Below are 112311 nucleotides of genomic sequence, written 5' to 3'. Positions count from 1 at the left end.
TCGTCGGCCGCCTCGCCTCGACCGTCGCGAACATCCTTCGCGGCAAGCACAAGACCAGCTTCACGCCCCACGTCGATTGCGGTGACAATGTCATCATCATCAACGCTGGCAAGGTGAAGTTCACCGGCCGCAAGCTGACCGACAAGGTCTACTACAAGCACACCGGCTATGCTGGTGGCATCAAGGAAACCACGCCTGCCAAGATCCTGGAAGGCCGTTTCCCCGAGCGCGTCCTGGAAAAGGCTGTTGAGCGCATGATCCCCCGTGGTCCGCTCGGCCGTCAGCAGATGCGGAACCTGCGCATCTTCGCCGGTGCTGAACATCCGCACGAAGCGCAGAACCCCGAAGTGCTCGATTTCGCATCGCGCAACCGCAAGAACAAGGTGGGTGCATAATGTCCGATAACCGCCAGTCCCTGTCCGACCTCGCGTCGCTGACCGCCAACGCTCCCGCGCCCGCCGCTGGTGAGGCCGTCGCTGCCGACGCGCCGATCGCTCCTGTTCAGCCCTCGGCTCCGCTGCGCGCCCAGGAAATCGACAGCCTCGGCCGCGCTTATGCGACCGGCCGCCGTAAGGATGCCGTCGCCCGCGTCTGGGTGAAGCCCGGCACCGGCAAGATCACGGTCAACGGCCGCGATCAGGAAGTATATTTCGCTCGCCCGACCCTGCGTCTGGTGATCAACCAGCCCTTCGGCATCACTGAGCGCGAAGGCCAGTATGACGTGATTGCCACCGTCAAGGGCGGCGGTCTCTCGGGCCAGGCTGGTGCGGTCAAGCACGGCATTGCCCAGGCTCTGTCGAAGTATGAACCGGCGCTTCGTAGCGCGGTCAAGGCCGAAGGCTTCCTGACCCGCGACAGCCGTACCGTCGAGCGTAAGAAGTACGGTCGCGCCAAGGCTCGCCGCAGCTTCCAGTTCTCGAAGCGCTAAGCGTCAGCTACCAATATTTTGGAAGGGGCCGGTTTTCCGGCCCCTTTTTTTTCTGCAACCGTTGCGCAATCGTACCGGCGGCAACTTTCGGTCACTCCAGGTTGTTGACCCATCGTAGCTTTCGACAGGAGGACGTTATGGGTGAAATGACTGACAAGGTTAAAGCGGCAGGCAATAAGATTGCCGGAGCGGCCAAGGAGGCCGTGGGCCGAAACCAGAACGATGCAGATCTGATTGCAGAAGGAAAGGCGCAGAAGGCTAAGGGCACTGCTCAGGACGTCAAAGGATCCGTTAAGGGAGCGTTGGGGGACAAGATCTGAGCCAACCCAACCCGATATAATTTAAGAGAGGCCTCGCCAACTGGTGGGGCCTTTCGCTTATCGGTTAGTCCTTAAGTCCGCTTGTTGAGGCATGTTCTTCCGTTTTGCTCAGATAGGCCCGCACATCTCGCCGCAACTCTCCCGCGCAGAGATAAAGCGCAATAACGTTGGGAATCGCCATCAGGAAGAAGCTGCTATCGACGATGTCCACAACCCGGCCTAGGTCGATCGCGGCCGCAGGGGGCAGCGCGACGATATAGAGGATCTTGTAGCTCCACTGCGCCTTTGGCCCATGACCGAACAGATATCCCCAAGCCTGAAGGCCGTAAAAGCCCCACGCGACAAGCGTGGAATAGGCGAACAGCACAACGACGATCGCTAGCAGCCATGGAAACCACGGTGATACCTGCGAGAAGGCGGCGGACGTGATGGCGATGCCTTCCAGTCCTGATGTCCAAGTGCCCGCGACCACCAGCGCCAGACCACCCACCGAACAGACGATCATTGTGCCGAGCAGCGGTTCGAGCAGGGCCACCAGGCCTTCGGAAACCGGATGGCGCACTCGTGCCAGGCTGTGCGCCATGACCGCGGAGCCTACACCGGCCTCGCTCGCAAAGACCGCTCGCCTCATTCCCGAGACAAAGGCCCCGACGGCGCCTCCCATGGCCGCGCTGCCATTCCAGGCGCCGTGCCATATCTGGGCCAATGCGCCGGGTATCGCTGGCGCATGGATGATGAGAACGGCAGCGACACCAATGAGATAGACGGCCACCTTGAGTGGGGTGAGCCGTTTCGCGACCTCGCCAAGCCATGCCGCGCCGCCCAGTGTCACCAACGCCACGGCGGCGGCCAGAAGCACGCCATAGGCCCAGCCGTTAGAGAGACCGGTCACGACCTTCACCTGCGCGAAGCTCTGATTAACCTGCACCATCGGGATCGCGCCAAATAGGGCGAAGAAGGCGTAAAGGCCGCCAAGCGTAAGTCCCAGACGGGGCCAGCCTCGGGCCGCACCTATGGCTTTGAGCACATACATGGGGCCACCATGCACATGGCCGCGCTGATCAAATGTCCGGTATTTGAGGCCGAGCGTCACTTCGGCCATCTTCACGGTCATTGCGAACCAGCCGATCACGAACATCCACAAGATCGCTCCCGGCCCGCCCATGGTCAACGCAACCGCGACCCCGGCGATGTTGCCAAGGCCGATCGTTCCGGCGAGCGCTGTGGTCAAAGCGCCCCACTGACTGACGTCGCCCTTGGCCTCGCCCGCGCTTGGCTGGGTCCGCAATATCCGTAGTGCCCGTCCCACGGCGCGGACATTGGGAAAGCCTAGCCAGATGGTGAAAAACAACATCGGGATCGCAAGATAGAGGACGATCAGTTCGATCCGGGCACCCATGACGGGCACCTTGAAGAAGACCGCACTTGAAAGCGCGTCCACCGCTGCATTGAAACCGTCCATCTGCTATGGGATGACTGCTGGCCAGTGGAAAGTCGAACAAAGATTGCTATGGACGACGGCAACTTAGGTCGCGTTGCAGGACAGAATCATGAGCAGGCGTTATTTCGGCACCGACGGGATCAGGGGCCGTACGAACCAATGGCCGATGACCGCAGAACTCGCGATGAAGGTCGGCATGGCCGCCGGAAAGCATTTTCAGCGGGGGAGCCATAGGCATCGGGTTGTGATCGGCAAGGACACGCGCCTGTCCGGCTACATGGTCGAAAACGCGCTGGTCGCGGGCTTCACTGCGGTGGGGATGGACGTTGTTCAGTTCGGACCGATTCCAACGCCTGCCGTGGCGCTGCTTGCTCATTCCATGCGGGCAGATTTGGGCGTCATGATTTCGGCCAGTCACAATCCCTATGCCGACAACGGGATCAAGCTGTTCGGACCCGATGGTTACAAGCTTTCCGACGAAGACGAGCTGAAGATTGAAGCGATGCTGGAGCAGGATATTCCGCTTGCAGCATCATCGGAAATCGGACGTGCGCGCCGGGTCGAGGATGCTCGGGGCCGCTACATCCATGCGGTCAAATCCAGCTTTCCCGCCGACCTTCGCCTCGACGGGCTGAAGATCGTCGTCGATTGCGCGAACGGCGCCGCTTATCAGGTCGCGCCCTCGGCTCTTTGGGAATTGGGCGCTGAGGTGATCGCGATTGGCGTGACGCCAAATGGCATCAATATCAACGATGGTTGCGGATCTACTTCTCCGCTTCTGTGCCAGGAAACAGTCGTGTCGTCCGGTGCGGATATTGGGATCGCTCTTGACGGCGATGCCGACCGGCTGATCGTCGTGGATGAGAAGGGCCAGATAGTTGATGGCGATCAGATCATGGCGCTGATCGCCAGCAATTTCGCCCGCGATGGATTGCTGCGGGGGGGCGGACTGGTTGCGACGGTTATGTCCAACCTCGGCTTGGAGCGCTTTTTGGCTACGCAGGGCATCAATCTCGAGCGCACAAAGGTTGGTGACCGCTATGTGCTGGAGCGGATGCGTGAGGGTGGCTTCAATGTCGGCGGTGAACAGTCGGGTCACATGATCCTGTCCGACTATGCGACGACCGGCGATGGGACCGTGGCGGCGCTTCAGGTGCTTGCTGCGCTTGTCCGCGCGCGCAAGCCCGCCAGCGAAGTGCTGCATCAGTTCGATCCCGTGCCGCAACTGCTCAAGAACGTCCGTTTTTCCGGTGGCAGGCCGCTGGAGCATGAGGAGGTTAAGCGGGTGATTGCGCAGGCGCAAAGTGAACTCAATGGCTGCGGCCGATTGGTAATTCGTCCGTCCGGCACGGAGCCTGTAATCCGTGTCATGGCCGAGGGCGATCGGGAAGATCAGGTGAAGGATGTCGTCGAGCGAATCTGTGACGCAGTGGCGCGGGTGGCAGCCTGATGCTCGACATGCGTCCTGATTGCGAGCGCTGCGGCGTGGATCTGCCAGCTGCGGAGCCGGGAGCGTTCATCTGCTCATTCGAATGCACCTTTTGCGCTGCCTGTGCCGAGGCGCTTGATGATCGTTGCCCTAATTGCGGCGGGGAACTCATGGACCGGCCGACGCGCACGGGCGAAGCGCTCGCGCGCCATCCCGCCTCTACCGAGCGTCACTACAAGGCATGAAACCCGCGCGCATTTTGATCATCGCCGGGTCGGACAGTGGCGGGGGGGCTGGCGTGCAGGCGGACATCCGTACAGTTACGCTGCTGGGCGGGCACGCGATGACGGCGATCACGGCGATCACTGCTCAGAATACGCTGGGGGTGCAGGGCGTGCATGCGGTGCCCACCGATATGGTGTTGCGGCAGATGGACAGCGTCATCAGCGATATCGGCGTGGATGCGGTGAAGATCGGGATGATCGGTTCGGCTGAAACTGCGCAGGCCGTTGCTGATCGACTGGCCGAATTGGTCGATGTTCCGATCATATTCGATCCGGTGATGGTCGCTACCAGTGGATCGGTGCTGGCGGATGAGGCGACGATTGCGGCGTTTGAGCGGCTGATGGCGCTGGCGACTTTGGTGACGCCGAATATTCCGGAGCTGGAGGCGCTGGGGGGCGAGGAGATTGCGATCCGTTTCGGTACGCATGTGCTGGCGAAGGGTGGGCATGGCGAGGGGGCAATGCTGACCGATCGGCTGATTGGACCGCAAGGGTTGGTGAAGTCATGGAGCAATGCGCGAATTGAAACGATTCATACGCATGGGACCGGGTGTACCTTGGCCAGTGCTATTGCTGCTCGGTTGGGGCAGGGCTCTAATCTGATAGAAGCTATTGAATTTGCTCGTAAATATGTCCGGGAAGCGTTGATGTTGGCGCCGGGGCTGGGGCAGGGTCATGGGCCTATGGGGGCGCCGTTGGGGTTTCACCAGCATGCCTGATTTTGCGCATGAGCGGTTGCATCATCCGGGCCTGGTCGCGGGCGTGGACGAAGCGGGCAGGGGGCCGCTTGCGGGGCCGGTGGTGGCCGCTGCCGTCATCCTGCGCCAGGAGGATTGCCCGGATGGCCTTAACGACAGCAAGCAGCTGACCGCCGCGCGGCGCGCTGTGCTGGAGGTCGAGATCAAGGCGCGGGCGTTGTGCTGGGGGATTGGGGTCGCGTCGGTCGAGGAGATTGACGAGATCAACATCCTGTGGGCGACGATGTTGGCGATGACGCGGGCGGTGGAGGCGCTGGCGCATGATTGTGCGCATGTGCTGGTGGACGGCAATCGTTGCCCGAAATGGCGGTGGGCATCAACGGCCGTGGTGGAGGGCGACGCCAAATGCCTGTCGATCGCCGCTGCGTCGATATTGGCCAAGGAAGCGCGCGACCGCATGATGGTGGAGGCGGCCGTGGTGCACCCCCATTATGGCTGGGAAAGCAATAAGGGCTATGGCAGCCCGATGCATCTGGCGGCGTTGCGGGAACATGGTCCGACGCCGCTGCACCGCCGCAGCTTTGCCCCGGTGGCTCAGTTGGTGCTGTTGTAGGACTTCGGCCGAATGGCCGCCGGATAGGCCGACTTTGGCCATTCGAGGGTAAACCCGGCGGCGGCTGGTTTCTGCCGTGACAAGATCAATCCTTGGGAGCGGGCTTTCGGGCTTGACCCGGGGTCTCGCTGCCTCGGCAGTATCGGATAAGAAGCGGGACCCCGGAGCAAGTCCGGGTGACGATCACTCAAACTGATCATGCTCTAACCTGTGCCACCGGGGGATTAAGAAACGCGAGTGGGAGGCCGCTTGTTGGCTGGCGTTTCCGTGCATTATGACTAAGAAAGACTTAATGCGCGTGATGCCGTTCCTGCTGGCGCTGGTCGCCCTAGCTTCTCTTTCGCCGATGCGTGAAGCTGCTGCTGAGGCCGCGATTCCCGATGGTGAGGTGGTGCGGCCGGGCGGCTATCGTTGGTTGGAGGAAGGGCCGTTCGATGGGCCGGTTTACCTGATCATCAGCCTTCAGCGGCAGATGATGCATGTCTATAGCGGCGACCGGCTGGTGGGCGTGGCGAGCGTATCGACGGGCACGGCGGGGCATCGGACGCCGACCGGCGAGTTTACGATCCTGCAAAAGCGGGAATGGCATCGCTCGAACCTCTACAGCAATGCGCCCATGCCGTTCATGCAAAGGCTGACATGGGATGGGGTGGCGCTGCATGCGGGGCATAACCCGGGCTATCCGGCGAGCCATGGCTGCATAAGGCTGCCTACCGCCTTTGCCCGGACATTGTTTGGGATGACGCAGCTTGGGACGCTGGTTCGGGTGAATGCGGATGAGTTGGGGCCTGCGTTGATGCTGGACCGGCTGGTGCTGGATGATCCGGGGACGGCGGTGGTGACTTTCACGCCCGGTGCCAGGCCGCCGGTGGTGGAGCAGGCGAAGGTTGAATTGGCGGCCAGGGATGTACCGGTGCTGGCGATTGATCCGAGTGTGTTTCGGCCAAGGTTGCGGCGGTGGTAGGTTGGTGTGGTGGTTACGGGACGGCTTCGCGCTGATAGCAGCCCATTGCAGCTTTCCGGGTTGATTGCTGAAGAGAAGGAAGGGGCTTCGACAAGCTCAGCCCGAACGGGGGTGGGTTGTTGGCCCGAGGCTCAGGGCGACCGGGTTAAGAGTGCTTGCGATCCTTAGAGGCTGATCTTTTTACACGGAAGCATCGCATTAAGGCTGATTTTCCGTCACCCCGGGCTTGACCCGGGGTCCCGCTGCATCGGCAGGGTCAAGAAGCGGGACCCCTCTGAGTTCACAAACGAAGTGCAACACCTCAGACAGGTGTTGCCATGTCGAACTACCGCCAGTTATCGATCGAGGAGCGATGTTCGATTGCCCGGCTTCGCGAAGCCGGGCAATCGATCCGGCAAATCGCTGCAACTCTGGATCGCCAGCCGTCGACCGTCGCGCGCGAGTTGAAGCGCAATGCCGGTGCGAAGGTCGGCTATCAGCCAGCCTACGCGCAAGCCCAAGCAGAGGCGCGACGCTGGGCCGGCACCAGGCTCGAGCGCGAGGATGCCTTGCGCGAGGCCATACTCGACCGCCTCGCACAGGGGTGGTCGCCCGAGCAGGTTGCCGGACGCCTTACCCTTGAGGCTGGGCGCAAGATCATCAGCCACGAGACGATCTATCGCTTCGTCTATGCGCAGCTCAAACGCACCAACGACCGGCGCTGGCGCTTTTACCTGCCCCGCGCCAAGTACAAGCGCGGCTGGCGCACCAAGGGCGGATGGCCGCGCTATGCCGACCGTCCTTCGATTCACGGCCGCCACCAAAGCATCGCAACCCGCGAGCAGGCAGGCCACTGGGAAGCCGACGCCATGCTCTTCTCAACTGCTGGTCAGGCTGTCCTCGTCGCTCACGAAAGGCACTCGCGGCTCACCTTCGCCGTCCCGCAAGGCAGTCTGAAGGCCGATCCCGTCGCAGCCGCCCTCGTCCGGATGCTCGCACCCATGCCCGCAGAACTGCGAAAATCGATCACCTTCGACAATGGCACAGAGTTCAATCGCCATCAGCACATCGCCAGCCAACTCGGCCTCGACGCCTACTTCTGCGATCCTCGCGCACCATGGCAGAAAGGCGGCGTCGAAAACGCCATCGGCCGCCTCCGCCGCAACCTCCCCCGCAAAACCAATCTCGCAGCCTTGCCCCACACAGCCATCGACGCCATCATCGCAAACTACAACAACACACCCCGAAAATGCCTCGGCTTCAAAACTCCAGCCGAAACCTTCATCCCGTTGCACTTCCAATGTGAATCCACACCCGGATCAAGTCCGGGGTGACATCACTCAAACATGATCATGCTTCAGACCGCACTAAGTCCTGCGTCGGCTAGGCCGCGCCATAGGTGCAGGGCTTGCACGCTTTCCTTCACATCATGGACGCGGACCATCTGCGCGCCGGATTGCGCGGCGCGGAAGGCGAGGGCGATGGAGCCGCCGAGGCGGTCGGGGCGGGGGCTTCGTTGGAGAGGGCGCCGATCAATCGCTTGCGGCTTCCGGCGAAGAGCAGGGGTACGCCGAGGCCCTGAAAGGTGGCGAGGCCGTTGACCAGCGCGAGATTGTCGGCGAGCGATTTGCCGAAGCCGAGGCCCGGATCGATCATGATCCGGTCGCGAGCGATGCCTGCCGCCACGCAGGCTTCGATGCGGGATTCGAGCATGTCGAACACGTCGGCGACGACATCGCCATAGCCGCCGGGATTGTCGTGCGGGTCATCGCCGGATGATGGTGCATGCATCAGGATGACGGGGCAGGTAGCGCGCGCGGCGACCTCCATCGCGCGGGGATCGTGGGCGAGGGCGCTGACGTCGTTGATGACCTTTGCGCCTGCTGCGAGAGCCGCTTCCATTACCGCCGCCTTGCGGGTGTCGATGGACACCGGGACGCCTGCGGCGGCCAGCTTTTCGATGACGGGGACGACGCGGGCGATTTCGTCGCCTTCCCAGACCTTGGGCGCTTTGGGGCGCGTGGATTCTCCACCTATGTCAATGAGGGCGGCGCCTGCGGCCGCCATGGCAAAGCCTGCGTCGGCTGCGGCTTGCGGGTCGTCCATATGCTTGCCGCCATCGGAGAAGCTGTCGGGCGTGACGTTGAGGATCGCCATGACTTGCGGCGCGTCGAAGCGGATGGTGCGGTCACCTAGGGCGAGTGGCTGCCGTTGGGCGGAGATGTTTGTGGCGAGGCGTTGTGCTCGTTCGGCGAGCGCGTCGGGGAGGGTGGCGATGGTTTGCGCGAACTGGGCGACCGGGATGGTGGTCCGGGTCAGGCGTTGGGAGCCTTGGAGGGCGGTTAGCTCATAGGCCTGGAACCAGAGGAGGCCGTTGGCCATGCGTGCGGCGGACCCATCGGGCAGGCCGATGGGGGAGGGGACGAACCATGTGGGCTTTAGGTAAAGCCGGGCGTCCTGGGGGAGAGTGGAAAGGGTCATATTTTCCCGGTCATTCTGAACCTGTCGAAGGGTCTTTTCTATTAAAGAAAGGAAAGGGCTTCGACAGGCTCAGCCCGAACGGAGATTAATTTGAATTTTGAGGTCTGATTATCTCATGGCTCGTTTGCCAGCAGGTACGTCTGGCGCAGCGTGTCGATGGGCTTGAGGGCGCCGTCGACTTCATGGTGCCAGAAGGTCCAGCCATTGCAGCTGGGCGCATTTTGCAGGGTTGCGCCCATTTTGTGGATCGAACCCGTGTCTGTGCCGACGCTGAGCGAGCCGTCCGCGCGCACGGTGGCCTGCCAGCGGCGCTTGGCGTCGGTCAGGATAGCGCCGGGCTGAAGGTAGCCGGTTTCGACCAGCGTGCCGAAGGCGACCTTGGGCTGGCTCTTGGCGCTTTGCATGATGGTGAGGGCGGATTCGTCCAGCGGCAGGGCGGCTTCGATGCGCTCCATCGCGACTTCGATATAGCTGTCTTCGCGTTCGATGCCGATCCATTTGCGGCCGAGACGCTTGGCGACCGCGCCGGTGGTGCCGGTGCCGAAGAAGGGATCGAGCACGACGTCGCCGGGCTTGGTGCAGGCCAGAAGCACGCGATAGAGCAGGGCTTCGGGCTTTTGCGTCGGGTGCGCCTTTGTCCCGTTGCGCTTCAGCCGTTCTTGCCCGCCGCAGATTGGCAGCACCCAGTCGGAGCGCATTTGCAGCTCGTCATTGAGTGTCTTCATCGCCTTGTAGTTGAACGTATATTTGGCGTCCTCACCCTGGCTGGCCCAGATCAGCGTTTCATGCGCGTTGGTGAAGCGGGTGCCCTTGAAATTGGGCATGGGGTTGGACTTGCGCCAGATGATGTCGTTGAGAATCCAGAAGCCTTCGTCCTGAAGGGCGGTGCCGACGCGGAAGATGTTGTGGTAGCTGCCGATGACCCAGATACTGCCATTGGGCTTCAGGATACGGCGGGCCTGCGCCAGCCATGCCTTGGTAAAGCGGTCATAGCTGCTGAGCGTGTCGAATTTATCCCAGTCATTGTCGACGGCATCCACCCGGCCGCCTTCGGGACGGAACAGGTCGCCGCCTAGCTGAAGATTATAGGGCGGATCAGCGAAGATCATGTCGATGCAAGCGTCGGGCAGCTTTGCCATTTCGACGATGCAGTCGCCGCGCAGCAGGCAGTTTGCCGGGACGTTGACCGCCTCTTTTTCAATCGGCGCAACCGCCCTTTTACGCCGCGGTGCGACGCGTTCCATGACACCCATTATGTGACCCCCATATGTTTCGAGGACCAGCGTTGAGTCGTCGAGAGTCCGGCGTCAAGATCAACGGCTTAGCCGTAGAGCCTCAGACAAAAGTTAACAGCGTGAGAACGAAGGAGGTAGACACGACATGTTGAGTCCGGATTTAACCAAGGGACTCAATATCAGGTGGTGTGACTCAAAAGACTCAGCTGCTGGACCCCGCCAACTTTTTTTGGTTAACGTCGCTTCGACCCCTCAAAAACGGTCTTCGCTTGATCTATTCATAATCATTTGGTTATGACTTCGCAATGAACGATACACTTTCAGGCGGCGACCGCTCGGCGGCATGTGATGAACTTTTCAAGGCGCTTTCTGACGGGACGCGGCGGGCTCTGCTGGAATATCTGGTGAAGGAGGGGGAGCAGAGCGTCCATGCTCTGACGGCCGTATCTGAGGTGTCGCAACCGATGGTGTCGCGGCATCTGGGGAAGCTGAGGCGTGCGCGTCTGGTGACGGCTCGCCGGGCGGGGCGCGAGACCTATTATGCGGCGCGGGTGAAGGGCCTGGCTCCGGTCGTGCAATGGATGGCGATTTACGGGGCGCTGTGGTCGCAACGCTTTACCGCTTTGGAAGAATTGAGCGAGCCTGCCTGACGGGGCTGCGCGCCATAATTCCCCTTGCATTGCTGGCCTAAATGGTGATCGAAGGCGGTGTCCATGTGGCGGGATGGACCGCTCCGATGGGGTGCGGCATGGTGACGGGAAAAGAGACGTGGAGAAGATTGCAGGCCGCCTTGGCAGAATAGAGGGGCGCGCACGCTTTGTCAGAGAGTCGCCCGATGTCAGGCGTCAGGCGCTGATCGAAGCGACGGCGCAGTGTCTTGCGGAGAAGGGCGTAGCCGCGACTTCCGTCCGGGCCATCTGCGCGCGGGCGGGCGTGTCGGCAGGGTTGCTGACGCATTATTTCGATGGTGTCGATGCCCTGATCCTCGCCACCTACCGCGATGTTGGCAAGAAGGTGGCGGCGGCGCTGGAACAGGCCGTGGCAGAGGCGGGGCCAGATCCGCTTGACCGGCTGTGGGCTTATATAAGGGCGAATTTGCAGCCGCCGGTGCTGGATCCCAATTTGCTGGCGACGTGGATTTCCTTTTGGAGCCTGGTGAAGACCAGTCCCGAGATCGCCGCGACGCATGCGGAAACCTATGGCGGATCGCGCGAGCGGTTGGAGGTGTTGCTGCGCGAGGCGGCGCCGCAGATACCGCGTCCGGCTGCGCGGATCGCGGCTATCGGGTTGACCGCCATGCTGGATGGGCTGTGGCTGGAGCTTTGTCTGGATTCCTCGACTTTCACTATCGATGAGGCGCTGGAGATGGCCAGGGAAGCCATGACTTATGTCATCCAGAAGCCAAGGGACGAGACCGTCGATCAATGATGTGGCTGGTGATCGCTTTTCTCAATAACAGGTGTGAATAAAAGCAATTTCCCCTTGGGTAGCGACCTCCCTACATAGGCCGGGCAACAGCAACCCTAAGAAGGAACTGGAAAGCCCATGGCTCTCATCAACACCAGCATCAAGCCGTTCAAAGCCACCGCGTTCAAGGAAGGCAAGTTTGTCGACGTCACTGACGCGGACGTGAAGGGCAAGTGGGCGATTTTCTTCTTCTACCCCGCTGACTTCACTTTCGTGTGTCCGACCGAGCTGGAAGACCTGGCCGGCATCTACCCGACGCTGCAGTCGCTGAACGTCGAAGTCTATTCGGTTTCGACCGACACGCATTTCAGCCACAAGGCATGGCACGACACATCTCCGGCGATCAGCAAGATCAACTATTATATGCTGGGCGATCAGTCGGGCCAGATCACCAACAATTTCGACGTGATGCGTCCGGGCGTGGGTCTTGCTGACCGCGCGACCTTCCTGGTAGATCCCGAAGGCGTGATCCAGTTCATGGAAATCACTTCGGAAGGCGTCGGCCGCAACGCGACCGAACTGCTCCGCAAGGTCAAGGCTGCGCAATATGTCGCCGCTCACCCCGGTGAAGTGTGCCCGGCTAAGTGGGAAGAGGGTGAAGAAACCCTGGCCCCGTCGCTTGACCTCGTCGGCAAGATCTAAGCAAAACCTGACCTTTCGCCGGGCCGGGTCGAGCAACTCCCCGGCCCGGCGGGGGTTTCACCTGACAATTTGACCGCTGACATGCCGGGCCTTCGGGTCGTATCGTCCGGCAAGCGGACCCGCGTGCCCACGGGCGGCGCGCCAATTCAATGGAGCTACGAAGATGTTGGACGCAAATCTGAAGGGTCAACTGAAGACCTATATGGCGAACATCACGCAGCCGATCGAGCTGGTGGCGTCGCTGGATGAAGGCGCGAAGTCGCGCGAGCTGGAAGGCTTGCTGAACGAGATTGCCGAGCTGTCGGACAAGGTGACGGTCACGTCCGGCAATGACAAGCGCAAGCCCAGCTTCATGATCCGGCGGGCGGGGACCGATATCGGCGTGACCTTTGCGGGCATTCCGATGGGGCACGAGTTCACCTCGCTGGTGCTGGCGCTGTTGCAGGTGGGCGGGCATCCGTCCAAGGCGGCGCAGGAGTTGATCGAGCAGATCAAGGAGCTGGACGGCGATTTCAGTTTCGAAACCTACTTCTCGTTGTCGTGCCAGAACTGCCCCGACGTGGTGCAGGCGCTGAACCTGATGAGCGTGCTCAATCCCCGGATCCGCCACGTCGCCATCGACGGCGCGCTGTTCAAGGAAGAGGTGGATGCGCGTCAGGTGATGGCGGTGCCGACCGTGTTCCTGAATGGCGAGCCTTTCGCTTCGGGCCGGATGGAGCTGGAGCAGATCGTCGCGAAGATCGACAGCGGCGCGGCGGATCGGGCGGCAGAGAGGATCAAGGCGCAGGAGCCTTTCGAGGTGCTGGTGGTCGGCGGCGGTCCCGCTGGTGCGGCGGCGGCGATCTATGCGGCACGCAAGGGGATCCGCACGGGTGTCGCGGCGGAACGCTTTGGCGGGCAGGTGCTCGACACGATGGCGATCGAGAATTTCATCTCGGTAAGCCACACGGAGGGACCGAAGCTCGCCGCGCAGCTGGAAGCCCATGTGAAGGATTATGATGTCGAGATCATGAACCTGCAAAAGGCGGCCAAGTTGATCCCGGCCAAGAGCGAGGGCGGCTATCATGAGGTCGTGCTGGAAAATGGCGCGTCGCTGAAGGGGCGCACCGTCATCCTGTCGACCGGCGCCCGCTGGCGGCAGATGGGCGTGCCGGGCGAAGAGGAATATCGCAACAAGGGCGTGGCCTATTGCCCCCATTGCGATGGTCCCTTGTTCAAAGGCAAGCGCGTGGCAGTGATCGGCGGCGGCAACAGCGGCGTCGAAGCGGCCATCGATCTTGCCGGCATCGTTGCCCATGTGACGCTGATCGAGTTCGACAGCCAGCTGCGCGCCGATGCAGTGTTGCAGCGCAAGCTCGCCAGCCTGCCCAATGTGCGGATCATCACTTCGGCGCTTACCACCAAGGTGGACGGCGATGGAGCCAAGGTTACGGGCCTCTCTTACAAGGACCGCAACAGTGGCGAGGAGCATGATGTCGAGTTGGAGGGTATTTTCGTGCAGATCGGGCTGGTCCCGAACACGGAATGGCTGAAGGACGCGATCGCATTGTCGCCGCGCGGAGAGATCGAGATTGACGCCAGGGGCGAAACGAGTCAGCCCGGGATATTCGCTGCGGGTGACTGCACGACCGTGCCCTACAAGCAGATCGTGATCGCCATGGGCGCGGGATCGACAGCGGCGCTTTCCGCATTCGACTACCTGATCCGCCTGCCCGCTTCGGAAGAGGCGGCGCAAGCAGCCTGACGAGACAGCCCCGAGCGGGGGGCTGGGAAGCGGTCGCCCCCAGGCCCGGTGGCGGCCGCTTCTTAGTGTGTTGGGTTGAGGTGGCCGTACCTCTTGATTGAATGCCTCACCCCGTTCGGGCTGTCCGAACGAGTCACTTGCCTCATTCGGATGTCGAAGCCCTCTTTCTTGACAAAGGAAGTAAAGCCGTTGGCGTCGCCGACCTTCGGCTCGACAGGCTCAGGGCGAACGGTGTTCCTTAGAGGTGGTGTCGATTTACACCTCGATGCTTGGAATGAGGCTAGCCAGCGTGGCGCGCCGTCAGCAGATAGTTGATCGCCTTGTTCGACGAAAGCGTGAAGCCTTTGCGCGGGTCGAAGGAGAGGCCGGTTACATCGGTCACCTCCAGTCCGGCCTTGACCAGCATCTCGGTCAGTTCATCGGGCGTCAGGAACTTGTCCCAGTCGTGCGTTCCCTTTGGAATGCCGCCGATACCTTCGCCGATGCTGATCATGGCGAGGCGTGAAAGGGGCGTGCGGTTTGGCGTGGACATGATGAGCAGGCCGTTGGGACTGAGCTTGCCCGCCAGCGCACGGACGAAGGCGGCGGGGTCGGTGACATGCTCCACGACCTCCATGGAGGTGACGAGATCGAAGCTTCCGGCGTTGAGCTGTTCGACCGGCGTCGCTCGATAGTCGATCAGGAGACCCTGACCGTCCGCATGGGCGCGGGCGATGGCGATATTTTCTTCCGCCGCGTCGAGCGCGGTGACGGCAGCGCCCAACCGCGCCAGAGGTTCGGACAGCAGGCCCGCGCCGCATCCGACATCCAGCGCAGATTTGCCTTCAAGCGGGTGGAAGCTGCTTTCCTCGCCAAGCCAGTGCCGGTCGATCGCGCTACGAATATAGCGCAGCCTTACCGGATTGAGCTTGTGCAGCATTGCGCTGCTGCCCTTGGGATCCCACCAGTCGGCTGCCATCGCGCCGAAGTGGGCGGCTTCGCGGGGATCGATCGTGCTTGTCGCTGAATTGGCCATGCGCCCTGACTATCAAGCTGCGCGCCGACGCGCCACGGGCATTTAAAGCATCATGCTTTAAACCAGCACCGCCTCCTGCTTCCGTTCGCCGTGAGCCTGTCGAAGCCTGTCCTGAGCGCTGTAAGCAGGTAGTTGAAGGGGACTCTGTTTCTTTTCATGAAAAAGAGGGCTTCGACAAGCTCAGCCCGAACAGGGTAGCGTGATTCAGATAGAGGTATGAAGCTCTAAGTCTTGCGGGGCGGCGATATGCATGAGCGACGGCACCATGGTGTTCCGCCGGGCCGATGGCTTGCTTGCCATATCCGCCGCTGCTGCTATAGCGGCGCCGTTTTTCCCCGGAGGGGGAGGGACGCTTTCCAGATCAGCAGACAGGTTTGACAGGCAAATGGCGCGCATCGTGATGAAATTCGGCGGCACCTCCATGGCGGGGATGGAGCGAATTCGCAACGTGGCCGCGCGCGTGAAACATGTCGTCGAACAAGGCCATGAAGTCGCCGTCGTCGTGTCGGCCATGGCGGGGGAGACCGACCGGCTGGTGGGCTTCTGCAAGGAAGCATCCGCGCTTTACGACCCGGCCGAATATGACGTCGTGGTCGCGAGCGGCGAACAGGTTACGAGCGGTCTGCTGGCGATGACTTTGAAGGCCATGGGTGTGGACGCGCGCAGCTGGCTCGGCTGGCAGCTTCCCATTCGCACCAATGAAGCCCATGCCAAGGCGCGCATTGGTGAGATCGACACGATCGACCTGCTTTCGTCCATGCGCGGCGGCACCGTGGCGGTCATCCCCGGTTTTCAGGGCATGATGGAGGATGGCCGCATCTCGACTTTGGGTCGCGGCGGGTCGGATACGTCTGCTGTGGCCGTGGCGGCGGCGCTGAAGGCCGATCGTTGCGACATCTATACCGACGTGGACGGCGTCTACACCACCGACCCCCGCATCGTGGCGCGGGCGCGCAAGCTGGACCTCGTCACCTATGAGGAAATGCTGGAACTGGCCTCGGTCGGCGCCAAGGTGCTCCAGACCCGTTCGGTCGGCCTCGCCATGAAGGAAGGCGTGGTCGTGCAGGTGCTTTCCTCCTTCGATGATCCCACCCAGACCGACCTCCCCGGTACGCTGATCGTCAGCGAAGAGGAACTGGAAGCCAAGCTCAAGGAAGACAAGATGGAACGTCAGCTCATCACCGGCATCGCCCATGACAAGAATGAGGCGAAGATCACCCTGACCCGCGTGCCGGATCGTCCGGGCGCCGTGGCGCACATCTTCGGCCCGCTGGCCGATGCGGCGATCAACGTCGACATGATCATCCAGAATGTCGGCCGCGATAAGGGTGAGACGGACGTGACTTTCACTGTGCCGGGCGCAGACCTTGCCCGGGCGCTGGACGTGTTGGAGAGCCAGAAGGAAGAGATCGGCTTCAATCGCGTGATCCCCGATACGAAGGTCGCGAAGATCAGCGTCGTGGGCGTCGGCATGAAGAGCCATGCGGGTGTTGCTTCGACCATGTTCAAGTCGCTTGCGGAGCGTGGGATCAATATCCTCGCCATCTCGACCAGCGAGATCAAGGTTTCGGTGCTGATCGACGAGGATGAGACGGAACTGGCGGTGCGTGTGTTGCACACGGCTTACGGGCTGGACGCGCCGGTCGCTTGACAAAAGCTATTCCCCTCCCGCAAGCGGGAGGGGTTGAACAGAGTCACGTGACTCTGTTCAAGGGTGGGGGCGAGCGTTAGCGAGCTTCTGCTCTGTCGGGATCGCTCGGAGCGGGCGCTGACGCGCCTGCCCACCCCAACCCCTCCCGCCTGCGGGAGGGGCTATTTGATTCAAAGGCTCTGCATATGACCAACGCCAAACTCACTTCCCTGATGGCTCGCGGCACCGAATTTCTTGGGTCTCAGGTCGCGATCATGTGTGGGGCGATGAGTTGGGTGTCGGAGCGGAATTTGGTGGCGGCCATCTCCAATGCAGGCGGGTTCGGCGTGATTGCCTGTGGTGCGATGACGCCTGAATTGCTGGACAAGGAAATCGCGGCGACGAAGGCGCTGACGTCCAAGCCCTTTGGCGTGAACCTGATCACCATGCATCCGCAGCTGTTCGACCTGATCGAAGTGTGCGCTCGTCATGAAGTTGGCCATGTGGTGCTGGCAGGTGGCCTGCCGCCCAAGGGCAGCATCGAGGCGATCAAGGCGAAGGGCGCCAAGCTCATCTGCTTCGCCCCGGCGCTCAGCCTGGCGAAGAAGCTGGTGCGTTCGGGCGTGGACGCGCTGGTGGTCGAGGGCATGGAGGCGGGCGGTCATATCGGCCCGGTGGCGACCAGCGTGCTGGCGCAGGAAATCCTGCCCGAAATGGCTTCGCAGGTGCCGGTGTTCGTTGCGGGCGGCATCGGGCGCGGCGAGGCGATCGCCGCCTATCTGGAAATGGGTGCGGCGGGCGTGCAGCTGGGCACCCGTTTTGCTTGCGCTGTCGAGAGCATCGCGCATCCGAATTTCAAAAAGTCCTTCTTCCGCGCGTCCGCTCGCGACGCGATCGCGAGTGTGCAGATCGACCCGCGCCTGCCCGTCATCCCCGTGCGTGCGCTCAAGAACAATGGCACGGAAGCATTCACCGCCAAGCAGCGTGAAGTCGCCAACCTGCTCGACAGTGGCTCTGTGGACATGGGCGAGGCGCAGTTGCAGATCGAACATTATTGGGCAGGTGCGCTGCGCCGTGCGGTGATCGATGGTGATGTCGAGGGCGGGTCGCTGATGGCGGGACAGTCGGTCGGCATGGTCACCAAAGAAGAGCCGGTCGCGGAGATCATCGCGCAATTGATGGCCGAAGCAGCGGTTGCGCTGGAGCGGCGTAGCGCCTGAGGCTCGTCCGGTCCCGATATCGGGACGAGCCGAATCTCTTGAGGGATGAAGTGATCCGGGCGGTCATCGCCAGGAACGCGCGGCTTTGCCATGAGTTTTTGCGCAGACAGTTCATCATAAGGGATATCGGGTTGCCGTTGCGTGCTGCTTCATGTCGCGTCTGGACAATCGCTTCCGTAGCCACCTTGGCGCTGGTTGCAGGCTGTTCGACTCCCAAGGCGCCGCCGACGCCTCCGCCGCCGGTCGTTCGGACGATCAAGCCATTGCCGCCGATGGGGGCCGTGGCGGATATGAGCATTCCCGAGGTTGATCCGCAGGGCAAATATCTGACGCCCAATCGTGGGGTGACGGCTAATACGGCGCTATGGCATGTCCGGATGGCTTTGAATGTCGCTGCTTTGTCCTGCCATGGCGTGAACGAACCGGCGCGGGTGCAATATAATCAGATATTGCGGGTGCATAAGGACGTTCTTCGGGAAGCCAATGCCGCAGTCGATCGCAACTATACGGCCGCTTATGGGAGCGGGGGCCTTCAGTCGCGCGAGTTGCTGAATACGGTCGTCTATAATTTCTTCTCGCTGCCGCCGGTTCAGCCGACCTTCTGCAAGGCCGCGATCGAGGTCGGGGCGAAGGTGCTTGCGATGCCGTCGAGCCAGCTGCTGGGCTATGCTCCGGAGGCATTGACCGCGCTTGAGCAGCCGTTCCAGGAATTTTACGAGGCTTATGCCGACTATCTGCGGCGGCTGGCGGAATGGCAGTCGCGCTTTGGGGGAACGGTGACGGTGATTGTATCGCCAACGCCTTTGCCGCCGCCGCCCAAGCCGCCTGCGGAAATCGGGGCGGGCTTTGTGCCGCCGCCTGCGCTGCCAAGGTTGCGTGAGGAAAGCGGGCAGGCGCTGGTGCCGGGCGCAACGTCTGCGCCGCGTGTGGTTGTGCCGACTTTCCCGATTACTCGCTAAGTCGGCGGGTAGGTCGCGGGGGCCTTGGCGGGCAGGGGGAACAGGCGCACGAAGCGTTCCGCTAGTGCCTGCTCGCCTTCGACTTGCAGCGCGTCGGCGACGTCTTTGAAGCTAACTCCGCCATAGACGACGGCAGCCAAGGCGTTCTGGTCACCGCTGAGGACGACGTCTGCACCCTCGACCGGGCCGCGATCGATGGTGAAGTCGCCGTCCTTTAGCAGAGCGCGAAATTCTTCCTCGCCGAAGCGGAAGCCGATCACGGCGTCCAGATCGCCAATGCGGCTGCGGTCGATCATCGTGCGCATGGATAGGACGACCGAGACGTTGCTCATCGGCTGGCCGGGCTGCATCGTGGGTGAACGGCAGGCCCAGCGGCCGAGGACCTGGAATAGGATTTCCGACTCGCGGCCCCATTGCGTCAGTTCGTAAATCTGGCTGGCGGCGGGTGGGGGCAGGCGGCGGCGGATGACGACGCTGGCGGCTTCCAGCTCCTCCAGTCGCTGGGTCAGCACGTTGGCGCTGATTCCGGGCAGGCTGGCGCGCAGATCGGTGAAGCGCTTTGGCCCCAGCATCAATTCCCGCATGATGGGCATGGCCCAGCGGTCGCCGATAAGGTCCAGAGCATGGGCGACTGCACAGCCATCCTGATAGGCGCGCTTTTTCAATTGCGAGTCCTTAGTTATTTTTTCTAACTTATATGTTGCATAAGATAATCTATGGGTCCACAAAGTTCAAGGCGGTGAGTCGAGGGCGATAGCTCCTTGCCGCGATGTTCAAGGAGATGCGTGATGCCCGATGCCCCCGCGCCCAAGATGATTTTCGTCAACCTGCCGGTGAAGGACTTGTCCGCTTCCATCGCCTTTTACGAGGCGGTTGGCGCTGTGCGGAACAATGACTTTGCCGATGACAGCGCGCAGATGGTCAGTTTTTCCGACACGATCCACGTCATGCTGCTGACGCATGAACGCTTTTCCAGCTTCACGGCGCGCCGCATTCCCAATGCGCATGATACGGCGCAGGTGCTGCTCGCGCTCAGCGAGGAAAGCCGGGCGGCGGTTGATGCGACGATGGGCAGGGCGCTGGCGGCGGGTGGAACGGAACCCAATCCGTTGCAGGATCATGGTTTCATGTACGGCCGCGATTTCGCCGATCTGGATGGTCATATCTGGGAACTCGCGTGGATGGACATGGAGGCGGCTTTGGCTGGCAAGCAGCCGGTAACGGCCGCCTGACTTCGTCCTGACAGATATAAGGAGAGCGATGATGAGCTATATCGACGGTTTCGTGGTTCCCGTGCCCAAGGGCAACAAGGAGCGCTATCAGGAACTTGCGGCCCGCGCGGCGCCGATCTTCCTGGAGCATGGCGCGCTGCGCATGGTGGAATGCTGGGGCAATGATGTGCCTGTGGGGAAGGTCAATGACTTCCGCACGTCCGTGATCGCCGAAGAGGGCGAGGATGTCGTCTTTTCCTGGATCGAATGGCCTGACAAGGCGACGCGGGATGCAGGGCAGGAGAAGGTGATGAACGATCCCCGCATGCAGGAAGATGGGGAACCGCCCTTTTCCGGCGCGCGGATGATCTATGGCGGGTTCGACGTGATGCTCGACCAAAAGGCCTGAAATTTTCTTTTAGAGGAGACGGATGATGACCGATCTCACCGGCAAATTCTTCTGGTATGAACTGATGACCAGCGATCCCGACGCGGCGATCGCCTTCTACGGCGACGTGGTAGGCTGGACGGCGCAGCCCTTTGGGGGCGAGCGGACGGACGATCCCTATAATGTCGTGTCCGGCAGCGCGGGTCCTGTGGGTGGTATCATGCGCATTCCGGCGCAGGCAAAGGATTGCGGCATGTCGCCCTGGTGGGGCGGCTATATCGGATCGGCCGATGTCGATGCGGATGCCGGGCGGTTGAGCGGCGCGGGGGCAAGCGTGAAGCGGCCGCCGGAAGATATTCCCGGCGTCGGCCGCTTTGCCGTGATGAGCGATCCGGGCGGGGCGATCTTCATGCTGCTCAAGGGTTCCAGCCCCGATGGCATGGACGCCGCGCCGCCGATGGCGAACGGCCATGTCGGCTGGCACGAGCTTTACAGCGGCAATTTCGACGCGGACCTGGCTTTTTACACGTCCCAGTTCGGCTGGGGGAAGGGCGAGGCGATGGATATGGGGCCGATGGGAAGCTATCAGCTTTTCTCCATGTCCGGCGCCACCGAGTTCAACGCGATGGAGGGCGGCATGATGCGCAAGCCCGAGCAAATGCCGGTGCCGCAATGGCTGTTCTACTTCGTGGTGCCCGACATCGATGTGGGCGTGGAGAAGGTGAAGGCGGGCGGCGGCACTGTGCTCAATGGTCCTGCCGAAGTGCCGGGCGGCGCGTGGATCATCCAGGCTACCGACCCGCAAGGCGCGATGTTCGCGCTGGTCGGCATGCGCACCGGCGCAGCGTAAGGAGAGGAACGATGTCAAAGATTTCACCCTGTCTGTGGTTCAACGGACAGGCAGAGGAAGCTGCGCGCTTCTACGTTTCCGTCTTTGGCGGCTCGGTGGATTCGATCAGCCGCTATCCGCATGATGTTCCTGGCCCTGCTCCTTTTAAGGAAGGCGATGTGCTGCTGGTGGAGTTCACCTTGTTCGAGCAAAGCTATCAGGGCCTAAACGGCGGGCCGAAATTTCCGTTTACCGAAGCGGTGTCCTTGTCGGTGTCCTGCGAGGATCAGGCGGAACTGGACCGCTATTTCGACGCGCTGACGGCGGATGGCGGCTCGCCCGGTCCCTGTGGTTGGGTGAAGGACAAATATGGCCTTTCCTGGCAGCTGGTGCCCGAAGAAGTGATGGAAATGCACCGGAAGGGCGGTCCCGGCATTCAGCCGATGATGGCGGTGATGATGACCATGCAGAAGCTGGACCTTGCCCGGATGAAGGCGGCTTATGAGGGAGCTACGGTATGAGCGGCGCGCAACATGAGCTGTCGGTCAGCTGTCACATCGCCGCCCCCCGCGAGATCGTGTGGAAGGTGTGGACGGACCTGAAGGACCAATGGTTTTGCCCCAAGCCGTGGCGGGCTGAAGTGATCGAGGAAGATTTGCGCGCCGGTGGGCGGAGCGCCGTGCGGATGTTCGGCCCCGATGGCGAGGATACCGGGCCGATGGAGGGCATCTTCCTTGAGGTCGTGCCAGGCGAGCGGGTTGTGTCGACCGATGCTTATGCTTCCGGCTGGATACCGCAGGAGCCGTTTCTCACGTCGATCTGGAGCTTTGTCGCAGAGGGTGAGGGGACGCGGTTTACCGCTACGGCGCGTCACTGGAGCGAGGAAGCGCTGAAGCGGCATGAGGAAATGGGGTTTCATCCGGGATGGGATCAGATGGCGCAGCAGTTCAAGGAATTGTGTGAGACTTCGGCGGCGACGGCTTGATGGGGTAATTCCTTCCTATCGGGAGTGGGAGGTGGCAGCGCATAGTGCAGACGGAGGGATGTGGGCTGATGTTGCGCATTTTCCCCTCCACCGCCTTTGGCGGTCCCCCTTCCCATCTGGCGATGGGGAGGATTTTGGGAGAAGGCGTTCGTCTTTTGAAGATTTGATGGGGTTCTCTCCAGATTAACCCTGACTTCCTCTTGGAAAGGGGGGCTGCGATCTGTTAGCGCTTGATCATGCCCACGACGCCCGCCGCAGCCGCCCGCCACATCCTCACCAGTTTGCAGGAGGTGATGGCTGCGCGAACGAGCGCGCAGGCGAAGCTGAACAAGGTCGTGGACATTATCGGCCAGGCGCTGTCGAGCGAGGTTTGCTCCATCTATCTGGTGCGCGAGGGGCTGCTGGAACTGTTCGCGACGCGCGGTTTGAAGCAGGAGGCCGTCCACGTCACCCGCATGGCGATGGGCGAGGGGCTTGTCGGCCTGATCGCCACCAATGTCGAGACGTTGAACCTGGACGAGGCCGCGGCGCATCCCGACTATAGCTATCGGCCGGAAACGGGCGAAGAATTGTTCCACAGCTTTGCAGGCGTGCCGATTGTACGGCGCGAGCGCGCGATCGGCGTCTTGTGCGTGCAGCATGTGGAACCGCGCCGTTATGAAGAAGTTGAGATTGAGGCGCTTCAGACCGTGGCCATGGTGTTGTCAGAACTGATCGCCAATGCCGAACTGGCCGATGACGGCCCGGCGGATTCGCGGGTGCAGGACACGGGCACGATCATGTTGCAGGGTTTGCAGCTGGTCATGGGGATGGCGCGTGGCCACGCGGTGTTCCACCAGCCGCGCGTCCATGTCGAACATACGGTCGCGGAGGATACCGAAGCGGAGCGCCAGCGCGTCATTTCCGCCTTCACCAAGATGCGCGAGCAGATCGACCGCATGACGGGCGCGGTCGAGTTCGGGATGGAGGGTGAGCATCAGGAGGTGCTCGAAACCTACAAGATGTTCGCTTATGATGAAGGCTGGATACGGCGCATCAATGAGGCGATCGACAGTGGCCTGACCGCCGAGGCGGCGATCGAGCGCGTGCAGCAGCGCACCCGCATGCGCATGCGGCAGATCGATGACGCTCTGTTGCAGGATCGCATGCACGATCTGGAGGACATGGCCAATCGCCTGTTGCGGATCGTGTCGGGGCAGCTGGGGACGGCCGCGACCATGGGCCTGAGGCAGGACGCCATCCTGATCGCGCGCAATCTGGGTCCTGCGGAGCTGCTGGAATATGACCGGCGGCGGTTGAAGGGCGTGATCCTGGAAGAAGGATCGCTGACCGCGCATGTCACCATCGTCGCGCGCGCCATGGGCGTGCCGGTGCTGGGGCGAGTCCGCGAAATCCGGCACAAGGTGAATGAGGGTGACCTCATCCTGATGGACGTCGTGTCGAACAACCTGTTGATCCGCCCGACGGTGGACATGGATGAGGCGTTCGAGAACAAGCTGCATGTCACGCAGAAGCGCCGGGCGGAGTTCGCCGCGATGCGCGACCTGCCGTCGGTGACGGCGGACGGGCAGCGTATCGAGTTGATGGTGAATGCCGGCCTGCGTGAGGATGCGCAGGCGCTGGACCTGGTCGGCGCGGATGGCATCGGGCTGTTCCGCACCGAGTTTCAGTTCCTCGTGTCCGCCACTTTGCCGCAGCGGGAAAAGCAGCAGCGGCTTTACAAGGATGTGCTGGACGCGGCGGGCGACCGGCCGGTTATCTTCCGCACCGTCGATATCGGGGGTGACAAGGCGCTGCCCTATATGCAGCGCGACGAAGATGAAGAGCTGGAGGACAATCCGGCGATGGGCTGGCGCGCGCTGCGGCTGGCGCTGGACCGCGATGGGTTGATGAAGGCGCAGGCGCGGGCCCTGTTGGAAGCGTCGGCGGGCAAGGTGCTCAACATCATGTTCCCGATGGTGTCGGAACCGTGGGAATATGAGAAGGCGCGTGCTCTGGTCGAGCATCAGCGTGAATGGTTGCTGTCCCAGCGCAAGAAGGTGCCGACGGCGGTCCGCTATGGCGCGATGCTGGAGGTGCCTGCGCTGGCGGAGGTGCTGGACCTGCTGTTGCCCAAGCTCGATTTCCTGTCGATCGGCACCAATGATTTGACGCAATTTCTCTTCGCGGCCGACCGGGCGCATCCCAAGCTGGCGGAGCGTTATGACTGGCTGAGCATCGCCATCTTGCGCTTCCTTAGCCGGGTGGTGCGGACTTGCGAGGAATATCAGGTGCCGGTTGGCGTCTGCGGGGAAATGGGCGGGCGGACGCTGGAAGCGATGGCGCTGGTTGGCCTGGGCGTTCGGCGCCTGTCGATTACGCCCGCGTCGGTTGGCCCGGTCAAGGCCATGATCCGGGCTATCGATGCCACCGAATTGCAGGCGTTGATGCGCAAGCTGCTGGACGACGGGGTTGTGGATATTCGTGGAGCGCTGACGCAATGGGCGGATGAGCGGGGCATCGAACTGAATTGAACCGGAAAATGGGTCAGGCACGACCCCGGCGGCGTTGACAATCCCTGTGCCGGAATGAGACAAGACCGGCTTATACGATTGCGGAGCAGCATGGCAGAACAACCCGAAGTGGAAAGCGGAGCTACGGTGCCGGACGTGCAATTGGGCACTCCGGGCGCAAAGCTGCGAGAGGCGCGTGAGGCGCATGGCCTGTCCATCCAGGACGTGGCGACGCGCACGCGCATCGCGCAGCGCCAGTTGGAAGCGATAGAGCGGGACGACTATTCCGCGCTGCCGGGAATTCCCTATGCGGTCGGCTTTGCCCGCGCGTACGCCCGCGCGGTCGACCTGGACGAGGTGGCCATCGCCGCCGATGTGCGCCATGCCGTCCATAATTCCGAACTGGGCGCCAATCGCTACGAAGCGTTCGAACCGGCTGATCCGGCCCGCGTGCCGTCGCGCGTGCTTGCCTGGACGGCTGCGGCTATCGTGATTGTGCTGGTGGCTGGCTTCACCATCTGGCGTACGCAGATGCTGACCCCGCCGACGGGGCAGGAGATCGCCGCCGAACAGGCCAAGCCCGCCGTTGCCGCGAAACCGGCGCCGGGCGCGCGTCCCGCCGCACCGGTGGTGCAGACGGTTGTGTTCACCGCCAATGACGATGTGTGGCTGCGCATTTATGACGAGGCTGGCGACCGGCTGAAAGATGGCCTCATGAAGAAGGGTGAGAGCTTCACCCTGCCTGCCACTGCCCGCAACCCCATGATCCTGACCGGGCGTCCGCAGGCGTTGACGGTTACGGTAGGCGGCAAGCCTGTTGCACCGCTTGGCGCACCCGATCGCACGATTTCCGATGTGCCCGTTTCGGCGGCGGCGTTGCTGGCGCGGGCTGCTCCGGCGCCTGCCGGTCTGGCCGCGTCGCCTGCCCCTGCGGTTGCGCCCCCGGCTGCCCCCTCGGCTACGCAAACGCCTGCCGCGCGGCCCGTGACCGGGACCGTGGCGCCCGCCATCCCTGCGGAGTCCGCACCAGCGGCCCCACCCACGGCGGATTAACGCGTCTCCAATCCCTGTTTGAGCCGCACGTCCTGCTTTACGGCTGCGAATATGGCCTTATGGTTAAGAGCGGGGAGCGCGGCCTTTGCGGGCCGTATCGTCGGTGAATTTAAGTTTTAGTCGGGGATCATCATGCGTTACGCCTTGTTTGCGACAACCGCCCTGCTGCTGGGGGCGCCCGCTATGGTTGCGCTGGCGCCAGGGACGGCCGCCCAGAATGTGGCGCTGGATGTGCGCGTCGATCGGCTGGAAAAGGAAATGCGCGCGGTACAGCGCAAGGTCTTTCCCGCAGGCGCTCCGTTGCAGGCGGAGATTAATCGCCCGGTGACGCCCACAGTTCCGCCCGGGACGCCATCATCATCGCCTGTCGCCGATCTGACGGCGCGCGTGGGTGCACTGGAATCGCAGCTTGCCTCGATGACCGGGCAGGTTGAGGAAAACAGTTTCAAGATCCGTCAGCTGGAAGAGGCGTTCAACAAATATAAGGCTGAGGCGCAGAGCCGTGCCGAAGTGGTGGCTCCGCCGCCCGTGCGGCCCGTGGTTCCCACAGATAATGCAGCTCCGGCAACGCCGAAGTCGGGCACCAATGGTGGCGCGACCGAAGCGCGTAAAGCCGCCGTGGCAGCGATCGAGCGGCCATCGACGGGTGATGCGGCGGCCGACGCCTACAGCTATGGCTTTCGCCTATGGGACGCCAAATTCTATCCTGAGGCGCAGGCGCAACTGAAAGCGACGGTGGATAAATATAGCACAGCTTCAATTGCAAGCCGTGCTTCGAACCTGCTGGGCCGTGCCTATCTGGATGATGGCAAACCTGCACTGGCGTCGGTGACTTTTTACGACAATTATCAAAAACGCCCCAAGGGGGATCGCGCCGCCGACAGCCTGGCCTATCTGGGTGAGGCGCTGATCCAGCTCAAGAAGCCCGCCGACGCGTGTAAGGTCTATGCGGAGTTGGAACAGGTCTATGGTGCCACCATGTCGGCCAGCCAGCGCGGAATGATGGACAAGGGCCGCGCCAAGGCGAAGTGCAGCTAAGGCACTCGCATGGCCGCGCCGCATTCGGCTCAGCCCGATCTGGAAGCGCTGCTGACGCGGTCGGTTGGTGCGCTGGTGGGGGACGATGCCTCGCTGCGTTTTGGCGTGGCGGTGTCGGGCGGTCCCGACAGCATGGCGTTGCTTGCGTTGGCTGCGCATGCCTTCGCGGGCAGGGTGGAAGCGGCCACCGTCGATCATGAACTGAGGGCAGAGTCTGCGGAAGAGGCCGCAATGGTGGGGCAGTGGTGCCGCAGTAGCGGAGTTCCGCATGCCGTTCTGCATCCGCCCAAGCCTCTCACCGGCAATGTCCAGCAATGGGCGAGGACCCAACGCTATGCGGCGCTGGAACAATGGAGGGCCGATCGCGGGATCGATTGGATCTTCACCGCGCATCATGCCGATGATCAGCTGGAAACCGTGCTGATGCGGCTTAACCGGGGTGCCGGGGTCAATGGCCTGGCCGGAATCCGCGCGCGGCAAGGGCGTATATTGCGACCCGTGCTTGGCGTGCGACGTGCGCAACTGTTCGACTATGCGCGTGAGCGCGGACTTCCTTTCGTCAACGACCCTTCCAATGTCGATCCGCGATTTGATCGGGCGGTGATTCGACGGCATCTGAAGGAAGCCGAATGGCTCGACCCGCAAAATGCCGTCCGCAGTGCGGCGGCGCTGGCGGAGTGCGAGGAAGCGCTGGACTGGGTGGTCGACGATATCGCGGCGGCGCATGTTTGCAGGGAAGGGGAGGCGTGGCTGCTGACCCGCACGGATCTGCCCCGTGAGTTGTTGCGGCGCCTGTTGCTGCGCATCATCGCCGAGGCCGAACCCGGCGCGGAACCGCGAGGCGACACGCTCGACCGGGCCATTGCGGTGGCAATGCGGGGCGGGCAGGCGAGCCTAGGCAGATTACTGCTGAAAGGGGGCGCCGCCTGGAAAATCAGCGTGGCGCCGCCGCGACGCTAAGTCAGAATCGATCTTGGGCGCGAAGGGCCGCCGATGACCGCGATGATGAGTCTTGTCCGAAACGATCTCCGGCGTTGAATCGATCGTTACGGAAAGGTTCCACCGATTAACGCGCCGACGCCTCGCTCCGTCGAATTGTTGCAGCGCAATGACCTTTCCTTAATAGCCTGCTGGCGTATTGGGGTCGGCACTCAGGCAGGAAAGTCATTTATGTTCGAATTTGCGGCGTTGACCTATGGCGTGTTGGCCAGCGTAATCCTTTCGGCAGCGCAACGTAACCGGAAGTTGGCTCGTCCGCATCCGCCGTTGCTGCTGTATGTCGGATATCTGCTGTGCGGCGTGTCGGCGGGCCTGGCGATGATCCTGGCCTATATCGCCCTGTCGCAGTTCGTGGGCGGATAACGTCAGCAGACCGTTGCACCCAACTTGCGATTTTGCCGGAGCATCCTATCTTGCCCGGTGAAAGAGAGTGATGATGAACGACGAGAAGGACCCGCAGGGTAACCCCTGGATCAAAAGCGCGATGATTTGGGCGGGGGTGATTGTCGCTCTGCTGCTATTCGTCTCGATGTTCGACAGCCGTTCCGCTTCGCAGGCGGGGAGCGGACTTGCCTATTCGGAATTCCGTTCGAAGGTTCAGGAGGGGCAGGTCAAGGACGTCGCGATCGCGACCGACAAGATCACCGGCACACTGACCAGCGGGCAGCGGTTCAACACCGTTCCTGTGAATGATCCGGGGCTGACCGGGCTGCTTGACGATTATAATGTCAAATATTCCGGACAGACTGAGGAGCAGCCGAGCTTCTGGCAGATCATGCTGTATCAGTCGCTGCCGTTCCTGCTGATCCTGGGCATCGCCTTCTTTGTGCTGCGGCAGATGCAAAAGGGCGGCGGCGCTGGTGGCGCAATGGGCTTTGGCAAGTCCAAGGCGAAGCTGCTGACCGAAAAGCATGGCAAGGTCACCTTTGATGACGTTGCGGGCATCGATGAAGCGCGCGAGGAATTGCAGGAAATCGTCGAGTTTCTGAAGGACCCGACCAAGTTTGCGCGGCTGGGCGGCAAGATTCCCAAGGGTGCGCTGCTGGTCGGTTCGCCAGGTACGGGCAAGACGCTGCTGGCGCGCGCGATTGCGGGTGAGGCGGGGGTTCCCTTCTTTACCATTTCGGGTTCTGACTTCGTTGAAATGTTCGTCGGCGTCGGTGCGAGCCGTGTCCGCGACATGTTCGAGCAGGCGAAGAAGAATGCGCCGTGCATCGTATTCATCGACGAAATCGACGCGGTCGGCCGCCATCGCGGCGCGGGCCTTGGCAACGGCAATGACGAGCGCGAGCAGACGCTCAACCAGCTTCTGGTCGAGATGGACGGTTTCGAGGCGAATGAGGGCATCATCATCGTCGCGGCGACCAACCGCCCCGACGTGCTGGACCCTGCGCTGCTGCGTCCGGGCCGTTTCGACCGTCAGGTCGTGGTGCCGCGTCCCGACATTGAGGGCCGCGAGAAGATTTTGGCCGTGCACATGAAGAAGGTGCCGCTGGCGCCCGACGTCAATCCGCGTACCATTGCGCGCGGTACGCCGGGCTTTTCCGGTGCTGACCTTGCGAACCTTGTCAACGAAGCGGCGCTGATGGCTGCTCGTCGGGGCAAGCGTCTGGTCGCGATGGACGAGTTCGAGGCGGCTAAGGACAAGGTCATGATGGGCAGCGAACGCCGCTCCATGGTCATGACCGAGGACGAGAAGAAAATGACCGCCTATCATGAGGCGGGCCATGCCATCGTCGCGGTCCATGAACCGGCGTCCGACCCGATCCACAAGGCGACGATCATCCCGCGCGGTCGTGCGCTGGGCATGGTGATGCGCCTGCCGGAACGGGACAGCTACAGCTATCATCGTGACAAGATGCACGCGAACATGGCCGTAGCCATGGGTGGCCGCGTCGCCGAGGAGATCATCTTCGGTTATGACAAGGTGTCTTCGGGTGCATCGGGTGACATTCAATATGCCACCAAGCTGGCGCGCGACATGGTCACTCAGTGGGGCATGTCCGACAAGCTCGGCCCGCTGCAATATGAAGAGCAGCAGGGCGAAACTTTCCTCGGTTATTCGCAGAGCCAGCGCGTCCATATGTCGGACGAGACGGCGAAGCTGATCGACAAGGAAATTCGTGGACTGGTGGAGCAGGGCTATACCCGCGCGCAGGAAGTGCTGAAGGGTCATGAGGACCAGCTGCATCTGCTCGCCAACGCGATGCTGGAATATGAGACGCTGTCCGGGGAGGAGATCAAGACGCTGCTCGACAAGGGTGAGATCACCCGCGACGACGGCACCACGATCAAGCCATCGGTCGTGCCTGCGGCGGGTTCGTCGATCCCCAAGACGCGTAAGCGCAAGGGGCCGTTTGGCGATCCATCGCCTGCGGGTATCTGATCTGCGGCATACGGTTTGAAGGGGGCGCTGCCGTTGGGCGGCGCCCTTTTTATTTGCGGCTATCTCATCGTGGTGAGATAGGGATTGTCATGGCAAAAGCTGACCGATTGGAACGCCTCGACACCCGCCGTTTGGAACTGGAGGCGGAATATACCGAGAAGCTCATCGACGCATTGCTCGTGACTGCTTCGGGGAAATGGGGCCTGTTCGGGCATAAGGAGGACCGGGTAAGCCGCGCCGCGATCGCTCCGGTCATCGAACAGTTGGCGGAAATCGGGGAAGCCATCGACAAGGCGCGGGAGCAACTGCTGATGCCGCCGTTTGAACTGCAACAGGAGTTTCTTGCGTCGCGCGGGCCAGTCAGTTCGCAAGCGGTTGGGGAGCCGAAGCAGGCGCAGGCATGGTTGGATCGGCTTGTGGGTGCCGCCGCTAAATCCTGAAAAGCGCCCGTCCTCCTGTGCCGTGAGGCGCCCAGCAACAAAATGCGCCTAAGGTCTGGCCGTTTCGCTGGTTAATGGTTACATGGGCCGCCACGAATCCCCAGCGATCCCCCGCCAGGTCGCGCAAATAGAAAGTGGCTTTCACATGGACATCCGCCTCGGCCTCACTTTTGACGACGTGCTGTTGCAGCCCGGCGAGTCCGATGTGCTGCCCAGCCAGGCGGACACCAGCACTTATGTGACCAAGCAGATCAAGCTGAACATTCCGGTCCTGTCCTCTGCGATGGACACTGTGACGGAAGCGGACATGGCGATCGTGATGGCGCAACTGGGCGGTATCGGCGTCCTGCACCGCAATTTGTCGATCGAGGAGCAGGCGGATGCGGTGCGGGCGGTCAAGCGCTTTGAGAGTGGCATGGTTGTGAACCCCATCACCATTACGCCGCGCGCGACCCTGGCAGACGCGCAGATGTTGATGGAGCGGCACCGGATCAGCGGTATTCCGGTGGTCGAAGACAGCGGGAAGCTGGTCGGCATTCTCACCCATCGCGACGTACGTTTTGCCGAGAACCCGACGCAGCCGGTCAGCGAACTCATGACCAAGGATAATCTTGCCACGGTCAAGGCGGGCGTGGGCCAGGATGAAGCGCAGCGTCTGCTGCATCAGCGGCGGATCGAGAAATTGCTGGTGGTCGATGATGACTATCATTGCGTTGGCCTCATCACCGTAAAGGACATCGAGAAGGCGGTTACCTATCCGCAGGCGACCAAGGACGGTTCGGGCCGCCTGCGTGTGGCGGCGGCGACGACGGTGGGCGACAAGGGGCTGGAGCGCAGCGAGGCGCTGATCGACGCTGAATGCGACCTGATCGTTATCGATACCGCGCACGGCCACAGCAGGCAGGTCGCGGTTGCTGTCGAGGCGGTGAAGCGTCTGTCCAACCATGTTCAGGTCGTGGCGGGCAATGTCGCAACCGCCGAGGCGACCAAGGCTTTGATCGACGCCGGGGCGGATTGCGTGAAGGTCGGGATCGGGCCTGGCTCCATCTGCACCACGCGCGTGGTGGCGGGCGTGGGCGTGCCGCAGCTGACCGCCGTCATGGATTCGGCCAATGAAGCGGCAAAGCAGGGCGTTCCGGTGATCGCTGACGGCGGGCTTCGTACCTCGGGCGATGTGGCGAAGGCGCTGGCGGCGGGCGCGGGTTGCGTCATGGTCGGATCGCTGCTGGCGGGCACGGCCGAAGCGCCGGGCGAAACCTTCCTCTATCAGGGCCGCGCCTATAAGAGCTATCGTGGCATGGGCAGCGTCGGAGCGATGGCGCGTGGATCGGCCGACCGTTATTTCCAGGCGGATATCAAGGACCAGATGAAGCTGGTGCCCGAAGGGATTGAAGGACAGGTGCCGTTCAAGGGGCCTGCGAAGGACGTCATCCATCAGCTGGTCGGCGGCGTGAAGGCGGCGATGGGCTATACCGGCAGCCGCACGATCAAGGACCTTCAGGAGCGCGCCCGCTTCGTCCAGATCACCAATGCGGGCCTGTCCGAAAGCCATGTCCATGACGTGACCATCACGCGGGAAGCGCCCAACTATCCCACCCGCTGAGAGTAGGAAGGGGTGACCCCCTCCGCGCGTGTTCAGGCCGCGATCGAGCTGCTCGACGCCATCATAGCTTCGGCGCGCGATGGTGGACCGGCTGCTGATACGTTGATCGCACGTTATTTCAAGGAACGGCGCTATGCCGGTTCCCGCGACCGGCGGGCGGTGCGCGATCATGTCTATGATGCGGTGCGCCGGGCTGCGGAACGGCCGGACAATGGCCGCGCGGCGATGATCGGAGTGGCGCGGGAGCGGCCGGATATCGCGGACCTGTTCGACGGATCGCTGCATGGGCCTGCGCCTATCCTCGCCGAGGAGGTGGGGGCGATAGCCGGGGGGGTGCCCGCTTGGCTCAAGCCGTTGTTTGCAGCGCCGGTCGAGCAGGAGGAATTGCTAGGCCGGGCGCCCGTGGATTTGCGGGTGAACCGGTTGAAAGCGACGGTGGAGAAGGTCGCGCCGCTCTTTCCCGAAGCGGTGCCTATCGACGGCTTGCCTGACGCGCTGCGCCTGCCGGAGGGTTGGCCGGTTGAGCAGAGCGATGCGTGGAAGCAGGGGCTGGTAGAGGTGCAGGATGCGGGCAGCCAGCTCATTTCCGCGGCGTGCGGCGCTGCGTCCGGCATGACTGTCATCGACCTTTGCGCGGGAGCGGGCGGCAAGACGCTGGCGCTCGCGGCGGCGATGGCCGGACAAGGGACGCTAATCGCGGCGGACACGATCCGCTCGCGCCTCTCGCGCCTCGACCCGCGGGCCGAGCGGGCGGGGGCGACCTTCATTCAGACATTGCTGCTGGATCAGGGGCATGAGACGCGCGGGCTGGAGAGCCTACAGGGGCAGGCGGACGTCGTACTTGTCGATGCGCCCTGCTCCGGAACCGGGACTTGGCGGCGCAATCCCGAGGCTCGCTGGCGCCTGACGCCCGCGCGGCTGGAACGGTTGGTGCGCGAGCAGGCGCGCATATTGGACTTCGCGGCGCCGCTGGTGGCGCCCGGTGGGGCGCTTGTTTACGCGACCTGTGCCCTGACCGATCAGGAAGGGGCGGGGCAGGCGCAGGCGTTTCTCGATCGCCACGCGGGATGGATGGCTGAAGCGATCCCGATCATGGCCGGGCGAGTGCATGGGCATGGCCGATTGCTGACGCCGGGCCATGACGCGACGGACGGTTTCTATTTCGCTCGGCTGCGGCGCGGTGCATGAAAGAGGCGATGGACAAGCCCCGGCAAAATGACGACACTCGGGCAGAATCAATGCCTGAAACATGGCTGGAGTTGTGCATGCGTTTTACCCCTGCTTCGATCGCCCTTGCCGTCCTTCTTACCACCGTGTCGAGCGCCGGTCTGACGCAGCGGCCGGATGCCCAGATTTCGCCTTTGTCGATCGAATGGCAGCAGGCGGGCGTCACTGCGCGCCGGGCGGGAAATTTCAGTGCGGCGAACGATGCGCTGGAAACGGCGCTGGCGGTCGATCCGCGCAATCGCTCGGCCTATATTGAGCTCGCTGAAGTAGCCCGTGCTCAGGGCCTTCAGGGCAAGGCCATCCGCCTCTATCGTGAGGCGCTGCTGCTCGACCCGAACGATGTGCATGCACTGGTGGGGCAGGGCGAGGCGATGGTCGAGAAGGGCGCGATCGCCAAGGCAAAGGAAAATCTCGCCCAGGCGCAGAGCGCGTGCAAGTCTGACTGCGCGGCTGTCGGTAAGCTCGCCGCCGCGATCCAGAAGGGGCCGCCTGCGACGGTGTTGAGTGCGAAGGATGCTGTTGTGGTGCCGAAGGCGGTGGAGACGGAGACGCCTTGAGACTTCTTGAAGGGGTCACCTAAGACATTCCCTCCCGTCTGCGGTAAGCGGCCAGTTGCGGTTACACATACTATCTGAGAATAGGGGTCGATGTGGGAGGATGAACTCTATTGGGGTCTCTCCAATCCCGGACCCGACATGTTGCACGTTTGGCTTGAGCCTTGGGCCGAGGAAATAGCCGTCCCTGCTCGATCGGCTGTAATACTTAAGTCTTCTGCTGGATCTGACGATCGGACAATAGGCGAGTTTGAATGGACCTCTGATTGTTTGGTCGTTTGGGCAAATGTGCGGACGCTCGAGGCCTTTATAGACGGTGTTCGTCAGGAAACATGTTCGGCAACAATTGCTGTCCCTGACGAATTGACCAAAGGAATGCTCAACATTCTCTTCGCCGAACAGCCTATCGCACGCCTCGGCGGTGCGCGTGCCGATACGATAGAACGAACATCATGGTGGATACGGCTCCGGCTCCTTTTAGGCCTCTAACGACCATTTGCGAACAGATTGGGGCGTCGTATGATCGGATCGCTAAAACTCAACGATGTAGTGTGAGATGAGGGATGCTTGATTCACCCCGTGCCGGGATCAGCAAAGTCCCCGCTGCGACCCTAATTTTTTGGGTCATCAAGGTGTTCGCCACAACCCTTGGCGAAACGGGTGGAGATGCGGTCAGCATGAGTTGGCTCGGCGAAACGACGCCGAACGCGGGCGGCGGCGGCGTGAATGGCTATCTTGTCGGCACCGCCATTTTCGGCCTTCTACTTGTAGCGCTGGTGTCGCTGCAAATTAGGGCTCGGCGTTTCAACCCTTGGCTCTATTGGACTACAATTATTGCCTCAACCACCGCAGGGACTACGCTTGCCGACTATGTGACACGTTCCATGGGGCTCGGATATCCGGGTGGATCACTTCTTCTGTTTTCGTTAGTGATTGCGTCGCTGTTCAGTTGGCATCGCACCTTGGGGTCAGTGGACGTCAATTGCGTTGGAACGGCCAGGGCCGAAACTTTCTATTGGATCACCATCACTGTTTCACAGACCCTGGGAACTGCGCTCGGCGACTGGGTTGCTGACGGCTCTCTTGGGTATAGCGGCGCGGCGATGATCTTCGGTGGGCTGCTCATTTTCGTTGCCGCTCTATATGTCTGGACTTCGGTTTCGCGCGTGCTTCTCTTTTGGGCGGCATTCATCTTAACTCGTCCCTTAGGCGCGACTGTGGGCGACTTTTTGGACAAACCTATCGCAAAGGGTGGTCTGGAGTTCAGCCGTCCTTTGGCTACCGCAGCCATAGCAGCCGCCATCCTTTTGCTCATTTTAGTGTTTCCGCAACGTGCCGGGGGACGTGCCCGCAACGTCCGCTGACCACCCACAGCAGACCTTAGGGCTTTCGCCCTCCCATCACCCGGGCCACTTCGACAAACTCCTCGACGCTCACCGTTTCGGCCCGCCTCTGGGCATCTATGCCGACTTGCTCCAGCGCCTCCAACGCTCCCGGTAGACCTTTGAGGCTTTGGCGTAGCATCTTGCGGCGTTGGCCGAAGGCGGCGGCGGTGAGGCGTTCTAGATGTTTTAGTTGCACGCCATCAGGTGCCGGTTTGGGCGTGATGTGCACCACGGCGGACATGACTTTGGGCGGCGGGGTGAAGGCGCTGCGGTGCACTTTCATGGCGATGCGGGCGTCGCTGCGCCATTGGGACAGGACGGCGAGGCGGCCATAATGGTCGCCACCGGGCTTCGCGACGATGCGTTCGGCGACTTCCATCTGGAACATGAGCGTCAGGGAGGACCACCAGGGCAGCGGGTTCCATTCCACAGACAGCCAGCCGATCAGCAGGGCGGTGCCGACATTATAAGGCAGGTTGGCTATGATGTGGGTATGTTCGCCAGCTTCGGCGTGCGCGTCCACCTGCATGGCGTCGCCGGATATGACGCGCAACTGGCCGGGGAAGGCGTCTGACAATTCAGCAAGGGCGGGCAGGCAGCGGCGATCCCGCTCGACAGCGACCAGCCGCGCTCCGGCTCGCAGGATCGCGCGAGTCAGGCCGCCGGGGCCGGGTCCAACCTCAAACGCGGGCTGATCCTTCAGTGATCCGGGGATGGCGGCAATGCGATCGAGCAACTGTTCATCGAGCAGGAAGTTCTGGCCGAGCGCCTTGCTCGCTTGCAGGCCGTGCGCAGCGATGACTTCACGCAATGGCGGCAGGACCGGCCGCGTATCAGCCCCCATGGCTTAACCGCGATCGCGCGGATTCCGCCGCCATCTTGAGCGCGGCCATCATCGCGCCGGGGTTTGCGCTGTCCGTTCCGGCAATGCCGAAGGCAGTGCCATGGTCCGGTGAGGTGCGCACGATCGGCAGGCCGAGGGTGATGTTGACGCCCTCATCGAAATGCAGCGTCTTGAGGGGGATCAGTGCCTGGTCATGATACATGCACAGCACCGCGTCGTAGGTTTCGCGGGCGCGGGCGTGGAACAGGCCATCGGCGGAGAGGGGGCCGACAATGTCCATGCCTTCCGCCCGTAGCGATTCGATCGCGGGGCTGATGATGTCGATTTCTTCCCGGCCCAGCGCGCCGCCCTCACCCGCATGAGGGTTGAGTCCGGCGACGACGATGCGCGGGCGGGGGATGCCGAAATTGCGCTGCAATCCCTTGACCGTGGTCATGGCGCGGGCGCGGATCAGGTCGATGGTCAGGGCCGAGGCGACCTCCGCCAGCGGGATATGGATGGTGATGGGCACGACCTTCAATGAAGGACCGGCCAGCATCATCACCGCATTGTGGGGGGCTACGCCGCAACGTTCGGCGATGAACTCGGTCTGGCCGGGATGGGTGAAGCCGACGCCGTAAAGCTGTTCCTTGCCGACAGGGGCGGTGACGATCCCGGCGGCCGATTCGGTGCGGGCGAGGCCGACCGCCACTTCCAGTGCCTGAAACGCAGTGCGCGCACCGTCGATGCTGGGGGAGCCCGGTACGATGTCACCGGCGTCGGCAACCTGGAGGCAGGGAAGCGCGGTGTCGAACAGCGCCGCTGCCTCTTGCGGTGTGGCTATTGGGGCGACAGGGCCGGACCAGACCCGGCGTAACGATGCAGCATCACCCACGGCGAAAAAGGTGGGCAATCCGCGTGCTTCGCGCATCACCCAGCTTTTCGCTACGATTTCCGGCCCGATCCCCGCCGGGTCGCCCAGCGGGACGGCAAAAGGTGCCAGCTCCGGTCGAGCCGAGGCTGGATCAATTATAGTCGATGATGGCATCGCGGCGAAGGTCACGCAGATAGATGCGGGCGCGCTTGTTGACCCGTTCTTCCTCCAGCTGAGCCATGATCTGTTCGGGGTTCGGCGCGGCGGCGTTGTTGGCTTCATCGCGGCCGCAAACGACGAGAACGCGCACGCCGTCATTGACCGAGCCAAAGGGAGGCGTCGCTTCACCAACCTGCAGGCCCAGCAGGATTTCCTGCAGCTGCGGCGGCAGGTCGCGCACCTTCACATTGTCATTGTCCACGACATCGGCGCCGATCTTGCCACCCAGTTCATTCGCCTGGCCGCATCCCTTGATCGTCTTGATCTGCGCGGCGAAGCTGGCTGCCTTGGCACTCGCCTGCTCCTTGGTCGTGCCGGGCGGGAAGCTGATCGACAATTGCTTGAGGCTGAGCAGAGAGTCGCGCGGGTCAGCGGTCAGCACCTTGCGCTTGTCCATGACATAGATGACGGAGATGCCGCCCGGAACGGGGATGGGACCAGCGAGCTGCCCAACCTGCATCTCATTGGCGGCCTTGGCCAGTTCATCGGGCAACTGCGCCGGGCGAACCCAGCCGAGGTCGCCGCCGACCGCAGCCGTTGATGCTTCGGAAAACTGTCGGGCGTAAGCAGCGAAGCTGCCGCCCTGCTTGATCTGTTCGATGATGTTGCGGGCATTCGAGACGATCTGCGCCTCATTTTCGGGCGTTGCCGACAGGTAGATCTCACCAATGCGATATTCGTCGCTACCCTTGGCCGCGTTCATACGATCGACGACCGACTTCACTTCATCGGCGGAGACGTTGACGAAGGGCTGGATGTTGCGGCGGAGCAGGCGGCTCCACGCCAGTTCGCCTTCGATCTGGCGCTTGATGCTCGCGGGCGCGCTGCCCTGAGCGCGCAGATATTGGTCGAACTGGGCGGGCGACTGTTTGAAGTTCGCCGCGACACGTTCATAGCTCTGGTCGATTTCCGACTTGTCGATCTTGATGTCGTGGGCGGCGGCTTCCTGAATCTGAAGCGTCTCGTCGATGAGGTTGCGCAGCACCTGCACGCGCAGCCGCTCCCGTTCCTCTGGCGACACCTTGCCGCCATTCGCGGCGAGGATGAGCGCCAGGCGCTGATCCACGTCGGTGCCGGTGATGATGCGGCCGTTGACGATGGCCGTAGCCTTGCGGACATTGGGATCGCTTTTGCCAAAGACGGTCACGTCCTTGGGCAGGTTCAACTGCTGCGCGGCGACCCCTTCATCGTCATTGACGGTCTGGGCCGCGACAGGGCTGCCGATCGATCCCAGCAGGATAGAGGACAGGAGCAAGGCGCGCGCGCTGGTCCGAAGCGATTGTCCAAGGCGGGAAGGCGGGGAAACGACAGGCTGCATCGTCGACAAAACTCTCCATTACGGTCCAGCGCGTGATGCGCCGGTCCGCCTTAACCGGTCCTGAGCGGCCAGAACCGGTCCTGAACGGGAAGGCTGATCCTTATATGCCGATATTCCGAAAAGCCAGCCGTAGTTGGAAGCTATTGCCCTTTCGCGCGTCACCGGCGGCCAGATAATCGCGACGCCACGTCAGGCCCAGCGTCAGACAGTCATCCTGATAGGCGATGCCGAGCCGGTGACGGACGGGTTCGTAGCCATCGGAGACGCTGAGCGGATCTTCTTTCCTGTCGGTCAGATCGACGACGGTGGACCCGAAAACGGACCAGAAGCGGGCGAACTGCACACGGCCGCCGAAACGTAGTTCCTCGCGGTCCTGCAAATCCTCAAGCCCCGTCGCGGCGTTCCGGTTTAACCGGAGATAGCCGACCATGGCATAGGTTTTGCGGCTGCCGATCGTCGCGTCGATTTCGTTACGGCGTACGTCCAGCCCGTCCTTGTCCAGGCGGAAACGGTGGATGAGGCTGACAAAATCCCGGAAACGGACGGTCGTGCGGCCGACGATGTCGGACATGCGATCGGAAAGGCCGGTGCCGTCGGGCAGGATGCTTTCGCGACTGTTAAGGCGGTAGCTCTGGCCGACCACGCTTTCCAGCGAAAAGCCGGGCAGGGAGAGGCTATATTCCAGACCGTAGGTGATGCGGGTCGAATCTTCGAACCGGTCATAGCCTGCGAAGCGATTGAGCGCGAAGAGGTTGCTGTCCTCCAGATCGATGGCGCGCGCGTCTTCATTGGGGACGGAAAGATTTGCCAGCTTGGGTGCGGCAACGATCTGTACGCGGGGCGCGATCCTCTGCACGCCGCCGAAGGCCTCACCCATGAAGGGCCAGCGGACGTCGATCGCGGCCGCGGCGATGCCGCGCGCCTGCCAGCCGGGATCGCCGGCATAACGGGCGATGTTGTTCTGTAGATTGTCACTGCTGTGATAGACGTCGCCGCGCAGATAGGTGGTGAAATTCACCTCCTGCCCCATGCCCGTCAGCTTGCGCAGGTTCCATTCAAAGGCTGCGAAGGCGCGCTGCGTATCCTGGCCGTGGGTGCGGGTGATCGCGAGGCTGTTCGCCTGAAACTGTATCCGGCCACCGAGTAGCGGGTCGATCATGCGCAGGCGATAGTCGATCACGGGCAGCGCGATCGGCGTTTGCCCCTGCGGATCGCCAAGGCGCAGCGTCTGTACGGCCCAGCCAGCGATGGAGAAATAGCTGTTCTCGCCGATGCGCTGAGCGCCCAGGGTCGAACGCAGCCGATCGTCGCGGCTGATGTCATAGCGACGCAGGAAGGTGCGGTCGCTCGCTACGCGAAGCGATCCGTTGACGCTCCATTCCGGCGTCAGTTGCATGGCGCCGCTGGCATCGACATAGCCGCGGAAGCCCTTTTCCGATCCCGCTGGGCCGGTGGAGCTGGGCAGGGAACTGCTGGCACCGATGCGCCGTGCATTGGTCACATATCCGGTGATCTGATAAGCGCCACGGTCCCAGCGATGGCGGAAATTCGCCTCCAGCATCGGCAGCGTCTTGGAATAGACATGCGGCGTGATCGTCAGATCGCGGTTTGGCGCCAGCTTGATGTAATAGGGCAGGGCGACTTCGACGCCGTTATTCCGGTCGTAGCGCAGGTTTGGCACAAGCAGCCCGGTGCCGCCCGTGTCACCGACCGGGTGCGAAAAGCCGGGCAGCGGAATGAGCGGCAGGCCGAATATTTCCACGCTGGCATTGCGGTAGCGCACGCGAGCGGCGACGGGGTCGTAGACGACCTTTACCGCCTTGATCTGCCAAGTGGGTTCCTTGGGGCAGCCGTCGCTGTCCACTACGCTGCAGCCGGTATAAGCGGCCTTGTGCAACGTATAGACGCCGTTCACCCGAACGCCCTGCACCGCCGCCAATCGGCCGCCCGACTGAAGCACCAGCAGCATGTTTTCGACCGTGCCGTCCTTCAGCGTGTCGGTTATCTGGAAGCGGTCGCCATAAGCGATATTGCCTTCAGGATCGGTTGCCGAGACATTGCCGCGCGCTTCCACCTGACCGGTCGTCCGGTTCCACACCACCTTGTCCGCGCGCAGCCGGTTGCCTTGCCTGAGCAGCTGGACGTTGCCGGTGGCCGTAACGATTTCCGTATTATTGTCATATTCCAGGGCGTCCGCCGCAAAACCGATTTCTTCATCGGTCGCGGGTACAGGCGCGTCCGGCGCGCTGACGGGCACCTGCGGCGATTGCAGCTCCTGCGCGAAGGCATGCGGCATCTCGCCCATGCAGGCGAGCGCCGCGCTTGCGGCCAGCATATGTTTCAGACGCGAAGAACGGGAAAAATTCTGCAAGGGGATCGTGCCTCTTCAGGGGCGCTTCGTTGCCCGCCTATCGCATTGCTTTGCGCGCGCCGCAATCGTTCGTCACGCTTCTTTTGCCGGAAATCGGTCGAACGGCTTTGCCAGATGGGGCAAGCGACATTATCTGGCATGGAGCGTTGCTAGCGCCACATGATCAGAAAAGCAGAAGAAGGACCCTTGATGGAAATCGCATTCACCCCGGTGCGTCCAGACGCCGACACGCTGGCTTTTGCCGTTCCCAAGGGCGGTTTCGATGCCTTGCCGATCGCGGCGGCGCCTACTCTGGCGGCAGGAGCAGCGGCGGCGCGCTTCACGGGTGAGGCGGGGGCAAGCTTTGAAAGCTTTGCCGAAGAGGGTGGCAAGGTGCTGCGCATCGTTCTCGTCGGGACCGGCAGCGGAACCGAGGCGGATTATGAACGGGCGGGCGCGGCGCTGACCGCCCGCCTGCTAACGAGCGGGGCGAGCCATGCCGCCGTGGAGTTTTTCGGCGGCGCGGCTGGCGATAAGGCGGCCCATTTTGCCTTTGGGGCATCCCTGCGCGCCTGGCGGATCGATACCTATCGCACCCGGCAGCCGGAAAAGACAAAGCCGACATTGGTGAAGCTGTCGGTCGTGGCGAATGATGCGGACACGCACTGGCAGCGGCTGTCGGCGGTGGCCGATGGCGTCACCTTTACGCGTGAGCTGGTCTCTGAACCCGCAAACATCCTGTATCCCGAAAGCTTCGTCGAACGCTGCCGTCATCTGGAGCAGCTGGGCGTCAAGGTCACCGTCCTCGACAAGGCGGCGATGGCGGACCTTGGCATGGGCGCGTTGCTTGGCGTGGCGCAGGGGTCGGTACGCGAACCCCGTTTGCTCGCGATGGAGTGGGATGGCACGGGCGGCGCGGGCGACAAGCCCATCGTCTTTGTCGGCAAGGGCGTGACCTTTGATACCGGCGGTATTTCGTTGAAGCCCGGCGCAGGCATGGAAGACATGAAATGGGACATGGGCGGCGCAGGCGCGGTCGCGGGCGCGATGAAGGCGCTCGCGGGGCGCAAGGCGAAGGCACGAGTCATCGGCATCTGCGGCCTTGTGGAAAACATGCCCGACGGCAACGCGCAGCGTCCCGGCGACATCGTGACGTCGATGTCGGGCCAGACGATCGAGGTCATCAACACCGATGCCGAAGGGCGCCTGGTGCTGTGCGACGTCATTACCTGGGCGCAGAAAACCTATTCTCCCGAGGTTGTCATTGATCTTGCCACCCTGACCGGAGCGATGATCGTGGCGTTGGGCGATCAATATGCAGGGCTGTTCGCCAATGACGATGGGCTTGCCGAGGACTTGCTCGCTGCTGGCAAGGCGGCGGGGGACCAGCTTTGGCGCTTTCCGCTGGGCGACGCCTATAACAAGCTGATCGACAGCCCGATCGCGGACATGAAGAATATGGGCGCGCGCTATGCCGGATCGATCACCGCCGCGCAGTTTATCAAGCGATTCGTCGATGATGGGGTCAAATGGGCACATCTCGACATTGCGGGTATGGTCTGGGCGGACAAGCCCGGCGCGACCTGGGACAAGGGCGCGACCGGCTATGGCGTGCGCCTGATCGATCGTCTGGTGGCGGACAAGTTCGAGCGCTGATGCAGGTCGATTTCTACCAGCTTAACCGTGATCCTGTGGACCGGGTGTTGCCCGCCATTGCGGCGCGCATACTCGGCCTGGGCGAACGGTTGCTGGTGGTGGCGCAGGACGAGGCACAGCTGGAACGCATTTCGGCCGGGCTGTGGAACGGGTCGCCGGAAAGTTTCCTTGCCCACGGTCGGGTGGGGGAGGGCAGCGAGGCGATGCAGCCGGTACTTCTGGCGCAGGATTGCAGTCCTGCGAACGGCGCCCGGCATATCGCGATTGCCGATGGTATCTGGCGTGAAGAAGCGCTCGATTTCGAGCGGGCTTTCTACTTTTTCGATACGCTGACCGTTGATGGCGCGCGCGAAAGTTGGCGTGCCCTGTCAAAGCGGGAGGGGGTTACGCCCCGCTTCTGGCGGCAGGAGCAGGGGAAATGGGTGCAGGGTCCGTGAGAGCGAGGGCCTGTCAACGCCCCCTTGCGGTGCGAAGCGGCGCGGTCTAAAGGGCGCGCCAATTCCAACAATCCGGAGCTTTTGAGCCTTATGGCCGTGACCCGCACCTTTTCGATCATCAAGCCTGACGCCACGCGCCGCAACCTGACCGGCGCCGTGACCAAGAAGCTGGAAGAAGCAGGCCTGCGCGTCGTCGCGTCCAAGCGCATCCGCATGAGCCGCGAACAGGCCGAAGGCTTCTATGCCGTTCACAAGGAACGCCCTTTCTTCGCTGATCTGGTGGCCTTCATGATTTCCGGCCCGGTCGTCGTCCAGGTTCTGGAAGGCGAAGATGCCGTGAAGCGCAACCGCGACATCATGGGCGCCACCAACCCGGCCAACGCCGAGGAAGGCACCATCCGCAGGGATTATGCCGAGTCGATCGAAGCCAACTCGGTCCATGGTTCGGACAGCGAAGAAAATGCCGCGATCGAGATCGCCTATTTCTTCAAGCCCGAAGAAATCGTCGGTTGATCTAATCGATCAGGATGAAAGAGGGGTCGGGGACGCAAGTCCGCCGGCCCTTTTTTGTTAGCAGTCCCTTGCGGCCTGGAGATTTTCGCCCTCTCCCCTTCAGGGGGCGGCCAGAGGCACGTGACTCTGGCCGAGGTGCGGAGCGAAGGCGGGGGAGGGGGACATGCCGATCTTCGGTTGCTCCCCTCTCCCCTGAAGGAGAGAGGGAGATTTTAGCGAAATGCGTTTCGCCTCCGCCAATCAGCGCTCACAACCTCAATTCGAAACGGGCGGTGCTTCGAATCGATCGATCACCCATTCCTCAGCCTGCGCGCCGCCGATCCATTCCTGCATCCAGGGATGATTGACGACCGCCTGCATATAGGCTTCGGCAAAACGTGCGACGGGCAGCTGATAGGTTATGAAGCGCGTCACGACCGGGGCGAACATCACGTCCACCGCGCCAAATTCGCCGAACAGGAAATCGCCCACGCCGCCATAACGAGCCCGGGCCTGTGCCCAGAGCTGCATGATGCGGGCGATGTCCTGCGCGACTGCCTCGGAGGGCGGCACGGCGTCGTAGATCTGGCGGATGTTCATGCTGTGCTCGCGGCGCAGCGCCGCGAAGCTGGAATGCATCTCCGCCGCCATTGACCGGGCCATCGCCCGCGCCGCCGTGTCGGTGGGCCAGAATTTGTCGCCGCCAGCCTTTTCGTTCAGATATTCGATGATTGCCAGACTGTCCCAGACAACGGTGTCGTCGCCGTCCCACAATATGGGCACCTTGCCCGACGAAGGGGCGAATTCGTCGCCTTCGCGCCGTCTTTCCCAGGCTTCATCATAAAGCGGGACCACGACTTCCTCGAACGGCAACCCGCTGAGCTTGCAGGCGAGCCAGCCCCGCAGAGACCAGCTGGAATATGCCTTGTTGCCTATGAATAGCTTCATCATCGCCCTTCTTTAGACGGGCGAAGGAAGGGGTGTCGAGAGCAACCGGCCGGCGCATTCGAGTCACTTTCTATATTATTTTGGTAGAAAATCCTTGGTGCGGGGCTTGGCGGCATCATGGGCGTCGTCGTATGGCGCAGCGGCGAACTGAATGCGGAAGTGGGGGGATTATGGACTGGCTGCATGGAATAGCGGGCCTGTTCGTCGGAATCATGGTCGGAATGACGGGCGTTGGCGGCGGGTCGCTGATGGCGCCAATCCTCATCCTGCTGTTTGGCGTAGCACCGGCGACGGCGGTCGGCACCGACCTCTGGTTCGCGGCCATAACCAAGTCAGTGGGCGGTGCGATCCATCACCGTCACGGCGGGCCAGATGGCGGCCCGGACTATCAGGTGGTGAAGCGCCTGTGCCTGGGGAGCCTTCCCGCCGCGCTGATCACGCTGTTGATCCTTTCCCAGACGCATATGCAGCAGATCAAGAGCGGCATCGTCACGAGCGCGCTGGGTGGCGTCCTGATCATGACGGCGGTTGCAACCCTGTTACGCGGGCGATTCCACCGTTGGGCCTTGGCTCGCCGCGTTGGCACCGCCGATCGCTTTACGCGTTGGCAGCCTCCGCTGACGGTTGCCGCCGGTGCGCTGCTGGGGGGGATGGTAACACTGACCTCCGTGGGTGCGGGGGCGATCGGCGCGACCTTGCTCCTTGCGCTCTATCCCCTCCGCATGCGGCTGCAACGGTTGGTGGCTACGGATATTGTCCATGCCGTGCCGCTTACCCTGATCGCCGGGCTCGGCCATCTGTGGATCGGCAATGTGAACGGCATACTGCTCGCCAACCTGCTGATCGGGTCGATCCCGGGCATCATTATCGGATCGCTGCTGGCGACGCGCGCATCAGACCGCGTGCTTCAGCCGTTGCTGGCGATCATCCTGGTTCTGGTGGGCTGGCGCCTTATCGCAGGATGAGGCAGTTTTGGAGGCCCGAGCCGGAATCGAACCGGCGTGCAAGGATTTGCAGTCCTCTGCGTAACCACTCCGCCATCGGGCCTCGGCGTGGGTGGCCGCAAATGTGCGGCTTTTGATGCAAAGTCAAGCGCGGCCATGTTCGCTGATCCCAAGATTATCGCTCACGGGCGTGGAAAGCCGCTTGGCGTTGCTTGTTGCGTGATCTAGAGGTCCCGATAATGTCAGCGCTGTATTGCCATGCCAATACAGTTATGCCAATCGAGGTAGTATCGTGACCGAGCAGAATTTTTCATCGATGCGGGCCGCCATGGTCGAAAGCCAGCTTCGCACCAGCGATGTCGATGACCCACGGGTGATCGCGGTGATGGCGCGCGTACCACGGGAAGATTTCGTGCCTGCTGAACGGCGCGCCATGGCCTATGTCGATCGTTCGATTCCGCTTTCCTCCGGCCGCGCGCTCAATCCGCCGCTGGCCACCGGACGACTGCTCAAGGAAGCGCAGGTCGAGGAGGGCGATCGCGTTCTGCTCATCGGCGCGGCCACGGGGTATAGCGCGGCACTTCTTGCCGCTCTTGGCGCCCAGGTGACAGCGGTCGAGACTGAGGATGGTCCGCAATTGTCGGGCAATGGCGCCACGGTCGTACGCGGCCCGTTACAGGCGGGAGCGCCCGAGGGTGCGCCCTACGACGTCCTCTTCATTGATGGCGCAGTGCAGGAAGTGCCCGCGACGCTTGTCGGGCAGCTTGCCGATGGCGCGCGCGTGGTGACGGGTCTTGTCGAGCGCGGCGTTACACGCCTTTGCAGTGGGCGGGTGGTTTCCGGCATTCTGGGTCTTGTCAGCCTGACCGATCTTGAGATGGTCGTCCTGCCCGGTTTTGCTGCGCCGGAGCGTTTCGTCTTTTAACCGGCTGGGGGAGTCATGACGGCAAAGCAGGTGTTTTTTCGGCACTCGGCCGCCACGGCTCTGCTGCTCCTCAACGCTGGGATCGCGCAGGCCGAAACCCTGCAAGGCGCGCTGGCAAAGGCTTACCGTTCCAACCCCACGCTCACCGGCACCCGGGCGCAGCAACGGGCGACGGATGAGAATGTGCCGATCCGCAAGGCGGATGGACGACCCAATATCGGTACCACCACCGAATATCAGGAGTTGCTGGTAAAGCCCGCGCGGTCCTTCCTCGCGCCTGATCGCTCGCTCGTCGGCACCGCTACGGTGAATGTTCCTATTTATCAAGGCGGGGCCGTGCGTAACGGGGTGAAGGCGGCCCAGGTGCGCGTGCAGGCGGGTCAGGCCAATCTGCGCGGGACCGAAGCATCAATCTTCTCACAGGTTGTCGCCGCCTATATGGACGTGATCCGCGACAGCGCGGTCGTGTCGCTCAATCTGGCGAATGTCAGCGCGCTGGGCGTCAATTTGCAGGCAACGAACGACCGATTCGAAGTGGGCGACCTGACGCGTACAGACGTCGCCCAGTCCGAATCGCGGCTCGCGCTGGCCCGATCCAACCTTCAGACGGCGCAGGCGAACTTGATAACCAGCCGCGAAAATTACATCGCCCTGGTTGGCGCCGCGCCCGATGACTTGCAGCCGCCGCCGCCGCTCCCCGGCCTTCCTGCTACACCGGAAACGGCGGTGCAGGTGGCGCTTACCGACAATCCTGATCTCGTCGCCGCGAAAAAAGCGCGTGAAGCTGCTCGCTATGACGTGCGGGTGGCAAAGGCGGGCGTTCTGCCAACGCTGTCCGGTTTCGCGCAGGGCAGCTATACCCATTATCTGGGATCACTCGATGACCCGACCAATCCGTCGCAGCTGAACAAGCAGGTGGTCGCGGGAGCGACGTTGCGCCTTCCGCTTTATCAGGGCGGCCGACCCGGCGCGCAGGTGCGCCAGAACCAGGCGCTCGAATCGCGGGCGATGGAGCAGGAGATTGAGGTTGAGCGGGGCGTCATCGCTCAAACGCGGTCAGCCTATGCGAGCTGGCAGGCATCGCTGCAAAGCATCGAATCCAACCAGAAGGCGGTGGAGGCGGCCAATTTGTCGCTCGAAGGCGTGCGCGCGGAAAATTCTGTCGGCAGCCGCACCATCCTGGACATATTGAATGCGGAACAGGAAGCGCTGAACGCCAAGGTGCAATTGGTGTCGGCCCGGCGCAATGCCTATGTCGCGGGCTTCAGCCTGCTGGCCGCGATGGGGCATGCGGAAGCGGACGACCTCAGCCTGGAAACAGGCACGCTCTATGATCCCATGGTTAATTATGATCGGGTCAAGGGCAAGTGGTTCGATTGGGATTTCGGTCCCGCGCCCAAGCCGGAAGCGACCAGAACCGTTGACACGCCTGCACAAAATGCCAATGTGCCTGCTGGTTTGGCGCAACAACCTTAAGGTTAACAGGGGTTATTCATGGGCGACATGAGCAAGGAACCCTCGATGGAGGACATTCTTTCGTCCATCAAGCGCATCATTGCCGAGGAAGGCGAGGAGGCTGCGCAGGCGGTGTCGCGCCGTGGCAAAGCCGATGCTGGACCCAAGCAGGCTGCCGAACCCGCCGAACCTGCGGTCGAGGAAGTGCTGGAACTGACAGACGAGGTTGGAGTGGAGGAGCTGATGCCTGCCCACAAGACTGGCCGTGCAACGCAGGTCGAAGCGCCGGTTGAGGAAAGCTCAATCCTCTCGGTGGAAAGCGAAGTGGCCGCGCGACATTCGCTTTCGGCGCTGTCCTCCATGCTGGTAACGCCCAAGGACGGCGAGGATAACACGCTGGACGGTCTGGTGCGGTCCATGTTGAAGCCGATGCTGAAGGAATGGCTGGATGCCCGCCTTCCCGCGCTGGTGGAAGACATGGTGGCAAAGGAAATTGCCCGCATCACTGGCCGCTGATCGGGCGGGTCTCCGCGTTCCGACTTATGGCGCATTGGCTCGGTTGACCCCTGCAAGGCGGTAAAAGCGCTGGAATGGTCAGGGAAGGGGCTTTAAGGCGCCTTTCCATGACCGAACTGCCCAAGACCTTCGACCCCGCCGAAATCGAATCCCGCTGGTACGCCCATTGGGAAGAAAAGGGCTTGTTCCGCCCGGAACGCCCCGACGCCGAACCCTTCACCATCGTCAATCCGCCGCCGAATGTGACCGGCAGCCTGCATATCGGCCATGCGCTTGATAACACGTTGCAGGACATCGTCATCCGCTACGAACGACTACGCGGCAAGGACGCGCTGTGGGTCGTGGGCACCGACCATGCGGGCATCGCGACGCAGATGGTGGTCGAGCGGCAGATGGAGGCGCGGCAGGACAAGCGCACCAACTATACGCGCGAGCAGTTCATCGAAAAGGTTTGGGAATGGAAGGCCGAAAGCGGCGGCGCGATTACGCGCCAGTTGCGGCGGCTTGGTTGCTCGATGGACTGGGCCAATGAACGCTTCACCATGGATGAGGGCTTTTCGAAGGCTGTCATCAAGGTGTTCGTGGAGTTGCACAAGCGGGGTCTGCTCTATCGCGACAAGCGGCTGGTGAACTGGGACCCGCGCTTCCGCTCGGCGATTTCGGACCTTGAGGTCGAGACGCAGGAAGTGAAGGGCGGCTTCTGGCATTTCCGCTATCCGCTGGCGGATGGCGTGAAGCTGGCCAATGGCGCGGATCATATCGTCGTCGCGACCACGCGGCCCGAAACGATGCTGGCCGATATGGCGGTGGCGGTGCATCCTGACGATCCACGCTATAAGGATGTCATCGGCAAGGATATCCTCCAGCCGATCACCGGGCGGCGGTTCAAGATCGTTGGCGATGATTATGCCGATCCCGAATTGGGGTCGGGCGCGGTCAAGATCACGCCGGGTCACGACTTCAACGACTTTGAGGTGGGCAAGCGGGCCGGCTTCCGCGCGGCCGAGATGCTCAACATGTTCGATGCCGATGCCAATGTGGTGCAGACGGCGGACGGGCTGATCCCGGAGCGTTTTCTGGGGCTGCACCGCTTCCGCCGCGATGGCATTGATGGCGCGCGCGAGTTGGTCGTCGCCGAGATGAAGGCGCTGGGTATGCTGGTGCCGCATGTCACGAAGACCAAGGAGGGCGAGGAGGTCGAAGCCGATTTCGAGCCCCGCACCATCCAGACGCCTTTTGGCGATCGTTCGGGCGTGGTGATCGAACCCTGGCTGACCGACCAATGGTATGTCGATGCCGGGAAGCTGGCGGTCGCGCCGATGCAGGCCGTGCGTGACGGGCGGATCGAGATCGTGCCCAAGACTTGGGAAAAGACCTTCTTCAACTGGATGGAGAATATCCAGCCCTGGTGCGTCTCGCGTCAGCTTTGGTGGGGGCATCGTATTCCGGCTTGGTTTGGCCCAGCAAAGACAACTTCGGGTCAGATTGTTTATGGCCATATCGGCCATACGGGCGCAGAACCCAATCGCTTGGAACATACTTTTGTTGCGCAAGATGAAGACGAAGTTCGGCGGCAGGCTGTCGACTATTATCGCATCGAGGGGCTAACGCCTGAACATGTTCAAATCGTAGACTCATTTGAGGATCAGCGGCGACTTCGAGAAGCCTTCCGCGAGAATGATCTAGGACCTGTGCCGATACTGGTGCGCGAATCTGATGTGCTCGACACATGGTTTTCCTCGGCGCTGTGGCCTTTCGGCACGCTGGGCTGGCCGGAGCAGAGCGAGACGCTCTCCCGCCACTATCCTAATGATCTGCTGATTTCCGGCTTCGACATCCTGTTCTTTTGGGATGCGCGCATGGCGATGCAGGGGATGGAGTTCATGGGCGATGTGCCGTGGCGCAAGCTCTACCTCCACGGGTTGGTACGTGCGGCCGACGGGCAGAAAATGTCCAAGTCCAAGGGCAATGTCGTCGATCCGCTGGGCCTGATCGACAAGTTCGGCGCGGACGCGCTGCGTTTCTTCATGTCTGCCATGGAAAGTCAGGGCCGCGACGTGAAGATGGATGAGAAGCGGGTCGAGGGCTATCGCAACTTCGCGACCAAGCTTTGGAATGCGGCGCGCTTCCTGCAATCCAACGGCGTCACCGCATCGACCAGCCATGAGGCGCCTGCCGCCGCTGCGCCGGTCAACCGCTGGATCATTGCCGAGACAGTGGCGACCGTGCAGGCGATCGATACGGCCATGGCCGAGCTGCGCTTCGATGCGGCGGCGAACGCCATCTATCATTTCGTCTGGGACCAGTTTTGCGACTGGTATATCGAACTCACCAAGGGTTCGATGGACGATGAGACGAAGGCTGTCGCGGGCTGGGCGTTCGACCAGATCCTCGTCATGCTCCACCCCTTCATGCCCTTCATCACCGAAGAGCTGTGGAACTTGACCGGCACGCGTGAGACGGAATTGATCGTCGCCCGATGGCCACAGGCGCTCTATGCCGTCGATAGCGAGGCGCAGGCAGAGATTGACTGGCTGATCCGCTTGATCAGCGCGATGCGCACGGCGCGGACGGAACTGAACGTGCCGCCGGGCGCCAAGCTGAAGGTCGTGGTCAGCGAAGCATCGGAAGAAACCCGGCGCCGAATCGATCGGCAGGGCGCGGCCCTGGCGCGCTTGGGACGGGTGGAGAGCCTGTCCTTTGGCGATAGCGTAGCTGGTGGCGCGGCGCAGATCGTTGTCGATGAGGCGACCTTCATCCTCCCCTTGGAGGGCGTGATCGACATCGCGGCGGAAAAGGCAAGGCTGGCAAAGGCGCTAGCTGGTGCGGAAAAGGAACGGGCTTCGCTTTCCGGGCGTCTTTCCAATCCGAGTTTCGTGGAAAAGGCCAAGCCCGAGGCGGTGGCCAAGGCGCGTGAAGATCATGCCGAGAAAACCGCGGAGGCGGAAAGGTTGGCGGCAGCGCTGGATCGTCTGGCCTGATCGGTTAATGATGAAGCGCTTAGGGGAGGGCAAGAATGGCGGCAGGGAAGCGTGAAACAAGGGACCTGGTAAACGGGCCTATCGCGTCGTCCTTGCTGGTCTTTGCCGTGCCCACGCTGGCGTCCAACGTGCTTCAGTCGTTGAATGGATCGATCAACGCGATATGGGTCGGCCGCTTTTTGGGGGCGCAGGCTCTTGCCGCCACGGCCAACGCGAACATCACCATGTTCCTGATGTTTTCCATCGTGTTCGGATTTGGCATGGCATCGACCGTGGTGATTGCCCAGGCGGCGGGACGGGGCGATATGGATGCCGCCCGCCGGTCCTTCGGGTCAGCGACAGGCTTTTGCACCATATTGGGCACCGTTGTCGCTGCGGCAGGATGGGCTGCATCGCCCGCAATGTTGCACCTTCTGGGAACGCCTGCCGAAGCATTTGACATGGCGCTGATCTATCTGCGCGTGATTTTCATTGCGATGCCCGCAACGTTGATCAGCGTCATGATGATGATGGGATTGCGGGGAGCAGGGGACGCGCGCACTCCGTTGATTTTCATGTTCGTCAGCGTCGGGATCGATCTGGTGCTGAACCCGGTATTCATCCTTGGGCTGGGGCCGATTCCGGCGATGGGCATCGGCGGATCAGCGGCGGCCACGGCGGCGGCCGGCATCGCCAGCCTGCTCGGCCTGATCTTCTACGTCTACGCCAAGGACTTGCCGCTGCGTTTGCGGAGGAAGGAGCTGCGCTACCTGATCCCCGCTCCCAATCAACTGCGTATCCTGCTGGGAAAAGGGTTGCCGATGGGCCTTCAGATGATCGTCATGTCGGCGGTTGGCCTGATGATCATCGGTCTGGTTAACCGCGAAGGGCTGATCGTGACGGCGGCTTATGGCGCGGCGCAGCAGATCTGGACCTATTTGCAGATGCCTGCGATGGCCATGGGCGCGGCGGTCAGCGCCATGGCGGCGCAAAATATCGGTGCGGGCCGGTGGGACCGGATTGGCCGGATTACTGCCTATGGGTTGGGCTATCTGCTGCTCATTTCGGGCGCGATGATCGGCGTGATCTTGTTGTTTCACGCGCCGCTGCTCTCGCTCTTCCTTGGCGACAACAGGGCCGCGATCGATGCCGCCTGGAAAATGCAGTTGCTTGCGACGTGGAGCTATATGCTGTTCGGGGCAACGATGATCCTGTTCGGGGTGATGCGGGCGAATGGCGTCGTGGTCAGGCCGCTTTTGATCCTGACCGTTACGTTGTTCGGCGTTCGCCTCGCCTTTTATCACTTCAGCTATCCGTATCTGGGTGCCAATGCTTTGTGGCTGAGTTTCCCTGTGAGTTCGGGATCGGCCCTTCTGATTGCGGGTCTGGCCTATCTGCAGGGCGGCTGGCGCAAGGCGACGCTGCTCGTCCCCGTGCATGAGGAAGAGTGCCGGGAAAGCATCAGCGCGGAGAGCGAACCCGCAGGCCGGTTCGCGCCTGCGGGCTGACGGTTATCGTCCCTGGCTGCGCCAGCGGGTGATGGTGCGGTCGAGAATGTCCGCCTCTCCGCCGAACTGACGCCAAAGGTCCGTGAAGCTCGGATCGCCCGACGCGGGCCGCCGGTGCTCCTCCAGATTGTCCAGCGCGACGCGGATGGGCACCGCGACACCTTCACCGCAAATGATAGCTTCGCGATTGCGAAGCGCCGGAATGGAGTCGAGGAAACCGCGCGCGCCTTCGGGCATGGCGGCCTTCACGAATGCCTGGTCGCGATCATTGTTGAGGCGCATGGAAATGATGGTGCCGCATTGCGACAGCACGCCTTCGGCAAGGTCTGACGGCCGCTGCGTGATGAGGCCGAGCGATACTCCATATTTGCGGCCTTCCTTGGCGATGCGCTCCAGGATGCGGCGGACGGCCTGGCCGGTGCCGATGGTCGTGCTGGGAATATAGCGGTGCGCCTCTTCACAGACGAGCAGGATCGGGCGCTGAGCCTCGTCCCGCGCCCAGATGGCATAGTCGAACACCAGGCGGGACAGCACCGATACCACCACTGAGGTGATGTCCGACGGCATGGCCGACACGTCGATGATCGAAATTGGCTTTCCGCCCGATGGCAGGCGGAAGATCTTTGCCAGAAATTCCTGCATCGTGTCCGCGACGAGCATGCCTGAGAACATGAAGCTGTAACGCGGGTCCGCCTTGATCTCATCGATCTTGGTCTTGAGCCGCATATAGGGGAGGGCGCCCGTGCCCTTGTCGAGTTTCCCCATCTCATTTTGCAGGATGTTGGTGAGATCCGATAGCAGGTAGGGGATCGGCGAATCGACGGTCAGCCTGCCGATGCTTTCCGCCAGCCGGTTCTTCTGCCGTGCGGCGAGCAGGCATTTCGCCAGAATGTCGCAATCGACCGTGCGATCTGAGCCATCGGAGGTGACGAATACCTCGCAATGCTCTTCGAAATTCATCAGCCAATAGGGCAGCGCGAGGTTGCCTACGTCGAAGACCGCGCCATTCTGGGCAAAGGCGGCACCATATTCGCCATGCGGATCGACCATCACGATATGGCCTTCGGGCGACAGGTCGCAAATGCGGTGAAGAATGAGAGCGGCGCTGGTCGATTTGCCCGTACCGGTCGAACCCAGCAGGGCGAAATGTTTGCCCAGCATCGAATCGACATAGAGCGCGGCGCGTGTGTCTGTCGTGGGGTAGACCGTGCCGATCTGGACATGGGGCCGGTCATCGGCGGCGTAGATTTGCTGCATGTCGGCGCTGGATACGGGGAAAATTTCCGTGCCCGGTGCAGGATAGCGGGTGACGCCGCGACGGAAGTGATGAATGCTGCCGGTAAGTGGTTCTTCGTCGCCTTCGCCCAGAAAATCTACGTCAGCGATGATTAAGCCGCTGTCCTGCCGATCCATCATCATGGAGCGGACGCTGGCGATGAGCCATGCACTGCCTACACGCATTTTTACCTGGCTGCCCACTTGCCCCGCCATGGCCGTGCAGGGGTCGCTATCGTGAGCCAGCGTCGCGATGGAGGCTGCGTCGATCAGCACCTTGGAACTGGAACCGGCTATCTGAAAAACCGCGCCCATAGCGTTGGCTGCGGCAGGCTTCGTTTGGCCGTGCGTGAATTCGGCAGCTCCCGGCATGTGGCTCATACACCCCCCTTAAATCTGATTTCCGGCGCGCGCTGCCGGAATTCGGCCTGCCTGTGTAGCCGTACATAGGTAAAGAAATGGCTTATCGCCGACGTTTTGCGCCTGCGATCGCGCGACCCTGTTAACCCGCTATCGCCACATCCCGCCGCGTGTTCGAGCGTCTACTCTGGCGCGAATCGTTCGCCATGCGTATCGGCCGCTGACTGCCGTAAGATCAGGATATGCATTTGACCCAGTTGATGACGGCCGATGCGGCGCGCCGATCCGATGCGATTTCTATAGCTCGGGTGATCTGCATATTGGGTGTGGTCTATGTGCACGCCTGGACCGGGTTGAACGGTCATGACCTGGAAATCGCGCGCGGCACACCGCAGGAAAATCTGCGCTGGCTGCTCATGGAAATATTCGGGCGCAGCGCAGTGCCTCTGCTGGGCGTCATTTCGGGGTGGCTGGTGGCGGGATCGTCCCGCGCACAGAACTGGTTCCGTCATGTGCTGCAAAAGGCGCAGACGATCCTGTTGCCGATGATCCTGTGGAATGGGCTTGGCATCCTGCTGGTATCCGGCGCGGCCTGGTCGCTGGGATTGTCGGCGCCCGTGCCGGTCTCGTTTGACTGGTTGTTTCAGGAACTGTTCGTCGTCAGCCGGAACCCGGACATCAACGTACAGATGCCGTTCCTGCGCGACTTGTTCCTGTGCATGGTCGTTGCTCCGCTACTGCTTCGCCTGCCCAACCGCGCGCTGATTGGCATTGCCGCTGTCGCAGCGGTCGCGCAACTTGCGGGTTGGGGGCCGCCGGTGCTGATGCGCCCGGCGATCCTGTTCTTCTTTGTCGTGGGCATGATGGCCCGGCGAACCGGGCTGGCTGAGCGGGTTGCCGCACTGGGTTGGGCCGCAGCGGCCATGCCTTTCCTGCTGCTGATGGCCGTGCAGCTTCATTTTTCCCTGCAAGCGGCGCAGGGATCGGCCATAGGGGTCGGCCTGCTTGACCTTGCAGTGCGTATCGCGGCGGCCACCTGCTTCTGGCGGCTGTCCTGGGGGCTGGCGGGAAGCCCCGTGCGGGGCATGCTGTTGAGGATCGAACCTTTCGCCTTTCTGCTATTCTGTTCGCATCTGATCCTGATCTGGCTGGGCGGGCCTTTGCTGGGCGTGTTGTTCGGGAAGCTCGGTTCGCCTTTCTATCCTGCTTATCTGCTGATTCAGCCGTTGCTGGTCCTGATCGCGGTCCTGCTGCTGGGATCGCTTCTTAGCCGTGCTTGGCCGGGACTGGCCAAGGTGCTGAGTGGCGGGCGGTTGCAGGGAGCTTCGGCGCTCAGCTAATCGCCTTGGCTGCGGCCATGGCGATTTCCAGGCTGCGCTTGCGGGCACTGAAATCATGGATTTGCCCGCCGATGATCAATTCATCGACGCCGGTTCGTTCGATGAAAGCGGCAAGATCCTCCTCGACCTTATCCTGTGTACCGATCGACGTGGCACTCAGGACGTCCGAAAGCATCGCCTGCGCGCCGGGCGGCAGGCTTTCGAAATAGCCGGGAATGGGTGGCTGCAACTTGCCCGGCTGCCCCGTGCGCAGACGAACGAAGGCCTGTTGCATGGAGGTGGCGAGCAGTCTCGCTTCTTCCATGCTGTCGGCCGCAAATATATTATAGCCTGCCATCACATAGGGGCGATCAAGCTGGGCCGATGGTTTGAAGTCGCGACGGTACACCGCAATCGCGTCCTCCAGCGCGCCAGGGGCGAAATGCGAAGCGAAGGCGTAGGGCAGGCCCAACGCGGCGGCGAGTTGAGCGCCGTAGAGGCTGGACCCGAGGATCCAGAGCGGGACATCTTCACCCGCACCGGGCGTCGCCTGAAAGCCGAGCCTTGTGTCACCTGCAAAATAGGCTTGCAGTTCCAGCACGTCGCGCGGGAACTCATCAGGCCCGCCTGAAAGCGTACGGCGCATGGCCTGAGCCACTCGCTGGTCCGATCCAGGCGCGCGGCCAAGCCCAAGGTCTACTCGTCCGGGGAAAAGTGCTGCGAGCGTACCGAACTGTTCGGCTATCAGCAGAGGGGCATGATTGGGGAGCATGATGCCGCCGGACCCTATGCGAATGGTTGATGTCGCATGTCCGATATGCGCCAGCACTACCGAAGTTGCGGCCGATGCGATGCCCGGCATGCCGTGATGTTCGGCAACCCAATAGCGATGGAAGCCGAGTTGTTCGGCATGAACGGCGAAGGCGGCGGCGTTGACGAGGGCCTCGCTTACGTTGCTTCCTTCGATGACAGGGACAAGGTCCAGAACGGAAAAACGGATCATCGCCCGGATATGGGGCGATGATCCGTTTTATTTCAATACCTAGATATCGTCTTAGATCAGCCTACGCGTCCGAACCCCTGCGACGGTGGTTCGGATCGGCGGCCGAATGTGGCGGGGCGACGCGCGACCAACGGGTTGGAGTCGCGATCGAGGAGGGACATTGTTTCGGTAAAGCAGGGGCGCAAGCTGACGACAACCTCGATCAATTCGTCAGGACCCTCGCGTGTTTCGACGCAGCGGCGTGCGACCATCTCGATCCGTTCGGCCATGCTGCTCAAGCGATGGGCGCCAAATTGAGCCGATTCGCCCTTCAATGTGTGAGCGGGCGTCACAAGCGCGATGGCGTCGCGTTCGCGGATCGCCTGCTCGATCGCGCTTATGGCCTTGTCGCCATCCTCGCGAAAATAGCTCAGAATCCGGAGAAATGCGCTGCCCAGTTCCGACCGGGACTTTGCCAGATCGGCCTGATTGACCAGTTCTGCCTGTTGATACGACACCCTGTCACACTCCCTGTTTCGTCTTCAGCATAGAAGCCGTGCGTAAACAGCAGGTTAAGCGGAGGGGGCGGAACAAGGTTGGCGTCAGGATTTGCGCGATAATTCAAAGCGATCGCCAGCAGCGACGGAGAAATTCCAGCCATGCTGCCGGGTAAGCGCCTCCAGTTCGCGGGCGGCGTTGGGGTCGTCCGCTTCGACCGTTACCGCGTCGGCCGACCTCATCGCCCGAGCAGCGCGCAGGGCGGGCCAGGGGCATTTCATTCCCCTGGCATTCACATAGGTGGTATCATTTGCTGGCATAGGGATTGCGCGCGCTGCGTAACGTAAGGCGCACGGGCACGGCGCCGAAGCCCAGTTCCTTGCGGATGCCATTGACGAGATAGCGCCGGTAGCTTTCCGGCAGTTCATCCAATCGCGTGCCGAACAGCACGAAGGTAGGCGGACGCGTCTTGTTCTGCGTGATGTAGCGCAGCTTGATCCGCTTGCCGCCGGGGGCGGGGGGCGGGTTGGCCTCCAGCGCGCGTTCGAACCAGCGGTTGAGGATGCCTGTCGAGACACGCTGCGACCAGGCGGTGCGCGTTTCGAAGGCGACGCGGATGAGGTCGTCCAGGCCCTTTCCGGTCGCACCGGAGACGGTCATGATGGGAACGCCGCGTATCTGCGCGAGGCCGTCGGAAAGCGCCTGCTTGATGCCCTGATAGAGGGCCGAGCCATTTTCCACCGTGTCCCATTTGTTGAGCGCGACGACGAGGGCGCGGCCTTCCTCCAACACCTTATCGGCGATGCGAAGGTCCTGCGCCTCAAGGCCGCGCGTGGAATCGAGCAGAAGCACGACGACTTCGGCGAAGTTCACAGCGTTCAGGCCGTCCGAAACGGCGAGCTTTTCCAGCTTGTCCTGCACCTTCGCGCGCTTGCGCATGCCAGCGGTGTCGATCAGGCGGACGGGGCGGGGTTCAGCCTCCTCATTGCGGGGGTCTGTCCACGTCCAGTCCACCGCGATACTGTCGCGGGTGATGCCCGCTTCGGGGCCGGTGAGCAGACGGTTTTCGCCGAGCAGCCGGTTGATGAGCGTCGATTTGCCCGCATTGGGACGGCCCACAATGGCCAGCTTGAGCGGCGCGGCCTCCAGATCCGCTTCGCTCGGTTCGGCTTCCTCTTCTTCCTCATCCTCCCGGTCGATATAGGGGAGGAGCGCCTGGAACAGGTCGGCAAGTCCCTGACCATGTTCGGCGGAAAAGGGGATGGGGTCGCCCAGGCCCAGGCTGAATGCCTCCATCACGCCGTCGTCACCGGCCTTGCCCTCGGCCTTGTTGGCCATCAGCACGACGGGCGCGTCGCCTTCGCGCAGCCAGCGGGCGATTTCCTCGTCCAACGGGGTGATGCCAGCGCGCGCATCGACGACGAACAGGGCGACATCGGCATTTTCGACCGCGGCCTGCGTCTGCATGCGCATCCGGCCGGGCAGGGTCTGGGGATCTTCATCCTCATAACCAGCCGTGTCGATGATGGTGAAATCGACGCCCAGCAGGTTCGCTTGACCTTCCCGTCGATCGCGCGTGACGCCGGGCTGGTCGTCGACCAGCGCCAGCTTCTTGCCGACGAGCCGGTTGAAAAGGGTGGACTTGCCCACATTGGGCCGCCCTACAATGGCAACTGTGGGCAGCATGATAGCCCGTTTCCTTTAAAACACTGGTGCTCCTGCAACGGCAGGAGCCCAGTCCAGGACGTGGAACTGGGCTCCGGCCTTTGCAGGAGCACGATTATCTAACATTATCGTGGGCGTTAACGAAGCGCCGTCAGCTTGCCATCGTCAGCAAGGATATAGAGCATATTGTTGGCGACAACTGGCGACAGCGACATGGACCTGTCCATATCAACTGCCGATTGAACCGCGCCCGTTGCCGGATCGACATAGTTTAGGTCGCCATGGGTGGATACCAGGATCAGGCGACCGCCTGCCAGAACGGGACCCGTCCAACGGATGGCGTTCGCCTTTTTCTTTTCCTTTTCCCAGCGGCGAAGCTGGCTGATCCAGCGAATCTTGCCGGTCGCGCGCGCGACGCAGAGCAGTTTCGCATCGCTGGTCACGACGAATACCCATTCGCCCGCGACCCACGGTGTCGAGATGCCCGCGATATTGATTTCCCACAGGCGCTGGCCGCTCACCAGTTCATAGGAGGCCATGCGGCCACCCTGACCAATGGCGAAGACGCGGCCCCGATCGATCACCGGATTGGCGTCGATGTCGGTGAGGGAAGCGACGGCCGTCGAGATGCTGGTGCGCGAAAGGGCGTCGCCCCAGAGCGTGCGGCCATTTTCATAACGGTAGGCGGTGAGTTCGCCCGAGCTATAGCCCGCGATCACCGTGCCCTGCGCAGCGGCGGGGGCGGCGACGCCGAACACGCCTGTCACCTGCAACGTGCCGCTGTCGGTCCATTGGACTTCGCCATCGGTCTGGTTCAGCGCGAAAATCTGGTTGTCCTGCCCCATGACATAGACATGGCCGTTGGCAAGCGTCGGTGCGCCACGCAGCGGGCCGCCGGGGCGCTTTTTCCACAGGATGGAGCCGTTTGCGGCGCTGAGCGCGGCGACGTCGCCCACGCCGGTGCTCGCATAGACCTTGTCGTCGACGATGCTGACGCCGCCGCCGAACAAGGCGCGGCCGCTGCCTTCGGCGGGCAGTGCGGTCTGCCAGAGCTTCGCGCCGGTCGCGGCATCGAAGGCGATGACATGAGCGCCCGCGTCGATGACGTAGAGCTTGCCGTTGGCGATCACGGGCGAGGAGGCGAGGCGCGCGCGAGGCGTGCTGCCCTCGATCGAGCTGGTCCAGGCCGTGGCGGGCGAGGTGCTCAGCGCAAGATTGCCCATCGCCTTGGCAGGGCTGCCGCCGGGCTGTGACCACTGGTCGTTGGCATAGGCTTCGGGAAGGGACACGGGCACATCGGCAAGGGTCGGATCGACCTCCACGCCTTGCTCGTTGGTCAGGATGGATACGCGGTTGCCTACCACGGGGGTCTTGGGTCCACCCTTCTTGCCCCCGATAATGCCGCAGCCCGCCAGTAGCGCGACCATCGCGGCGACGGTCAGGACCCGGCGCGTGCCCGCAAATTTCGTCATGCTGTGCATCCCCATGCGCTTATCTTCATCCCTGTCCCGGTACGGTCGGCGTTTCGACTGCATCTATGCCCAATAAGCCCGCCATCTGTCGCGCGCGTGAACGGATCGATTGAGGCACGGTGGCATCCTTTGCCATCGCTGCGAACAGCGGGCCAGCAAGATCGGGCTTGCGCATCTTCATATAGGATATGGCGACCAGTTCGCCCGCGCTGCCGAACCATGGCGCGCCTTCGACGGCGAGGGGCTTGAGACGATCGACCACCTGTTGCGGCTGAAGCGTCTCGAACTCCAGCGTGGTCTGGCGGATCAGGGCGAGGTCGCGATAGGGCTGATCAAGCGAGCTGTCCGCTGCCATAGCCTTGTAAGCGGCGATCGCGGCCTTGTTGTCGCCCTTGCGAGCGGCGACGCCAGCCTTCACGAGCAGGGCTGACGCGCGGAAGCCGGGCTGGCTGGCGTCGGTCAGCATGTCGAGTTGCTTGGCATCGGGCGTCCCGCCGCCCGCAGCGGCCGAGATGACCTTGTCCATTTCCTCGGACACGGCTTGCGATTGAGTGGTGCTATAATGCTGCCAATAAAGCCATGCCGCAAAGGCAATGAGGCCGATGACCACGGCCGCGACGATCCAGCGGCCAAAGCGCTGCCAGAAGGTCAGCAATTGGTCCTGACGCACGGCCTCATCGACCTCGCGCATGAATGCTTCGCTATTTTGCGGCGTCAGGGCCACGTGGGTCTCCAGATATGCGTCAGAAAAAGCTCGTGGAAGGCGCGATCAATAGCGGCGGCGGCGCTTAGCGCAAATCACTTTTTGGGGCGATAGACCTGATCTGCGGTGGGAAAGCTGCGATTGCGCACTTCTGCGGCATAGCGTTCGGCCGCATTGCTGATGGTTTCCGCGATGTTTTCGTATCGTTTCACGAAGCGCGGCACACGTTCGAACATGCCCAGCATGTCCTCGGCCACCAGCACCTGGCCGTCGCAATGGGCCGACGCGCCGATGCCGATGACGGGGATGTCGAGGCTGTCGGTGATGGCGACGGCGAGGTCCTCCATGACGCCTTCCAGGACCACGGCAAAGGCTCCGGCCTGCGCGACGGCGCGGGCGTCGTCCATGATCTTGGCATGTTCTTCCTGGCTCTTGCCGCGAGCGCCATAGCCGCCGAGCGCGTTGACGGCCTGCGGTGTGAGGCCGACATGGGCCATGACGGGGATGCCGCGCTGGGTGAGGAACGCGATGGTTTCCGCCATGGCTTGACCGCCTTCCAGCTTGACGGCGGCGCAGCCGGTTTCGGCCATGACGCGGCTGGCGCTGGCGAAGGCATGGGCGGGAGAGGCTTCGTAGCTGCCGAAGGGCATGTCGACGAGGACGAGGCTGTGATAGCTGCCCCGAACCACGGCGGCGCCATGGGCGACCATCATGTCGAGCGTGACGGCGAGTGTTGAAGGCAGGCCGTAGATGACCTGGCCGAGCGAATCGCCGACCAGCAGCATGTCGCAATGGGGATCGAGCAACTGTGCCTGCCGGGCGGTATAGGCGGTCAGCATCACCAGCGGCTCGTCCGTTTTCCCTTCGGCCTTGCGGCGCTGGATGGCGGGGACGGTGAGGCGCTTCATCGGCGCCGGGGTGGGATTGGCGCGACTGGTGGAGGTGTCGAGCGTGAAGGTGGTGGACATGGGATCGCTCTACTCCAGCGGGGCCGGGGGCGCAAATCGGGGGGCGGTCCGGTTTTGCCGGAGTGGAATTAAAGAAGGAAATAGCGAAATAAACGCGTTTCGGGAGCGGCCGGGCTGGGCCGCTCCCGAGGGGTGCCCATCGTTACGATATCAGAACGATAATTTGATCGTTCCGCCCCAGGTCCGCGGATCACCAACCTGACCTGCGATCAGGCCGGTGTTGCCGGGTGCGACCTGAAGATTTTCGATATAGTTGACGTCGAAGGCGTTGCGGACCCAGCCGAAGACGTCGAACCCTTCGCCACGGAAGCCAGCGCGGAAGTTGGTGAGGGCGTAGCCCTTCACCTCGGTATAACGTGAGGGCGAGGCGTTGGAGTTCCAGTGCGAGCGGTAATTGCCGTCCACGCCCAGATAGACCTGACCTTCCTTCGCCAGCAGCGTCACCGGAATGTTATATTCTGCGCCGTAGGAGAAGGCCCATTTCGACACGCCGGGCAGGTCCTGACCGGAGATGTCGCACTGGCGAGGGCTGGCGGCGCCCGGAACGCCCGGTTGTGAGTAGTCAGGTGTCGCATTGGCGGGCTGCGACGGCCCGCCAGACAGTTCGGGCGGGCAGGGTGCGTTGGTGAATTTCTTATATTTGGCGTCGGTATAAGCTGCGTTGGCGTATGCTGTGAAGCGGTCACTGGCGACCACCTTGAAGTCCGCCTCGATACCCTGCGACCGGACCTTTTCCGCATTGGCGAGATAGCCGCGCACGGTGCCGAACTGGCCGCCGTTCACGGTCGCCTGGAAATCCTTGATGGTGGTGCGGAAGGCCGAGATGTTGAAGGTCGCGCGGCGATCCCACAATTGGGTCTTCAGACCGACTTCGAAATGGTGGACGGATTCAGGCTTCACCGTCGCCGCGTCATAATTGACCGTATTGTCGATGTTGAGCGGCAAGCCGTTCTGGTTGATGCCCAGCGTCTTGAAGCTCTTGGCATAGGTCGCATAGGCAAGGACGTCCCGCGCGACCTTGTAGTTGACGTTGAAGTCGTAGGTGAAGTTCCACGCGCTGTCCGACGGGGCACTCACCTGCGGCTGATAGACGCCGCATTGCTGCGAGGTGCCCGCAATCGTGCCGGGCGCTGGTGGCGTGGTGCAGCTGATCGCCTGGCCCTGCGCGTTCGTCACGACACGCTGGTAGAAGCCTGACTTCTTGTCGTAGTTGAGACGAAGGCCGGGTTGGAGCGTGAGGGCGTCGGTGACTTTCCAGCTGAGCTGACCGAACAGTGCGGCGCTTTCGCTCTTGAGCCACTGGGTGTTGCTGGCGGTGAGGCCGTTAAGGACGGTGGGATCGTTCGCTAACGCGCCGGTCAGGCTCCACTTGGCGGCTGCTGCCCCCTGCTGTTCGGTGCCCTGCGTGTCGATCCGCTGTTTGAAGCCGAAGAGGCCGACGACGAAGTCGATCTTCTGGCTTTCGTAATTATAGCGGAATTCCTGGCTATACTGGTTCTGTTGCGAGGGGTTTTGCGATTTGGACACGATCGGCAGGCCGGTGAAGTCACGGTCATTTTCCGGCTTCCAGTCCCAGAAGCGCCAGGCGGTGACCGAGGTCAGCGTGCCGGGGCCGACATCCCACTTCACCCGCGCCGAAACGCCGCCGATCTTGTTGCCAGCATTGAGGTTGCTGTCGAGGTCGGACAGGCGGTCATAAGGATTGCGGCTGGGCACGACATAGCCCTGCGCTGCGGCGAGCGCGTCATATTGGCGGTTCAGCGGGCGCTGCGTGCGGCCGACGCGGACGAAGGTGGTGCCGCAGCATTCCGGGTCTTGCTTGCTATAGTCGCCCGACAGGGTGATGCTGAAATCCTCATTGGGTTTGAACAGCAGCTGTCCGCGAAGGCCCAGATTGTCCTGTTCGTTGATCCAGCGCTGCGACGTGACGTTGTAGAGCGTACCCCGGCGGCTGGTCGCGGCGACCGCGAGGCGGGCGGCAATCGTGTCGGACAGCGGGCCGGAAATAGCGGCCTTTGCCTGCCGGTAATTGAGGTTGCCGACGCTGAGTTCCGCGCGGCCTTCGAAATCGAAGGTCGGCTGGTTGGTGGTGATGTTGATCGCGCCCGCCGTCGTGTTCTTGCCGTAGAGCGTACCCTGCGGGCCGCGCAGCACTTCGACCTGGTTCACATCGAGGAAGTCGAACGTCGCGGCCGCGACGCGGCTATTATAGACGTCATCGACATAGATGCCGACGCCCTGCTCGAACCCGTCGCTGGTGAGGCCAAACGGTACGCCCAGACCACGGATGTTGACCGAGGTGTTGCGAGGATTGGTGGTGTAGACCTGCAATGTCGGGGCCAGCTGCTGAAGCTTCACGACGTTGAAGTTGCCGGTCGCTTCGATGCTGTCGCCGCGAATGACGGAGATCGCCAGCGGCACTTCCTGCGCCGTTTCAGCGCGGCGGCGGGCGGTGACGATGATCACGTCGCCGCGAGGATTGGCGGCCTGCTCGGCCGCGTCGGCGGCTGGCGCAGACGCTTCTTCGGCATGAACGCTGGACGCAAAGATGGATGCGCTCGCCACACCGGCGAGCAACAGAGAACGCGCAATCATAAAATTCCCCTTCCGGAGGTCCGGTGAATGTTGATCGCGGCGTTTCCGGTTGGCCGGTCAACACCGATGGTCTGGGAATGGTACTGGACAGTTGGCGGCCCACCCCCTGCCGCCTATCAATAACCGCCTGTCCGGCGGCTTGGTTTTGCAACCCTTAAAGGCCCCCGCCGCTTTCAGGCGGTGAGACGAGTCTTTTCCGTCACGTCGATCTGGACGACGCGGGCATCATGCACGGTCAATGTGATCGACCCGAAACGCAGTGCTTCAAGAGCGCCGCGAACCTTTTCGATGCTGACGGAAATGTCCGCCCGCTGGCCATCTGCGCGGCCGTTGCGGGCAAGTTCTGTTGGTCGGCTATCACTCATAAGCACCTCAGGGCCGCTTTTATCTCAACTAATTCAATAGACAAAAAAGCAAATATATAGGGCGCCCAAGTTTGCCTTGTCGCGCCCCTTTGGAATTCAGCCGATCAAACGCATCGCCGCCAGTTTGCGGTCATGTTGATGATGGGCCAAGGGAATGGCTGGCCGCATCTGCCGCATGAGCGAAGCCTGTTCATGTGCATTGTCGACCAGCCGTTCCAGCAGAGATTGGCCGAAATTCCATGTGCCAAGATTGGCTTCAGCATTGATATGTCCGCTAAAGCCCGCATCGACAAAGCTGCTGCCCCAGTTTTTGGCGATACTGTGGGCGCGTTCGAAGAAGATATAAGGGTCGTTGCGGCTGGCTACGACGATTGACGGGAAGGGTAGCTGTGCTCGCGGCGTCGGCCCAAAGCCGCCGATAGTCTCGGGCGTTTCCATCCGGTCGCAATCAGGCGGCGCGACCAGCAATGCGCCCGTCACCGGCCAGCCATAAGCCTGGCTCTGCAACGCGCCCCACCAGGCAACGGCCAGGCAGCCAAGGCTGTGCGCGGCCAGGATGATCGGTCCTTCAACTTCGCGGATCGCCGCATCAAGGCGAGTAACCCATGCATTGCGGTTGGGGCTGGCCCAACTGCCCAGATCGACACGCTCGCAATCGCCGCGCATGCCCTCCCAAAGGGTTTGCCAATGATCAGGGCCGCTATTGTTGAGACCCGGTATGGTCAGCACGACAGGATTGCGCGCGTCGCCCAGATGTCCGAATCGGTCCATCGTCTGATCCTCGTCCAATTGCACGGCGGATGTATATTCTATTCTTTAAGTAGACAATGCTTCAGCGACCAAATGTGTCCAAATTTGGGCGACTGGATTCATCTGGGGTTCAGCATTGGAAGCATGCTGTCACCAAGGATATATAAGGCCGTAATAGGAGTAGACGTTGCGGCCATAGGCCTCGTCATATTCCGGCCGCATGTCGGCGAGATGACGGGGGGCGCTGTCCAGCATCTCCTTGCTCAGATCGACGATATAGCCGCCCTTGTCGGTGTCATAGCTCAGCATCGACCATGGGATGGGGTAATGATCATGGCCGATGCCGAGAAATCCGCCAAAGGATAGGACGGCGTAGCGGACCTGGCCGCTGCGCTTTTCCACCATGAAGTTTGAGATATGGCCCAACCGTTCGCCTTCGCGGTTGTAGACGGCGGTTCCTTCGATCCGGTCGGATGCGATCAGGTCGCCGGGATTTTCCACTGCCGGGTCAGTCATTGTCACCCTCCTGAACAGGAATCAGGCTATGATGATGAAACCGAGCAGGGTCAGCGGGGTTCCCACTCTTCACGCAGGAGGATGACATGAAGATCAATCGCAGTGGTTCGGCGGTATGGAGCGGCGGCCTGAAAGAGGGCAAGGGCGCGATCTCCACGCAAAGTGGCGCTTTGGACGCGCATCCTTATGGCTATGCCATGCGGTTCGAAGGGGTGCCGGGGTCCAATCCGGAAGAATTGATCGCCGCCGCCCATGCGTCCTGCTTCACCATGGCGCTATCTCTCATTTTGGGGGAGGCCGGGCTGACGGCGGAGAAGATGGAGACGAACGCGGTCGTGACGCTGGAGCAGCAAGAGGGCGGCTTTGCGATAACGGCGAGCAAGCTGACGCTGAAGGCGACCATTCCGGGCGCCGATGACGCCAAATTCCAGGAATTGGCCGCCAAGGCCAAGGAAAATTGCCCTGTGTCGAAGCTGCTGAATGCGCAGATCAGCCTGGACGCGGAATTGCTAGGCTGAAGCGAAACGGCGGGTGCGGACATGCTCCCGCCACGCAATGTAGAGGCCGCTGGCGATGATGAGCGCTGCGCCTACCCAAGTGGTGTGCATCGGCCATTCGCCCCAGATCAACAGGCCCAGCAGTGTGGACCAGATGATGGTGCTGTAGTCCATCGGCAGCACCACGGATACGGGCGCGCGCTTCAGTGCTCCGGTCATGCAGAGTTGCGCGATGCCCCCGGTGAGGCCCACGCCCACGAGCATCAGCCAGGTCATGCCGTCATGCGCTTGCCCCACAAACAGCATGAGGATGCCCAGTGGTGGCACGGCAAGAGCGGTGAACCAGAAGACGGTGACTCCCGCCTTTTCCGTGCGACCAAGGTCGCGCAGCAAGAGGCTGATGCAGGCGGTCATGATAGCGGCCGATAGCGCGACGGCGAGGCCAAGCGGGGGAAAGTGCGCCCCATCCGGGCGGACCATTACGATGATACCCATAAAGCCGAGCAGGATGGCCGCCCAGCGGTGTGGCCCCGTCGCTTCGCGCAGCAGCAGAGCGGACAGCAGGGTGGCGAAGATCGGCATGGTAAAGCCGATCGCGGTGGCTTCGGTCAGTGGCAGCAGGATGTAGGAGCCGAAGTTGAGAACCATGCCGACGAGGCCCAGCACCGTCCGGCTGACATGTGCGCCGAGCCTGTTTGTACGAACCGAGGGGAGGCCATCGGTCATTGCAACCCAGGTGACGATAAGGGGAAGGGCAAGGGCCTGACGATAAAAGATCAGCTCCACCAGGCTGACGCCACGTGTGCCGACGACCTTGCCGAGTGCGAACATGACCGCCATGAACATCATCGCGAGCAGGCGCAGGCCGATACCCATCAAAGGATGTTCGTCACGCACCGGGGGCGGGGGAGGAACCTCCTCCGGCGGACTAAGGGGGGCAGGGGGTTGCACGCGGTTTGCTTTAACCGGCGGACAGGATGACGCAACCACCCCGGCGATAATTATCGACTCGTCTTTCGAAAATGTAGCGGCGGTAGGTCCGCTGCTATCCTGTCGGCAAGATCAGAGACAGGCTTCCAGGAAAGGCTGGTCGAAACCGAACTGGCGTGCCTTGTCGAGCGTGTAGGGGCGCAGGCCCATGGAGCGGTATTCGCCGACGATCTTGCCGCTGTCATCTTCGTCATGATATTCGAACTTGAACAGTTCCTGTGTGACGATGACGTCGCCTTCCATGCCGATGACTTCGGTGATGTTGGTGACGCGGCGCGAACCATCGCGCAGGCGCTTTACCTGGACGATCAGGTCGACGGAGTCGGCGATCTGCTTAGAGATAGCCTCCTTTGGAATCTTGATGTCGCCCATCAGGATCATGTTTTCCATACGGCCCAGGCACTCACGCGGCGAGTTGCTGTGGAGCGTACACATGGAGCCGTCATGGCCCGTGTTCATCGCAGCGAGGAGGTCGAAGCACTCTGCGCCACGAATTTCGCCCAGGATGATGCGGTCGGGGCGCATACGCAAGGCGTTCTTGACGAGGTCGCCGATGGTGATCGCGCCTTGCCCTTCCAGGTTCGGCGGGCGAGTTTCGAGGGGGAGCCAGTGCGGCTGTTGCAGGCGAAGTTCGGCGGCGTCCTCGATGGTAAGGACGCGCTCGCCGGGGTCGATCATCTTCGACAGGGCGTTGAGCATCGTGGTCTTGCCCGAGCCGGTGCCGCCCGAAATCACGATGTTCATCCGCGATGCGCCAGCGATCTTGAGCGCGGTGGCCATCTTCGGGCTCATCGCACCCCATTGGGCGAGCATGTCGATGGTGATCGGCTTGGCGGAAAACTTACGGATCGAGATGGCGGTGCCCCGCAGCGAGAGCGGCGGCACGATGACGTTGACGCGGCTGCCGTCGGGCAGGCGGGCGTCGGCCAGCGGCGTGGTCTGGTCCACGCGTCGGCCGACCTTGTTCACGATGCGCTGGGCGATCTGGAACAGATGCTCTTCATCGCGGAACTTGATGGGGGCGATCTGGAGCTTGCCCTTCTTTTCGATATAGGTTTGTTCCGGGCCGTTGACCATGATGTCGCTGACGTCCGGGTCGGCCAGCAATTCCTCTAGCGGGCCGAGGCCGAGCAGCTCGTCGACCAGCACCTTTTCCAGCGCGAACTGTTCGCGGCGGTTGAGGGTGAGCTTGAGCTCCGCCAGCACCTCCATGATGATCGGGCGGAATTCCTCGGCCAACTCATCCTTGCTAAGCGTCGCTGCGGCTTCCGGGTCGACGCGTTCGAGCAGGCGGGGGAGGACCTGTTCCTTGATCTTGTGGACGGAGGCTTCGAAGCCTTGAGGCCCGGTGTCGGCGACATGTTCGGCGTTGGCGCGATCGGACAGGCGCTGCAAGGCATCGGCGTTGCGCTGCATCTGGCTGGTGGGCGCGGACAGCGGATCGACCGGGGTGTCGCTGGCGGGCAGGGGAGCCATGTCGAGCGGGGGGAACTGGTCGCCGCCTCGTGCTTCGTCACGCGGGGCGCCGCCTTGCATTGGCCGAGCTACGCCGAAACCCGGCTTGATACCGGCAGGTCCATTTTTCCGTCCAAACGCGCTCATAATTCTCCGCCGCGATATTCCGTAGGATTCGCCTGCTGGAACAGGCTGATCCGAATTGGCTGCAATGGTGAATAGGGCGGAAACTTTGACAAATGGCTAATGGCGCTGAGCAGGGTGGCCCGGTGACCGGCAGGGGCGGGCCTGGCTTCCCGATATGAAAAAGGCCGCGCTCCTGTCTGGAGGCGGCCTTTTTCAATCCATCATCGGGGTCAGCTTGGGCTTGTTAGTCCGCATGCTCCGCGAGGACGGTCAGGCCCTTTTCATTGACTTCAGCGAAGCCGCCCTGAACGGGGATGATTTCGGGCGCGGCGCCCGCGCTGGCGAAAATCTGGATCGCGCCGTCGCGGACTGTGGACATGAAGGGCGCGTGGCCTTCCAGCACGCCGAAGTCGCCATCGGTGCCGGGGACGACGACCTGATAGACCTCTTCCGAGCGGACGAGCTTTTCGGGGGTCACGAGTTCGAAATGCAGTGCCATTCTAATTCCTTACTCCCTCTCTCCTTCAGGGGAGAGGGCGGGGGAGAGGGGAAGGCACAGGAAGGTCGCCTTCAACGGTCCCCTCTCCCGCCTTCGCTTCGCTCGGCACCCTCTCCCCTGAAGGGGAGAGGGAATATTGTTTACGCCGCTTCCGCAGCCAGCTTCTTCGCCTTTTCGATGGCTTCGTCGATGCCGCCGACCATGTAGAAGGCGTTTTCGGGCAGGTGGTCATATTCGCCTTCGACCACGGCCTTGAACGACTTCACCGTGTCTTCGATCTGGACGAACTTGCCCGAGATGCCGGTGAAGACTTCGGCGACGTGGAAGGGCTGCGACAGGAACTTCTGGATCTTGCGGGCGCGGGCGACGGTGAGCTTATCTTCTTCAGACAGCTCGTCCATGCCTAGGATCGCGATGATGTCCTGAAGCGACTTATACTTTTGCAGGATCGACTGAACCGCGCGAGCCGTGTCGTAATGTTCCTGGCCCACGGTGCGGGGTTCCAGAACGCGGCTGGTCGAGTCCAGCGGATCGACCGCCGGATAGATGCCGAGTTCCGAAATGGCGCGGTTGAGAACGGTCGTGGCGTCCAAGTGGGCGAAGGAGGTTGCAGGCGCCGGGTCGGTCAAGTCGTCCGCGGGGACGTACACGGCCTGCACCGAGGTGATCGAACCCTTGTTGGTCGAGGTGATGCGCTCCTGCAGCGCGCCCATGTCGGTCGACAGGGTCGGCTGGTAACCCACGGCCGAAGGAATACGGCCGAGCAGAGCGGACACTTCCGCGCCTGCCTGGGTGAAGCGGAAGATGTTGTCGACGAAGAACAGCACGTCCTGGCCTTCCTGATCGCGGAAATATTCCGCGATGGTCAGGCCCGACAGAGCGACGCGCGCGCGAGCGCCTGGGGGCTCGTTCATCTGGCCGTAAACCAGAGCCACCTTCGAACCTTCGCTGATCGCGTTGCCGTCGGCGTCCTTGGCGATAACGCCCGCATCGAGGAACTCGTGATAAAGATCGTTGCCCTCGCGGGTGCGTTCACCGACGCCCGCGAACACGGAGGTGCCGCCATGGCCCTTCGCGATGTTGTTGATCAGTTCCTGAATGAGCACGGTCTTGCCGACGCCCGCGCCGCCGAACAGGCCGATCTTGCCGCCCTTCGCATAAGGAGCGAGGAGATCGATGACCTTGATGCCGGTGACCAGGATCGACGCGTCGGTCGACTGATCAACGAACTCCGGCGCCTTGGCATGGATCGGGGCGGTGACGGTGGTGGCGACCGGGCCACGCTCGTCGATCGGCTCACCAACGACGTTCAGGATGCGGCCGAGCGTGGCCGGGCCGACGGGAACGCTGATCTGCGCGCCGGTGTCGGTGACTTCCTGGCCACGGGTCAGGCCGTCGGTCGAGTCCATCGCGATGGTGCGGACGGTGTTTTCACCCAGATGCTGGGCGACTTCCAGAACGAGGCGGTTGCCGTTGTTGCTGGTTTCCAGAGCCGAGAGAATTGCGGGGAGCGCATCGGGGAAGGTCACGTCGACGACAGCGCCGATGACCTGCGAAATGCGGCCTACATTGTTGGTGGTTGCCATGACTGCTTCCTTGCGTGCGTGATCTTAAAGGGCTTCTGCGCCCGAGATGATTTCGACCAGTTCGGTGGTGATCGCGGCCTGGCGGCTACGGTTATACTGAATGGTCAGCTTGTTGATGAGGTCGCCTGCGTTGCGGGTCGCATTGTCCATGGCGGTCATCGAAGCGCCCTGTTCGGACGCGTTGTTTTCCAGCAGCGCCTTGAACAGCTGCACAGTGACGTTGCGCGGCAGCAGGTCGTCCAGGATCGCTTCTTCGCTCGGTTCATATTCCACGGTCGCAGGGATCGCGTTGCGATCCGCATCGGCGGAAATCTTGACCGGGATGATCTGCTGCTCAGTGGGGATCTGCGCAAGCGCCGACTTGAAACGCGAATAGAAGAGGTGCGCGACGTCGAACTTGCCGTTCAGATACATGTCGGTCAATTCGTGCGCGATCGCCGACGCCTGGTCGAAGCCGGGTTCCTTTGCACCCGTCGTATCGAACTGGGCGACGATCATGCCGGGGAAGGTGCGGTTAATGACCGGACGCCCCTTGCGACCGATCAGGTAGAAACGCACGGTCTTGCCCTGCTTGATCAGCTCTTCCGCCTTCGCACGGGCAGCCTTGACGATGTTCGCGTTGAACGCGCCGGCAAGACCACGGTCGGAGTTGGCGACGACCAGCAGGTGAACGTCATCCTTGCCGGTGCCGGCGAGCAGCGGCGAAGCGCCTTCGCCCGAACCACCCGCGATCTTTGACGCGAGGCTGGCGACGACGGCTTCCAGACGGCTGGAATAGGGACGCGCGGCTTCGGCGGCAGCCTGCGCCTTGCGCAGCTTAGCCGCGGCGACCATCTGCTTCGCCTTGGTGATCTTCTGGGTCGATTTCACTGACCCGATGCGGATCTTCAGTTCCTTGAGGCTGGCCATATACCGTCTCGTTTAATCCTGTTCCGTCATGCCAGGACAAGCTGGCATCTCAGGCCGTCAGGTCGGACCTATCCGGCCTGAGACCCCAGCTTTCGCTGGGGTGACGGCTAAATATTAGGCGAAGGTCTTGCCGAAGCTGTCGAGCGCGGCCTTCAGCTTGGCCTTGGGCTCGTCGCCCAGGTCCTTGCTGTCGCGGATCGCGGCGAGGACGTCGGCATGGTCGTGACGCAGATAGGCGAGCATCAGCTCTTCATAACGCGTCACGTCCTTGACGGGCACGCTGTCGAGATAGCCGTTGGTGCCAGCGAAGATCGAAGCGGTCTGCTCTTCGAAGGGCAGGGGCGAGAACTGGGCCTGCTTCAGCAGCTCGGTCAGGCGCGCGCCACGGTTCAGCAGCTTCTGGGTCGAAGCGTCGAGGTCCGAACCGAACTGGGCGAAGGCCGCCATTTCGCGATACTGGGCCAGTTCCAGCTTGATCGAACCCGAAACCTTCTTCATCGCCTTGGTCTGCGCGGCGGAGCCGACGCGCGACACCGACAGGCCCACGTTAATGGCCGGACGGATGCCCTGGTAGAAGAGGTTGGTTTCAAGGAAGATCTGGCCGTCGGTGATCGAGATCACGTTGGTGGGGATGTAGGCCGACACGTCGCCCGCCTGCGTTTCGATGATCGGCAGCGCGGTCAGCGAGCCTGCGCCATTGGCGTCGTTCATCTTGGCCGCACGCTCCAGCAGGCGGCTGTGGAGATAGAAAACGTCGCCCGGATAGGCTTCGCGGCCCGGAGGACGACGCAGCAGCAGCGACATCTGACGATAGGCGACGGCCTGCTTGGAAAGGTCGTCATAGACGATCACGGCGTGCATGCCGTTGTCGCGGAAGAATTCGCCCATGGTGACGCCGGTGTAGGGCGCCAGATACTGGAGCGGAGCGGGCTCCGAAGCGGTCGCGGCGACGACGATCGAATATTCCATCGCGCCATTTTCTTCGAGCTGCTTGACGATCTGCGCGACGGTCGAGCGCTTCTGGCCGACGGCGACGTAGATGCAGTAGAGCTTCTTCGACTCATCGTCGCCCGCGTTGATGCCCTTCTGGTTGATGAAGGTATCGATGGCGACGGCGGTCTTGCCGGTCTGGCGGTCGCCGATGATCAGTTCGCGCTGGCCACGGCCGACGGGGACGAGGGCGTCGATTGCCTTGAGGCCGGTCTGCACGGGTTCGTGCACCGACTTGCGGGGGATGATGCCCGGCGCCTTCACTTCAACGCGCTTGCGCTCGGTGTACTGGATCGGACCCTTGCCATCGATCGGGTTGCCGAGGCCATCGACCACGCGGCCGAGCAGGCCCTTGCCGACGGGCACGTCGACGATGGTGCCGGTGCGCTTGACGGTGTCGCCTTCCTTGATCTCGGCGTCCGAGCCGAAGATCACGACGCCGACATTGTCGGCTTCGAGGTTGAGCGCCATGCCCTGCACGCCATTGGCGAATTCGACCATTTCGCCCGCCTGGACGTTGTCGAGGCCATGGACGCGGGCGATGCCGTCACCCACGGTCAGCACGGAACCGACTTCGCTCACCTGCGCTTCGGTGCCGAAATTGGCGATCTGGTCCTTGATGACCTTCGAAATTTCTGCGGCGTTGATATCCATGTTCAGCCTTTCATCGCCTGGGCGAGACTATTCAAACGGGTGCGGATGGAGGAATCGATCATCTGGCTGCCGATCTTTACGACCAGCCCGCCGAGGATCGCGGGATCGACCTTGGCTTCGAGCGCGACCTCGCGGCCGACGCGGGCGCGGAGGTTCTGCGCTAGCGCGGTGATCTGGTTCGAATCGAGCGGATGCGCGCTGGTCACTTCCGCGCGGACTTCGCCCTTGTGATTCGACAGCAGCGTTTCATAGGCGCGGATGACCGCGGGCAGCTGCGACAAGCGGCGGTTGGCCGCCAGAACGCCTAGGAACTTGGTCGTCAGCGCGTCGATGCCGATGGATGCTGCGACCGCTGCGATCGTCTTTCCAGACGCGTCGCGGCTCAGCACGGGATTGTTGATGAGGCTCTTGAAATCAGCCGATTCGGCGATCGCCTTCTTGATCGCACCAAGGCTGTTCGCCACGGTGTCGAGGGCGTTGCCGTCGCGGGCCAGATCGAACAGCGCAAGCGCGTAGCGTCCGCTGAGGCTAGCCTGAATGCCGCCGGTAGTCTCCACGCGCTTACCGTCCTCCATTGAGTTCACTGGCACTTGATTTGCCGGTCATGCAAAAAGAGGGGCGCGGTCTTATCCGTCCCGATCCCCTGTCGCCCGGCCGGTTAGCAGCGGCTTTATGACTATGCAAGTCATGGAACGCGATTCCGTCACAAGGATGGAACGGAGATGATTAGACGGCGCTTTCCGCCGCGCGATTTTGATCAGTTTGCGGGGTCGGGGGGAGCGAGGCGGCCCTTGCGGCAATGATAGACCAGGCGTTCGTTGGGCTGCGCGGGCAGCAGGGAGGCAAGATCGCTTCGCAGGGCGGCGATCCGGGCGAGCAGATCGGGTTCGGTCCCGCACGCCTTGATCGGGCCGTCCTTCAGCAAGGCGCGAGCCTTGTCCATCGCGTCGCCATCCGGCAGCCAACGCTGGACGCGCAAGGTGCCGGTTGCCGGGTCGAAGCGGCTGACGGTGATGAAGTTGCCCGAATCCGGGACGGCGGCGCGTTCCCATTCATTGCCGACGCTGACATATTGGCTGTTGCCGTTCGCGCAGCCTGTGCCGGTCCAGTTGAAGGGAATGTCGTTGGCCTCCGACACGGTGAGGCGGCTGCGGTTCATATCGACCGCGCAGACATTGTCGCCTTCCCACGCATAGGCATGGTTGCCCGCCACCCTGCCGTCGTCGGGCAGTTTCACGCGCTCATCCACGCTGGAGAAGCTCGGCCGCAGCAGAAACAGCGCGACCGCGCCCAGCAGCAAGAGGCCGCCGCCCGCGAGCGACCATGTCGCGCGGCGTTCGCGGCCCTGGCTGTAGAAGAGGCCGCCCGCGCCGAACCCAAGCACCGCCAGCGCCAGAAGCACGGCGGCGCCCGCCATCGCATTTTCGCGGCCAGAGATGACTTCGCGTTCCGCCGCGTCGCGCGCCTTGCCCAGCGCGGCTTCGCGCGCGTCGGCCCGGGCGCGTTCCGACTGTTCGCTTTGCTGCGCCGCGCGCTGGGTGAGCGCGGCGTCTGCGGCGTCGGCTTCGGCCATGGAGCGGCAGGGAACGACGGTGCGCAGAGAGGAAACGCCTGCCTGCCGGAGGAAAGACGCGACTTCGCGCCAGGAGACGGCGAAACCGAACTCGGCGTCATTCCCGTCCGAGATGGACCCGAAGCTGTTGACGCCCAGCACCCGGCCGCAATCATCGACGAGCGGGCCGCCACTGTTCCCGGCGGCGAGGGGGGCGGTGTGGAGGATGGTGTCGAAGCTGTGGCTTGACCGGCCCGACGACACGTTGCCGCTGGTCTTTACCGTGCCGAGTGGCTCCACCATTTCCTTGAGGCCAAGGCCCTGCGCCCGATCGACCGTGCCGGGATAGCCGATCGCGGTCACATGCTGTCCATCGCTGACGGCACCGGCATAGAAGGTGCTGACGGGCAGGTGGCCTTCCTCAAGCTGAATGAGCGCGAGGTCGTTGCCGGGGGAGTAGGCGATGACGCGGCCGCCGTAGCTTTTGCGGCCTTCCGAAGGAACGACGCCGATGACGAGGTTCTTTTCCTCGCGGGTCAGTTCGACGACATGGGCATTGGTCAGCACCTTATCCGGCGCGACGGCAAAGCCGCTGCCATGGCCGACGAAATAGGCCTCACTGCCATCGGTCGCGACGATAGCGATGCGGACGACCCCGCGCGCGGCGGCGGCGATGTCCTGCTGTTCGGCGCGCGCCGTCGCGGGCAGGGCGAGCGCGAGCAACAGGCAGAGGCGGCGGAAGAATTCGACCATGATGCGGCGCATTCATATGGTAAAGTCTGGCTGAGGCAATCGGGAAATGCTTTGAGCGCAAGAGGCGGGAAGGCTGGCCCGATCGCGCCTGTTATCCCATATGCATGAACCAGATGACCGAAGTTTCCGCCTCGACGCCGCTGCCGATGGATGACGATGCCTGCTGGAACGCGTTCCTGCGGCGCGATCGGGACGTGGATGGGCAGTTTGTGGGCGCGGTGCTGACGACCGGCATATACTGCAAGCCGAGCTGCGCGGCGCGGCATCCCCGGCGAGAAAATATGATCTTCTTGCCTGATCCGGAGGCTGCACGGGCGGCGGGTTTTCGCGCTTGTCTTCGTTGTCGGCCGGATGAGGTCGGGCGGGATCGGTTGGCGGTTGAGGCGGCCAAGGCTTTCATTGCGGGGTGCGAGGCTGTGCCCTCGCTGGAGGAGGTCGCCGCCCATGCGGGCTATGCGCCGCATCATTTCCATCGGCTGTTCAAGCGGGATACGGGCCTGACGCCTGCTGCTTATGCGCGGTCGCTGCGGGCTGAACGGCTGAAGGTGGCTTTGGAGGGAGGAGGGAGCGTGACCAGCGCGATCTATGACGCGGGCTATAATGCGCCGAGCCGGGCCTATGTCGATGCGGATCGGCATTTGGGCATGACGCCGAGTGCGTGGAAGGATGGCGGGCGCGGGGTCACAATCCGATTTGTGGTGGTGGGGAGCAGCCTTGGGCCGGTGCTGGTCGCGGCGACCGATCGGGGATTGAGCCGGATCAGCTTTGAGGAGGATGAGGGCGATCTGCGGCGGCGCTTTCCGAAGGCGGAAATCGTGCCGGGAGATGCGGCGCTGGACGCGCTGGCGGCGCAGGTGGTGCGGCTGATCGAGGATCCGTCTGAGCCTTTGGATTTGCCGATGGATGTGAATGGCACGGCTTTCCAGCAGGCGGTCTGGGCGGCGTTGAGGGCGATTCCGGCGGGAGAGACACGGAGCTATGGCGAGATCGCGGCGGCGATCGGGAGGCCGGGGGCGGTGCGGGCTGCGGGGACGGCTTGTGGAGATAACGGGTTGGCTGTGGTTATCCCCTGCCATCGGGTGCTGCGGAGTGATGGTAGCCTTGGTGGCTATGCTTATGGGCTGGAGCGGAAAAAGGCTTTGTTGGAGCGGGAGCGTGGGGCAGGGTGAAGGCGTGAAGATCGCCCCTCCCGCGAGCGTTTCAAACGAGGCGGGTGACTCGTTTGAAGGGCCGGGGAACTCGCAACATTGGCGGTGTTCTTCAACGGCGACCCTTGAAGCTCGCTTTGCTCGCGCCCACCCCTAACCCCTCCCGCAGGCGGGAGGGGAATAGTCCATTTTAGCGCACGCACCCTCACATGAAGCTGTAAGGATCCACATCCACCGCGACCCGCGTCCCTGATTTCCAGGTGAGATTATCCAGCCATTCGCGGATTGCCGCCTGCACGTCGATCTGGCGGCTGGCGTGGATCAGCAGGCGGTGGCGGTGGCGGCCGCGTAGTACGGAGAGGGGCGCGGGCGCGGGGCCGTAGACGCGCATGCCGTCGATCAGGGGGGCTGATTTGCCGATCAGGCGGGCGACCTGGGCGGCTTCGTCGGAATCTTCGCTGGAGATGATGATCGCGGCGAAGCGGCCGAAGGGCGGGGCGTTGGCGCGGCGGCGGTTTTCGGTTTCGACTTCGTAGAAGCGTTCCGAATCGCCTGCGATGAGGGCTTTGATGACTTCGGCTTCTGGCATGCGGGTCTGGATGAAGACGCGGCCGGGCTTCTGTCCACGGCCCGCCCGGCCCGCTACCTGGACGATCTGCTGGAAGGTGCGTTCGGACGCGCGCAAGTCGCCGCCTTCAAGGCCAAGGTCCGCGTCGATCACGCCGACCAGCGTCAGATTGGGGAAGTGATATCCCTTCGTCACCAGCTGCGTGCCGATGATGATGTCGACCGCGCCCGCTTCGACCGACTTTACGAACTCGGCGGCCTTGGCGGGGGACCAGAGCGTGTCGGAGGTGACGATGGCGGTGCGTGCCTGCGGCCAGAGCGCTTTCACTTCATCGGCGATTCGCTCGACGCCGGGGCCGCAGGCGACGAGGCTGTCCTCCTCCTTGCACTCCGGACAGAAGCGGGGCGACGGAATGACGTGGCCGCAATGATGGCAGGCGAGGCGCTTAGTCAGCCGATGTTCGACCATCCAGGCGGTGCAGTTAGGGCATTGGAAGCGATAGCCGCAATGGCGGCAGAGCGTCAGCGGCGCATAGCCCCGACGGTTGAGGAAGAGCAGGCTCTGTTCGCCCTTCTCCATCACCTCGTCGATAGCCTTGATGAGGGGCGGCGCGATCCAGCGCCCGCGTTCTGGCGGGTCGGTGAGAAGATTGATACCCTCTATGCCAGGCATTTCCGCGCCGCCGAACCGGGCGGGCAGTTTGATTTCGCGATAGCGGCCAAGCTCTACCTGATGCCGGGTTTCGATGGCTGGGGTGGCCGACGCGAGGATGACCGGAAATTTTTCCATGAGGCCGCGCATCACGGCCACGTCGCGGGCGTGATAGTGGACGCCGTCTTCCTGCTTGAAGCTCGCCTCATGCGCTTCATCGACGACGATGAGGCCGAGATTGGGGTAGGGCAGGAAGAGGGCGGATCGGGCGCCGACGACGACCGCTGCTTCGCCCGAAGCGATCGCGCGCCAGGCGCGACGGCGTTCGGATTGGCGCAGGCCGCTGTGCCAGCTGATCGGGACAGTGCCGAAGCGCTTCTCGAAGCGTTCGAGGAAGGGTTCGGTGAGCGCGATTTCGGGCAGGAGGACCAGCACCTGCCGTCCTTCACGGATGGCCGCGGCGATGGCTTCGAAATAGACTTCCGTCTTGCCGGAGCCAGTGACGCCGTCGAGCAGGAAGGGCGCGAAGTCGCGCTGGCGCACCGCGTCCACGAATTCGGTCGCGGCGTTGGCCTGGCCATCGGACAGCTGCGGCGGTGCATGATCGGGGTCGGGGCAGGGGAAGGGCGTGTCGATGCTGACTTCCACCGGTTCGAACGCGCCTGCCTTTACGAGACCTCGGATGACCGCGTCGCTGACCCCGCCGATCAGGGCCAGTTCGCGGATCAGTCCCTGGCGTTCGCCGATGCGCTCCATCGCCTGCGTGCGTTGGTCGGTCATGCGGTCTGGCAGGGCGCCAGTGCGCTTGTATTCGATGACGGTGCGCGCGCCTTCCAGCGCCGACATGGACGCCAGCGTCATGCGCAGCACCGACGCAACGGGGGCGAGATAATAGTCCGCCGTCCATTCGATGAGGCGGCGGAGGGTTTCGGGGATCGGCGGCGCGTCCACCGGTCCGACAATGTTGCGCAGGCGGTTGTCGCCGACGCTTTCGACATCGGGGAAGCTATCCTCTTCCCATACCACGCCGACAAGCTGCCGGGGGCCGAGGGGGACGACAATGATGCTGCCGGGCGTCACTTGCATGCCGTGCGGCACGCGATAGTCGAGCGGCCCAAGGGCAGCGTTCAGCAGGATGACACGGGCGCGCGAACTCATCTGCCCCTCCCTATCGGCTGAGAGGCAAGAGGCAAGGCGGCGCGTTCAGATTTTCCAGTTGAGCGTCAACCAGGGGACATGGAGGACGGCGTCGGGCCGGTCGTCCCGGAAGCTCTGCTGGCGCATGTATAGTGCCTGGACGTCGATCGACTTGCTGAGCGCGTAGCGTAGGCCAGCTTGCTGACGCATGACGGCAAGGCCGGTCTTATCGCTCGGCTTGGCGCGGTTCAGGTGGAAGAAAAGCTCGCCTGCTGCGACTAGCGTCCAACGCTTGGCCGTGTCGATGGGGACGGACGCTTGCATGCGCTGCCGTAGCCGCCAGCTTGCCTCGTCCGCCGTGTCGAAGAAGCGCTGCTCCAGCCGGGTGCGGCTTTGCCAGATGCCGTGGGTGAGGGTCAACTGCTGGAAGGTGCGCAGCTCCTGCTCCGGGGCAGAGTGGAAGAAGGCGAAGCCGCCGCCTATCTGGACGCCATCCGCCACCGCATGGTCGAGCATGATGCGGGCGAGTTGCTGTTCGCCACCCGATTGATCGCGGCGGAAGCGGTGGCCGATGTCAATCACAACGATGTCGCTGGGGGTAGCTTTCATTGTGGCGGATGCGCCGAGCCATAGCTGCCGTTCCTCTTCGGCAGCCCGCGCGGCGGGACTGATGCCCAGGAACAGCAGGGCAAGGGCTGCCCGGCACTGGCGGCTGGCGGGGAAGGCGGGCATGGGGACGGTCCTTTGAGAAGGTGGGCCGTCATAATGTTACCGCGCTGTTTCCGTAAAGCCTGTCGCTGGCAATAATGGCTAAAGCCGGGATCAGCCGCTAAAGGGGAGCCGATTCGCACATCCCGCCCCGGAGCAGACCCATGAAGTTCTTCGTCGATACCGCTGACACCAACGAAATCCGTGACCTTGCCGCCACCGGTCTGCTGGACGGCGTGACCACTAACCCGTCGCTGATCCACAAATCGGGCCGCAAGTTCATGGAAGTGGTCGAGGAAATCTGCGGCATCGTTGATGGCCCCGTTTCCGCCGAAGTCGTCGCTCTCGACCATGAGACGATGATGAAGGAAGCCGCCGTGTTGCGGAAGATCGCGGACAATGTCTGCATCAAGGTGCCGCTGACCATCGATGGCCTCAAGACCTGCAAAGCGCTGACCAGCGAAGGCACGATGGTCAATGTGACGCTCTGCTTCTCGGCCAATCAGGCGCTGCTGGCGGCGAAGGCGGGCGCGACCTTCATTTCGCCCTTCGTTGGGCGGCATGATGATAATGGCTTCGATGGCATGAAGCTGATCGAAGATATCCGTCTGATCTACGATAATTATGCGTTCGACACGGAAATCCTGGTGGCGAGCGTGCGGCATCCGATCCATGTGCTGGAAAGCGCGAAGATCGGCGCGGACGTGATGACCGCGCCGCCTTCGGTCATCAAGGCGCTGTTCAACCATGTGCTGACCGACAAGGGTATCGCCGGATTCCTGGCGGATTGGGAAAAGACCGGGCAGTCGGTTCTTTAAGGTTCACAACATCTCCCACCGTTCGCCCTGAGCCTGTCGAAGGGCTTTCCTTTTCTTAAAAAATGCGAAGGAAAGGGCTTCGACAAGCTCAGCCCGAACGGAGGGGGCGTGCTTTCTCCGCTTGGTTCGCAACCTCTCGGCTCTCGCATCATTCTCTCCTATAAAGGAGAGGTGCGATGTTCGTCGCGGTCTATTGGTGGCGGGTGCATCCGGGAAAGGAAGATCAGTTCCGGGCGGCGTGGCGGCGCGGGACTGACCTGATCCGCGAAAAATATGGCAGTTTCGGTTCGCGGCTTCACCGGGATGCCGATGGGCGCTTTGTCGGCTATGCGGAGTGGCCGGACGAGGAGACGTGGCGCGCGGCTTTCGACCAGAAGATGGTCTATGATGAGCCGCAAACCCGGGCCGCCTTTGTCGATGCGATCGCTGAAGTGCCCGCAGATGCCGATCCGATCTTCACCATGACGGTGACCGACGACCTGCTGGTGCGGGCGCGGCCGCAAGACAGTCCGCTCGATGGCGAATAGGAACGGCCTCGACTTTGGTTGGGGTTTCCTGGCCGCCGCGATCCTGATTGCCGGGTTGCTAATGCTGTTGTTCGGCTGGCGTCTGTAAGGGAAGATGGCGACCCCGACAGGATTCGAACCTGTGACCATTCGCTTAGAAGGCGAATGCTCTATCCAGCTGAGCTACGGGGCCGCATCCGCGCTTCGATAGCGGGGCTTGTGCCCGCGCGCAATCATGCCTGCCATTGCATTTGCTTGGGTAGCCGATATGCAAGGGCGCATGACCGATTTGGGGGTTCAGAAAATCGATGCGCAGGCGCTTTCGGGGCGGCCGATGCGCTATTTCGATTTCTTCATCGCGGCGTTCGTCGCCATATTGCTGCTGTCGAACCTGATCGGGGCGGCGAAGCTGTCGACGGTTGGTGGCTTCACATTCGGCGCTGGCATCCTTTTCTTTCCGCTTGGCTATGTGCTGGGGGACGTGCTGACCGAGGTTTATGGCTACGCCCGCGCCCGCCGATGCGTTTGGGCGGGCTTTGGCGCGATGCTGTTCATGGCGCTGATGAGCTGGGTGGTGGTGAAGCTGCCTCCGGCGGAGGGTTGGCCGGACCAGAAGGCCTATGAGGCGGTGTTCGGCAATACGTGGCGCATCGTCTTTGCTTCGCTAGCTGCGTTCTGGGCGGGGGAACTCGCCAACAGCTTCGTGCTGGCCAAGATGAAGCTGCTGACGCAGGGCAAGCATCTGTGGATGCGGACGATCGGGTCGACGATCGTGGGGCAGGGAGTGGATAGCCTACTCTTCTATCCGCTGGCCTTTGTGGGCGTGTGGAGCAACGCGCAGGTGCTGACGGTGATGGTCACCAACTGGATGTTGAAGGTGACGTGGGAGGCGGTGCTGACGCCCTTGACCTATCTGGTGGTGAACAGCCTGAAGCGCGCGGAGGGGCTGGACGTCTATGATGAGGGGACGGACTTTACGCCGTTTCGGACGCGGATCTAGCGGCACTTTTCCTCATACTTTCCAAGAAAAGTAGAGGGCTTCGACAAGCTCAGCCCGAACGGATGGAGGGGTAATGTGCCTTCACGAAATAGAGGCCATCGGGTGGCGCGTTGAGGCCGAGCGCGGCGCGGTCCTTCGCGTCTCGGGCGGCGCGCATGTCGGCTATCGACCAACGACCCATGCCGACCAACGCCAGGCAACCGACCATCGAGCGCACCTGATGGTGGAGGAAGGAACGCGCCTCGGCATGGATGGCGATGCGGTCGCCTTCGCGTTCGACATCGAGGCGGTCGAGGGATTTTAGCGGGCTTTCCGCCTGGCAATGGGCCGATCGGAAGGTGGTGAAGTCGTGGCGGCCGACGAGTAGTTGGGCGGCTTCCTGCATGGCGTCGGTGTCGAGCGGCTGGATGACGCGCCAGATCAGACCGCTTTCGAAGGTGAGCGGCGCGCGGCGGTTGGCGATGCGGTAAACATAAGCGCGGCCGATGCAGGAGAAGCGGGCGTGCCAGTCATCGGCTACGGTTTCGCAGGCGAGGATGGCGACGGGGTTGGGACGCAGGCGCGCGTTCATCGCTTCCATCAGGCGGAAGGGCGCGATCGGCTTTTCGATGTCTGTATGGGCGCGCATGGCGAGGCCATGGACCCCGGCGTCGGTTCGGCCCGCTGCGTGGATTACGGCGCGCTCGCCGGTGACGGCGTGGATGGCGTCTTCCAGCGCTTGCTGGACGCTGGGGCCGTGCGCCTGCCGTTGCCAGCCCATGAACGGGCGGCCGTCAAATTCTACGGTGAAGGCGAAGCGGGTCATTGGAGGGCGCGCGAGATCCGGCTCAGCATAAGCGTCATCCCAGCGAAAGCCGGGATCCCGGGAGACGGTGTGCGACATGGCCTGAGATCCCAGCTTTCGCTGGGATGACGGCGTGGGGATGAAGTGGTGCTAGGCATCGGCTCGCGACCCTGCGGGCATGTCGTAGCCGCGGAGCAGTTCGCCCGGAGACATCGCGCCCTTGCCTGCGCGCTGAATCAGGGTGGGGCGGATCGCGCCGTGGCCGCAGCCGATGAGCAGGCTGTTGTCGAGCAACTCGCCCGGCGGACCTTCATGCTCCTCGACATGGGCGGCGAGGATGCGGAAGCGTTCTCCGCGATATTCCAGGAATGCGCCGGGGAAGGGGTTGAAGGCGCGTATTTGCCGTTCGACCTGATGCGCGTCGCGGGTGAAGTCGATGCGGGCCTCGCTCTTGTCGATCTTGGCGGCGTAGGTGACGCCGTCTTCCGGTTGCGGAACGGGCGGGTGTGCGGGGAGGTCGTCCAGCACCTCCACCATCAATTCCGCGCCCGCTTGCGCCAATTCGGTGGTGAGCGCGCCCGCCGTCTTGTCCTCGATCGGGGTCACATGTTTCGCACGCATCGGGCCGGTGTCGAGGCCCGCTTCCATGTTCATGATCGTGACGCCGGTCACATTATCGCCCGAGAGGATGGCGCGTTGGATCGGCGCTGCACCGCGCCAGCGGGGAAGCAGGGAGGCGTGGATGTTGAGGCAGCCGGAACGGGGGGCGTCCAGCACAGCGCGCGGCAGGATCAGTCCATAGGCGGCCACCACCGCGACATCGGCATTGAGAGCGGCAAAGGCGGATTGCACCTCCGCGTCCTTGAGTGAAATCGGCGTGCGAATCTCTATGCCCATCTGTTCGGCCTGAGCCTGAACGGGGGAGGGGCGTAGCGCCTTGCCCCGACCGGCGGGGCGTGGCGGCTGGCTGTAAACCGCCACGATTTCGTGCCCGGCCTTGGCCAGCGCCACGAGGGCGGGGACGGCGAAATCCGGGGTTCCCATATAGATGATGCGCATAGTCGCCTCTCAACTCTTTTGACCCCGGACTTGCAAGCCCCTATCTCGGTTCCATGGCTTCTCCCGAGATCGATGCGCTGACGCAGGCGCTGTCCCGTCTGCCGGGCCTTGGCCCGCGTTCGGCGCGGCGTGCTGTGTTGCACCTGCTGAAGAAGCGGGAAAGCGCGCTGGAACCGCTGCTGCGTGCGCTTGATGCGGTGAACGACCGGCTGGTTACGTGCGGTTTATGCGGGAATGTCGATACGGTCGATCCGTGTGGCATTTGTGCCGACCCGCGCCGCGACGCTCGCGCGCTGTGCGTGGTGGAGGATGTGGCCGATTTGTGGGCGCTCGACAAATCGCGGCTTTTTCCGGGGCGTTTTCATGTGCTGGGTGGGCGATTGTCGGCGTTGGAAGGGGTAAGGCCGGAAGACCTTTCCATCGATGCGCTGGTGACGCGAGTCGAAGCGGGCGGCATTGATGAAGTGGTGCTGGCGATGAATGCGACGCTGGAGGGGCAGACCACCGCGCATTATCTGGCAGAACGGCTGGAGCGCTTTCCCGTTCGGCTGACCCAGTTGGCCCATGGTGTGCCCGTGGGCGGTGAACTCGATTATCTGGATGAGGGCACGTTGGCGCAGGCTTTGCGGGCGCGGCGGCCCGTTGGGTGAATTTGGCGGTCGCTTGAAAAAGCCCGTCATTGCGGCTATTTTAACCACATGGCCATTCTTCCAATCCTTGAGGCGCCTGACCCGCGCCTGCGTACCATTTCGTCTCCGGTGGAGGCGATCGATGACGATCTGCAACGCCTGATCGATGATATGTTCGAGACCATGTACGACGCTCCGGGCATAGGCCTTGCGGCGATCCAGGTGGGCGTGCCGAAGCGCGTGCTGGTGATGGATTTGCAGGAGCCCGAATCGGATGAAGAGGGTGCGCCTGCGGTGAAAAAGCCGATGGTGTTCATCAATCCCGAGATTTTGGAGGGTTCGGCGGACCTGTCAGTCTATAATGAGGGCTGCCTGTCGGTGCCGGACCAATATGCCGAGGTGGAGCGGCCCGCGACGATCCGGGCAAGCTGGATGGATCGCGAAGGGCGTATTCATGAGGAGCAGCTTGAGGGCCTTCTGGCCACCTGCTTGCAGCACGAGATGGATCATTTGCAGGGCGTGCTGTTCATCGATCATCTGTCGCGGTTGAAGCGGGACATGTTGATGAAGAAGCTGACGAAGGCGCGCAAGGCGGCCTGATCTGATCGTTGGCGGACGCGAGACGCTCCCCCGAAAGACGGGAGCGGTTCTTTCGACCCGGTCCCTATCCTGCATCAAATTTGCTGCGGCATTGATGGAACGGCCCGTCTGGATGAGCCGTTGCTGCCCTGACCTCACAAATCAGGAGCGAGACTGATGTCGATCCACAAGATGATTGGGCTTCATCCCGATGTCGCCGACAATCTGAACGAGCAGCTGGCGGCGGCCGCGCGCCATGCCATGTTTTGCAGCCTCATGTGCACATCCTGCGCCGACGCTTGCACCGCAGAGGAGATGGACATGCGCCAGTGCATCCGCACCTGCCTCGACTGCGCAGATGTGTGCGATGCCACCGCGAAGTTGGCGACCCGACGCACCGGCCAGAACATCGATGTTCTGCGCCTCATGCTGGAAAGCTGCGCCAGCGTTTGCGACGCCTGCGCCGAAGAATGCGAACGGCACGAGCATGAGCATTGTAAGCTGTGCGCGGAGATGTGCCGTGAGTGCGCACGGGATTGCAGGACGGCGGTGCCGACGGTCCAGTGAGCCGTTGCCGGAGATAGCCTTTACCCTACGCCATCCGTATCCAGCGCATAGCCCGCAGATCGGACCGTGCGGATGATGTCGCGATATTGACTGTCGGCATTGATCGCCTTGCGCAGGCGGCGGATATGGACATCGACAGTGCGCAGCTCGATGTCGCTGTCCTGGCCCCAGACGCTGTCGAGCAGCCGTTCGCGCGAGAAGACCCAGCCGGGATGCTCCAGGAAATGCTTGAGCAGGCGAAACTCGGTGGGGCCGAGCGGTATCACCTGACCGCCGCGTCGGACCTTGTGACCGACCGTGTCCATCTCCACGTCCGCGAAGGTCAGCGTCTCGCCAGCCAGCGCGGGACGGACGCGGCGGAGGACTGCGCCGACGCGCGCGACCAGTTCGCGAGGAGAAAAGGGCTTGGTGACATAGTCGTCCGCGCCGGTTTCCAGCCCGCGGACCCGGTCTTCCTCCTCTCCGCGCGCGGTGAGCATGATGATCGGCACATTGGCCGTGCCATTCATCCGGCGCAGACGGCGGCAGACTTCGATGCCGGACAGGCTTTCCACCATCCAGTCGAGCAGGACGATGTCGGGCACATTTTCCTGCGCCAGCAACAAGGCTTCCTCGCCATCGACAGTGTGTGCGACGTCGAAATCCTCGCGCTTGAAATGCCAGATCAGAAGTTCTGCGAGGGCCGCGTCATCTTCAACCAGAAGCATCTTGGCTCTCGCCATATTCAGTCCTCCAGGGGCTGGGTGCCGCCGCGTTCGCGTTCGGGGGCCATTTGGCCGGTGGCGGCGTAATAGACCATCTCCGCGACGTTCGTGGCGTGGTCGCCGATCCGCTCGATATTCTTCGCGATGAAGAGCAGATGCGCGCACTCGCTGATGGTCTTGGGATTTTCGACCATGTAGGTAACGAGGCTGCGGAAAACACTGTTGTAGAAATCGTCCACCACTGTGTCGCGCTCGATCACGGCTGTGGCGAGATCGGCGTCGCGGGCGGCAAAGGCGTTTAGCGCGTCATGCACCATTTCGGCCGCAACCTGACCCATCGAAGGCAGTAGCGACACCGGCTCCAGCGTGCGCTGGTTGGCGGCGATCAGCGGTACGCGCTTGGCGATATTCTTGGCATAGTCGCCGATGCGCTCCACCACACCGACGATCTTTAGTGCGGCGATGACGTCGCGCAGGTCGTTGGCCATAGGCGCGCGCAGGGCGATGACCTGGATCACCAGCTTCTCTACCTCCGCCTCGATGGCGTCGATGCGCTTGTCGTCGGCGACCACCTGCGCGGCGAGCGTCTTGTCCTGCCGCTGGAGGGCAACCATCGCATTCTCGATGGCGGCTTCGGCACGACCGCCCATTTCGGCGATGAGGCCGCGCAGCTTGTCAATTTCTTCGTCGAACGCCTTGATCGTATGTTCTGCCATTATCTCTCTCCCCGGATCAGCCGTAGCGGCCGGTGATGTAATCCTTGGTCCGCTCCTGGCGAGGATTGGTGAAGATGTCCGAGGTCACGCCATATTCGACCAGTTCGCCCAGATGGAAGAAGGCCGTGCGCTGTGACACGCGGGCGGCCTGCTGCATATTGTGCGTCACGATCACGATCGCGTAACGACCGCGCAGTTCGTGGATCAGCTCCTCGATCTTTGCGGTGGCGATGGGGTCGAGAGCCGAGCAGGGCTCGTCCATCAGGATGACTTCGGGCTCGACCGCGATGGCGCGGCCGATGCAGAGGCGCTGCTGCTGGCCGCCCGAAAGCGCGGTGCCGCTGTCGTGCAGGCGGTCCTTCACCTCTTCCCATAGACCGGCGCGGCGCAGCGACTTTTCGACGATGACGTCGAGGTCCGCTTTGGCATGGGCCAGGCCGTGGATGCGGGGGCCGTAGGCGATATTTTCGTAGATCGACTTGGGGAAGGGATTGGGTTTCTGGAAGACCATGCCGACCCGGGCGCGCAGCTGCACGACGTCCATCGACGGGGCATAGATGTCCTCGCCGTCCAGCGTGATCGTGCCTTCGACGCGTGCGCTGGCGACCGTGTCGTTCATGCGGTTCAGCGTCCGCAGGAAGGTCGACTTGCCGCAGCCCGACGGGCCGATGAAGGCCGTGACATTGTCCATGTCGACGTCGATGGAGACGCCTTTGATCGCCTGCTTTTCGCCGTAGAAGACCTTCACGTCGCGCGCGGTCATCTTGGTTTGGGTGGCGGGCACCAGTGTTTGCGGTTCGTGCATCATTGTTACCACCGTTTTTCGAACTTGTTGCGCAGGTAGATGGCGAGGCCGTTCATCGCGAGCAGGAAGACCAGTAGGACGATGATGGCAGCGGAGGTCTTTTCAACGAAACCCTTGGAGACTTCGTCGGACCAGAGGAAGATTTGCACCGGGAGAACCGTTGCAGGGTCGGTGACCCCTCCCGGCGGCGTGGCGATGAAGGCGCGCATGCCGATCATCAGCAGTGGCGCGGTTTCGCCGAGCGCGCGGGCCATGCCGATGATCGTGCCGGTGAGGATGCCGGGCAGGGCGAGCGGCAGGACGTGGTGGAACACGACTTGGACCGGGCTGGCGCCGATGCCTAGCGCGGCGTCACGGATGCTGGGCGGCACCGACTTGATGGCGTTACGGCCGGCGATGACGATGACCGGCATGGTCATCAGCGCCAGCGTCATGCCGCCGACCAGTGCGGCGGAGCGGGGCAGATGCAGGAAATTCAGGAAGATCGACAGGCCGAGCAGGCCGAAGATGATCGAAGGAACCGCGGCGAGATTGTTGATCGACACTTCGATAATGTCGGTCAGCCAGTTCTTGCGCGCATATTCTTCCAGATAGACGGCAGTCGCGACGCCGATCGGGAAGCTCAGCACCAGCGTCACCAGCATCGTCAGCAGCGATCCCTTGAACGCGCCCCAGATGCCGACCTGTGTCGGGTCGGTGCCATCGCTGGCAGACAGGAAGCTTATATTGAAGCCGGTCGTGAGCAGGCCCGCCTTGTTCAGGCGCTCCACCGCTGCTTCGGCCTCGGGCGAGCCCTCGCTCTTTGCCGCCAGATCGATGGTGGTTGATGCGGGGAGTTTGATGGTCTCAGTGCGGCTCAGGATGCCGGGATCGGCCTTGATAGCGTCACGCAGAACGACCCAGGCCGTGGGCGACACCCATTCCTCGGCATCCGCGCCCAGCGCTTTTTTCACGACGTCGCCCGTCACCATCGGAAGGTTCGCGTTGGCGAGCGACTGATCAGTAATTGCGTTGGGATCGAGCAGCAGCGGCGACGCGGGGAAGTCGATTTTCACCGCTATTTCCGTCCGCGTGAAACCGCGCAGGCCGTTGCCCAGCATGTTGAAGAGCAGGAAAGCGAGAAAGGCGGCCGACAGTGCCACGGCGAGAAGCCCAGCCGCCTTGAAGCGGCGTTCGGAGGCATAGCGGCGGGCGATCCGCTTGCGCATCGCGTCCGACTTCCAGTCGGTGGGAAGGCGTTCGGGTGCCATTATTCGTAAGCCTCGCGATATTTCTTCACGACCCGCAGGGCCACGATGTTGAGCAGCAGCGTCACCACGAAGAGGACGAGGCCGAGGGCAAAGGCCGCCAGCGTCTTTGCGCTGTCGAATTCCTGGTCGCCGGTCAGCAGTTGGACGATCTGCGTCGTCACGGTCGTGACGCTGGCGAAGGGGTTCAGGGTGAGGTTTGCCGCCAGACCGGCTGCCATCACCACGATCATCGTCTCGCCGATCGCGCGGCTGACAGCCAGCAGCACGCCGCCGACAACGCCGGGGAGGGCGGCGGGGATCAGCACGCGGCGGATCGTTTCGCTGGTGGTTGCGCCCATGGCTAGGCTGCCGTCGCGCATGGATTGGGGGACTGCGGCGACGCTGTCGTCGGCCATGGAGGATACGAAGGGTATGATCATCACGCCCATGACGAGCCCAGCGGCCAGAGCGCTTTCCGAGGACGCGCCGTGGATACCGATCGCAACGGCGAAGTCGCGCAATGCAGGGGCCACTGTCAACGCGGCGAAATAGCCGTAGACGACGGTGGGCACACCCGCGAGCACCTCAAGGATGGGCTTCATCCACTTGCGCACGGTGGGGCTGGCATATTGGGTCAGATAAATGGCACTCATCAGGCCGAGCGGGATGGCGACGATCATCGCGATGATCGCGCCGATGAAGATCGTGCCCCAGAATAGCGGGACAGCGCCGAAGGCATCGTCATTGCCGTATCCCAGCGCCGCCGATTGCGGGCTCCATTTGGTGCCGAAGAGAAAATCGAACGGGTTCACCATCGAGAAGAAGCGCAGGCTCTGCCACAGCAGCGACACGACGATGCCCAATGTGGTGACGATCGCCAGGAGCGATGCCACAAGCAACACCGCCATCACCAGCCGTTCGACCCGCGTGCGCGCCCGGAAATCAGGCCGCACGCGAGTGAAGGCATAGGCGCCCCCGGCAAAGGCCAGCACCAGTGCGAGCGCTGCGCCCGCGATGCCATATTTGCCGATGGCGTCCTTATAGGGTTGGACAAGGCCCTGCGAGAGCGGGTTGAACGCTCCTGCCTGCGATCCAGCAGCGATCGCCCGCGCTTCGCCTAATATGGCCGAGCGCGAGAAATCATCTGCTGGCAGGCTCTGCGCGGCCGGGCTGCTCAACACTTGCTGAGTGACCAGCCCGGGGGCGACGTTCGCCCAGACGGCGAGAAAGATCGCTGCCGGGATGAGCGTCCAGAGCGCGACATACCAGCCGTGATAGCCAGGAAGGCTATGCACGGCGTCGCGGCGGCCCGAAGCGCGCGCGGCGGTTTGCAGCCGCAACGCGCGCGTCCGGGCACTGACCCAAGCGATGGCGCCCAGGCCCGCCAGCAGCAGGAAGATTGCAGGACCTGTCATATTTTCCGCTTACTTGAGCTGCGAACCGTCGAGAACAGCCAGCGACTTGATCGTCTCGGCACTCGCCTTGCGCACGTCTTCCGGTGCGGCAACCATGCCCCGCTTTGTCAGCGCGCCATCGGGTGCCCAGTTGGCGGCGAAGGTGTTGAGATAGGCCTGAAGACCCGGGATCGCGGTCATGTGCGCTTTCTTCACATAGATGAAGAGGGGGCGAGCGCCCGGATATTTGCCGGTCGACACCGTTTCATAGGTCGCTTCGACGCCGTTGATCGACACGTCCTTCAGCTTGTCCTTGTTCTCTTCAAGATAGCTGAAGCCGAACACGCCGAGAGCATTGGGGTTCGCGGCGAGCTTTTGAACGATCAGATTGTCGTTTTCGCCCGAATCTACATATTTGCCGTCTTCGCGGATGCGGGTGCAGGTTGCCTTGAACTCGTCCTCGCTCTTTTCCTTGAGCGTCTTCATGGCCGGATCGGTTTCGCAGCCTTTGGTCAGGATCAGTTCGGCGAGCGAATCGCGGGTGCCGCTGGTCGACGGCGGGCCGAAGACGCTGATCGCGGTTGCGGGCAGGCTCGGGTCAACGTCCTTCCAGGTTTCCGCCTTGTTCGGACCCTTGCCATAAGGGTTAGCCGCGAGCGCTTCATAGACGATCTTGGGCGTCAGCTTGAAACCCGGGCCGTCCTTTGACTCGGCGAATGCGAGGCCATCGACGCCCACCTGGATTTCCATGATGTCCTTGACGCCATTCTTCTGGCAGTCCTCGAACTCGGCCTTCTTCATGCGGCGCGAGGCGTTGGCGATGTCGGGATGCTGTGCGCCGACGCCCGCGCAGAACAGCTTCATGCCGCCGCCGGTGCCGGTCGATTCGATGATCGGCGACTTCATGCCGGGATTGCCCTGGACGAACATTTCGGCGACCGCCGTCGCGAAGGGATAAACGGTCGAAGAACCGACCGCGCGAATCTGGTCACGCGTCCCACCGGCGCTGCCGCCCGATTGGTCGCCGCAACCGGCAAGAGTAAGAGCGGCCGCTGCCGTAGCGGCCATCAGAGCGAAATGCTTCACGGATAGTCTCCTTTATCAAAGGCCGCGATTCGCAATCGCCGCCCCCCTTGGCGCGCAGTAGCCGCGGTAGGTCGCGCCTTTGTGACAGTCCAATTGCACTTTTATGACATTCCAGCCGGAAGCTCAAAAGATGAGCAGAATTTAATCAATGTTTGGACATTAAGAGCCTCTCTTCAGCGGGCATCGGCGGCAGCAGAACCGTGATCGTGGTCCCTTTTCCCGGCGCGCTGGCAATGTCGAGCCGACCACGGTGCCGCTCCACAATATGCTTCACGATGGCGAGGCCAAGGCCGGTGCCGCCCACAGCCCGACTGCGCCCGGAATCGACGCGATAGAAGCGTTCGGTCAGGCGGGGCAGATGATCCGGGCCGATGCCTTCGCCTTCGTCGGCGACGGTGAGGCGGGTCATCCCGCCGGGGCCTTCCGTCAGGCTCACGCGGATCGGTGTTCCAGCCTTTCCATATTTCACCGAGTTGCCGATCAGATTGTGAAGCAGCTGTGACAATTGCGGCCTGTCTCCCGCGACTTCCGGCAGGCCAGGCGTGACGTCCAATTCCACTTCCCGGCCCCGGTCGCCGTGGCTCGTCCGGAAAACGCCCACCACCTCGGCGGCCAGGGAGCCAAGATCGACGGGGCCGTCAGGGACGCGGTATTTTTCCGCCTCGATACGGGAAAGGGAAATGAGATCGTCGATCAGCCGCTGCATCCGGCGCGCCTCACCGTCCATGATCTTGAGGAAGCGTTGCCGCGTATCATTGTCGCGGCCCAGGTCCGGATCACCCAGCGTTTCGATGAAGCCCAAAATCCCCGCAAGCGGCGTGCGAAGCTCGTGACTGGCGTTGGCCACGAAATCGACGCGCATCTTTTCGGCGGCATAGGCGCCGCTATGGTCGGCAAGGTGCACCAGCCGACGCACTGCGCCATCATCGCCGACCGGTGCAATGCGCATCTGCCAGCGTTGATCGCGTGTGCCGAGGCCCACCAGTTCCAGCATCACCGCCTCACTCATCGGCGCAAGGCTGGCGAGCCGTTCTGCGGCGGCGGGATGGCGGATGGCGATGCGGGCATCTTCTCCCTCGATATGCGCGCCGAGCAAGCGTTGCGCCGCCCGGTTGGCCCGGATGATCCGTCCGCGCTCGATCAGCATCAGGGGGTCTGCAATCGCTTCCATCATGTCCGCAAAATCGGGATGTTCGACTATGTCGGTGACGGCTTCGATCGAGGCAGGCTCGGCAGGGCGGGGCGGCGGCGCCTGCCCGGCGATGATCAGGACGGCGATTCCCGCGAGCATAGGAAGGGCGATCGCCCACAGCGCCGCGCCCATCAGCAAAGAGGCTCCCGTTGCCAGAAACAGCATGGCGAGCGACGCCGTGATCTGGGAAATGTTCAGTCGATTCATGGTTACCGTGCTGGATTATTGGCTGCTTTGCTGCAATGGCTGGCGCAATAGCGTGGATTCTTTACGCTTTGGCAAGCGCGATAGCGGATCATGACGGTATGAAAGATCAATCGCCCGAACAGCATGCTCCTGATTTCGTGCCTTCAGAGGTGACGGAGCGGGACGTAGACTCTATCGCGCCTTCGCGTCGCCAACTGCTGATGGGTGGCGCGGTGGCAGCGTCTGCGATTGTGTCCATCCGGCCCGCCTTGGCCAATACCGCCGCATCCGTGCTGAACTGCGCCATTCCGGTGCCCGATCAGGCGCGTGCGGGAAAATATATCGCACCCAATGGCCAGCTGGTACCGGCAGGGACGGCGGGCGCCGTGCCTGCGCAAGGGCGCAGCTATAGCGGTGAGCAGGTCCGGCAGGCCCTGCGTGGCGGCAGGTTGCCTGGCACAAGCTATGAGCAGAATCAGGCGTATCTGAACTATATCCGGCGCCTTCAGTCCGGAACCAGCGGCTTCACCTGCTACGCATCATTGCAAATGCCGCGTTAGGCACCTGCTTACTCCTGTGCGCTACAGCTAAGCGCCGCCAGTGAGTTTGAGAGCAGTTTGTGACCGCAGAACGCCTTTATCGTAGAGACAAGGACGCAGTCACGTGCGTGTTGGAGGACATCATCGTCCTCTACCATCGCGCGTCTGGGCAGACGCATATGATGGTCAGCCCTGCTCCAGAGATATTGGAGGCGCTGGATGACGAAGCTGACGCCTCGGCGGTGCAATTGCATGCGCGGCTGGAACGCCATTATGACCTGGGTGAGCGGACGCAGGCGATTGCGGAAATCGAGACGCATCTGGAAGGGCTGACGGCGCTGGGTCTGGTGCGCTGTTCATGAGGCACCAGCTTTCCTTGTCCATCGGCCCCGCGTCATTTCGGATCGGTTCAGCATGGCGGGAGCCGATCGACCTGCTGGCGCAGTTGTACGACGGCTATCCTCAGCCAAGGGAGGATGTGGCCGACTTCACCGTGCGGCTGGAACCGACGAGCATGGTCCGGCGATGGGTCAGGCCGTCAATCTTCATCACAGGCGACCATGGATTGGCCGACGCGGCGCCGATGAGTTTGACGCATGGGCTGTTGGCGGCGGAAATGGGCATGAACCTGCAAATGGCGCTGGGTTGGCGACGGCATCTGCTGCTCCATGCGTCGAGCGTGGAGAAGGATGGTCGCGCCCTTGTGATGACCGGGGAGTCCGGGTCGGGCAAGTCGACGCTCGCGGCACAGCTTGGCGAACGTGGCTGGCGGCTCATGGGTGATGAATTTGCTCTGCTGGATTTGGCTACCGGCGAATTACTGCCTTTCCCTCGGCTCGTTTCGCTCAAGAACGGCGCCATCGATGTGATCACGGGGGAGGTTTCGGCCGAGCGGATGGGGCCGCTAATGGCGGGCACGGCGAAGGGGGACATTCGACACCTCATGCCTCGTCCCGATGCGGTCGCTCGGATGAGGGAGGGGGCGAAGCCCGCCCTGCTGCTTTTCCCGCGCTTCGGACATGCCACCGACGTTCGCCCGGTGGGGCAGGGCGAGGTTTTCATGCGCCTGACACAGGCGTCCACCAACTATGTCGCATTGGGAGAGGCGGGGTTCGGTGCACTGACCCGGTTCGTTCAACATGTACCCGCGCGGGCGATCGACTTTCCCTCAGGCGAAGAGGCCATCGCGATGGTCGAGCGGTTGTGGGAAGAACTCGCATGAGCGCCGCGCTTTTGGTCAGGTCGCTCCGCGATCCGGCGTCGGTCGGGCGTCTGGACGGTGCCGGGTGGAATGCGTTGATCGCAGCGGCTCGGGCTGAGCGACTGATCGGAACGCTGGCCATGGTCATCGATGAGGATTTGGTGCCTGGGAGGGTGCGGCCGATTCTGGCGGATGCCCGGCTGGATGCGGAGCGGGAAGCCCGGCAGGCTTTATGGGAAGCCGATCGGGCGGCCGAAGCGCTGGGGGAGCCGGTGCTGCTGCTGAAGGGGACTGCCTATGCGGCCGCCCGCCTGAGGGCAGGCGCGGGGCGGTTTATCGGCGATCTCGACATCATGGTTCCGCGCGGGTGTTTGAAGAAGGTTGAGGAACGGCTGATCACCGCGGGGTGGGAGTGGGTCAAGGAAGACGCCTATGACGACGCCTATTACCGGCAATGGATGCATGAACTGCCGCCGATGATCCATCGCGATCGGGACAGGATGATCGATGTGCATCATACGATCCTGCCGCTGACCGCGCGGCCGAGGCCTAACGCAGAGGCGATGCTGGCGGATGCGGTGCCGGTGACTGATCGGTTATCGGTCTTGTCGCCGGAGGATATGATCTGCCATTCCGCCGCGCACTTGTTTGCGGATGGCGATCTGGCGGGTGGTTTGCGCAACCTTTGGGATATTCACTGCCTGTGCCGCGAATTTGGGGAGGGTCAGCAGGATTTTGATCTTAGCTTGCTTGAAAGGGCGGCGGAGCATCAATTATATGCGGTGGTGTTGCGCGCGCTTAGGCTGGCGCACTTGCTGTTTGGCACCCCTGTCAGGCCCCTTCGCTCGCCCATTACAGTGGACTATCGCCCGAGCTGGAGCGACCGCCTTTTCATTGCTCGCCTGTTGGCTAGGGATGCTTGGGGGCGTGAAAGGCGCAAGCTGCTGCGCTTTGCATTTTACGTTCGGTCGCATTGGCTGCGCATGCCCCCTATGATGCTGGTCCGGCATTTGCTGACGAAGTGGCGCAAAGGGCACCGGCCCGCCTAGCGCCTGGCCGTGACATGCAGATCGGGAACAATGTTCTGAAGATCGCCGAGTAAGGGGAAGGGCGTCGGCTTTCCAGAAGGTTCGGTAGAGGGAGAAATCGCCATCCCCATCCACATCACGTCATGCCACTGCCCGAATTTGAAGCCGACTTCCCTGTAGACGCCCACCTCTTTCATGCCCAACGCCGTGTGAATGGCCACGCTGGCGCTGTTCGGAAGGGTGATGCCCGCGAAGAGGCTGTGATAGCCCTGATGCCGCAATATCTGGATCAATATGTCGTAGAGAAGCCTCCCGATCCCGCGACGATGATGATCAGCCGCCAGATAGACGGAGATATTCGCCGACCAATCATAAGCCGCCCGGCCGCTATGGGGTCCGGCATAGGCATATCCCACTATCCGACCATCCACCTCGGCGATCAGCCATGGGTAATATTTTAAGCAATCAGCCATCCGAAAGCTGAATTCCTCAGCGTCCGGAGGCACGCTTTCGAACGAAATTACGGTGTTCAGAACATAAGGGGCGTAGATCGCCGCGAGGTGAGGCGCATCGTCGTCAACAGCCGTTCTTATGATTGCCTTCATGCCATGAATCCTGTTGGGACAGGGGAAACAGAGGGATTGCTGCGGCTCATCGCTTCAATATGTTCAACGCGAGTACCGTCATGGCCTCGCTTGCGGTGGCGATGACCTTGTCGGCCTCCGGCGCCCAGAATGGGCTGTGAAGGGAGGGGAGGGTGAGCTGGCCAGCGGCGGCTTTTGCCATTTGATCGGCGGAAACTCCTCCGACCCAGAAGATGAAGCTTTTGATGTTTTTGTCAGCCCGGTAATAGCGGCCGAAATCCTCGCCACCCATAGATGGCTTCGTTTCGATGACGCGTCCTTCGGGGAAATGCGCTTTGAGCAGTCCGGCCATTTCGTTGGCGAAGGCGGGCGGATTGTAGGCGGCGGGCGTGAATTCATCCTTTACCGAGACAATCGGCATCCGATCGTCGGGAATGCCCGCCGCGATTGCCTCGCCGCGCGCGATGCGTTCGATGCTGTGGATCAGCCGTTCGCGGGTCTCGTCAGAATAGCTGCGGACGGTGAGAAGCAGCTTTGCCTCGTCAGGGATGATATTATGCTTCGCGCCGCCGATGAAGCTGCCGACCGTGACGACTGCGGGGTCCAGTGGGTCCTGTTCACGGCTGATGAGCGTCTGAAGAGCTCCGACGATGCGGGCGCCCAGCACTATGGGGTCTTTTGTCGTTTGAGGATAGGCGCCATGACCGCCAGTGCCTCGAACGACTATGTCCACGCTGTCTACATTGGCGAGCGCATAGCCGGGGGTATAACCGATCGTGCCCGCTGGCAGATTGGCGGCGTCATGGAAGGCGATGGCATGCGTGGGATGGGGGAAGCGCGTGTAGAGCCCATCGTCCAGCATCATGCGCGCACCGCGACCGACTTCCTCGGCTGGCTGGAGGATCATGACCAGCGTACCGCGCCAGCTTTCCTTCCTCGATGACAGGAGTTGTGCTGTTTCGATGAAGGCGGTCATGTGCGTGTCGTGGCCGCAGGCGTGCATGACGCCCGTTTCAATGCCTTCAGCCGTCTTGGTGCGAACTTTGGAGGCGAAGGGGAGGCCGGTCTGTTCCGTGACCGGCAGGCCATCCATGTCCGCGCGGATGAGGAGAACCGGTCCCTCGCCATTTTTCATGACCGCGACGACGCCGGTGCCGCCCACCTTTTCGGTCACGTCGAACTTCATCGCCTTGAGACGGCGGGCGAGCTTTGCGGCGGTCGCCGTTTCCTGCTCCGACAGTTCGGGATGGGCATGGAGATCACGGTAAAGTGTCATGAGGTCGCTCATGTCTCTATCGATCTGGGCGGCTATCCCTTGTGGAACTGGGGGTGCAGGAGCAGGGGCGGCACCGGTCTGTGCCGTCGCGGCAGACGAAAGAGTGGCGGCGGCCATGATGAGCTTGAACGCGTGACGCATCGGCTATTCTCCCTGTTGGACGGGAGCATAGGAAGATTTGGCGGCGCAAGGAAAGTGGCAGATGTGAAAAGGCGCCCGTCCATTGAAGGACGAGCGCCTGTCATGGTCTGTCGCGACGGGATCAGAAGTGGAAGATCACACCCGCGGTCGGACGGAAGCTGTCGAAATCATAGGTTTCGGTCTGGAAGCGGAGGCGAATGCCGCTGTTGCCGGTGATGCCGCCAAGGCCGATGTCCTTCGGACCGACTTCGACGCCGACGCCGTACATCCAGTCCTTGCGGTTCGGCCAGCCCTGCTTGCCGTTGACCCACTGGTAACCGGCTGATGCGAAGATCATGCCGCTTTCACCAGCACGCGCGCCGAAGCGGCCCTTCACGCCATATTCCCAGTCGATGTCAGCCCAGCCCTTGGTGGCGTTGCCTTCAACGCCCACGAAGACGGGGCCGAGGGGAACGTTGACACCGGCGACGCCGCTAACGATCGCGCCGCTCATGATGGTTTCACCGGGAACGCTGCCGAACTCCGAACGGCGATCGAAGCTGTGCCAGCCGCCAAGTATGCCGACATAGGGTTCAACGCCGAATGCTTCAGTGCCGTCAGGTGCGGTTTCTTCCTGCGCATGGGCGAGCGAAGGCAGCGCCGCGAGCATCGCGGCTGCGAAAAGATACTTCTTCATATTTGGCTACTCCCTTGAGCCTTGTTCATCAGATGTGTGGGAGTAACGGGAGCAGCCGCCTATGGTTTCTCCACGAAAAACAATTGGTTCAACGGCGTGGTAAAATTGCAACGGCTCTTATTGGGCAGTCCAGCCGCCGTCGATACTCATATTGGCGCCCGTGATATTGGCCGCCGCATCACTGCACAGGAAGAGCGCCATGGCGGCAACCTGATCCACGGTCACGAATTGCTTGGTTGGCTGTCCAGCGAGCAGCACATCATTCATCACCTGCTCGCGCGTCATGTTACGCGCCTTCATCGTGTCGGGGATCTGGTTCTCGACCAGCGGCGTCCAGACATAACCCGGTGAGATGCAGTTGGCGGTGATGCCAAATGTGGCGAGTTCGAGGCCCAGCGTCTTTGTGAACCCGGCAAGTCCGTGCTTGGCCGTCACATAAGCGCTCTTGAAGGGAGACGCCGTCAGGGAATGAGCGCTGGCCGTCTGGATGATGCGCCCCCACTTTTTCGACTTCATATAGGGAATGGCGAGGCGGGACGTGTGGAAGGCGCTGGTCAGATTCAGCGCGATGATGAGGTCCCATTTGTCGACCGGAAAATCCTCGACCGCGGCGACATGCTGCATGCCCGCATTGTTGATGAGGATATCGACGCCGCCGAAGGTGCTGGCCGCTTCCTGCATCATCGCCTCGATCTCGGCGGCTTTGGTCAGGTCGTGCCCGCTGTAGAGCGCCTTGGCGCCGCTCGCCTGCTCCAGCGCCTGCCGTTCCTGCTCGATCGCAGCGCTGTCGCCGAAGCCGTTGATGATGATGTTCGCGCCCTCGGCCGCGAGGGTCTTCGCATAGGCAAGGCCGATGCCGGAGGTGGAGCCCGTGATCAGCGCTGTCTTTCCGGCGAGGGACCTGGTCATGCGTTTTTCTCCTTGAGAGTATCGGGGGCCTGGAGGTCGAAGGTGGCGCTTTTGCCGTTCGTGATGTTGCGGGCGATCAGGTCGCCCTTGTGCATCACTTCTTCGACGGCGTCGCGGCCCTGGCTCCAATGATCCAGCATGGTGGAACGGGAAAATTCAAAGTCGCGGGCGCCACTTTCCCAGGCGCGACTGCGGTAGATGAGGTGGACGATGTTGACCGAGCCACGGTCGAGATATTCGCGCAGGCGCAGGGCGTCGGCATCGTCCTTGAGGTCAGGCGGCAGTTTGTCGAGCAGCGCCTTGATCGCCTTATGCTCGCGGCGCAGGCGTAGATATTGATCAGTGACCTGACGCGTCCGGCTGGAATATTGAATGTCCTTGGCGCGGGAATAAACGTCCGTCATCTGGCGCGGCATCGGACCTTCGGCGGGGAAAAGATCGACCTGAAAGACGAGCATGTCGTCATTTTGATGTTCCAGCACGTGCGCCAGGGGCGTGTTGGAAACGAGACCGCCGTCCCAATAATGCCGCCCATCTATTTCCACCGGGGGCAGGCCGGGGGGAAGCGCACCCGAAGCCATGATATGGCGCGCGTCGATGCGGGTCCGCCCGTCGGGGCCTCGCGTGTCCCAATAAGCGAAGTTGCCGCTTTCTACATCCACCGCTCCGACCGAGAGGCGGACAGGGCCGTCGTTCAGAAGGTCCCAATCCACACAGGCGTCGAGCGTTTCCTTGAGGGGCGCGCTGTCATAGAAGCTGATTGCCCCCGGCGTGCCTTCGGGCATCATCACGGAAGGCCAGAGGCGAGGGCGGAACATGCCGGGCACGCCGAAGGTGGCAACGGCTCCCGCCGCCATCAAATGCGCCGCTTCACGAATATGATCGATTTCGGGCAGGACGATATTGGGAAGGCCGCCGGAAACCGTCAGCCAGAATTTCTTCATCCTGCTGATGCGGCGGTGCGGCGGATTGCCCGCTATGATCGCGGCATTGACAGCGCCGATCGAAATGCCCGCGACCCAGCTGACGTCGATGCCAAGTTCATCAAGACGCTGATAAACCCCAGCCTGGAAAGACCCAAGGGCGCCACCACCCTGAAGCAGCAGCGCAACATCGTGGGGCAAGGGGAGCGGTGTGCTCGCCCGGCGCGGAATGGAAGGATCGATATCGGCCATGTCGCAGTGCAATATAACGACTGGCGCGCGGGTGCCAACTTAATGTGCTGCAACAATCCGATAAGCTGAAAGCAACCAACTCCATATCGCAGCCGTTCCAACCTTCACGCTGATCGGATAGGCATGGGATGAAAGAGAGGGCGTCATGCGGCTGGACGACGAACGGGAAAGCTCCAATTTCGAGGTGCAAAGCGGCCGTGGCGGCTTTGGTGGCGGGCTGGGCGGTGGCCTTGGCATGCTGTTGCCATTTATCGGCAGCCGTTTTGGTTGCGGCGGGATTGTCGTCGCGCTCATCATCCTGATGGTGATGGGGGTTAATCCGCTGAGCTTGGTTGGTGGCGGGGGCGGCGTGCAGCAGGATGTGTCCGTCAGTCGTGATCCGCAGAAATTGTCGGAAATTCAGCATTGGTCGTTGAAGGTGCTGGGATCGACGGAGAAAGTATGGGGCCAGATTTTCCAGCAATCGGGGCAGCAATATCAGCCGACAGTCCTGTCTTTTTACTCGCAGGCTGGCGCGTCGGGCTGCGGCGCCGCGCAAAGTGCGATGGGTCCATTCTACTGCCCCAATGACAAGAAGGTGTATCTGGATACCGATTTTTTCAATGAACTACGCCAGCGCTTTGGCGCGCCGGGTGACTTTGCCCAGGCCTATGTGATCGCCCATGAGGTCGGGCATCATGTGCAGGATCTGGAAGGCACTTTGGGACAGGTGCAACAGCGTCAGCGCAGTGTGGGCGAAGAGCAAGGCAATGCCCTGCAAGTGCGCGTCGAGTTGCAGGCGGATTGCTATGCAGGCGTGTGGGCGAAACGCACGGGCCTGATGGAAGCGGGCGATCTGGAAGAAGGCATGACCGCCGCGCAATCCATTGGCGATGATACATTACAAAAGGCGGCGGGACGGCGTCCTGTGCCGGAAAGCTTCACCCATGGATCAAGCGAGCAGCGGATGACCTGGCTGCGCAAGGGGCTGGACAGCGGTGACCCGGCGCAATGCGATACTTTTGCCGGGGCGGGGCGCTGAAAAGCGCTCTAAACTGTCAGAAGGGGCGGGCTTCCGAACTTGTTGCGGTATCGCTGCTTCCGGCTTCGCTCGCGCCGGGCGGCGGTTCGCCGGGAAGGCCGTTGCCGGGCGTGAGGAAGGGCTTGCCCGCTTCCGGCATGGGCTGGCCAAAGGATACGGCAGGAGGGGCCTGCTCGACCGGCATTGGCGCTACGAAGGATTGTTGGCTGGGCAATGGCTGTTCAACCGGAGGCTGCGGAACCATGGGTTGAACCACGGGAGCTGAGGGCGTCGCCGAAGGGTGCGGCGTGATGCCCTGAACCAACATAACGATTATTGGGGCGCTGACCAACGTGATGGCGGCGAAAGCCTTGTAGAGCATGCAGGCACATCCTGAACCAAAGACGCGCTGTTTCTAGTGGCTTTCGGTAAATAAAATCCTGCGCAGCCGGTTTAATGACGGTCCAGTTTTTTCAGCAGGTCCATCATATCCGATGGCAAGCTATCGCGCTTGGCGCGGAAGGTAGCCTGCAATGCGTTGCCGATGCCTTCATAGGGCTGAGGAACGCCAACCGTCAGGAATTTGCGATCAGTGGTCTTCCGCCCGTTGCCAGATCGGCTCACCGATTTACGCTGCATTTCCATGTTTCTACAACGGGCGGCAACGGGAAAAGTTTCTGGCATTCATTTGAGGCTCGGGCGATAGCGGCGGTATGACAGAAGAGACTGCGGTGGTGGACTGGACGGCGGCAATGGCGCGGATGCGTGGGCATTCGCCTTTCCTCGCCAGACAGATGGACAGGTTTCCCGAAGTGGTGGACCTGCTGGCGGTCGGAGATGTTGAGGCTGCGCTCAAGGCCGCACGCGACGTGTCGGGAGCGGAAGAGGAGATCGCCAGATCGCTGCGGCGGCGGAAGGGCGCATTGTCGCTGGTCACGGCGGCGGCGGATCTGTCGGGCGCCTGGGACTTGGATCGGGTGACGCGTACCTTGTCGGATTTTGCTGACCAGGCTTTGGAAGAAGCGCTGCACGCCACCTTTGCCGAGCGGTATCCGGGTGCGGAGCCGAAGGGGTTTGTCGTGTTGGCATTGGGCAAGCATGGCAGCCGTGAGCTGAATTATTCGTCCGATATCGACCCCATCCTTCTCTATGACCCGGCGATCCTGCCGCATGGGGAGAGGGAAGACCCGGCTGATGCGGCAGTGCGGATCGGCAGGCGGGTGAGCGAGCTTTTGAATGCGCGGGACGGCGATGGCTACGTCTTTCGCGTCGATTTACGGCTGCGTCCCTCTCCCGAAGCGACGCCCATTGCGCTGCCGGTCGAGGCGGCGATCGGCTATTATGAATCGACGGCGATGGGGTGGGAGCAGGCCGCTTTCGTCCGCGCGCGACCGGCGGCAGGCGACCTTGGCCTGGGCGATTATTTCATGCAGCAGATCCGCCCTTTCGTCTGGCGGCGGAGCCTGGATTTCGGTGCGATCGACGCGATCACCGACATATCGCGACGAATCCGCGACCATTATGCGCAGGGTCAGGCTTTCGGGCCGGGTTATGATCTGAAACGGGGACGTGGCGGCATTCGGGAAGTCGAATTTTTCGCGCAGACCCATCAATTGATCCATGGTGGGCGGGACCCGGCGCTAAGATCGGGCAATACGCGCGAGGCGCTTCGAGCGCTGGCGGCGGCAGGGGTCTTCGATCCGGAAGTGTCGCGCAAGCTGGACGAAGCCTATGTGCTGTTCCGCACGATCGAGCATCGATTGCAGATGGTCGAGGACCGGCAAACGCATGAGCTGCCCAAGACCATCGAAGCGATGGACAATGTCGCGCGTCTGCATGGCCTGAACAACGGAGCGGAACTGATCGAGCTGCTGCGCCCGAAGGTGGAATGGGTGGGAGCCAATTACGATCAGCTGACACCTGCTGAAAAATCAGAGTCGCTGTCGCATGACGAGGACCGGCTGGCGGCGCAGCTGGCGGAAATGGGCTTTGTTGATCCGCAGGCTCCGGTTGCGCGGATCGCTCGCTGGCGCACGGGCAGCATCAGGGCGTTGCGCAGCACGGCTTCGCGGGAAGCGCTGGAAGATTTACTGCCGGGATTGATGCGCACGTTGGCGGCCGCCCCCGATCCGGTGCGGGCGCTGAATCGCCTTGATGACCTGATCGGCAGGTTGCCGAGCGCCATCAACTTCTTCAAGCTGCTTGCCGCGCGGCCGGGGCTTGCAGAGCTGATGGCGGAGTTGCTCAGTCATGCGCCGACGCTGGCGGATGCGCTGGGACGACGGGCTGAGCTGCTCGATGGGCTGATCGATACGTCCGCTTTTGATCCGCCGCCTGCCGTGGAGCAACTGGCCGCTCAGTTCGCGCAGTTGGAAGCGGGGGAGGATTATCAGGCGCTGCTTGATCGGGTGCGGCAGCGGGTTAACGACCGGCGCTTTGCCCTGGGTGCGCAGATTATTCGCGGTGGCGATCCGCTGGAAGCAGGTCGTGGCTATTCGCGGGTGGCGGAGGCCGCGATCGAGGCGTTGGCGAGTGCGACCGTCCGGGAATTTGAGGCGGTGCATGGGCGGGTGCAGGGTGGCGAGATGCTTATCCTTGCGCTTGGCCGATTGGGTGGCGGCGTTTTGACGCATGCTTCGGATCTGGATCTGGTTTTTCTTTTTTCCGGCGATTTCATGAAGGAATCCGATGGAAGAAAGCCGTTGGGGGCGACGCAGTATTTCAACCGGCTGGGGCAACGCATAACCAATGCGTTATCAGTGCAGACGGCGGCGGGGCCGCTGTATGAGGTGGATACGCGGTTGCGGCCGTCGGGCGCGCAGGGGTTGCTGGCGGTCAGTCTGGACAGCTTCGCCAAATATCAGCGCGAGGAAGCGTGGACCTGGGAACATCTGGCGCTGACGCGCGCGCGGCCGGTTTTCGGGTCGGACAGCGGCCGGGCTGCGTTGAGCGCGATATTGGCCGACACTTTGGAACGGCCGCGCGATTTCCCGGAGTTGGCGCGTCAGGCGGTGAAGATGCGCCGGGATATCGCCGCGCACAAACCGCCTGCCAGCGAGTTGGACGTCAAGCTGGTGCCGGGGGGGTTGGTCGATCTGGAGTTCCTGATCCATGTGTCGCAGTTCAAGCATAATATGGCGTTCAGTCCCGACTTGCGCGCGGCTTTGGATGAGCTGGTCGAGGCGGGTCATCTTCCAGCAGACCTGATCGATGCGCATGACCTGATCACGCGTTTCCTGATCGTGTCGCGGCTGGTTTCGCCCAAATCGACCGAGCCGCCGGAGGCCACCCGGCCAGTCGTTGCGCGGGCGTGCGGTGTGGAAAGCTGGGACGCGCTGCTTGAAAGCTATGCGCAGGCCCGGCAAAGGGTGAGCGATGCCTGGGCAGCGCTGTCCGCGCCCTATTCGGAGGAAGAAGATGCTGGAAGCCGGTGATGCCCTGCCGAGCGTGACGTTGAAGGACGCCGATGGCGCCGACTTCACATTAGATCGGTTCAAGGGGAAGCCGGTCGTCGTCTATTTCTACCCCAAGGCCGATACGCCCGGCTGCACCAATGAGGCCAAGGACTTTACCGAGCTGGCGGGTGACTATGCGGCATTGGGCGTGCCCGTGGTCGGCATTTCCAAGGACAAGCCCGCCAAGCTCAAGAAATTCGCGGACAAATACGGCCTGAACGTGACGCTCGCATCCGACGAGCCGGGCGAGGCGTGCGAGGCGTTCGGCACTTGGGTCGAAAAGTCGCTCTATGGCCGGAAATATATGGGGATTGAGCGGGCGACCTTCCTTGCGGATGGGACGGGCAAGATTGTGCGCGTCTGGCCCAAGGTGAAGGTGAAGGGCCATGCCGCCGAAGTGCTGGAGGCCGTGAAGGCGCTTTGAATTTGCCGGTCGAAATTGAGAGCGTGGGACGGGCCTGCGCTCATGTGCTGGTGACGTCGGAGCCACGGGACAAGCTGATGGCGGCGCGCGCGGTCGCCCGTGCCTGGAGGCGGGGCCGGTTGGCGCATCGGTTCGATGCCGCGATGCCGGACACGCCCGCCCGGCCTGATGCCCCCGCCCTGCTACCCGCCAATCAGATGCCCAAGCGCGGCAAGATCGGTTCCGACCGGTCGCGGATCGCTATGTTGCATGCCCTGGCGCATATCGAGTTTGTCGCGATCGACCTGGCATTCGACCTGATTGGCCGGTTCGGGAGCGAGTTTCCGCAAGCCTTCGTCGATGACTGGATGCAGGTGGGCGCGGAAGAGGCGATGCATTTCGCGCTGCTGGACCGGCGTCTGCGGCAGATGGGAAGTTTCTACGGCCAACTGCCTGCCCATGACGGCCTGTGGCAGGCCGCTACCGAAACCGCAGGGGATGCCATGGCGCGGCTCGCCATCGTTCCGATGGTGCTGGAAGCGCGCGCGCTGGACATCACGCCCGCCACGATCACGCGTTTCGAAGGCGTGGGGGACGAGCCATCCGCACGCATGCTGCGCCGCATTATGGCGGATGAGATTCGTCATGTGGCGGCCGGGACAAGCTGGTTCGGTCATGCGGCGAACCGAGAGGGGCTGACCCCCGCAAATCATTACCAAATCCTTGTAAAACGCCATTTTCGCGGGTCGTTGAAGCCGCCGTTCAACGACTCGGCGCGTCGACAAGCCGGTTTAACGCTGGATTTTTACGGCGCGCTTGCACAATGAAGCGGGAAATGTCCTTTTGATGACGCGGGTGGCGATCTAGGTCGCATTTGGTCAACACGGGGAGCGCCGAGAGGCTCAAAAAGCCTCCGGAGGATAAGTCGGGGTCGGCATGTTGTTTCTTCGTTCGAATAAAGCGCGTAGCGCGCGATGGTTCCTGTCTGCGTGTAAATCCATTGGAGCTATGGGCGTAGTGAGCGCATTGTGCGCCGCAATGCCTGCACAGGCCAAGGCTGTCGCGGATGACCCCTATGGCGATGCTTCGGAAATCAATAGCAGCGCGCTTGGCCCGGCAGATGTGGGCTTTTCCAATCTTTTCTCCAGCCTTCAGCGGCTGGACGGCGGCGTAAAGGCAGCCAGCAACAATATCCCGACCGGGCGGCCCGTCGAAAAACTGTCGCTGACGTCCAACTTTGGCGTTCGTTCCGACCCGTTCAACGGCGGCGCGCGGATGCACAAGGGTATCGATATTCCCGGCCCCGTCGGCACCCCGGTCTACGCCACCGCAGACGGCATTGTGAGCCGCGCCGGTTGGGCGAGCGGCTATGGCAATCTAGTGCAGATTTCCCATGGCGGCGGTCTTGAGACCCGTTACGGTCATATGTCGAAGCTGATCGCGGCCCCCAACAGCTATGTGCATCGTGGCCAGTTGATCGGCCTGATGGGATCGACCGGGCGTTCGACCGGCAGCCATCTGCATTATGAAGTCCGCGTGGACGGCCAGGCGATCAACCCGATGCCGTTCGTCGTCGGTCCCGATGTTCTCGTAGCGATGAACACGAAACCGCCCATTGCCATGGGTGGCCCGACGAAAGCGCAGGAGCATGACGCGGAATAATCCGCGCTACGCCGCTTATCCTTTGCAAAGGCTCGGCTCCGATGGGTTGCCGGGCCTTTTGCGTGATCTTATCTAGGCGCTATGGCTGATATCGACCTGACCCCTTCCGCCGCTGCCCGCGTGGCTGCGATTGCCGCCAAGCAGGGCAAGCCCGCGATCCTGCGGCTGGCCGTCGAGGGTGGCGGATGTTCGGGCTTTCAATATCGTTTTGGGCTTGCCGATGCGGTGGAGGCGGAGGATGTGGCGGTCGAACGGGACGGCGTGACGCTGGTCGTCGATGATGTGAGCCTGGATCTGGTGCGGGGCGCGGCGGTGGACTTTGTGTCCGACCTTGGCGGATCGGCGTTCAAGGTGACGAACCCCAATGCTACTGCTGGCTGCGGTTGTGGGTCGAGCTTTTCGATTTAAGCACGGCCTGTGCTTTTGTTCGCCTTTGACGCTTTTACCCGTTCGGGCTGAGCTTGTCGAAGCCCGCTTCTTCCTGAAGAGAAATAGAGTCCTTCGACAGGCTCAGGGCGAACGGTGCTGAAGAATTGCACCACCAAGCGCTATCACCGGCTGTCTGTCCCTTGTCTAAGGGGGACTATTCTCTTTAGGGATGCGCGGGAGGAGAAAAGCCCCATGCGCATCGCGACCTTCAACATCAACGGCATCAAGGCGCGATTGCCGCGCTTGCTGGAATGGCTGAACGAGACGCAGCCCGATGTCGCCTGCCTTCAGGAAATCAAGACTTCGGATGAGACATTCCCGCTGAAGGACATTGAGGATGTCGGCTATGGAGCGATCTGGCACGGGCAGAAGGGCTTTAACGGCGTTGCCATCCTGGCGCGCGGCGAGACGCCGGTAGAGGTGCGCCGGGGGTTGGAAGGCGAGCCCGAGGACGAACATAGCCGCTATATCGAAGCCGATGTGAAGGGCGTCCGGGTCGCCAGCATCTACTTGCCCAATGGCAATCCGCAGCCGGGGCCGAAATTCGATTACAAACTGCGCTGGATGAAGCGGCTGCGCGACCGGGCGGCGGAGATTTGGGCGGAGGAAGTGCCTGCCATTCTTGCTGGCGATTATAATGTCATCCCGCGCGACCGGGACGTTTATTCGGTCAAGGCCATGGCGGACGACGCGCTGATGCAGCCGGAAAGCCGGGCCGCTTACCGCCGCCTGCTGGGCGACGGGTGGACCGACGCGCTTGCGAGCCGACACCCGGCGGGTGGGGTGTGGACTTATTGGGACTATCAGATGAACGCCTGGCCGCGCGATGCCGGTTTCCGGATCGACCATCTGCTGCTGAGCCCGGCGGCGGCCGATCGCCTGATCGACGCGCAGGTAGACAAGGATTTTCGCGGGCGCGAGAAGGCGAGCGACCATGCGCCGACATGGGTTGAGCTGAGCGCGTAATCAGGCGCGGGCGGCTTGCGCCACGCGGATGCCGGGACGGGCGGATGGGTCGGCCAGCTCATGTGCCTGCCATCCGGCCGCGTCCCGGCTATATTCGACATGGTGGCCGCGCTGAAAGCTGGCGCCGTCCCAGACGATGACTTGCAACTCGATCCGGTCGTTGCGGTGGACGTGGAGCCAGTTGAAGCTTTGCGGTTCGGCGTTGCGAAGGCGGGTCGATGTCGCTGTTCCCGCTTGAATCACTAGCGCGCCGCCTGCGTCGGCGACCATCTTCTGCGCGGCTTCGGCATAGGTGCGGTGGAAATGACCCGCGAGGGCGATGTGGATTCCGGCTGCGGCTGCGGCTTCGACCGCGTCATCATGGCGGCCGACGGCTTCGCTGAGTTCGCCGCCCTTGCCAATCGGCATGGCGAAAAGGGGGTGGTGGGTGACGAGAATGCGCGTCTTTTCCGGCGCGACCGGGGCGAAGCGCTCTTCGATCATCTTCATCTGGTCATGGTTGATGCGTCCGTCCTTGATCGTTAGCGAACGGGCGGTGTTGATGCCGAGGATCGCGACATTTTCATCCTCATACCAGGGGCAAAGCTCATTGCTGATATAGCGTTTGTAGCGATCCAAGGGGGCGGCGAAACGGCGGACCACGTCATAAAGCGGCACGTCATGATTGCCCGGAATGACGAGCAGGCGCATGCCCGCCCCGCGTAGCCGATTGAGCCAGGCGGAAGCGGCGCGGAATTGATCGACGCGGGCGCGCTGCGTGAAATCGCCGCTGATGATGACGAGGTCGGGCTGGCTACGTTCGAGCCAGGCTTCGGTGGCGGATACTATTTTGGGATCGTTGGCGCCGAAATGGATGTCGGACAGGTGAGCGATGCGAGCCATGGCTTTCCAACGACTGTTCATGCGGATTTGTTGCGGCGAGGAGCCGATGGGGCTCTGGCGAGTTGTTGGGGCATGGAAACGAACTCCCTGCCGCGTGATGCGGCGCTGATCGTCAATGTCCACAGCCGGAAGGGAGAGGCGCTTTTCCAACAGGCGCGGGAGAAGCTGGAGGCGGCGGGGGTGCGCTTGATTGCGGCCCATGCGGTGCGCGATCCGGAACGATTGCAGGAGACGGTGCGAGAGGCGGTGGGCAGCGGGGCGCCGATGGTCATCGTTGGTGGCGGCGATGGATCTTTATCCGGGACAGTGGATGAGCTGGTGGGGAAGGATTGCGTCTTTGGCGTGCTGCCGCTTGGCACGGCCAACAGCTTTGCGAGGACGCTTGGCATACCGCTGGATCTGGAAGGGGCCGTGCAGGTGATCGCGCAGGGCAGACGGCGACGCATTGACCTCGGAATGATCGACCACGATTATTTCGTCAACGCGGCCTCGCTGGGGTTGTCGCCGATGATCGGGAAGACGGTGCCGCACAAGCTGAAGCGCTATCTGGGGCGGGTCGGCTATCTGCTCTGGGCGGTGAAATGTTCGGTCGGGTTCCGGGCGTTCCGCTTGACGATCGATGACGGTCAGGCCGAGCGGCGCATGTGGTCGACCGAGGTGCGGATATTGAACGGACCCTATCATGGGGGGGTCGAACTGTCCGATCGCGCTGACGTCGATAGCGGCGAGATCGTGGTTCAGGCGGTGGTGGGGCGTAGCCATGCTCGGCTGGCGTGGGACTGGTATGCCAAATTCTTCAAGCTGCGTGACAGGGATGCGCAGACGGAGGAGTTTCGGGGCCAGTCTTTCCGGATTGAGACGCAGCCTCGGCAGCGCATCTCCGTTGATGGCGAGGTGGTCGCGAAGACGCCCGCGACGGTGAAGGTGGCCGCGGGCGCTATCGACGTGGCGGTGCCGCGCTAGGCTTTCAGGCGAGGGTCTTTTCGTAGATCTGGTAGATTTTGTTCACCTTGCTATCGATGGCGTCGGCGATGGCGTTCATGCCCTGATTGTCGTCGAGCACCCAGCCGATCTCACCCCGCGTCGCGCCATAGCGACTGATCGCGTTGCGGCGGATATATTCGATCATCATGAAGGCGAGCTGGCTGGCGAGGCGGGACGATTGCAGCCGCTGGACCACGCCCATCAGCGGCACGCGCATGGTGCGGACTTGCGGCTTGCGTAGCCACCAGAGAAGCTTTGCCCAGCCGAAGGGGAGCAGCGAGCCGTTCAAGGGCGCGGTCGCTTCGTTGAGGTCGGGCAGGGTCATCATGAAGGCGACTGGCTCGCCATCCAGCTCGGCGATCATGATCAGGTCTTCGAACACGATGGGCTTCAGTTTCTTGCCGGTGTGGGCGACTTCGGCGTCGGTGATCGGGACGAAGCCCCAATTCCTGCCCCAGGCGTCGTTGAGGATGCCGAGCAGGATGGCCGCCTCCGCATCGAATTTCGACTTGTCGACCTGGCGGATGCGGATGCGGTCGCTCTTTTCGCCGGACGAGACGATCCGCTGGATGAGGGGTGGGAAGGGGTTGGTGATGTCGAGCTCATATGTTTTGAGCTGCTTGACGGGCTGATAGCCCGCGCCCTCGATCATCGCCTGATAGGCGGGGCTGTTGTGGCCCATCATCACCGTGGGCGGATGATCGTGGCCTTCGATCAGCAGGCCGGGTTCTTCCCAGATGGAGAGGGAAATGGGGCCTAGCACGCGGGTCAAGCCCTTTGTGCGGAGCCAGCTTTCTGCCGCTTCGATCAGCGCCTTGCCAGTTTCGGCGTCCTCCGCTTCGAAAAAGCCGAAATTGCCGGTGCCCGGACCCATGCCCTGTTCAATCGGCTGGGCGAGTGCAAGATGATCGATATGGGCGGAGATGCGGCCGACAACCTGGCCATCGCGACGGGCCAGGAAATATTGCGCCTCGGCATGGCCGAAAAACGGG

The 112311-nt window shown here is 62.4% G+C and carries 111 protein-coding genes, 2 tRNA genes and 1 pseudogene (2 of these 114 cut by a window edge); 62 read left to right on the top strand and 52 right to left on the bottom strand.

From position 1 onward, the window contains the following. The 3 genes from rplM to IZV00_RS08245 all read left to right on the top strand — a co-directional run. A protein-coding gene (rplM, locus tag IZV00_RS08255) for a 50S ribosomal protein L13 (RefSeq protein WP_097092068.1) crosses the window boundary here: on the top strand, positions 1 to 395 show its 3' portion. The gene continues 85 nt to the left of window position 1, outside the view; 395 of the gene's 480 nt are visible here — the last part of the coding sequence; its start codon lies beyond the left edge, outside the window; it ends in the stop codon at positions 393 to 395. Continuing rightward, the gene (gene rpsI / locus IZV00_RS08250; RefSeq protein ID WP_196224217.1) at positions 395 to 928 is read left to right on the top strand and encodes a 30S ribosomal protein S9; all 534 of its coding nucleotides are present in this window, start codon (positions 395 to 397) and stop codon (positions 926 to 928) included. The genes rplM and rpsI overlap by 1 nt, the downstream gene beginning before the upstream one ends. Positions 929 to 1065: 137 nt before the next feature. After that, positions 1066 to 1248 (top strand): CsbD family protein, encoded by a 183-nt coding sequence (locus tag IZV00_RS08245; RefSeq protein ID WP_196224216.1) that lies wholly within the window; start codon positions 1066 to 1068, stop codon positions 1246 to 1248. Positions 1249 to 1312: 64 nt separating this feature from the next. On the opposite strand, the gene IZV00_RS08240 is transcribed toward IZV00_RS08245, so the two are convergent. Then, positions 1313 to 2710 carry an alanine/glycine:cation symporter family protein gene (locus tag IZV00_RS08240; protein WP_196224215.1) on the bottom strand — a complete coding sequence of 466 codons (1398 nt, stop codon included), beginning with the start codon at positions 2708 to 2710 and terminating at the stop codon, positions 1313 to 1315. An 88-nt stretch (positions 2711 to 2798) separates the two neighbouring features. Here IZV00_RS08240 and glmM point away from each other — a divergent pair, with 88 nt between their 5' ends. From glmM to IZV00_RS08210, 6 genes are all read left to right on the top strand, one after another. Beyond that, positions 2799 to 4139: a phosphoglucosamine mutase gene (gene glmM / locus IZV00_RS08235; protein ID WP_196224214.1), complete on the top strand. Its 1341-nt coding sequence runs from the start codon at positions 2799 to 2801 to the stop codon at positions 4137 to 4139. Then, positions 4139 to 4363, top strand: a complete 225-nt coding sequence (locus IZV00_RS08230; protein WP_196224213.1) for a DUF1272 domain-containing protein — start codon at positions 4139 to 4141, stop codon at positions 4361 to 4363. The genes glmM and IZV00_RS08230 overlap by 1 nt, the downstream gene beginning before the upstream one ends. Then, positions 4360 to 5121: a bifunctional hydroxymethylpyrimidine kinase/phosphomethylpyrimidine kinase gene (gene thiD / locus IZV00_RS08225; protein WP_196224212.1), complete on the top strand. Its 762-nt coding sequence runs from the start codon at positions 4360 to 4362 to the stop codon at positions 5119 to 5121. Before IZV00_RS08230 ends, thiD begins: the two co-directional genes overlap by 4 nt. Next, entirely contained in the window at positions 5114 to 5713 is a 600-nt protein-coding gene (locus tag IZV00_RS08220) for a ribonuclease HII (protein ID WP_196224211.1), read from the top strand. Before thiD ends, IZV00_RS08220 begins: the two co-directional genes overlap by 8 nt. Before the next feature lie 346 nt (positions 5714 to 6059). Then, the gene (locus tag IZV00_RS08215) at positions 6060 to 6677 is read left to right on the top strand and encodes a L,D-transpeptidase family protein (protein WP_230463354.1); all 618 of its coding nucleotides are present in this window, start codon (positions 6060 to 6062) and stop codon (positions 6675 to 6677) included. A 317-nt stretch (positions 6678 to 6994) separates the two neighbouring features. Further along, complete coding sequence (locus tag IZV00_RS08210; protein WP_196224209.1) at positions 6995 to 7990, top strand: IS30 family transposase; 996 nt, start codon at positions 6995 to 6997, stop codon at positions 7988 to 7990. A 23-nt stretch (positions 7991 to 8013) separates the two neighbouring features. Here the strand turns inward: IZV00_RS08210 and folP are convergent. After that, positions 8014 to 9137 (bottom strand): annotated as a pseudogene (folP, locus tag IZV00_RS08205) (dihydropteroate synthase). A 113-nt stretch (positions 9138 to 9250) separates the two neighbouring features. Then, entirely contained in the window at positions 9251 to 10390 is a 1140-nt protein-coding gene (locus IZV00_RS08200) for a site-specific DNA-methyltransferase (RefSeq protein WP_329604452.1), read from the bottom strand. 287 nt (positions 10391 to 10677) lie between these two features. Between IZV00_RS08200 and IZV00_RS08195 the strand changes: the two genes are divergently transcribed. The 4 genes from IZV00_RS08195 to ahpF all read left to right on the top strand — a co-directional run bounded on the left by IZV00_RS08195 (position 10678) and on the right by ahpF (position 14225). Continuing rightward, the gene (locus tag IZV00_RS08195; protein WP_196224208.1) at positions 10678 to 11022 is read left to right on the top strand and encodes an ArsR/SmtB family transcription factor; all 345 of its coding nucleotides are present in this window, start codon (positions 10678 to 10680) and stop codon (positions 11020 to 11022) included. Positions 11023 to 11095: 73 nt separating this feature from the next. After that, a complete protein-coding gene (betI, locus tag IZV00_RS08190) occupies positions 11096 to 11800 on the top strand; it encodes a transcriptional regulator BetI (protein ID WP_196224207.1) in 705 nt (234 codons plus the stop codon). 117 nt (positions 11801 to 11917) lie between these two features. After that, entirely contained in the window at positions 11918 to 12481 is a 564-nt protein-coding gene (ahpC, locus tag IZV00_RS08185; protein WP_196224206.1) for an alkyl hydroperoxide reductase subunit C, read from the top strand. 163 nt (positions 12482 to 12644) lie between these two features. Further along, the gene (ahpF, locus tag IZV00_RS08180; protein ID WP_196224205.1) at positions 12645 to 14225 is read left to right on the top strand and encodes an alkyl hydroperoxide reductase subunit F; all 1581 of its coding nucleotides are present in this window, start codon (positions 12645 to 12647) and stop codon (positions 14223 to 14225) included. 280 nt (positions 14226 to 14505) lie between these two features. On the opposite strand, the gene ubiG is transcribed toward ahpF, so the two are convergent. Further along, positions 14506 to 15240 carry a bifunctional 2-polyprenyl-6-hydroxyphenol methylase/3-demethylubiquinol 3-O-methyltransferase UbiG gene (ubiG, locus tag IZV00_RS08175; protein ID WP_196224204.1) on the bottom strand — a complete coding sequence of 245 codons (735 nt, stop codon included), beginning with the start codon at positions 15238 to 15240 and terminating at the stop codon, positions 14506 to 14508. Positions 15241 to 15625: 385 nt separating this feature from the next. On the opposite strand from ubiG, the gene IZV00_RS08170 reads away from it, so the two are divergent. From IZV00_RS08170 to IZV00_RS08160, 3 genes are all read left to right on the top strand, one after another. Beyond that, positions 15626 to 16891 carry an aspartate kinase gene (locus IZV00_RS08170; RefSeq protein WP_196224203.1) on the top strand — a complete coding sequence of 422 codons (1266 nt, stop codon included), beginning with the start codon at positions 15626 to 15628 and terminating at the stop codon, positions 16889 to 16891. A gap of 185 nt (positions 16892 to 17076) precedes the next feature. After that, complete coding sequence (locus IZV00_RS08165; protein ID WP_196224202.1) at positions 17077 to 18090, top strand: NAD(P)H-dependent flavin oxidoreductase; 1014 nt, start codon at positions 17077 to 17079, stop codon at positions 18088 to 18090. 185 nt (positions 18091 to 18275) lie between these two features. Continuing rightward, a complete protein-coding gene (locus IZV00_RS08160) occupies positions 18276 to 19049 on the top strand; it encodes a hypothetical protein (RefSeq protein ID WP_230463137.1) in 774 nt (257 codons plus the stop codon). Here IZV00_RS08160 and IZV00_RS08155 read toward each other — a convergent pair. After that, complete coding sequence (locus IZV00_RS08155) at positions 19046 to 19714, bottom strand: winged helix-turn-helix transcriptional regulator (RefSeq protein WP_230463136.1); 669 nt, start codon at positions 19712 to 19714, stop codon at positions 19046 to 19048. The two genes, IZV00_RS08160 and IZV00_RS08155, sit on opposite strands and share 4 nt — an antisense overlap. A 123-nt stretch (positions 19715 to 19837) precedes the next feature. On the opposite strand from IZV00_RS08155, the gene IZV00_RS08150 reads away from it, so the two are divergent. The 16 genes from IZV00_RS08150 to IZV00_RS08075 all read left to right on the top strand — a co-directional run bounded on the left by IZV00_RS08150 (position 19838) and on the right by IZV00_RS08075 (position 35618). Further along, on the top strand, positions 19838 to 20281 hold the full coding sequence (locus IZV00_RS08150; RefSeq protein ID WP_196224201.1) for a VOC family protein: 444 nt from the start codon (positions 19838 to 19840) through the stop codon (positions 20279 to 20281). Between the two features lie 31 nt (positions 20282 to 20312). After that, positions 20313 to 20669 (top strand): DUF1428 domain-containing protein, encoded by a 357-nt coding sequence (locus IZV00_RS08145; RefSeq protein WP_196226571.1) that lies wholly within the window; start codon positions 20313 to 20315, stop codon positions 20667 to 20669. A gap of 25 nt (positions 20670 to 20694) precedes the next feature. Beyond that, a complete protein-coding gene (locus tag IZV00_RS08140) occupies positions 20695 to 21498 on the top strand; it encodes a VOC family protein (RefSeq protein WP_196226570.1) in 804 nt (267 codons plus the stop codon). 11 nt (positions 21499 to 21509) lie between these two features. Further along, a complete protein-coding gene (locus tag IZV00_RS08135; protein ID WP_196224200.1) occupies positions 21510 to 21998 on the top strand; it encodes a VOC family protein in 489 nt (162 codons plus the stop codon). After that, positions 21995 to 22462, top strand: a complete 468-nt coding sequence (locus IZV00_RS08130; protein WP_196224199.1) for an SRPBCC family protein — start codon at positions 21995 to 21997, stop codon at positions 22460 to 22462. The genes IZV00_RS08135 and IZV00_RS08130 overlap by 4 nt, the downstream gene beginning before the upstream one ends. A gap of 236 nt (positions 22463 to 22698) precedes the next feature. After that, entirely contained in the window at positions 22699 to 24975 is a 2277-nt protein-coding gene (gene ptsP / locus IZV00_RS08125; RefSeq protein ID WP_196224198.1) for a phosphoenolpyruvate--protein phosphotransferase, read from the top strand. A gap of 90 nt (positions 24976 to 25065) precedes the next feature. Next, the gene (locus tag IZV00_RS08120; RefSeq protein WP_196224197.1) at positions 25066 to 26007 is read left to right on the top strand and encodes a helix-turn-helix domain-containing protein; all 942 of its coding nucleotides are present in this window, start codon (positions 25066 to 25068) and stop codon (positions 26005 to 26007) included. 132 nt (positions 26008 to 26139) lie between these two features. Beyond that, a complete protein-coding gene (locus tag IZV00_RS08115) occupies positions 26140 to 27045 on the top strand; it encodes a hypothetical protein (RefSeq protein WP_196224196.1) in 906 nt (301 codons plus the stop codon). Between the two features lie 9 nt (positions 27046 to 27054). Then, positions 27055 to 28005: a tRNA lysidine(34) synthetase TilS gene (tilS, locus tag IZV00_RS08110; protein WP_196224195.1), complete on the top strand. Its 951-nt coding sequence runs from the start codon at positions 27055 to 27057 to the stop codon at positions 28003 to 28005. A 210-nt stretch (positions 28006 to 28215) separates the two neighbouring features. After that, the gene (locus IZV00_RS08105; RefSeq protein WP_196224194.1) at positions 28216 to 28407 is read left to right on the top strand and encodes a hypothetical protein; all 192 of its coding nucleotides are present in this window, start codon (positions 28216 to 28218) and stop codon (positions 28405 to 28407) included. Between the two features lie 73 nt (positions 28408 to 28480). Next, positions 28481 to 30430, top strand: a complete 1950-nt coding sequence (gene ftsH, locus IZV00_RS08100; protein WP_196226569.1) for an ATP-dependent zinc metalloprotease FtsH — start codon at positions 28481 to 28483, stop codon at positions 30428 to 30430. A gap of 89 nt (positions 30431 to 30519) precedes the next feature. Further along, positions 30520 to 30870, top strand: coding sequence for a hypothetical protein (locus IZV00_RS08095; RefSeq protein ID WP_196224193.1), 351 nt, complete (start codon positions 30520 to 30522; stop codon positions 30868 to 30870). A 145-nt stretch (positions 30871 to 31015) separates the two neighbouring features. After that, entirely contained in the window at positions 31016 to 32473 is a 1458-nt protein-coding gene (guaB, locus tag IZV00_RS08090) for an IMP dehydrogenase (RefSeq protein WP_196224192.1), read from the top strand. Positions 32474 to 32485: 12 nt separating this feature from the next. Beyond that, positions 32486 to 33661 (top strand): RsmB/NOP family class I SAM-dependent RNA methyltransferase, encoded by a 1176-nt coding sequence (locus IZV00_RS08085; protein WP_196224191.1) that lies wholly within the window; start codon positions 32486 to 32488, stop codon positions 33659 to 33661. 77 nt (positions 33662 to 33738) lie between these two features. Then, positions 33739 to 34257 carry a tetratricopeptide repeat protein gene (locus IZV00_RS08080; RefSeq protein ID WP_196224190.1) on the top strand — a complete coding sequence of 173 codons (519 nt, stop codon included), beginning with the start codon at positions 33739 to 33741 and terminating at the stop codon, positions 34255 to 34257. 560 nt (positions 34258 to 34817) lie between these two features. Next, the gene (locus tag IZV00_RS08075; RefSeq protein ID WP_196224189.1) at positions 34818 to 35618 is read left to right on the top strand and encodes a COG4705 family protein; all 801 of its coding nucleotides are present in this window, start codon (positions 34818 to 34820) and stop codon (positions 35616 to 35618) included. Between the two features lie 16 nt (positions 35619 to 35634). On the opposite strand, the gene rsmA is transcribed toward IZV00_RS08075, so the two are convergent. The 4 genes from rsmA to IZV00_RS08055 form a co-directional block, all read right to left on the bottom strand. Then, positions 35635 to 36483, bottom strand: a complete 849-nt coding sequence (gene rsmA / locus IZV00_RS08070) for a 16S rRNA (adenine(1518)-N(6)/adenine(1519)-N(6))-dimethyltransferase RsmA (protein ID WP_196224188.1) — start codon at positions 36481 to 36483, stop codon at positions 35635 to 35637. Next, positions 36473 to 37510, bottom strand: coding sequence for a 4-hydroxythreonine-4-phosphate dehydrogenase PdxA (gene pdxA / locus IZV00_RS08065; RefSeq protein WP_196226568.1), 1038 nt, complete (start codon positions 37508 to 37510; stop codon positions 36473 to 36475). Before pdxA ends, rsmA begins: the two co-directional genes overlap by 11 nt. Beyond that, on the bottom strand, positions 37488 to 38873 hold the full coding sequence (locus IZV00_RS08060; RefSeq protein ID WP_196224187.1) for a peptidylprolyl isomerase: 1386 nt from the start codon (positions 38871 to 38873) through the stop codon (positions 37488 to 37490). The genes pdxA and IZV00_RS08060 overlap by 23 nt, the downstream gene beginning before the upstream one ends. Positions 38874 to 38973: 100 nt before the next feature. Further along, entirely contained in the window at positions 38974 to 41208 is a 2235-nt protein-coding gene (locus tag IZV00_RS08055; RefSeq protein WP_196224186.1) for an LPS-assembly protein LptD, read from the bottom strand. 225 nt (positions 41209 to 41433) lie between these two features. Here IZV00_RS08055 and IZV00_RS08050 point away from each other — a divergent pair, with 225 nt between their 5' ends. The 3 genes from IZV00_RS08050 (at position 41434) to ndk (ending at position 43829) form a co-directional block, all read left to right on the top strand. Then, the gene (locus IZV00_RS08050) at positions 41434 to 42879 is read left to right on the top strand and encodes a leucyl aminopeptidase (RefSeq protein ID WP_196224185.1); all 1446 of its coding nucleotides are present in this window, start codon (positions 41434 to 41436) and stop codon (positions 42877 to 42879) included. Further along, positions 42879 to 43316 (top strand): DNA polymerase III subunit chi, encoded by a 438-nt coding sequence (locus tag IZV00_RS08045; protein ID WP_196224184.1) that lies wholly within the window; start codon positions 42879 to 42881, stop codon positions 43314 to 43316. The genes IZV00_RS08050 and IZV00_RS08045 overlap by 1 nt, the downstream gene beginning before the upstream one ends. Positions 43317 to 43406: 90 nt before the next feature. After that, on the top strand, positions 43407 to 43829 hold the full coding sequence (gene ndk / locus IZV00_RS08040) for a nucleoside-diphosphate kinase (protein ID WP_196224183.1): 423 nt from the start codon (positions 43407 to 43409) through the stop codon (positions 43827 to 43829). Positions 43830 to 44084: 255 nt separating this feature from the next. On the opposite strand, the gene IZV00_RS08035 is transcribed toward ndk, so the two are convergent. Next, entirely contained in the window at positions 44085 to 44759 is a 675-nt protein-coding gene (locus tag IZV00_RS08035; protein ID WP_196224182.1) for a glutathione S-transferase family protein, read from the bottom strand. Positions 44760 to 44926: 167 nt separating this feature from the next. Here IZV00_RS08035 and IZV00_RS08030 point away from each other — a divergent pair, with 167 nt between their 5' ends. Then, positions 44927 to 45721, top strand: coding sequence for a sulfite exporter TauE/SafE family protein (locus tag IZV00_RS08030; protein ID WP_196224181.1), 795 nt, complete (start codon positions 44927 to 44929; stop codon positions 45719 to 45721). Positions 45722 to 45729: 8 nt separating this feature from the next. Here IZV00_RS08030 and IZV00_RS08025 read toward each other — a convergent pair. After that, positions 45730 to 45803 (bottom strand) — tRNA-Cys (locus IZV00_RS08025). A gap of 189 nt (positions 45804 to 45992) precedes the next feature. Here IZV00_RS08025 and IZV00_RS08020 point away from each other — a divergent pair. From IZV00_RS08020 to IZV00_RS08000, 5 genes are all read left to right on the top strand, one after another. Further along, the gene (locus tag IZV00_RS08020) at positions 45993 to 46625 is read left to right on the top strand and encodes a protein-L-isoaspartate O-methyltransferase family protein (RefSeq protein ID WP_196224180.1); all 633 of its coding nucleotides are present in this window, start codon (positions 45993 to 45995) and stop codon (positions 46623 to 46625) included. A gap of 15 nt (positions 46626 to 46640) precedes the next feature. Further along, the gene (locus IZV00_RS08015; RefSeq protein WP_196224179.1) at positions 46641 to 48101 is read left to right on the top strand and encodes a TolC family outer membrane protein; all 1461 of its coding nucleotides are present in this window, start codon (positions 46641 to 46643) and stop codon (positions 48099 to 48101) included. 18 nt (positions 48102 to 48119) lie between these two features. Further along, the gene (locus IZV00_RS08010) at positions 48120 to 48596 is read left to right on the top strand and encodes a DUF2497 domain-containing protein (RefSeq protein ID WP_196224178.1); all 477 of its coding nucleotides are present in this window, start codon (positions 48120 to 48122) and stop codon (positions 48594 to 48596) included. A gap of 107 nt (positions 48597 to 48703) precedes the next feature. Beyond that, positions 48704 to 51577, top strand: a complete 2874-nt coding sequence (locus tag IZV00_RS08005) for a valine--tRNA ligase (RefSeq protein ID WP_196224177.1) — start codon at positions 48704 to 48706, stop codon at positions 51575 to 51577. A 35-nt stretch (positions 51578 to 51612) separates the two neighbouring features. Further along, positions 51613 to 53064, top strand: coding sequence for an MATE family efflux transporter (locus IZV00_RS08000; protein ID WP_196224176.1), 1452 nt, complete (start codon positions 51613 to 51615; stop codon positions 53062 to 53064). Positions 53065 to 53067: 3 nt separating this feature from the next. Here IZV00_RS08000 and IZV00_RS07995 read toward each other — a convergent pair whose 3' ends face one another. After that, entirely contained in the window at positions 53068 to 54720 is a 1653-nt protein-coding gene (locus tag IZV00_RS07995) for an ATP-binding protein (RefSeq protein ID WP_443020037.1), read from the bottom strand. Between the two features lie 221 nt (positions 54721 to 54941). On the opposite strand from IZV00_RS07995, the gene IZV00_RS07990 reads away from it, so the two are divergent. Then, positions 54942 to 56039, top strand: a complete 1098-nt coding sequence (locus IZV00_RS07990; RefSeq protein WP_196224175.1) for an acyltransferase family protein — start codon at positions 54942 to 54944, stop codon at positions 56037 to 56039. On the opposite strand, the gene IZV00_RS07985 is transcribed toward IZV00_RS07990, so the two are convergent. From IZV00_RS07985 to IZV00_RS07935, 11 genes are all read right to left on the bottom strand, one after another. Further along, positions 56032 to 57021, bottom strand: a complete 990-nt coding sequence (locus tag IZV00_RS07985; protein ID WP_196224174.1) for an LLM class flavin-dependent oxidoreductase — start codon at positions 57019 to 57021, stop codon at positions 56032 to 56034. The two genes, IZV00_RS07990 and IZV00_RS07985, sit on opposite strands and share 8 nt — an antisense overlap. A 56-nt stretch (positions 57022 to 57077) precedes the next feature. After that, complete coding sequence (locus tag IZV00_RS07980; protein ID WP_196224173.1) at positions 57078 to 57518, bottom strand: Hpt domain-containing protein; 441 nt, start codon at positions 57516 to 57518, stop codon at positions 57078 to 57080. Between the two features lie 84 nt (positions 57519 to 57602). Next, entirely contained in the window at positions 57603 to 57818 is a 216-nt protein-coding gene (locus IZV00_RS07975) for a sulfurtransferase TusA family protein (protein WP_196224172.1), read from the bottom strand. Continuing rightward, the gene (gene der / locus IZV00_RS07970) at positions 57805 to 59184 is read right to left on the bottom strand and encodes a ribosome biogenesis GTPase Der (RefSeq protein WP_196224171.1); all 1380 of its coding nucleotides are present in this window, start codon (positions 59182 to 59184) and stop codon (positions 57805 to 57807) included. The genes IZV00_RS07975 and der overlap by 14 nt, the downstream gene beginning before the upstream one ends. A 116-nt stretch (positions 59185 to 59300) precedes the next feature. Beyond that, positions 59301 to 60650, bottom strand: coding sequence for a PQQ-binding-like beta-propeller repeat protein (locus IZV00_RS07965; RefSeq protein ID WP_196224170.1), 1350 nt, complete (start codon positions 60648 to 60650; stop codon positions 59301 to 59303). 10 nt (positions 60651 to 60660) lie between these two features. Further along, the gene (locus tag IZV00_RS07960; protein ID WP_196224169.1) at positions 60661 to 61359 is read right to left on the bottom strand and encodes a tetratricopeptide repeat protein; all 699 of its coding nucleotides are present in this window, start codon (positions 61357 to 61359) and stop codon (positions 60661 to 60663) included. Positions 61360 to 61433: 74 nt separating this feature from the next. Next, a complete protein-coding gene (gene panB, locus IZV00_RS07955) occupies positions 61434 to 62306 on the bottom strand; it encodes a 3-methyl-2-oxobutanoate hydroxymethyltransferase (protein WP_196224168.1) in 873 nt (290 codons plus the stop codon). A 150-nt stretch (positions 62307 to 62456) separates the two neighbouring features. Further along, the gene (locus tag IZV00_RS07950; protein ID WP_196224167.1) at positions 62457 to 64901 is read right to left on the bottom strand and encodes a TonB-dependent receptor; all 2445 of its coding nucleotides are present in this window, start codon (positions 64899 to 64901) and stop codon (positions 62457 to 62459) included. Between the two features lie 173 nt (positions 64902 to 65074). Beyond that, positions 65075 to 65266, bottom strand: coding sequence for a YezD family protein (locus tag IZV00_RS07945; protein ID WP_196224166.1), 192 nt, complete (start codon positions 65264 to 65266; stop codon positions 65075 to 65077). 96 nt (positions 65267 to 65362) lie between these two features. Beyond that, complete coding sequence (locus IZV00_RS07940; RefSeq protein ID WP_196224165.1) at positions 65363 to 66037, bottom strand: RBBP9/YdeN family alpha/beta hydrolase; 675 nt, start codon at positions 66035 to 66037, stop codon at positions 65363 to 65365. A 129-nt stretch (positions 66038 to 66166) separates the two neighbouring features. Beyond that, complete coding sequence (locus IZV00_RS07935) at positions 66167 to 66532, bottom strand: PRC-barrel domain-containing protein (RefSeq protein WP_196224164.1); 366 nt, start codon at positions 66530 to 66532, stop codon at positions 66167 to 66169. Positions 66533 to 66618: 86 nt separating this feature from the next. Here IZV00_RS07935 and IZV00_RS07930 point away from each other — a divergent pair, with 86 nt between their 5' ends. Beyond that, positions 66619 to 67050 (top strand): OsmC family protein, encoded by a 432-nt coding sequence (locus IZV00_RS07930; protein ID WP_196224163.1) that lies wholly within the window; start codon positions 66619 to 66621, stop codon positions 67048 to 67050. Here the strand turns inward: IZV00_RS07930 and IZV00_RS07925 are convergent. The 8 genes from IZV00_RS07925 to IZV00_RS07890 form a co-directional block, all read right to left on the bottom strand. After that, on the bottom strand, positions 67042 to 67905 hold the full coding sequence (locus tag IZV00_RS07925; protein ID WP_196224162.1) for a DMT family transporter: 864 nt from the start codon (positions 67903 to 67905) through the stop codon (positions 67042 to 67044). The two genes, IZV00_RS07930 and IZV00_RS07925, sit on opposite strands and share 9 nt — an antisense overlap. A 186-nt stretch (positions 67906 to 68091) precedes the next feature. Further along, entirely contained in the window at positions 68092 to 69621 is a 1530-nt protein-coding gene (locus IZV00_RS07920) for a CpaF family protein (RefSeq protein WP_196224161.1), read from the bottom strand. 223 nt (positions 69622 to 69844) lie between these two features. Next, positions 69845 to 70099 (bottom strand): ATP synthase F1 subunit epsilon, encoded by a 255-nt coding sequence (locus IZV00_RS07915; RefSeq protein ID WP_196224160.1) that lies wholly within the window; start codon positions 70097 to 70099, stop codon positions 69845 to 69847. A 140-nt stretch (positions 70100 to 70239) separates the two neighbouring features. Continuing rightward, positions 70240 to 71685: a F0F1 ATP synthase subunit beta gene (atpD, locus tag IZV00_RS07910; RefSeq protein ID WP_196224159.1), complete on the bottom strand. Its 1446-nt coding sequence runs from the start codon at positions 71683 to 71685 to the stop codon at positions 70240 to 70242. 24 nt (positions 71686 to 71709) lie between these two features. After that, a complete protein-coding gene (locus IZV00_RS07905) occupies positions 71710 to 72594 on the bottom strand; it encodes a F0F1 ATP synthase subunit gamma (RefSeq protein WP_196224158.1) in 885 nt (294 codons plus the stop codon). A gap of 114 nt (positions 72595 to 72708) precedes the next feature. Continuing rightward, complete coding sequence (gene atpA / locus IZV00_RS07900) at positions 72709 to 74238, bottom strand: F0F1 ATP synthase subunit alpha (RefSeq protein ID WP_196224157.1); 1530 nt, start codon at positions 74236 to 74238, stop codon at positions 72709 to 72711. Between the two features lie 2 nt (positions 74239 to 74240). Next, the gene (locus tag IZV00_RS07895; RefSeq protein ID WP_196226566.1) at positions 74241 to 74795 is read right to left on the bottom strand and encodes a F0F1 ATP synthase subunit delta; all 555 of its coding nucleotides are present in this window, start codon (positions 74793 to 74795) and stop codon (positions 74241 to 74243) included. A gap of 200 nt (positions 74796 to 74995) precedes the next feature. Then, positions 74996 to 76543 (bottom strand): S1C family serine protease, encoded by a 1548-nt coding sequence (locus IZV00_RS07890; RefSeq protein ID WP_196226565.1) that lies wholly within the window; start codon positions 76541 to 76543, stop codon positions 74996 to 74998. A gap of 104 nt (positions 76544 to 76647) precedes the next feature. Between IZV00_RS07890 and ada the strand changes: the two genes are divergently transcribed. Then, the gene (gene ada / locus IZV00_RS07885) at positions 76648 to 77712 is read left to right on the top strand and encodes a bifunctional DNA-binding transcriptional regulator/O6-methylguanine-DNA methyltransferase Ada (RefSeq protein ID WP_196224156.1); all 1065 of its coding nucleotides are present in this window, start codon (positions 76648 to 76650) and stop codon (positions 77710 to 77712) included. A gap of 184 nt (positions 77713 to 77896) precedes the next feature. Here the strand turns inward: ada and IZV00_RS07880 are convergent, their stop codons facing one another. Both IZV00_RS07880 and IZV00_RS07875 read right to left on the bottom strand, forming a co-directional pair. Continuing rightward, positions 77897 to 80068: a primosomal protein N' gene (locus IZV00_RS07880; RefSeq protein WP_196224155.1), complete on the bottom strand. Its 2172-nt coding sequence runs from the start codon at positions 80066 to 80068 to the stop codon at positions 77897 to 77899. A 45-nt stretch (positions 80069 to 80113) separates the two neighbouring features. Continuing rightward, complete coding sequence (locus IZV00_RS07875; RefSeq protein WP_196224154.1) at positions 80114 to 80779, bottom strand: DUF2490 domain-containing protein; 666 nt, start codon at positions 80777 to 80779, stop codon at positions 80114 to 80116. Between the two features lie 140 nt (positions 80780 to 80919). On the opposite strand from IZV00_RS07875, the gene fsa reads away from it, so the two are divergent. Both fsa and IZV00_RS07865 read left to right on the top strand, forming a co-directional pair. Then, positions 80920 to 81573, top strand: coding sequence for a fructose-6-phosphate aldolase (gene fsa, locus IZV00_RS07870; RefSeq protein WP_196224153.1), 654 nt, complete (start codon positions 80920 to 80922; stop codon positions 81571 to 81573). A 176-nt stretch (positions 81574 to 81749) separates the two neighbouring features. Continuing rightward, positions 81750 to 82100 carry an antibiotic biosynthesis monooxygenase family protein gene (locus IZV00_RS07865; protein ID WP_196224152.1) on the top strand — a complete coding sequence of 117 codons (351 nt, stop codon included), beginning with the start codon at positions 81750 to 81752 and terminating at the stop codon, positions 82098 to 82100. Between the two features lie 95 nt (positions 82101 to 82195). Here the strand turns inward: IZV00_RS07865 and IZV00_RS07860 are convergent. Next, positions 82196 to 82272: transfer RNA gene (locus tag IZV00_RS07860), tRNA-Arg, on the bottom strand. Between the two features lie 87 nt (positions 82273 to 82359). On the opposite strand from IZV00_RS07860, the gene IZV00_RS07855 reads away from it, so the two are divergent. After that, entirely contained in the window at positions 82360 to 83079 is a 720-nt protein-coding gene (locus tag IZV00_RS07855; protein WP_196224151.1) for a queuosine precursor transporter, read from the top strand. 49 nt (positions 83080 to 83128) lie between these two features. Here IZV00_RS07855 and truA read toward each other — a convergent pair whose 3' ends face one another. Then, positions 83129 to 83884: a tRNA pseudouridine(38-40) synthase TruA gene (gene truA, locus IZV00_RS07850; RefSeq protein WP_196226564.1), complete on the bottom strand. Its 756-nt coding sequence runs from the start codon at positions 83882 to 83884 to the stop codon at positions 83129 to 83131. Positions 83885 to 84013: 129 nt separating this feature from the next. Beyond that, on the bottom strand, positions 84014 to 84922 hold the full coding sequence (fmt, locus tag IZV00_RS07845) for a methionyl-tRNA formyltransferase (protein ID WP_196224150.1): 909 nt from the start codon (positions 84920 to 84922) through the stop codon (positions 84014 to 84016). A gap of 53 nt (positions 84923 to 84975) precedes the next feature. On the opposite strand from fmt, the gene recR reads away from it, so the two are divergent. From recR to IZV00_RS07830, 3 genes are all read left to right on the top strand, one after another. Next, complete coding sequence (gene recR, locus IZV00_RS07840) at positions 84976 to 85572, top strand: recombination mediator RecR (RefSeq protein WP_196224149.1); 597 nt, start codon at positions 84976 to 84978, stop codon at positions 85570 to 85572. Positions 85573 to 85620: 48 nt separating this feature from the next. Further along, the gene (def, locus tag IZV00_RS07835; protein ID WP_196224148.1) at positions 85621 to 86151 is read left to right on the top strand and encodes a peptide deformylase; all 531 of its coding nucleotides are present in this window, start codon (positions 85621 to 85623) and stop codon (positions 86149 to 86151) included. Between the two features lie 156 nt (positions 86152 to 86307). Next, positions 86308 to 86697 (top strand): four-helix bundle copper-binding protein, encoded by a 390-nt coding sequence (locus IZV00_RS07830; protein WP_196224147.1) that lies wholly within the window; start codon positions 86308 to 86310, stop codon positions 86695 to 86697. A gap of 20 nt (positions 86698 to 86717) precedes the next feature. Here IZV00_RS07830 and phoB read toward each other — a convergent pair whose 3' ends face one another. The 7 genes from phoB to IZV00_RS07795 all read right to left on the bottom strand — a co-directional run bounded on the left by phoB (position 86718) and on the right by IZV00_RS07795 (position 94030). After that, positions 86718 to 87419, bottom strand: a complete 702-nt coding sequence (gene phoB, locus IZV00_RS07825) for a phosphate regulon transcriptional regulator PhoB (RefSeq protein WP_196224146.1) — start codon at positions 87417 to 87419, stop codon at positions 86718 to 86720. Positions 87420 to 87421: 2 nt separating this feature from the next. Continuing rightward, entirely contained in the window at positions 87422 to 88117 is a 696-nt protein-coding gene (gene phoU / locus IZV00_RS07820) for a phosphate signaling complex protein PhoU (protein ID WP_196224145.1), read from the bottom strand. A 16-nt stretch (positions 88118 to 88133) separates the two neighbouring features. Beyond that, on the bottom strand, positions 88134 to 88922 hold the full coding sequence (gene pstB, locus IZV00_RS07815; protein WP_196226563.1) for a phosphate ABC transporter ATP-binding protein PstB: 789 nt from the start codon (positions 88920 to 88922) through the stop codon (positions 88134 to 88136). A 5-nt stretch (positions 88923 to 88927) separates the two neighbouring features. Next, positions 88928 to 90172, bottom strand: coding sequence for a phosphate ABC transporter permease PstA (gene pstA, locus IZV00_RS07810; protein WP_196224144.1), 1245 nt, complete (start codon positions 90170 to 90172; stop codon positions 88928 to 88930). Beyond that, positions 90172 to 91566 carry a phosphate ABC transporter permease subunit PstC gene (gene pstC, locus IZV00_RS07805; RefSeq protein WP_196224143.1) on the bottom strand — a complete coding sequence of 465 codons (1395 nt, stop codon included), beginning with the start codon at positions 91564 to 91566 and terminating at the stop codon, positions 90172 to 90174. The genes pstA and pstC overlap by 1 nt, the downstream gene beginning before the upstream one ends. A gap of 9 nt (positions 91567 to 91575) precedes the next feature. Beyond that, entirely contained in the window at positions 91576 to 92631 is a 1056-nt protein-coding gene (locus IZV00_RS07800) for a substrate-binding domain-containing protein (protein WP_196224142.1), read from the bottom strand. Between the two features lie 145 nt (positions 92632 to 92776). After that, complete coding sequence (locus IZV00_RS07795; protein ID WP_196224141.1) at positions 92777 to 94030, bottom strand: ATP-binding protein; 1254 nt, start codon at positions 94028 to 94030, stop codon at positions 92777 to 92779. A gap of 98 nt (positions 94031 to 94128) precedes the next feature. On the opposite strand from IZV00_RS07795, the gene IZV00_RS07790 reads away from it, so the two are divergent. From IZV00_RS07790 to IZV00_RS07775, 4 genes are read left to right on the top strand one after another with little or no spacing between them, the layout of a single operon-like run. Beyond that, entirely contained in the window at positions 94129 to 94569 is a 441-nt protein-coding gene (locus tag IZV00_RS07790) for a hypothetical protein (protein ID WP_196226562.1), read from the top strand. A 59-nt stretch (positions 94570 to 94628) separates the two neighbouring features. Then, on the top strand, positions 94629 to 94910 hold the full coding sequence (locus IZV00_RS07785; RefSeq protein WP_196224140.1) for an HPr-rel-A system PqqD family peptide chaperone: 282 nt from the start codon (positions 94629 to 94631) through the stop codon (positions 94908 to 94910). After that, on the top strand, positions 94907 to 95770 hold the full coding sequence (locus IZV00_RS07780; RefSeq protein WP_196224139.1) for an HprK-related kinase A: 864 nt from the start codon (positions 94907 to 94909) through the stop codon (positions 95768 to 95770). Before IZV00_RS07785 ends, IZV00_RS07780 begins: the two co-directional genes overlap by 4 nt. Then, positions 95767 to 96798, top strand: coding sequence for a nucleotidyltransferase domain-containing protein (locus IZV00_RS07775; RefSeq protein WP_196224138.1), 1032 nt, complete (start codon positions 95767 to 95769; stop codon positions 96796 to 96798). Before IZV00_RS07780 ends, IZV00_RS07775 begins: the two co-directional genes overlap by 4 nt. Here the strand turns inward: IZV00_RS07775 and IZV00_RS07770 are convergent. From IZV00_RS07770 to IZV00_RS07750, 5 genes are all read right to left on the bottom strand, one after another. After that, positions 96795 to 97382 (bottom strand): arsinothricin resistance N-acetyltransferase ArsN1 family B, encoded by a 588-nt coding sequence (locus IZV00_RS07770; RefSeq protein ID WP_196224137.1) that lies wholly within the window; start codon positions 97380 to 97382, stop codon positions 96795 to 96797. The two genes, IZV00_RS07775 and IZV00_RS07770, sit on opposite strands and share 4 nt — an antisense overlap. A gap of 46 nt (positions 97383 to 97428) precedes the next feature. Further along, a complete protein-coding gene (locus tag IZV00_RS07765; protein WP_196224136.1) occupies positions 97429 to 98778 on the bottom strand; it encodes an amidohydrolase in 1350 nt (449 codons plus the stop codon). A gap of 121 nt (positions 98779 to 98899) precedes the next feature. Further along, positions 98900 to 99454, bottom strand: coding sequence for an opacity protein (locus IZV00_RS07760; RefSeq protein ID WP_196224135.1), 555 nt, complete (start codon positions 99452 to 99454; stop codon positions 98900 to 98902). Positions 99455 to 99571: 117 nt separating this feature from the next. Continuing rightward, positions 99572 to 100363, bottom strand: coding sequence for a 3-hydroxybutyrate dehydrogenase (locus IZV00_RS07755; RefSeq protein ID WP_196224134.1), 792 nt, complete (start codon positions 100361 to 100363; stop codon positions 99572 to 99574). Continuing rightward, entirely contained in the window at positions 100360 to 101538 is a 1179-nt protein-coding gene (locus IZV00_RS07750) for a patatin-like phospholipase family protein (protein ID WP_196224133.1), read from the bottom strand. Before IZV00_RS07750 ends, IZV00_RS07755 begins: the two co-directional genes overlap by 4 nt. A 145-nt stretch (positions 101539 to 101683) precedes the next feature. On the opposite strand from IZV00_RS07750, the gene ypfJ reads away from it, so the two are divergent. Continuing rightward, positions 101684 to 102559 carry a KPN_02809 family neutral zinc metallopeptidase gene (gene ypfJ, locus IZV00_RS07745; RefSeq protein ID WP_196224132.1) on the top strand — a complete coding sequence of 292 codons (876 nt, stop codon included), beginning with the start codon at positions 101684 to 101686 and terminating at the stop codon, positions 102557 to 102559. A 16-nt stretch (positions 102560 to 102575) separates the two neighbouring features. Here the strand turns inward: ypfJ and IZV00_RS07740 are convergent, their stop codons facing one another. Both IZV00_RS07740 and IZV00_RS07735 read right to left on the bottom strand, forming a co-directional pair. Continuing rightward, positions 102576 to 102920, bottom strand: coding sequence for a hypothetical protein (locus IZV00_RS07740; RefSeq protein ID WP_196224131.1), 345 nt, complete (start codon positions 102918 to 102920; stop codon positions 102576 to 102578). Positions 102921 to 102991: 71 nt separating this feature from the next. Further along, positions 102992 to 103177 carry a hypothetical protein gene (locus IZV00_RS07735; RefSeq protein WP_329604451.1) on the bottom strand — a complete coding sequence of 62 codons (186 nt, stop codon included), beginning with the start codon at positions 103175 to 103177 and terminating at the stop codon, positions 102992 to 102994. A 74-nt stretch (positions 103178 to 103251) separates the two neighbouring features. On the opposite strand from IZV00_RS07735, the gene IZV00_RS07730 reads away from it, so the two are divergent. The 6 genes from IZV00_RS07730 (at position 103252) to xth (ending at position 109453) form a co-directional block, all read left to right on the top strand. Beyond that, positions 103252 to 105972: a bifunctional [glutamine synthetase] adenylyltransferase/[glutamine synthetase]-adenylyl-L-tyrosine phosphorylase gene (locus tag IZV00_RS07730; RefSeq protein WP_230463135.1), complete on the top strand. Its 2721-nt coding sequence runs from the start codon at positions 103252 to 103254 to the stop codon at positions 105970 to 105972. Beyond that, positions 105956 to 106417: a thioredoxin-dependent thiol peroxidase gene (gene bcp / locus IZV00_RS07725; protein WP_196224129.1), complete on the top strand. Its 462-nt coding sequence runs from the start codon at positions 105956 to 105958 to the stop codon at positions 106415 to 106417. Before IZV00_RS07730 ends, bcp begins: the two co-directional genes overlap by 17 nt. Then, positions 106414 to 107223, top strand: coding sequence for a ferritin-like domain-containing protein (locus tag IZV00_RS07720; RefSeq protein WP_196224128.1), 810 nt, complete (start codon positions 106414 to 106416; stop codon positions 107221 to 107223). The genes bcp and IZV00_RS07720 overlap by 4 nt, the downstream gene beginning before the upstream one ends. Positions 107224 to 107332: 109 nt before the next feature. Further along, complete coding sequence (locus IZV00_RS07715) at positions 107333 to 108058, top strand: M23 family metallopeptidase (RefSeq protein ID WP_196224127.1); 726 nt, start codon at positions 107333 to 107335, stop codon at positions 108056 to 108058. An 81-nt stretch (positions 108059 to 108139) separates the two neighbouring features. Then, on the top strand, positions 108140 to 108466 hold the full coding sequence (erpA, locus tag IZV00_RS07710) for an iron-sulfur cluster insertion protein ErpA (RefSeq protein ID WP_196224126.1): 327 nt from the start codon (positions 108140 to 108142) through the stop codon (positions 108464 to 108466). A gap of 213 nt (positions 108467 to 108679) precedes the next feature. Then, entirely contained in the window at positions 108680 to 109453 is a 774-nt protein-coding gene (xth, locus tag IZV00_RS07705; RefSeq protein ID WP_196224125.1) for an exodeoxyribonuclease III, read from the top strand. Here xth and IZV00_RS07700 read toward each other — a convergent pair whose 3' ends face one another. Further along, entirely contained in the window at positions 109454 to 110335 is an 882-nt protein-coding gene (locus IZV00_RS07700) for a metallophosphoesterase family protein (protein ID WP_196224124.1), read from the bottom strand. It abuts the gene before it with no gap. Between the two features lie 72 nt (positions 110336 to 110407). On the opposite strand from IZV00_RS07700, the gene IZV00_RS07695 reads away from it, so the two are divergent. Next, positions 110408 to 111298, top strand: a complete 891-nt coding sequence (locus IZV00_RS07695; protein ID WP_196224123.1) for a diacylglycerol/lipid kinase family protein — start codon at positions 110408 to 110410, stop codon at positions 111296 to 111298. A 4-nt stretch (positions 111299 to 111302) separates the two neighbouring features. Here IZV00_RS07695 and IZV00_RS07690 read toward each other — a convergent pair whose 3' ends face one another. After that, positions 111303 to 112311 carry the 3' portion of an N-acetyltransferase gene (locus IZV00_RS07690; RefSeq protein WP_196224122.1) on the bottom strand. The gene runs 152 nt beyond the window's last position, so only the last 1009 of its 1161 coding nucleotides appear in the window; its start codon lies beyond the right edge, outside the window — the gene reads right to left on this strand; it ends in the stop codon at positions 111303 to 111305.

The organism is Sphingobium sp. Cam5-1 (assembly GCF_015693305.1).
GTDB lineage: Bacteria > Pseudomonadota > Alphaproteobacteria > Sphingomonadales > Sphingomonadaceae > Sphingobium.
This window is presented reverse-complemented; position numbering and strand designations above follow the sequence as displayed.

Bases quoted from the DNA above. Each gene is read 5' to 3' on its own strand.
- IZV00_RS08000 (WP_196224176.1), top strand. From the start codon at position 51,613: ATGGCGGCAGGGAAGCGTGAAACAAGGGACCTGGTAAACGGGCCTATC.
- pdxA (WP_196226568.1), bottom strand. From the start codon at position 37,510: ATGCCATCATCGACTATAATTGATCCAGCCTCGGCTCGACCGGAGCTG.
- IZV00_RS07730 (WP_230463135.1), top strand. From the start codon at position 103,252: ATGACAGAAGAGACTGCGGTGGTGGACTGGACGGCGGCAATGGCGCGG.
- IZV00_RS08135 (WP_196224200.1), top strand. From the start codon at position 21,510: ATGTCAAAGATTTCACCCTGTCTGTGGTTCAACGGACAGGCAGAGGAA.
- ubiG (WP_196224204.1), bottom strand. From the start codon at position 15,240: ATGGCCAATTCAGCGACAAGCACGATCGATCCCCGCGAAGCCGCCCAC.
- IZV00_RS08210 (WP_196224209.1), top strand. From the start codon at position 6,995: ATGTCGAACTACCGCCAGTTATCGATCGAGGAGCGATGTTCGATTGCC.
- IZV00_RS07765 (WP_196224136.1), bottom strand. From the start codon at position 98,778: ATGCGTCACGCGTTCAAGCTCATCATGGCCGCCGCCACTCTTTCGTCT.
- IZV00_RS07760 (WP_196224135.1), bottom strand. From the start codon at position 99,454: ATGAAGAAGTATCTTTTCGCAGCCGCGATGCTCGCGGCGCTGCCTTCG.
- IZV00_RS08140 (WP_196226570.1), top strand. From the start codon at position 20,695: ATGACCGATCTCACCGGCAAATTCTTCTGGTATGAACTGATGACCAGC.
- IZV00_RS08200 (WP_329604452.1), bottom strand. From the start codon at position 10,390: ATGGGTGTCATGGAACGCGTCGCACCGCGGCGTAAAAGGGCGGTTGCG.
- rpsI (WP_196224217.1), top strand. From the start codon at position 395: ATGTCCGATAACCGCCAGTCCCTGTCCGACCTCGCGTCGCTGACCGCC.
- IZV00_RS07875 (WP_196224154.1), bottom strand. From the start codon at position 80,779: ATGCCCGCCTTCCCCGCCAGCCGCCAGTGCCGGGCAGCCCTTGCCCTG.
- IZV00_RS08080 (WP_196224190.1), top strand. From the start codon at position 33,739: ATGCGTTTTACCCCTGCTTCGATCGCCCTTGCCGTCCTTCTTACCACC.
- IZV00_RS08030 (WP_196224181.1), top strand. From the start codon at position 44,927: ATGGACTGGCTGCATGGAATAGCGGGCCTGTTCGTCGGAATCATGGTC.
- IZV00_RS08095 (WP_196224193.1), top strand. From the start codon at position 30,520: ATGGCAAAAGCTGACCGATTGGAACGCCTCGACACCCGCCGTTTGGAA.
- tilS (WP_196224195.1), top strand. From the start codon at position 27,055: ATGGCCGCGCCGCATTCGGCTCAGCCCGATCTGGAAGCGCTGCTGACG.
- IZV00_RS08170 (WP_196224203.1), top strand. From the start codon at position 15,626: ATGGCGCGCATCGTGATGAAATTCGGCGGCACCTCCATGGCGGGGATG.
- IZV00_RS08220 (WP_196224211.1), top strand. From the start codon at position 5,114: ATGCCTGATTTTGCGCATGAGCGGTTGCATCATCCGGGCCTGGTCGCG.
- IZV00_RS07930 (WP_196224163.1), top strand. From the start codon at position 66,619: ATGAAGATCAATCGCAGTGGTTCGGCGGTATGGAGCGGCGGCCTGAAA.
- IZV00_RS07995 (WP_443020037.1), bottom strand. From the start codon at position 54,720: ATGAGCCACATGCCGGGAGCTGCCGAATTCACGCACGGCCAAACGAAG.
- ada (WP_196224156.1), top strand. From the start codon at position 76,648: ATGAACCAGATGACCGAAGTTTCCGCCTCGACGCCGCTGCCGATGGAT.
- IZV00_RS07945 (WP_196224166.1), bottom strand. From the start codon at position 65,266: ATGAGTGATAGCCGACCAACAGAACTTGCCCGCAACGGCCGCGCAGAT.
- der (WP_196224171.1), bottom strand. From the start codon at position 59,184: ATGCTGCCCACAGTTGCCATTGTAGGGCGGCCCAATGTGGGCAAGTCC.
- IZV00_RS07985 (WP_196224174.1), bottom strand. From the start codon at position 57,021: ATGATCCGTTTTTCCGTTCTGGACCTTGTCCCTGTCATCGAAGGAAGC.
- IZV00_RS08145 (WP_196226571.1), top strand. From the start codon at position 20,313: ATGAGCTATATCGACGGTTTCGTGGTTCCCGTGCCCAAGGGCAACAAG.
- ptsP (WP_196224198.1), top strand. From the start codon at position 22,699: ATGCCCACGACGCCCGCCGCAGCCGCCCGCCACATCCTCACCAGTTTG.
- IZV00_RS08055 (WP_196224186.1), bottom strand. From the start codon at position 41,208: ATGCTGGCCGCAAGCGCGGCGCTCGCCTGCATGGGCGAGATGCCGCAT.
- IZV00_RS07925 (WP_196224162.1), bottom strand. From the start codon at position 67,905: ATGGGTATCGGCCTGCGCCTGCTCGCGATGATGTTCATGGCGGTCATG.
- IZV00_RS07735 (WP_329604451.1), bottom strand. From the start codon at position 103,177: ATGCAGCGTAAATCGGTGAGCCGATCTGGCAACGGGCGGAAGACCACT.
- IZV00_RS07775 (WP_196224138.1), top strand. From the start codon at position 95,767: ATGAGCGCCGCGCTTTTGGTCAGGTCGCTCCGCGATCCGGCGTCGGTC.
- IZV00_RS07975 (WP_196224172.1), bottom strand. From the start codon at position 57,818: ATGCCAGCAAATGATACCACCTATGTGAATGCCAGGGGAATGAAATGC.
- IZV00_RS07790 (WP_196226562.1), top strand. From the start codon at position 94,129: ATGAAAGATCAATCGCCCGAACAGCATGCTCCTGATTTCGTGCCTTCA.
- rsmA (WP_196224188.1), bottom strand. From the start codon at position 36,483: ATGGGGGCTGATACGCGGCCGGTCCTGCCGCCATTGCGTGAAGTCATC.
- IZV00_RS07920 (WP_196224161.1), bottom strand. From the start codon at position 69,621: ATGAGCGCGTTTGGACGGAAAAATGGACCTGCCGGTATCAAGCCGGGT.
- IZV00_RS07940 (WP_196224165.1), bottom strand. From the start codon at position 66,037: ATGGACCGATTCGGACATCTGGGCGACGCGCGCAATCCTGTCGTGCTG.
- IZV00_RS07770 (WP_196224137.1), bottom strand. From the start codon at position 97,382: ATGAAGGCAATCATAAGAACGGCTGTTGACGACGATGCGCCTCACCTC.
- IZV00_RS07795 (WP_196224141.1), bottom strand. From the start codon at position 94,030: ATGAATCGACTGAACATTTCCCAGATCACGGCGTCGCTCGCCATGCTG.
- phoU (WP_196224145.1), bottom strand. From the start codon at position 88,117: ATGGCAGAACATACGATCAAGGCGTTCGACGAAGAAATTGACAAGCTG.
- IZV00_RS08075 (WP_196224189.1), top strand. From the start codon at position 34,818: ATGCTTGATTCACCCCGTGCCGGGATCAGCAAAGTCCCCGCTGCGACC.
- IZV00_RS07965 (WP_196224170.1), bottom strand. From the start codon at position 60,650: ATGGGGATGCACAGCATGACGAAATTTGCGGGCACGCGCCGGGTCCTG.
- guaB (WP_196224192.1), top strand. From the start codon at position 31,016: ATGGACATCCGCCTCGGCCTCACTTTTGACGACGTGCTGTTGCAGCCC.
- IZV00_RS08240 (WP_196224215.1), bottom strand. From the start codon at position 2,710: ATGGACGGTTTCAATGCAGCGGTGGACGCGCTTTCAAGTGCGGTCTTC.
- IZV00_RS07700 (WP_196224124.1), bottom strand. From the start codon at position 110,335: ATGGCTCGCATCGCTCACCTGTCCGACATCCATTTCGGCGCCAACGAT.
- IZV00_RS07890 (WP_196226565.1), bottom strand. From the start codon at position 76,543: ATGGTCGAATTCTTCCGCCGCCTCTGCCTGTTGCTCGCGCTCGCCCTG.
- IZV00_RS08215 (WP_230463354.1), top strand. From the start codon at position 6,060: ATGCGTGAAGCTGCTGCTGAGGCCGCGATTCCCGATGGTGAGGTGGTG.
- IZV00_RS07780 (WP_196224139.1), top strand. From the start codon at position 94,907: ATGAGGCACCAGCTTTCCTTGTCCATCGGCCCCGCGTCATTTCGGATC.
- IZV00_RS07950 (WP_196224167.1), bottom strand. From the start codon at position 64,901: ATGATTGCGCGTTCTCTGTTGCTCGCCGGTGTGGCGAGCGCATCCATC.
- IZV00_RS08105 (WP_196224194.1), top strand. From the start codon at position 28,216: ATGTTCGAATTTGCGGCGTTGACCTATGGCGTGTTGGCCAGCGTAATC.
- erpA (WP_196224126.1), top strand. From the start codon at position 108,140: ATGGCTGATATCGACCTGACCCCTTCCGCCGCTGCCCGCGTGGCTGCG.
- ypfJ (WP_196224132.1), top strand. From the start codon at position 101,684: ATGCGGCTGGACGACGAACGGGAAAGCTCCAATTTCGAGGTGCAAAGC.
- IZV00_RS07755 (WP_196224134.1), bottom strand. From the start codon at position 100,363: ATGACCAGGTCCCTCGCCGGAAAGACAGCGCTGATCACGGGCTCCACC.
- pstC (WP_196224143.1), bottom strand. From the start codon at position 91,566: ATGACAGGTCCTGCAATCTTCCTGCTGCTGGCGGGCCTGGGCGCCATC.
- IZV00_RS07880 (WP_196224155.1), bottom strand. From the start codon at position 80,068: ATGAGTTCGCGCGCCCGTGTCATCCTGCTGAACGCTGCCCTTGGGCCG.
- IZV00_RS07830 (WP_196224147.1), top strand. From the start codon at position 86,308: ATGTCGATCCACAAGATGATTGGGCTTCATCCCGATGTCGCCGACAAT.
- IZV00_RS08245 (WP_196224216.1), top strand. From the start codon at position 1,066: ATGGGTGAAATGACTGACAAGGTTAAAGCGGCAGGCAATAAGATTGCC.
- IZV00_RS07750 (WP_196224133.1), bottom strand. From the start codon at position 101,538: ATGGCCGATATCGATCCTTCCATTCCGCGCCGGGCGAGCACACCGCTC.
- IZV00_RS08165 (WP_196224202.1), top strand. From the start codon at position 17,077: ATGACCAACGCCAAACTCACTTCCCTGATGGCTCGCGGCACCGAATTT.
- panB (WP_196224168.1), bottom strand. From the start codon at position 62,306: ATGTCCACCACCTTCACGCTCGACACCTCCACCAGTCGCGCCAATCCC.
- ahpC (WP_196224206.1), top strand. From the start codon at position 11,918: ATGGCTCTCATCAACACCAGCATCAAGCCGTTCAAAGCCACCGCGTTC.
- IZV00_RS07740 (WP_196224131.1), bottom strand. From the start codon at position 102,920: ATGCTCTACAAGGCTTTCGCCGCCATCACGTTGGTCAGCGCCCCAATA.
- IZV00_RS08035 (WP_196224182.1), bottom strand. From the start codon at position 44,759: ATGATGAAGCTATTCATAGGCAACAAGGCATATTCCAGCTGGTCTCTG.
- atpA (WP_196224157.1), bottom strand. From the start codon at position 74,238: ATGGATATCAACGCCGCAGAAATTTCGAAGGTCATCAAGGACCAGATC.
- thiD (WP_196224212.1), top strand. From the start codon at position 4,360: ATGAAACCCGCGCGCATTTTGATCATCGCCGGGTCGGACAGTGGCGGG.
- IZV00_RS07865 (WP_196224152.1), top strand. From the start codon at position 81,750: ATGTTCGTCGCGGTCTATTGGTGGCGGGTGCATCCGGGAAAGGAAGAT.
- IZV00_RS08130 (WP_196224199.1), top strand. From the start codon at position 21,995: ATGAGCGGCGCGCAACATGAGCTGTCGGTCAGCTGTCACATCGCCGCC.
- IZV00_RS08005 (WP_196224177.1), top strand. From the start codon at position 48,704: ATGACCGAACTGCCCAAGACCTTCGACCCCGCCGAAATCGAATCCCGC.
- IZV00_RS07715 (WP_196224127.1), top strand. From the start codon at position 107,333: ATGTTGTTTCTTCGTTCGAATAAAGCGCGTAGCGCGCGATGGTTCCTG.
- bcp (WP_196224129.1), top strand. From the start codon at position 105,956: ATGCTGGAAGCCGGTGATGCCCTGCCGAGCGTGACGTTGAAGGACGCC.
- ahpF (WP_196224205.1), top strand. From the start codon at position 12,645: ATGTTGGACGCAAATCTGAAGGGTCAACTGAAGACCTATATGGCGAAC.
- IZV00_RS07915 (WP_196224160.1), bottom strand. From the start codon at position 70,099: ATGGCACTGCATTTCGAACTCGTGACCCCCGAAAAGCTCGTCCGCTCG.
- IZV00_RS08060 (WP_196224187.1), bottom strand. From the start codon at position 38,873: ATGCAGCCTGTCGTTTCCCCGCCTTCCCGCCTTGGACAATCGCTTCGG.
- IZV00_RS07990 (WP_196224175.1), top strand. From the start codon at position 54,942: ATGCATTTGACCCAGTTGATGACGGCCGATGCGGCGCGCCGATCCGAT.
- pstB (WP_196226563.1), bottom strand. From the start codon at position 88,922: ATGCACGAACCGCAAACACTGGTGCCCGCCACCCAAACCAAGATGACC.
- def (WP_196224148.1), top strand. From the start codon at position 85,621: ATGGCCATTCTTCCAATCCTTGAGGCGCCTGACCCGCGCCTGCGTACC.
- IZV00_RS08115 (WP_196224196.1), top strand. From the start codon at position 26,140: ATGCGTTACGCCTTGTTTGCGACAACCGCCCTGCTGCTGGGGGCGCCC.
- ftsH (WP_196226569.1), top strand. From the start codon at position 28,481: ATGAACGACGAGAAGGACCCGCAGGGTAACCCCTGGATCAAAAGCGCG.
- IZV00_RS07935 (WP_196224164.1), bottom strand. From the start codon at position 66,532: ATGACTGACCCGGCAGTGGAAAATCCCGGCGACCTGATCGCATCCGAC.
- pstA (WP_196224144.1), bottom strand. From the start codon at position 90,172: ATGGCACCCGAACGCCTTCCCACCGACTGGAAGTCGGACGCGATGCGC.
- IZV00_RS08120 (WP_196224197.1), top strand. From the start codon at position 25,066: ATGGCAGAACAACCCGAAGTGGAAAGCGGAGCTACGGTGCCGGACGTG.
- fsa (WP_196224153.1), top strand. From the start codon at position 80,920: ATGAAGTTCTTCGTCGATACCGCTGACACCAACGAAATCCGTGACCTT.
- recR (WP_196224149.1), top strand. From the start codon at position 84,976: ATGGCTTCTCCCGAGATCGATGCGCTGACGCAGGCGCTGTCCCGTCTG.
- truA (WP_196226564.1), bottom strand. From the start codon at position 83,884: ATGACCCGCTTCGCCTTCACCGTAGAATTTGACGGCCGCCCGTTCATG.
- IZV00_RS07855 (WP_196224151.1), top strand. From the start codon at position 82,360: ATGACCGATTTGGGGGTTCAGAAAATCGATGCGCAGGCGCTTTCGGGG.
- betI (WP_196224207.1), top strand. From the start codon at position 11,096: ATGGACCGCTCCGATGGGGTGCGGCATGGTGACGGGAAAAGAGACGTG.
- IZV00_RS07905 (WP_196224158.1), bottom strand. From the start codon at position 72,594: ATGGCCAGCCTCAAGGAACTGAAGATCCGCATCGGGTCAGTGAAATCG.
- IZV00_RS07695 (WP_196224123.1), top strand. From the start codon at position 110,408: ATGGAAACGAACTCCCTGCCGCGTGATGCGGCGCTGATCGTCAATGTC.
- IZV00_RS08045 (WP_196224184.1), top strand. From the start codon at position 42,879: ATGCAGGTCGATTTCTACCAGCTTAACCGTGATCCTGTGGACCGGGTG.
- phoB (WP_196224146.1), bottom strand. From the start codon at position 87,419: ATGGCGAGAGCCAAGATGCTTCTGGTTGAAGATGACGCGGCCCTCGCA.
- IZV00_RS08150 (WP_196224201.1), top strand. From the start codon at position 19,838: ATGCCCGATGCCCCCGCGCCCAAGATGATTTTCGTCAACCTGCCGGTG.
- glmM (WP_196224214.1), top strand. From the start codon at position 2,799: ATGAGCAGGCGTTATTTCGGCACCGACGGGATCAGGGGCCGTACGAAC.
- fmt (WP_196224150.1), bottom strand. From the start codon at position 84,922: ATGCGCATCATCTATATGGGAACCCCGGATTTCGCCGTCCCCGCCCTC.
- ndk (WP_196224183.1), top strand. From the start codon at position 43,407: ATGGCCGTGACCCGCACCTTTTCGATCATCAAGCCTGACGCCACGCGC.
- IZV00_RS08010 (WP_196224178.1), top strand. From the start codon at position 48,120: ATGGGCGACATGAGCAAGGAACCCTCGATGGAGGACATTCTTTCGTCC.
- IZV00_RS08195 (WP_196224208.1), top strand. From the start codon at position 10,678: ATGAACGATACACTTTCAGGCGGCGACCGCTCGGCGGCATGTGATGAA.
- atpD (WP_196224159.1), bottom strand. From the start codon at position 71,685: ATGGCAACCACCAACAATGTAGGCCGCATTTCGCAGGTCATCGGCGCT.
- IZV00_RS08050 (WP_196224185.1), top strand. From the start codon at position 41,434: ATGGAAATCGCATTCACCCCGGTGCGTCCAGACGCCGACACGCTGGCT.
- IZV00_RS08230 (WP_196224213.1), top strand. From the start codon at position 4,139: ATGCTCGACATGCGTCCTGATTGCGAGCGCTGCGGCGTGGATCTGCCA.
- xth (WP_196224125.1), top strand. From the start codon at position 108,680: ATGCGCATCGCGACCTTCAACATCAACGGCATCAAGGCGCGATTGCCG.
- IZV00_RS08015 (WP_196224179.1), top strand. From the start codon at position 46,641: ATGACGGCAAAGCAGGTGTTTTTTCGGCACTCGGCCGCCACGGCTCTG.